Annotated in this window: 86 protein-coding genes, 1 tRNA gene and 7 pseudogenes (1 of these 94 running past the window's edge); 41 read left to right on the top strand and 53 right to left on the bottom strand. The window is 63.4% G+C overall.

Annotation, left to right across the window (positions count from 1 at the left end):
* From IPM80_13230 to IPM80_13255, 6 genes are all read right to left on the bottom strand, one after another.
* On the bottom strand, window positions 1-3,220 hold a 3,220-nt coding region (locus IPM80_13230; protein MBK8959362.1), incomplete at its 3' end, for a carboxypeptidase regulatory-like domain-containing protein.
* A gap of 371 nt (window positions 3,221-3,591) precedes the next feature.
* Window positions 3,592-3,759, bottom strand: coding sequence for a PEP-CTERM sorting domain-containing protein (locus IPM80_13235; GenBank protein ID MBK8959363.1), 168 nt, complete (start codon window positions 3,757-3,759; stop codon window positions 3,592-3,594).
* A gap of 862 nt (window positions 3,760-4,621) precedes the next feature.
* Window positions 4,622-5,776: an amidohydrolase gene (locus tag IPM80_13240; GenBank protein ID MBK8959364.1), complete on the bottom strand. Its 1,155-nt coding sequence runs from the start codon at window positions 5,774-5,776 to the stop codon at window positions 4,622-4,624.
* A 147-nt stretch (window positions 5,777-5,923) separates the two neighbouring features.
* Window positions 5,924-7,024 carry a DUF1972 domain-containing protein gene (locus IPM80_13245; protein ID MBK8959365.1) on the bottom strand — a complete coding sequence of 367 codons (1,101 nt, stop codon included), beginning with the start codon at window positions 7,022-7,024 and terminating at the stop codon, window positions 5,924-5,926.
* A gap of 78 nt (window positions 7,025-7,102) precedes the next feature.
* Complete coding sequence (locus tag IPM80_13250) at window positions 7,103-7,693, bottom strand: hypothetical protein (GenBank protein MBK8959366.1); 591 nt, start codon at window positions 7,691-7,693, stop codon at window positions 7,103-7,105.
* Window positions 7,694-7,711: 18 nt separating this feature from the next.
* Window positions 7,712-8,365, bottom strand: a complete 654-nt coding sequence (locus IPM80_13255) for a hypothetical protein (protein ID MBK8959367.1) — start codon at window positions 8,363-8,365, stop codon at window positions 7,712-7,714.
* Between the two features lie 223 nt (window positions 8,366-8,588).
* On the opposite strand from IPM80_13255, the gene rfbB reads away from it, so the two are divergent.
* The 4 genes and pseudogenes from rfbB to IPM80_13275 all read left to right on the top strand — a co-directional run bounded on the left by rfbB (window position 8,589) and on the right by IPM80_13275 (window position 12,393).
* Window positions 8,589-9,671 (top strand): dTDP-glucose 4,6-dehydratase, encoded by a 1,083-nt coding sequence (gene rfbB / locus IPM80_13260; protein ID MBK8959368.1) that lies wholly within the window; start codon window positions 8,589-8,591, stop codon window positions 9,669-9,671.
* Window positions 9,672-9,676: 5 nt separating this feature from the next.
* A pseudogene (gene rfbA / locus IPM80_13265) lies at window positions 9,677-10,581 on the top strand (glucose-1-phosphate thymidylyltransferase RfbA).
* Window positions 10,568-11,482, top strand: coding sequence for a dTDP-4-dehydrorhamnose reductase (gene rfbD, locus IPM80_13270; GenBank protein MBK8959369.1), 915 nt, complete (start codon window positions 10,568-10,570; stop codon window positions 11,480-11,482). Before rfbA ends, rfbD begins: the two are co-directional and overlap by 14 nt.
* Window positions 11,483-11,673: 191 nt before the next feature.
* Complete coding sequence (locus IPM80_13275; protein MBK8959370.1) at window positions 11,674-12,393, top strand: PEP-CTERM sorting domain-containing protein; 720 nt, start codon at window positions 11,674-11,676, stop codon at window positions 12,391-12,393.
* A 95-nt stretch (window positions 12,394-12,488) separates the two neighbouring features.
* Here the strand turns inward: IPM80_13275 and IPM80_13280 are convergent, their stop codons facing one another.
* A complete protein-coding gene (locus tag IPM80_13280; protein MBK8959371.1) occupies window positions 12,489-13,247 on the bottom strand; it encodes an NAD-dependent epimerase/dehydratase family protein in 759 nt (252 codons plus the stop codon).
* A gap of 496 nt (window positions 13,248-13,743) precedes the next feature.
* On the opposite strand from IPM80_13280, the gene IPM80_13285 reads away from it, so the two are divergent.
* The gene (locus tag IPM80_13285; protein MBK8959372.1) at window positions 13,744-14,796 is read left to right on the top strand and encodes a hypothetical protein; all 1,053 of its coding nucleotides are present in this window, start codon (window positions 13,744-13,746) and stop codon (window positions 14,794-14,796) included.
* Window positions 14,797-14,800: 4 nt separating this feature from the next.
* On the opposite strand, the gene IPM80_13290 is transcribed toward IPM80_13285, so the two are convergent.
* The 4 genes from IPM80_13290 to IPM80_13305 are packed head-to-tail and all read right to left on the bottom strand — an operon-like array spanning window position 14,801 to window position 18,241.
* On the bottom strand, window positions 14,801-15,937 hold the full coding sequence (locus IPM80_13290) for a hypothetical protein (GenBank protein MBK8959373.1): 1,137 nt from the start codon (window positions 15,935-15,937) through the stop codon (window positions 14,801-14,803).
* Entirely contained in the window at window positions 15,921-16,619 is a 699-nt protein-coding gene (locus tag IPM80_13295; GenBank protein MBK8959374.1) for an SPASM domain-containing protein, read from the bottom strand. Before IPM80_13295 ends, IPM80_13290 begins: the two co-directional genes overlap by 17 nt.
* Window positions 16,598-17,089: a hypothetical protein gene (locus IPM80_13300; protein ID MBK8959375.1), complete on the bottom strand. Its 492-nt coding sequence runs from the start codon at window positions 17,087-17,089 to the stop codon at window positions 16,598-16,600. The genes IPM80_13295 and IPM80_13300 overlap by 22 nt, the downstream gene beginning before the upstream one ends.
* Window positions 17,090-17,125: 36 nt before the next feature.
* On the bottom strand, window positions 17,126-18,241 hold the full coding sequence (locus IPM80_13305) for a radical SAM protein (GenBank protein MBK8959376.1): 1,116 nt from the start codon (window positions 18,239-18,241) through the stop codon (window positions 17,126-17,128).
* Window positions 18,242-18,647: 406 nt separating this feature from the next.
* On the opposite strand from IPM80_13305, the gene IPM80_13310 reads away from it, so the two are divergent.
* Both IPM80_13310 and IPM80_13315 read left to right on the top strand, forming a co-directional pair.
* A complete protein-coding gene (locus tag IPM80_13310; protein ID MBK8959377.1) occupies window positions 18,648-19,625 on the top strand; it encodes a glycosyltransferase family 2 protein in 978 nt (325 codons plus the stop codon).
* A 19-nt stretch (window positions 19,626-19,644) separates the two neighbouring features.
* Window positions 19,645-20,880, top strand: coding sequence for a glycosyltransferase (locus tag IPM80_13315; protein MBK8959378.1), 1,236 nt, complete (start codon window positions 19,645-19,647; stop codon window positions 20,878-20,880).
* Window positions 20,881-21,018: 138 nt separating this feature from the next.
* Here the strand turns inward: IPM80_13315 and IPM80_13320 are convergent, their stop codons facing one another.
* The 4 genes from IPM80_13320 to IPM80_13335 are packed head-to-tail and all read right to left on the bottom strand — an operon-like array spanning window position 21,019 to window position 25,440.
* Window positions 21,019-22,248 carry a class I SAM-dependent methyltransferase gene (locus tag IPM80_13320; GenBank protein MBK8959379.1) on the bottom strand — a complete coding sequence of 410 codons (1,230 nt, stop codon included), beginning with the start codon at window positions 22,246-22,248 and terminating at the stop codon, window positions 21,019-21,021.
* 19 nt (window positions 22,249-22,267) lie between these two features.
* Entirely contained in the window at window positions 22,268-23,401 is a 1,134-nt protein-coding gene (rfbG, locus tag IPM80_13325; protein MBK8959380.1) for a CDP-glucose 4,6-dehydratase, read from the bottom strand.
* On the bottom strand, window positions 23,401-24,384 hold the full coding sequence (locus tag IPM80_13330; GenBank protein MBK8959381.1) for an NAD(P)-dependent oxidoreductase: 984 nt from the start codon (window positions 24,382-24,384) through the stop codon (window positions 23,401-23,403). Before IPM80_13330 ends, rfbG begins: the two co-directional genes overlap by 1 nt.
* 45 nt (window positions 24,385-24,429) lie before the next feature.
* Window positions 24,430-25,440: a glycosyltransferase family 2 protein gene (locus tag IPM80_13335; GenBank protein ID MBK8959382.1), complete on the bottom strand. Its 1,011-nt coding sequence runs from the start codon at window positions 25,438-25,440 to the stop codon at window positions 24,430-24,432.
* A gap of 205 nt (window positions 25,441-25,645) precedes the next feature.
* On the opposite strand from IPM80_13335, the gene IPM80_13340 reads away from it, so the two are divergent.
* The 5 genes from IPM80_13340 to IPM80_13360 all read left to right on the top strand — a co-directional run bounded on the left by IPM80_13340 (window position 25,646) and on the right by IPM80_13360 (window position 29,575).
* Complete coding sequence (locus tag IPM80_13340; GenBank protein MBK8959383.1) at window positions 25,646-27,088, top strand: flippase; 1,443 nt, start codon at window positions 25,646-25,648, stop codon at window positions 27,086-27,088.
* A 76-nt stretch (window positions 27,089-27,164) separates the two neighbouring features.
* Window positions 27,165-27,857 (top strand): NTP transferase domain-containing protein, encoded by a 693-nt coding sequence (locus tag IPM80_13345; GenBank protein MBK8959384.1) that lies wholly within the window; start codon window positions 27,165-27,167, stop codon window positions 27,855-27,857.
* A gap of 7 nt (window positions 27,858-27,864) precedes the next feature.
* A complete protein-coding gene (locus IPM80_13350; GenBank protein MBK8959385.1) occupies window positions 27,865-28,551 on the top strand; it encodes an aspartyl/asparaginyl beta-hydroxylase domain-containing protein in 687 nt (228 codons plus the stop codon).
* A gap of 51 nt (window positions 28,552-28,602) precedes the next feature.
* Entirely contained in the window at window positions 28,603-29,280 is a 678-nt protein-coding gene (locus IPM80_13355; GenBank protein ID MBK8959386.1) for a glycosyltransferase family 2 protein, read from the top strand.
* Window positions 29,261-29,575: a hypothetical protein gene (locus IPM80_13360; GenBank protein MBK8959387.1), complete on the top strand. Its 315-nt coding sequence runs from the start codon at window positions 29,261-29,263 to the stop codon at window positions 29,573-29,575. The genes IPM80_13355 and IPM80_13360 overlap by 20 nt, the downstream gene beginning before the upstream one ends.
* A gap of 7 nt (window positions 29,576-29,582) precedes the next feature.
* Here the strand turns inward: IPM80_13360 and IPM80_13365 are convergent, their stop codons facing one another.
* The 5 genes and pseudogenes from IPM80_13365 to IPM80_13385 form a co-directional block, all read right to left on the bottom strand.
* Entirely contained in the window at window positions 29,583-31,199 is a 1,617-nt protein-coding gene (locus tag IPM80_13365) for an O-antigen ligase family protein (protein MBK8959388.1), read from the bottom strand.
* Between the two features lie 33 nt (window positions 31,200-31,232).
* Complete coding sequence (locus IPM80_13370; GenBank protein ID MBK8959389.1) at window positions 31,233-31,997, bottom strand: hypothetical protein; 765 nt, start codon at window positions 31,995-31,997, stop codon at window positions 31,233-31,235.
* Complete coding sequence (locus IPM80_13375; protein ID MBK8959390.1) at window positions 31,984-33,654, bottom strand: hypothetical protein; 1,671 nt, start codon at window positions 33,652-33,654, stop codon at window positions 31,984-31,986. The genes IPM80_13370 and IPM80_13375 overlap by 14 nt, the downstream gene beginning before the upstream one ends.
* 50 nt (window positions 33,655-33,704) lie before the next feature.
* Window positions 33,705-34,508 (bottom strand): polysaccharide biosynthesis/export family protein, encoded by an 804-nt coding sequence (locus tag IPM80_13380; GenBank protein MBK8959391.1) that lies wholly within the window; start codon window positions 34,506-34,508, stop codon window positions 33,705-33,707.
* Window positions 34,509-34,883: 375 nt separating this feature from the next.
* Window positions 34,884-36,148 (bottom strand): annotated as a pseudogene (locus IPM80_13385) (DegT/DnrJ/EryC1/StrS aminotransferase family protein).
* Between the two features lie 354 nt (window positions 36,149-36,502).
* Here IPM80_13385 and rfbC point away from each other — a divergent pair.
* Window positions 36,503-37,051: a dTDP-4-dehydrorhamnose 3,5-epimerase gene (gene rfbC, locus IPM80_13390; protein ID MBK8959392.1), complete on the top strand. Its 549-nt coding sequence runs from the start codon at window positions 36,503-36,505 to the stop codon at window positions 37,049-37,051.
* Window positions 37,052-37,092: 41 nt separating this feature from the next.
* Here rfbC and IPM80_13395 read toward each other — a convergent pair whose 3' ends face one another.
* Together IPM80_13395 and IPM80_13400 are read right to left on the bottom strand one after the other, a co-directional pair.
* Window positions 37,093-37,932 (bottom strand): sugar transferase, encoded by an 840-nt coding sequence (locus IPM80_13395; protein MBK8959393.1) that lies wholly within the window; start codon window positions 37,930-37,932, stop codon window positions 37,093-37,095.
* Between the two features lie 506 nt (window positions 37,933-38,438).
* Window positions 38,439-40,286 (bottom strand): NAD(P)/FAD-dependent oxidoreductase, encoded by a 1,848-nt coding sequence (locus tag IPM80_13400; GenBank protein ID MBK8959394.1) that lies wholly within the window; start codon window positions 40,284-40,286, stop codon window positions 38,439-38,441.
* A 324-nt stretch (window positions 40,287-40,610) separates the two neighbouring features.
* On the opposite strand from IPM80_13400, the gene IPM80_13405 reads away from it, so the two are divergent.
* Window positions 40,611-42,260 carry an NAD(P)/FAD-dependent oxidoreductase gene (locus IPM80_13405; GenBank protein ID MBK8959395.1) on the top strand — a complete coding sequence of 550 codons (1,650 nt, stop codon included), beginning with the start codon at window positions 40,611-40,613 and terminating at the stop codon, window positions 42,258-42,260.
* A 119-nt stretch (window positions 42,261-42,379) separates the two neighbouring features.
* Here IPM80_13405 and IPM80_13410 read toward each other — a convergent pair whose 3' ends face one another.
* Window positions 42,380-43,582 (bottom strand): CoA transferase, encoded by a 1,203-nt coding sequence (locus tag IPM80_13410; protein ID MBK8959396.1) that lies wholly within the window; start codon window positions 43,580-43,582, stop codon window positions 42,380-42,382.
* Window positions 43,583-43,842: 260 nt separating this feature from the next.
* On the opposite strand from IPM80_13410, the gene IPM80_13415 reads away from it, so the two are divergent.
* The 6 genes from IPM80_13415 (at window position 43,843) to IPM80_13440 (ending at window position 48,381) form a co-directional block, all read left to right on the top strand.
* A complete protein-coding gene (locus tag IPM80_13415; GenBank protein MBK8959397.1) occupies window positions 43,843-44,877 on the top strand; it encodes an alcohol dehydrogenase catalytic domain-containing protein in 1,035 nt (344 codons plus the stop codon).
* The gene (locus IPM80_13420) at window positions 44,874-45,761 is read left to right on the top strand and encodes a hypothetical protein (GenBank protein MBK8959398.1); all 888 of its coding nucleotides are present in this window, start codon (window positions 44,874-44,876) and stop codon (window positions 45,759-45,761) included. Before IPM80_13415 ends, IPM80_13420 begins: the two co-directional genes overlap by 4 nt.
* Window positions 45,762-45,940: 179 nt before the next feature.
* Window positions 45,941-46,231 (top strand): cupin domain-containing protein, encoded by a 291-nt coding sequence (locus IPM80_13425; GenBank protein ID MBK8959399.1) that lies wholly within the window; start codon window positions 45,941-45,943, stop codon window positions 46,229-46,231.
* A gap of 168 nt (window positions 46,232-46,399) precedes the next feature.
* Entirely contained in the window at window positions 46,400-46,729 is a 330-nt protein-coding gene (locus IPM80_13430) for a hypothetical protein (protein ID MBK8959400.1), read from the top strand.
* 21 nt (window positions 46,730-46,750) lie between these two features.
* On the top strand, window positions 46,751-47,578 hold the full coding sequence (locus tag IPM80_13435) for a phytanoyl-CoA dioxygenase family protein (GenBank protein ID MBK8959401.1): 828 nt from the start codon (window positions 46,751-46,753) through the stop codon (window positions 47,576-47,578).
* Window positions 47,579-47,736: 158 nt separating this feature from the next.
* Window positions 47,737-48,381 (top strand): hypothetical protein, encoded by a 645-nt coding sequence (locus IPM80_13440; GenBank protein MBK8959402.1) that lies wholly within the window; start codon window positions 47,737-47,739, stop codon window positions 48,379-48,381.
* Window positions 48,382-48,442: 61 nt separating this feature from the next.
* Here the strand turns inward: IPM80_13440 and IPM80_13445 are convergent, their stop codons facing one another.
* On the bottom strand, window positions 48,443-49,642 hold the full coding sequence (locus IPM80_13445) for a Fic family protein (protein MBK8959403.1): 1,200 nt from the start codon (window positions 49,640-49,642) through the stop codon (window positions 48,443-48,445).
* 596 nt (window positions 49,643-50,238) lie between these two features.
* Between IPM80_13445 and IPM80_13450 the strand changes: the two genes are divergently transcribed.
* The 4 genes from IPM80_13450 (at window position 50,239) to IPM80_13465 (ending at window position 54,323) form a co-directional block, all read left to right on the top strand.
* A complete protein-coding gene (locus IPM80_13450; protein MBK8959404.1) occupies window positions 50,239-51,297 on the top strand; it encodes a hypothetical protein in 1,059 nt (352 codons plus the stop codon).
* A 274-nt stretch (window positions 51,298-51,571) separates the two neighbouring features.
* Window positions 51,572-52,111 carry a nucleotidyl transferase AbiEii/AbiGii toxin family protein gene (locus IPM80_13455; GenBank protein MBK8959405.1) on the top strand — a complete coding sequence of 180 codons (540 nt, stop codon included), beginning with the start codon at window positions 51,572-51,574 and terminating at the stop codon, window positions 52,109-52,111.
* 636 nt (window positions 52,112-52,747) lie between these two features.
* A complete protein-coding gene (locus IPM80_13460) occupies window positions 52,748-53,083 on the top strand; it encodes a helix-turn-helix domain-containing protein (protein MBK8959406.1) in 336 nt (111 codons plus the stop codon).
* Window positions 53,076-54,323: a type II toxin-antitoxin system HipA family toxin gene (locus IPM80_13465; protein ID MBK8959407.1), complete on the top strand. Its 1,248-nt coding sequence runs from the start codon at window positions 53,076-53,078 to the stop codon at window positions 54,321-54,323. The genes IPM80_13460 and IPM80_13465 overlap by 8 nt, the downstream gene beginning before the upstream one ends.
* Before the next feature lie 134 nt (window positions 54,324-54,457).
* On the opposite strand, the gene IPM80_13470 is transcribed toward IPM80_13465, so the two are convergent.
* The 5 genes and pseudogenes from IPM80_13470 to IPM80_13490 all read right to left on the bottom strand — a co-directional run bounded on the left by IPM80_13470 (window position 54,458) and on the right by IPM80_13490 (window position 64,080).
* Window positions 54,458-58,327: a restriction endonuclease gene (locus IPM80_13470; GenBank protein MBK8959408.1), complete on the bottom strand. Its 3,870-nt coding sequence runs from the start codon at window positions 58,325-58,327 to the stop codon at window positions 54,458-54,460.
* Window positions 58,328-58,385: 58 nt separating this feature from the next.
* Window positions 58,386-60,040 (bottom strand): annotated as a pseudogene (locus tag IPM80_13475) (hypothetical protein).
* Window positions 60,034-60,738 (bottom strand): OmpA family protein, encoded by a 705-nt coding sequence (locus tag IPM80_13480; GenBank protein ID MBK8959409.1) that lies wholly within the window; start codon window positions 60,736-60,738, stop codon window positions 60,034-60,036. The pseudogene IPM80_13475 and the gene IPM80_13480 overlap by 7 nt, the downstream one beginning before the upstream one ends.
* A 1-nt stretch (window position 60,739) precedes the next feature.
* Window positions 60,740-62,743 (bottom strand): anti-phage defense ZorAB system ZorA, encoded by a 2,004-nt coding sequence (gene zorA, locus IPM80_13485; protein MBK8959410.1) that lies wholly within the window; start codon window positions 62,741-62,743, stop codon window positions 60,740-60,742.
* A 353-nt stretch (window positions 62,744-63,096) separates the two neighbouring features.
* Window positions 63,097-64,080 carry an HNH endonuclease gene (locus IPM80_13490; GenBank protein ID MBK8959411.1) on the bottom strand — a complete coding sequence of 328 codons (984 nt, stop codon included), beginning with the start codon at window positions 64,078-64,080 and terminating at the stop codon, window positions 63,097-63,099.
* A 212-nt stretch (window positions 64,081-64,292) separates the two neighbouring features.
* Between IPM80_13490 and IPM80_13495 the strand changes: the two are divergent.
* The 10 genes and pseudogenes from IPM80_13495 (at window position 64,293) to IPM80_13540 (ending at window position 80,452) form a co-directional block, all read left to right on the top strand.
* Window positions 64,293-65,440, top strand: a pseudogene (locus IPM80_13495) (Fic family protein).
* A gap of 63 nt (window positions 65,441-65,503) precedes the next feature.
* A pseudogene (locus IPM80_13500) lies at window positions 65,504-67,799 on the top strand (SAM-dependent DNA methyltransferase).
* Window positions 67,800-67,802: 3 nt separating this feature from the next.
* Window positions 67,803-69,599: pseudogene (locus tag IPM80_13505) on the top strand (DUF262 domain-containing protein).
* A 388-nt stretch (window positions 69,600-69,987) separates the two neighbouring features.
* On the top strand, window positions 69,988-70,503 hold the full coding sequence (locus IPM80_13510) for a restriction endonuclease subunit S (GenBank protein MBK8959412.1): 516 nt from the start codon (window positions 69,988-69,990) through the stop codon (window positions 70,501-70,503).
* Entirely contained in the window at window positions 70,481-70,987 is a 507-nt protein-coding gene (locus IPM80_13515) for a hypothetical protein (protein ID MBK8959413.1), read from the top strand. Before IPM80_13510 ends, IPM80_13515 begins: the two co-directional genes overlap by 23 nt.
* On the top strand, window positions 70,984-72,669 hold the full coding sequence (locus tag IPM80_13520) for a putative DNA binding domain-containing protein (GenBank protein ID MBK8959414.1): 1,686 nt from the start codon (window positions 70,984-70,986) through the stop codon (window positions 72,667-72,669). The genes IPM80_13515 and IPM80_13520 overlap by 4 nt, the downstream gene beginning before the upstream one ends.
* A gap of 199 nt (window positions 72,670-72,868) precedes the next feature.
* Window positions 72,869-75,879, top strand: a pseudogene (locus IPM80_13525) (type I restriction endonuclease subunit R).
* Between the two features lie 112 nt (window positions 75,880-75,991).
* On the top strand, window positions 75,992-76,642 hold the full coding sequence (locus IPM80_13530; protein ID MBK8959415.1) for a hypothetical protein: 651 nt from the start codon (window positions 75,992-75,994) through the stop codon (window positions 76,640-76,642).
* Between the two features lie 1,525 nt (window positions 76,643-78,167).
* Window positions 78,168-79,040 (top strand): integrase domain-containing protein, encoded by an 873-nt coding sequence (locus IPM80_13535; GenBank protein ID MBK8959416.1) that lies wholly within the window; start codon window positions 78,168-78,170, stop codon window positions 79,038-79,040.
* Between the two features lie 233 nt (window positions 79,041-79,273).
* The gene (locus IPM80_13540) at window positions 79,274-80,452 is read left to right on the top strand and encodes a tyrosine-type recombinase/integrase (GenBank protein ID MBK8959417.1); all 1,179 of its coding nucleotides are present in this window, start codon (window positions 79,274-79,276) and stop codon (window positions 80,450-80,452) included.
* A 10-nt stretch (window positions 80,453-80,462) separates the two neighbouring features.
* On the opposite strand, the gene IPM80_13545 is transcribed toward IPM80_13540, so the two are convergent.
* From IPM80_13545 to crp, 3 genes are all read right to left on the bottom strand, one after another.
* Window positions 80,463-80,539, bottom strand: a tRNA-Met gene (locus IPM80_13545).
* 661 nt (window positions 80,540-81,200) lie between these two features.
* Window positions 81,201-82,070 carry an enoyl-CoA hydratase/isomerase family protein gene (locus IPM80_13550; protein ID MBK8959418.1) on the bottom strand — a complete coding sequence of 290 codons (870 nt, stop codon included), beginning with the start codon at window positions 82,068-82,070 and terminating at the stop codon, window positions 81,201-81,203.
* A 55-nt stretch (window positions 82,071-82,125) separates the two neighbouring features.
* Window positions 82,126-82,767, bottom strand: a complete 642-nt coding sequence (gene crp, locus IPM80_13555) for a cAMP-activated global transcriptional regulator CRP (GenBank protein ID MBK8959419.1) — start codon at window positions 82,765-82,767, stop codon at window positions 82,126-82,128.
* A 202-nt stretch (window positions 82,768-82,969) separates the two neighbouring features.
* On the opposite strand from crp, the gene IPM80_13560 reads away from it, so the two are divergent.
* Entirely contained in the window at window positions 82,970-83,401 is a 432-nt protein-coding gene (locus IPM80_13560; protein ID MBK8959420.1) for an OsmC family protein, read from the top strand.
* On the opposite strand, the gene IPM80_13565 is transcribed toward IPM80_13560, so the two are convergent.
* The 5 genes from IPM80_13565 to IPM80_13585 form a co-directional block, all read right to left on the bottom strand.
* Entirely contained in the window at window positions 83,336-84,139 is an 804-nt protein-coding gene (locus IPM80_13565) for a PAS domain-containing protein (protein MBK8959421.1), read from the bottom strand. The two genes, IPM80_13560 and IPM80_13565, sit on opposite strands and share 66 nt — an antisense overlap.
* Before the next feature lie 73 nt (window positions 84,140-84,212).
* On the bottom strand, window positions 84,213-84,947 hold the full coding sequence (locus tag IPM80_13570) for an ABC transporter ATP-binding protein (GenBank protein ID MBK8959422.1): 735 nt from the start codon (window positions 84,945-84,947) through the stop codon (window positions 84,213-84,215).
* Between the two features lie 10 nt (window positions 84,948-84,957).
* The gene (locus IPM80_13575; GenBank protein ID MBK8959423.1) at window positions 84,958-85,665 is read right to left on the bottom strand and encodes a prepilin-type N-terminal cleavage/methylation domain-containing protein; all 708 of its coding nucleotides are present in this window, start codon (window positions 85,663-85,665) and stop codon (window positions 84,958-84,960) included.
* A 168-nt stretch (window positions 85,666-85,833) separates the two neighbouring features.
* On the bottom strand, window positions 85,834-86,562 hold the full coding sequence (locus IPM80_13580) for a hypothetical protein (GenBank protein MBK8959424.1): 729 nt from the start codon (window positions 86,560-86,562) through the stop codon (window positions 85,834-85,836).
* Window positions 86,563-86,565: 3 nt separating this feature from the next.
* Window positions 86,566-87,315, bottom strand: a complete 750-nt coding sequence (locus tag IPM80_13585) for an ABC transporter permease (GenBank protein MBK8959425.1) — start codon at window positions 87,313-87,315, stop codon at window positions 86,566-86,568.
* A gap of 143 nt (window positions 87,316-87,458) precedes the next feature.
* On the opposite strand from IPM80_13585, the gene IPM80_13590 reads away from it, so the two are divergent.
* Entirely contained in the window at window positions 87,459-89,255 is a 1,797-nt protein-coding gene (locus IPM80_13590) for a HAMP domain-containing histidine kinase (protein ID MBK8959426.1), read from the top strand.
* Here the strand turns inward: IPM80_13590 and IPM80_13595 are convergent.
* The 12 genes from IPM80_13595 to metF form a co-directional block, all read right to left on the bottom strand.
* Window positions 89,221-89,979 (bottom strand): hypothetical protein, encoded by a 759-nt coding sequence (locus tag IPM80_13595; GenBank protein ID MBK8959427.1) that lies wholly within the window; start codon window positions 89,977-89,979, stop codon window positions 89,221-89,223. The two genes, IPM80_13590 and IPM80_13595, sit on opposite strands and share 35 nt — an antisense overlap.
* Window positions 89,980-90,025: 46 nt before the next feature.
* Entirely contained in the window at window positions 90,026-91,837 is a 1,812-nt protein-coding gene (locus tag IPM80_13600; GenBank protein MBK8959428.1) for a hypothetical protein, read from the bottom strand.
* A gap of 49 nt (window positions 91,838-91,886) precedes the next feature.
* The gene (locus IPM80_13605; GenBank protein ID MBK8959429.1) at window positions 91,887-92,285 is read right to left on the bottom strand and encodes a hypothetical protein; all 399 of its coding nucleotides are present in this window, start codon (window positions 92,283-92,285) and stop codon (window positions 91,887-91,889) included.
* A gap of 44 nt (window positions 92,286-92,329) precedes the next feature.
* Entirely contained in the window at window positions 92,330-92,947 is a 618-nt protein-coding gene (locus IPM80_13610; GenBank protein MBK8959430.1) for a hypothetical protein, read from the bottom strand.
* Window positions 92,931-94,487, bottom strand: a complete 1,557-nt coding sequence (locus tag IPM80_13615) for a hypothetical protein (GenBank protein MBK8959431.1) — start codon at window positions 94,485-94,487, stop codon at window positions 92,931-92,933. Before IPM80_13615 ends, IPM80_13610 begins: the two co-directional genes overlap by 17 nt.
* Before the next feature lie 16 nt (window positions 94,488-94,503).
* A complete protein-coding gene (locus tag IPM80_13620) occupies window positions 94,504-95,709 on the bottom strand; it encodes a type II secretion system F family protein (GenBank protein ID MBK8959432.1) in 1,206 nt (401 codons plus the stop codon).
* Complete coding sequence (gene tadA, locus IPM80_13625) at window positions 95,709-97,418, bottom strand: Flp pilus assembly complex ATPase component TadA (GenBank protein ID MBK8959433.1); 1,710 nt, start codon at window positions 97,416-97,418, stop codon at window positions 95,709-95,711. The genes IPM80_13620 and tadA overlap by 1 nt, the downstream gene beginning before the upstream one ends.
* A complete protein-coding gene (locus IPM80_13630; protein MBK8959434.1) occupies window positions 97,415-99,079 on the bottom strand; it encodes a tetratricopeptide repeat protein in 1,665 nt (554 codons plus the stop codon). The genes tadA and IPM80_13630 overlap by 4 nt, the downstream gene beginning before the upstream one ends.
* Window positions 99,080-99,163: 84 nt before the next feature.
* Window positions 99,164-100,864, bottom strand: a complete 1,701-nt coding sequence (locus IPM80_13635) for a secretin N-terminal domain-containing protein (GenBank protein ID MBK8959435.1) — start codon at window positions 100,862-100,864, stop codon at window positions 99,164-99,166.
* Window positions 100,865-100,991: 127 nt separating this feature from the next.
* Window positions 100,992-102,161, bottom strand: coding sequence for an AAA family ATPase (locus tag IPM80_13640; protein MBK8959436.1), 1,170 nt, complete (start codon window positions 102,159-102,161; stop codon window positions 100,992-100,994).
* A gap of 2 nt (window positions 102,162-102,163) precedes the next feature.
* On the bottom strand, window positions 102,164-103,564 hold the full coding sequence (locus IPM80_13645; protein ID MBK8959437.1) for a sigma-54-dependent Fis family transcriptional regulator: 1,401 nt from the start codon (window positions 103,562-103,564) through the stop codon (window positions 102,164-102,166).
* Between the two features lie 40 nt (window positions 103,565-103,604).
* Window positions 103,605-104,471, bottom strand: a complete 867-nt coding sequence (gene metF / locus IPM80_13650; GenBank protein ID MBK8959438.1) for a methylenetetrahydrofolate reductase [NAD(P)H] — start codon at window positions 104,469-104,471, stop codon at window positions 103,605-103,607.
* A gap of 391 nt (window positions 104,472-104,862) precedes the next feature.
* Here metF and tkt point away from each other — a divergent pair, with 391 nt between their 5' ends.
* From tkt to IPM80_13675, 5 genes are all read left to right on the top strand, one after another.
* Window positions 104,863-106,863, top strand: a complete 2,001-nt coding sequence (gene tkt, locus IPM80_13655) for a transketolase (protein MBK8959439.1) — start codon at window positions 104,863-104,865, stop codon at window positions 106,861-106,863.
* Between the two features lie 84 nt (window positions 106,864-106,947).
* On the top strand, window positions 106,948-107,967 hold the full coding sequence (gene gap, locus IPM80_13660; protein MBK8959440.1) for a type I glyceraldehyde-3-phosphate dehydrogenase: 1,020 nt from the start codon (window positions 106,948-106,950) through the stop codon (window positions 107,965-107,967).
* A gap of 4 nt (window positions 107,968-107,971) precedes the next feature.
* Complete coding sequence (locus IPM80_13665; GenBank protein ID MBK8959441.1) at window positions 107,972-109,135, top strand: phosphoglycerate kinase; 1,164 nt, start codon at window positions 107,972-107,974, stop codon at window positions 109,133-109,135.
* Window positions 109,136-109,184: 49 nt separating this feature from the next.
* Window positions 109,185-110,627: a pyruvate kinase gene (pyk, locus tag IPM80_13670; GenBank protein ID MBK8959442.1), complete on the top strand. Its 1,443-nt coding sequence runs from the start codon at window positions 109,185-109,187 to the stop codon at window positions 110,625-110,627.
* 132 nt (window positions 110,628-110,759) lie between these two features.
* Window positions 110,760-111,653 carry a fructose bisphosphate aldolase gene (locus tag IPM80_13675; GenBank protein MBK8959443.1) on the top strand — a complete coding sequence of 298 codons (894 nt, stop codon included), beginning with the start codon at window positions 110,760-110,762 and terminating at the stop codon, window positions 111,651-111,653.
* Between the two features lie 85 nt (window positions 111,654-111,738).
* Here IPM80_13675 and IPM80_13680 read toward each other — a convergent pair whose 3' ends face one another.
* From IPM80_13680 to IPM80_13695, 4 genes are all read right to left on the bottom strand, one after another.
* The gene (locus IPM80_13680) at window positions 111,739-112,014 is read right to left on the bottom strand and encodes a cupin domain-containing protein (protein ID MBK8959444.1); all 276 of its coding nucleotides are present in this window, start codon (window positions 112,012-112,014) and stop codon (window positions 111,739-111,741) included.
* Window positions 112,015-112,158: 144 nt separating this feature from the next.
* On the bottom strand, window positions 112,159-113,043 hold the full coding sequence (locus tag IPM80_13685; GenBank protein MBK8959445.1) for a phosphoribosylaminoimidazolesuccinocarboxamide synthase: 885 nt from the start codon (window positions 113,041-113,043) through the stop codon (window positions 112,159-112,161).
* Window positions 113,044-113,130: 87 nt separating this feature from the next.
* Window positions 113,131-114,327, bottom strand: coding sequence for an FAD-dependent monooxygenase (locus tag IPM80_13690; protein MBK8959446.1), 1,197 nt, complete (start codon window positions 114,325-114,327; stop codon window positions 113,131-113,133).
* A protein-coding gene (locus tag IPM80_13695) for an FAD-dependent monooxygenase (protein MBK8959447.1) crosses the window boundary here: on the bottom strand, window positions 114,324-115,343 show its 3' portion. 180 nt of this gene lie beyond the right edge of the window; only the last 1,020 of its 1,200 coding nucleotides appear in the window; its start codon lies off the right edge, out of view — the gene reads right to left on this strand; its stop codon occupies window positions 114,324-114,326. The genes IPM80_13690 and IPM80_13695 overlap by 4 nt, the downstream gene beginning before the upstream one ends.

Raw genomic sequence — 115,343 nt, forward strand, 5'->3', positions numbered from 1 at the left:
TGGTGAACAGGTAGTTGCCGTCGCCCGCGGTGGTGGTGGTCTGGGTGGTGTTGTCGGCAGTGGTGCTGAGCTGGCCATCGGCACCGCCGGCGGTCAAGGTCACGGTCACACCGTTGGCGCCGGTCTCGCCGAAGTCCTGCTGACCGTTGGCGTTAGTGTCGTACCACACGCGGTCGCCGAGGCTCGCGGTCTTCAGCTCGCCGAAATTGTTTTCGACGCTGTTGGTTCCGCCCACCAGAACGATGGCGCTGAGCGTGTCGTTGACGGCGTTGCTGCCACCGGCCGTTCCGACGGTATCCTTGCCATCGATATAACCGCCAGGCTGGGTCTCCGTCACCGCGTAGGTGCCCGGGCGCAGGTCGGTGAACTCGTAGTAGCCGTTGGCGTCGGTGGTGGTCGTTGCGTTGACCGCGTTGCCGAGGTCATCGGTGCCCGACAGCGTGATGGTCACGCCCGCAATCGGCGGCTCGGCGTTGCGCACGCCGTCGTTGCCCTGGTCTTCGTACACGTAGCCCGAGATCTTGGCCGGCGGCAGTTCGCCGAAGTTGTTCTCCTGGCTGTGCTGACCCGCCGCCAGCGAAATGGCGCTGATGAGGTCGTTGCTCACCGAGCCACCCGTCGAGCCGGCCGTGTCCTTGCCGTCGAGGTAGTTGGCCGGCTGCGTCTCCGTCACCGAGTAGGTGCCCGGGCGCAGGTCGGTGAACTCGTAGTAGCCGTTCGCATCCGTGGTGGTACTCGCCGTCACCGCGTTGCCGAGGTCATCGGTGCCGTTCAAGGTCACCGTCACGCCCGCGATCGGCGGCTCGGCGTTACGCACGCCGTCGTTGCCCTGGTCTTCGTACACGTAGCCCGACAGCTTGGCCGGCGGCAGTTCGCCGAAGTTGTTCTCCTGGCTGTGCTCACCCGCCGCCAGCGGGATGGCGCTGATGAGATCGTTGGTCGCAGAACCGCCCGTCGAGCCCGCCGTGTCCTTGCCGTCGAGGTAGTTGGCCGGCTGCGTCTCCGTCACCGAGTAGGTGCCGGGGCGCAGGTCGGTGAACTCGTAGTAACCGTTCGCATCCGTGGTGGTCGTTGCGTTGACCGCGTTGCCGAGGTCATCGGTGCCCGACAGTGTGATGGTCACGCCCGCAATCGGCGGCTCAGCATTACGCACGCCATCGTTGCCTTGGTCTTCGTACACGTAACCCGACAGCTTGGCCGGCGGCAGCTCGCCGAAGTTGTTCTCCTGCGAATGCTCACCCGCCGCCAGCGGGATGGCGCTGATGAGATCGTTGGTCGCAGAACCACCCGTTGAGCCTGCCGTGTCCTTGCCGTCGAGATAGTTGGCCGGCTGCGTCTCCGTCACCGAGTAGGTGCCCGGTCGCAGGCCGGTGAACTCGTAGTAACCGTTCACATCCGTGGTGGTACTCGCCGTCACCGCGTTGCCGAGGTCATCGGTGCCGCTCAAGGTCACCGTCACGCCCGCGATCGGCGGCTCGGCGTTACGCACGCCGTCGTTGCCTTGGTCTTCGTACACGTAACCCGACAGCTTGGCCGGCGGCAGCTCGCCGAAGTTGTTCTCCTGCGAGTGCTCACCCGCCGCCAACGGGATGGCGCTGATGAGATCGTTGGTCGCAGAACCACCCGTTGAGCCCGCCGTGTCCTTGCCGTCGAGATAGTTGGCCGGCTGCGTCTCCGTCACCGAGTAGGTGCCCGGTCGCAGGCCGGTGAACTCGTAGTAACCGTTCGCATCCGTGGTGGTCGTTGCGTTGACCGCGTTACCGAGGTCATCGACACCCGACAGCGTGATGGTCACGCCCGCGATCGGCGGCTCGGCGTTGCGCACGCCGTCGTTGCCCTGGTCTTCGTACACGTAGCCCGACAGCTGGCCGCGCTCGCCATTCCCGAAGTTGTTCTCCTGCGAGTGCTCACCCGCCGCCAACGGGATGGCGCTGATGAGCTGGTCGCGACCGCCCTCAGCCGCCTGCCGGGGGGTGTCGTGCTGCGTCGAGGTAGTTGGCCGGCTGCGTTCCGTCACCGCGTAGGTGCCGGGACGCAGGCCCGTGAACTCGTAGTAACCGTTCGCATCCGTGGTGGTCGTTGCGTTGACCGCGTTGCCGAGGTCATCGGTGCCGTTCAAGGTCACCGTCACGCCCGCGATCGGCGGCTCGGCGTTACGCACGCCGTCGTTGCCCTGGTCTTCGTACACGTAGCCCGAGATCTTGGCGGTGCCCGGCGCTACCAGGCCGGCGTCTATGGTCTGATTCGATTCGCCGGCATTCAGGTGCACCACCTGGCTGAAACCGGTGGCGGGATTGGCGTCGCTGTCTTCCTGATCCTGGCTATTGAGATTGGCGTCGACGCTGGTGAATGCGTAGTCCGGAGCGACGAATTTGACTTGGTAGTCACCGGCCGCGAGGCCCGCGAATTGATAGAAACCATGCTCGATTGCGGCGGTGCTGAAATCGTCACCGGTGACGGTGCTGGCTACCTTGACGCCGTCCTTCCACAGTTCCACCACCAGGTTGTCGACGCCGGATTCGTTCGCATCCTGGAGGCCATCGGCGTCGCTGTCGAACCATACGAAGTTACCGAGCTTGGCGTTGGCCAGCTGCACGATCAGCGGCTGGATGCCCGTGCCGGTTTCCGTGCCGGTCTTGGGCGACGGGTCGACGAGCATGGTGAAGTTGGTGCCGGGCGGCGGCGAAACATACTGCCCGGAGGCAACGGCGGACTGCGCGGCATTGACCAGGAAGTCGACGTCGGTCAACGACACGACCTGGCGATTGTTGTCGTTCAGAAAGCGATCGAGGCCCGCCGAATTGATCTCAGCCTGGGTAAAACCCAGCACGCGCCAGATCGCAACCTGCACTTCACCGTAGTTGAAACGTCCGGCGTACTTGGGATCGGAGGTCAGGTTCTGCGACAGGATCCAGTTCAATTGGTCGACCTGCGCTTGGGAAAGCGAACTCAAATCGGCTTCGATCGGTGTGATCTGTTGAAACGAGGTCGGGTTGCTTGCTTCGTAGGAATCTGCGGCGTACGAGGTCGGCGCGACGAAAATATCAAGCAGGGGATTGATGCAGTACGCGTCATACACGCCGGTACCAATCACGGGATTGGTGCTGCTCGTCACCTTCATGTCGAAGAAACTGGGCGCCAGCTGATCGGGCTGCTGGCCGTAAGCCGTGCCCGCCGCATTCGTTGCGGATGACGAAACGCTGATGATGAGTGTGGTCATTTTAGGAATTCCTGTTCTTCGGCTTTATTGATGTAGCGAGGTGGCGTTACGCAGTGTTGGGCGACGCCCGGCGCATCGTCGTGTCGAGAAATCGAGACTGCTCAAGGATTCGCACCAAGAGCGAAACGTGATGGCGCAACGCCACGAACAGCGTGGGTGGGGCCTTGCGATGAACGTGTCGAGCATTCAAGTGTGCTGTGACATCCGTTTAACGGAACGAGTGGGGCCGCGCGGGGTACGCCAGGGGTGGCGCCCACGACACTCTCGGCTCTTGTGCTCGAAATCGAACTGCCGGGTCAAACGAGGCAGTTCAGGAGTCGGCGCTTCAGGAGGGCGAGATTCGCCACCCGGAAGCGCCGTGCGTCACTTGCTTACTTCTTGCCCTTGCGAGCAACGGCGACCACGCCAGCGATGGCGATGCCGACCAGGGCCATCGAACCCGGTTCCGGCACATTGAAGGTGGGACCCGCGGAGGCGATGCCGCAGGTGGAAACGAATGCGATGACGGTCGCAGCGAAGGACTGGCTAAGGGATTTCATGGGGTCAACACCTCTGACTTTGGTTACTTGCCGCTTTACCCACTGGAGTGCCAATCGGGACCGGTACTCCGCTGAGTCCAACGCCAACTCTTGTTATGAAACGGCGCTTCGTGCCCTTGTCAGCAATTTTTACAACAGCACCGGGCAAGCACGTTCCTGTAATCGCGTTAGCAAGCTTGGTGCCAGAAATTTATTAGCTCGCCTTTTCAGCGCCTTAGCGCGCCGCCCCTAAACAAGAACGAATCGCACCATAGCCGGATGTAAAGTTCGCCGACAAAAGCGCCGCTATGGCCCGGATCCGGTGCGCGCGACGTTTCGTTTTTGAGACTTCGTAGACAAAAAAACCCTGCTTGCCGTCAGCCAAATTGCGGCCTGCCAGAGTTGTTTAGTCCTTGGCGCCGCCCGCCGGGCTCCTGACCAGACCACCGGCATCGCTTTAACTATTTAAAACGGAATGGTTTTTTTGACGGAGTGATAGCGTTGCGTGGCGCCCGTGACCACGGAGGGCGCAAACGCCCGCATGCGCGCCCAGCTCATCTCGAAAGGAGCCCGAAATACGGCCACGCCAGTGGGCCGGGCGTCACCGCATCGAGACTCGGTTCTCACTGTCACGCCTGACGCTTGCTCCTCGCGGCGCCTTCGAAGCGAGCGCGCACATCGGTAAACACGCGACGAACGTCGCCGCGGGGAGACACTCATCCGACTGCGAGCAGCCATCCAGCGGCCAAATCCTTGCAGGGTGCTGGCGCACAAGGCACTCGGGACACCCTGACACCGCCGTCGGCGCGGGACGACGCGCCGGCACACACCACCGGCAAGCGGGCGACGGCCGTTCGCCCGCCGCCCGTCGCTCCTCACGACCTCATTCGAGATTAAAGGCCCGCGTCACGTTCTCCGCCAGGATGCGTCGACGCGACACTTCCGGCAGCGGCGCCAGCATCTCGCCGAGTTCGTGCATGTAGCTCGCGGTGTGGTCGGGATGGGGGAAGTCCGAGGCCCAGAAGAAGCGGTCGTCGCCGACGAAGGGAATGACGCCGGCCACCGCGCGCTCGTCGGGGTCGATGGAGACATAGCACTGGCGGCGGAAATAGGTGCTGGGCAATTCCTTCAGGCCGGCCTTGGGCATCAGGGGCCCTTGCGAGACCGCGTCCATGCGGTCGATCAGCTGGCCTATCCAGCCGGCCTGGGATTCCAGCACCACGACCTTGACGCGCGGGAAGCGATCGAAGATGCGGTAGTGGAACAGCGACACGAAGGCCTGCTGCATGCCTTGCGCCACCAGCACGTCGAAATACCAGGTGAATTCGAAGGGCTCGCCCTGGGCCAGTTCGTCGAAGCGCCGATGCACGTCGAGCGACGGCGGGTCGACGGTGGGATGCAGCGCCACCGGCGCGCCGTGCTCCTCGGCAATGGCCCACAGGCGGTCGTAATCGGGGTGGCCGGGCGACTTGCGCGTCCAGGTGAAGGGGTGGAAGAAGATGCCCTTGGCGCCGGCCGCGAGGGCGCGCTCGGTCTCGGCCGCGGCCAGCGCCGGGTCCGACAAGGAAATGTGCGCGACCGGCACCAGGCGGCCGCCCGAGTCGGCGCAGAAATCCATGATCCAGCGGTTGTAGGCGCGGGTGTAGGCGGCGGCGATCTCGGCGTCCCGCACCTCCGGCTCCCACAGGATGCCGAGTGTTGGATAGAGCACGGCCTTGGCGAGGCCCTCCTGGTCGAGTCGCGCTACGCGCTCTTTCGGATCCATGGAGCCGAACGGCGCCGAGCGCACGTAGCTGCGCTCGGGTGAAGGGCGGATGTCGGGCGCCCCCATGCCGCCCAGCGAGCCCGGAAAGCCAGGCGGCATGAGACGCGATGGCTTGCCGTCGTATTCGAGGTACTCCAGGCCCGCGTCATTGGTGCGCAGGCGAATCGCGCGCTCGCGGTACTTCGGCTCGAGGTATTTCTCCCACAGATCCGGTGGCTCGAGAATGTGGCCGTCGGCGTCGATGGCGCCCGAGGTATCGACCTTGCTGGACATGCGAGTTCTCCCCTGTGACGAAGTGGCTGTGGCCCGCCGGCGCGCCGCGCTGGGCGTCGCGGGCAGGCAGCTTGATTATGTCAGCGCCTAGCGCGTGTCGTCCCGCGCCAAAGTGGCGGGCGCCGCTATCGAAACGGGGGAGCCCGATCAACGGCGCCCCGCAAGCAGGGCATCGAACAAGTGCAGGTGTTCGCGCGCCACCACGTCCCAGTTGTAGACGGTTCGCACCTTGTCGAGGTTGCGCGCGACGAAGGCCTGGCGGTCGCTGTCGTGGTCGGCGTTGATGATGTGGGCCACGTCGGCGGCACCATGGAAATAGCGGGCGTTCGCCGCGAGCACACTGCGGTTGAAGGGATTATCGTGAGCGGCGATGAAGGCGTTGGACGCCATCGCCTCCACCAGCGACGGATTGGTACCTCCGACCGAGTGTCCGTGAAAATAAATCGCCGCTTGCCAGCGCAGCGAGCTCAACACCGCGTAGTCATAAATGCCGCCAAGAAAACGAATAGACGGGGAGGCGGCGTATTTGGCCACCAGCTTTGCGCCGTACACGGTCGACGTCTTACCGACCACCAGAAACGGGCGCGTGTCGCCGGACTCGAGATACCCGTCGAGAATGGTCTCGATGTTGTTTTCAGGCTCGAGTCGCGCGATCAGCATGAAGTAGGCCTGGGGCTTAACGGCGTAATGCTCGAGGTGCGACGCATCGGGGCCGGAGACGGGAGCCGCGCCATAGGGAATGAAACGACTGTCGCGCCCGTACTCCTCGCGCAGGTAGTCACGAATCGCTTCGTTGTCGGCGATCAGTGCGTCGCTGCAGCGCGCGCCCAGCATTTCGGTCAAGCGCGCAAAGCGCTGCAATAGCCGATTCCATTTGCTGCGCTTCCATTCGAGGCCATCCATGTTGGTCACGAGCATGGCGCGACGGCGGAAAAACAACGGATAGAAAATGGCGACCGGCACGTAACCGAGCTCCAGCACGATATCGAAGTCGCCGGCCAGCGCGTCGCGCAGGCACAGAAAGTCATAGGCCAATGTGCCCCAGATGCCGAACCGGCTCTCCTGGTTGAAGATGTGCCTGATGCGGATGCCCTGCCAAGTGCCTTGCTGGTAGGGATGCTCATCCGGGCTGTAAACCGTGACCTCATGACCCAGCGCGGTGAAGATGGGCGACATCATCTCCGCATTCGTTTCCGGACCGCCGTAATTATTGGGAATGCCCCGAGTGCCGAGAATTGCGATTTTCATGAAAACTCGTTGATTGGCCGCCCGCGCCAGGCGGGTTGCGTGGCTGCGCCGAAAATGTGCCACAGGGCGTGGCGCCGGTCACGTCTGGCTGTGGTTCGAGGACGGTTTGAAAAACCGGGTACGCGGACTTTCCACCACGGTGTCGTCGGGTATCGCACGAGTCACGCAGGCCCCAGCGGAGATACGCACGCGGTTGCCGACAATCACCGGACCGAGTATGCCCGAGTGCGGTTCGAGCACAACGTCGTTACCGACCAGCGGCACGCCCGGCCAGCTCGCGACTTTTTCATGTCGACCAACCTCGCCGCCAATGCCGGCGCAAGCCATGACGGTGAGGTTGCGTCCGATGGTGCCCATGAGCGCGGTGCCGGTGGGATGCAGGATGACGAGCCCTGCGCCGATTTCCGCCGGTTCGCTCACGTCCGCACCGGTCAGCAGGCAGTTCAGGTGCCATACGGCACGAGATAGCCAGGTATGGCGCGCGCAGTACAGATAATGGGACAGGCGAAACAACCCCACGCAAAGAAAGGACGCGCTGAACCATGCGGGGCCGCCGGTGTAGGGCGTGCGCAGCAATCGCTCCTGCCGCAGGCGGGCGAGGTCGACCCGCAGTGTCGCGCAGACGTCGCTCCACGGGTGGCGTGCGGGTGTGTCGGGTTGCAGGTTCATGGGTGGTGCGGCGGTTCCTCACCGCGAACGTGCGTAGGGTGTATACATCGCCTGCGCCGCCACCATCGTATCGGCCTCGGCGTTGCGTATCACCACCGCGCAAGGAGAAATGCGCACATCGTCGCCGACCGTGATGCCCCCGCATAACACGGCGTGGCCGCCGAGCGTCACACGATTGCCGAGCCGTGGCGCGCAACGCGCGTCGGCAACGGGACCGGCAATACAGACGGCGTAGGAAAACAAGGTGAGGTCGCTGCCCGCGCTGCCCTCGAACACCACACCCGCAGGGTGCGCGAGGCGGCAGCCCGGGCCGATGCAAGTGGCGGCGGGCAGACGCACCTTGTGCAGGATGAAGTTCACGCCGGCCAGCGCATGGGCAAGCGCCCGCCATCCGCGGACATGCAAATAGTGGCTGACACGATAGAGCGCCAGGGCCATGAGCTGCGGCGTGAGGAACGCGCTCACGCGGCGCACGGTGCGCTCGCCGCGCTGGCTGTCCTCCGGCGAGCGATGCAGATGCCGCAGGATGTCGGCGTGAATGTCCGAGCGCACCGTCATCCATCGCCCGTGAGTGCATGCATCGCTCGCTCGCGTCTGATCGCCCGACCGTCCGTCCACGGAAGATATGTCCTCCATATCGCTCATGCCCCGCGGGGAGCGCCGGGCGCCCACCGATTGAGCCGCTTTCTAAACGACGAATGTAAGCAATGAATGCGGCGCCCAGCATACATGGCATTGTTCACATTACTTGGCAAGCCACAGGGTTGACCGTGCCGGGGACAATGTTTGACCATTCAGCGGGACACTCGGACTCGCATCGTCGATGCATGCAAGGCGCGAAGCGCACGGCGAGTCCGGCCAAGGTCTATCCGCAATAAAGGAACCCGATGTGCCGATGCCCAACGCCGCGATTGTCGTGACCGGGGGCGCGGGCTTCATTGGCACCAATTTCGTACGACGCTTGCTGCACAGTTCCGACGCCCGCGTAGTCAACGTCGACAAACTGACCTATGCCGGCCACCTGGCGAGCCTCGCCGACCTCGCCGACGAAGGCCGCCACCGGTTCGTCAAGGGCGACATCTGCGACGCCGCGCTGTGGCAACGGGTTTTCAATGACCATCAGCCTCGCGCGGTGATCAATTTCGCCGCCGAAAGCCATGTCGATCGCTCCATCGACGGGCCTGATGTATTCGTGCAGACCAATATCGTCGGTGTTCACACGCTGCTGCGCGAGGCGCGGGCCTACCATGCCACGCTGTCCGGTGCCCGACGGGACAGCTTTCGCGTCGTGCACGTCTCGACCGACGAAGTCTATGGCTCGCTGGGCCCGACCGAGGCGGCATTCACGGAGTCCACGCCCTATGCCCCCAACAGCCCTTATTCCGCCTCGAAGGCCGCCGCGGATCATCTCGCGCGTGCCTATTTCCACACCTATGGCCTGCCGGTCATCACCACCAACTGTTCGAACAACTACGGCCCCTACCAGTTTCCCGAAAAGCTGGTGCCCCTGATGATCCGCAATGGCCTCCAGGGCAAGCCCCTGCCGGTGTACGGCGATGGTCTGAATGTTCGCGACTGGTTGTTCGTCGAGGACCATTGCGAAGCGCTGGTGGAAATCCTGGCGCGCGGCGTGCCCGGCGAAACCTATAACATCGGCGGCAACTCGGAGCGCACCAACCTCGAGGTCGTGACCACCATCTGCGCCCTGCTCGACGAATTCGTATCGACGTCCGCGCACTATCCCCATCACCGGCTGATCACGCATGTCCGCGACCGCCCGGGCCATGACCGACGCTATGCGATCGACGCCGGAAAACTGCGCAGAGAACTCGACTGGTCACCGCGCTTCGGCTTCGAGCAGGGCATGCGGGCCACCGTTCGATGGTGCCTGGACAACGCGCAGTGGTGCGAGGATGTACTGCGTGACAACTACAGTGGCGACCGTCTCGGTCTCGCCGCCGCCACCCAAGGCGCGTAATCACCATGACCATCGACGCCTCCACTCCGATTCGCGGCATCGTACTCGCCGGAGGCCGCGGCACACGCCTGACGCCATTGACCCTGGCGTTCAGCAAGCAGCTCCTGCCGATCTTCGACAAGCCGCTGATCTATTACCCATTGGCAATACTGATGATGACCGGCATACGGAACATCCTGATCATCACCACGCCGTCGGACCGCGCGCTGTTCGAGCGCCTGCTGGGCGATGGCTCGCAATGGGGATTGCTCTCGAATTCTGTGTGCAGCCGGAGCCCAACGGCCTGGCCGAAGCCTTCATCCTCGGCGAGCAGTTCTTGGCGGGTGGACCGAGTTGCCTGGTGCTGGGTGACAACATCTTTCATGGCCATGGACTACCGGCAACGCTCGCGTCAGCCGCCAGGAACAACCGTGGCGCCACCATCTTTGGCTACCAGGTGCGGGATCCGGAGCGCTATGGCGTGGTCGAGTTCGGTCCCGACCGGCGCGTGGTGAGCATCGAGGAAAAGCCGCGCGTGCCAAAATCCAATTTCGCGGTGCCGGGCATTTATTTCTACGATGGTCGCGCGCCCGAATTTGCCCGCGCCATGAAGCCTTCGGCGCGCGGCGAGCTGGAAATCACCGACCTCAACATGCGCTACCTGGCCGAAGGCAGCTTGACGGTCGAACTGTTGGGCCGCGGTGTCGCGTGGCTCGATACCGGCACGCCGGCCTCGCTGGCGCAGGCCTCGTCATTTATCGAGACCATCGAATTCCGCCAAGGTCTGAAGGTGTGCTGTCCGGAAGAGATTGCGCACAGCAATCGCTGGATAGATGACGCCGCACTGCTGCAGTTGGCCAGGCGGCTTGGCGACTGCAGTTACGCCGACTATCTGCGCGAACTGGTCGTGCCCCGTCATGGCGGGGCGTAAACGCCGCATCCTGCTGCTCGGCGCGCAAGGGCAGGTCGGCACGGAACTGTGCCGCTGCCTGGCACCCCTCGGTGAGTTGCTTGCGATGGATCATGGCGACACCGCGCGAGCAATCGACCTCGAGGATCACGATGCCCTGCCGTCCCTGCTCGAAGCCAGCAAGGCCGACCTCATCGTCAATGCGGCCGCCTACACCGACGTCGACCGGGCAGAACGGGAAAGCGCCCGCGCCCACAGCGTCAACGGTCGCGCGGTCGCCGTGCTCGGCGAGTGTGCGGCGCGCATGAACGTACCCGTCATCCACTACGGCACCGACTATGTATTCGACGGCAGCGCCCGCGCGCCCTACGCCGAGGACGCGCCGACCGCGCCGCTCAATGTCTACGGGCAGTCCAAACTCGCGGGCGAAGCCGCGCTGGTGGCCGGCGACAGCGCCTGCCTGGTCCTGCGCACCAGTTGGATTTACGGACTGCGTGGGCGCAACTTCCTGCGCACGGTACTGCGCCTGGCCAGCGAACAGCCGGCGTTGCGCGTGGTGAACGACCAGCATGGCAGCCCGACCTGGGCCCGCAGTGTCGCCACCGTCACCGCGCTGCTGGTTGCCAAACTGGGCTTCAGCGCCGCGGATTATCGCGACTATCGGGGGATCTACCACCTGACCAACGCCGGTCAAACCACCTGGTACGGCTTTGCCCAGGCGGTGCTGGCGGGCGCGCCTCTGTCCGCGCCGTCCCGCCGCCCGCTGGTCACGCCGATAGTCACGGCAGATTACCCCACGCCGGCCACGCGCCCGGCCTACTCGGTACTCGACAATCGCAAGCTGGCGCGCACCTTCGAACTCGCCGCGGAACCCTGGGAGATGGCACTGGCTGCCTGCCTCGAAGACCTGGCAGCTTCGTGAGTATCCCGCCGGCCATCCGCGGCGAAACTTTTGCGAAGCAGTTCACAATTTTTGTAAGGCATGCTACGAATAGGGTGACACCCCGAGACGGGTGAGTAGGCTTCAGACTGTGGGCAGCCTCGCGGCAGACGCCCTCCCAAGAAGAATACAAACCCCGTTCATAAGCGCCCATGACTTGTGAGAGCACTGCAATGACCGCACCGCTGAAGACCCAGTCCCGCTTCCTTCCCGCTGTGCTGCTCGCATGTGCGGCGGTGGCCAATACCCTGAGCCCGGCGGCCCAGGCGGCCAACGTTTCGGTGTCGAACGTGTTCGACGTCAACGGCCTGTTCGGCACAATCAATTTCTTCCCGGAGACCAACCAGTTCGTGCTGGTGCCAACCGGCGTCGAAAGCCCGTTTTTCGACGGCCAGACCAATTTCCAGGCGCTCGCAGTCGGCCAGGTGACCACGCCGTTCTCGATAGCTTTCGATACCGTGACGGCGACTTTCACCGCCGCCTCGGGCTTCAAGATCGATAGCATCGACCTCGTCGAAGTGGGCAAATTCGCCCGTTCCGGCAACAGCGCCCAGACCTTGGTCGGCGGTTCCCTGACCGTCAACGGCGCCGCGCCGATCAACTTCGTGCCGTCGGAAGGCGCCAATGGTATCGGCGGTAGCCCGTTGAGCGATTGGAGCATCGGCGGCGTAGGCAACCCGGTGCACGTGCTCGTCAATTCTTCGGTGGCCAGCGTGGTGCTGTCCGACGTGCTCGGCGCCAGCGTCAACAGCACGTCGGAAGATGTCGCGGTGATTTTCAAGACGGCGGTGGTGATGACCATCAATACGAGCGCGGTGCCGGTCCCATCGGCGGTGTGGATGCTCGGCTCCGGTCTGCTGGTGCTGGGCGCGCGGCGCAAAGCGCGCGCTTGATCGCCGCGTAGAGCCATCGCTGGGCCGGGGCGTTCCGGCGCAGCGCCAGGATCTCGAAACAAGGGCCGTTCATCACGGCCCTTGTGCTTTGGAGCTCACGACTTCCGTGGCGCCGCCTGGCGTGCGAACCAGTCCCAGGTTTCGGCCAACCCCCGCTCGAGACCGACGCCCGGCCGCCAGTCGAAGGCGCGCATGACCTTGTCGATATTCAACACCACGCGTTTGACATCGATGCCGCGCGCCGCCAGGTGCCGCGTGGCGATAGCGCGCCCTGTCACCCGTTCCACCAGCGCGATGAGCGCATTGATGCTGCATCCGGTGCCGGCGCCCACGTTGAACAACTCGTAGTTCGCGGGCGGCGCGCCACGCTCCACCAGCTTGACGCACAGCGCGACGAAGTCGTCGATATGGAGGAAGTCCCGCGTTGTTTCACCGTCGCCCCATAGCTCGAACGGCCGCCCGTCGCGCGCGCATTGAAGCAAGGCCGGCACCACGCCGAAGTCGCCGCGGGCGGTCTGGCCCGGTCCGTAGAGATTCGACGGACGCAACACGGTAACGGCACTGCCGGTGATCGCGTGATGGGCGTGCATGAAGGCTTCGACGGCGGCCTTGCCGGCGCCGTAATTCGAAATCGGTGCCGGAGGAATGTCGATGTCCGCGGACTCGGCAAGGCAATTGCCGTAAATCGCGCCACCCGACGACATGAAGACGGTCTGCACGCGGGGATGGCTCTGCAGGAGCTCGAGCAGTCTTGCGGTGGGCAGGAGGTTGTCTTGCACTTCGCGACTCGGCTCGCGACGCGACACCGGGCGTCGTCGCGCATGCCAGATGGAACAGGTGGGTGCACTCGGCAAGCGTCGCATCCAGACCTTGAACGTCGGCGCTGGAAATTCTCCCGGCGTCCGTCGTTGAAGCCGCCACAGCGTCAGGACTTTCGATGACCCGCACCGCGTGGCCCCGCGCCAACAAGGCGCGCCGCAGGGCCGTGCCGACAAAGCCACCGCCGCCGAACAGGACTGCAATCATGGGCGAGATTCCGTTGGCCGAGGTTCACGGCGAGTAACGCTTGCGCGCCGCCATCGCACGAGGGCTTCGGCGCCTTGCGTCGGGGACTGTGGCTTGTTCACCGCGTTCACCTGGCTTTGTTGTCGACTCCGACACCGTAGCGCCCGGCGGGCTTGCGTCGGCACAGGCTCGATCCCCTATGCGTCATGCCGCCCTCACACGCATCGGCGACATCGAACGTGCCACAATTCCCGCGGCACCCGCCGGCGGCTATTGCGGAGCGTCAATCCACCGCTCGGCTCGCTCAACGTCATCCCGCCCCCGGGAACCCATGAGGACGGCCCGATGTTCTCCATCACAAAATCCCTGCTCGCGGTGTGCGGCGTCGGCGCAGCCCTTGCGATGCTGCTGTGGACGTCCTCGCGCCCCACCGCCGCCCCCGCGCCCGTCAACCCCACGCCCGCGGTGCAGCTGCCCACCAGCGTCAAGCTGGGCTTTGGATACTGGCCGACCGACATGTCGGAAAATTACCAGAGCGCGTGGTTCGAGCGCTTGCGCGAGGCCCGGGTCGAGATCCTGGCCGTGCAAATATCCGATCCTTTCGAGGACTCGGAATATGCGCGCAAGCGGCTCGAGTGGCTTGAGCAACGCAAAGGCAACGATTACGCCAGCTATCTCGGTTTCGAACCCTTCACCGATGATCGCCACAAGGTAAAGCGCGCAGGCAATGGGAGCAAGTCCATCTTGGAGCAAGCGTGGCGCGACGCCTACGAAAAAGTCCTGGTCGCAAGTGCTGCGCGACACCGACCGGATTATTTGAATCCTTGTATCGAAGTGAATCTCTGGCACGACCATGCCAGCGCCGAGGAATGGCAGGCGTTTCGCGATTTCTACTCGCGCGTCTACGACCTCATCAAGGCGGCCAGCCCCGACACCAAGGTTTTCTGCTCGCTGCAAATAGACCGCGTCACCGGCCACCTGTATGGCGACAAGCGCAGCCAGTGGCAGATGTTCGACGATGCCGCCGTCGCCCTGCCCAAACAGGATCTGCTCGGCATCTCCACCTATCTCTATGGCTCGCCCGACGTTCAGCAATGGTCCGGTTTGCGCGAACGCACGCTGCCCCCTCTGTTCATCGCCGAAATCGGCTGCGTGGTCGGCGATACCGACTACCCGATGTCCGAGCAGGCCGAATTCGATCAGCAGGCATTGCTGCTGCAACTACCCGCCATGCTGCAAGGATTGACGATCGAGGGTCTGGTGTGGATTACGCTCGCCGATCTCGACCCTGACGTGGTTCGAGGCCTGCCGGACTGGTACTACCTTCTTGGAATACTCAACCATGATTTGTCGCCGAAGACGGCATGGGCGACGTGGAAGCGCCTGAAAACGGAATAGCGTTTCACAGTCGCGCAGCCGCATTGCGCCACACCTCGGCGATCGTGTGCAGAATGGCATTGTCGCCCCGCTCCGCTGGCGCCATCACGGCCTGCTCGCGTGTCGAGCACCATTGCAGCGCGGCATCGAGCCGTCCCGCGCCGAGATCGGCGGACGTGATCTCAAAGCCCAGGTCGCGTGCCAGCAGACTGTCGCGCAGCGCGGGAAATTCGCGGAACTGGTGACGATGGGGAAAGACGACAGGCTTGCCGAGGGCCAGACATTCCGACACCAGGCCATAGCCGAGTTTGCCCAGCACGGCGCTCGCGCCGGCCACCACGTCGCCATGGCTGATCTGGGGCGACAGGGAAATCTGCCGGTAATTTGACCCGGCGCCGGGCAGCGCATAGAGCCCGATAAATGACCATTGCGGATAGGTGTCGAGCGCGGACCACTGGCACGCACGCAAGCCGGAGGCGCCGAAATAGACCAGGCACCAGGGGCGACTGGCATCGAGGTTCAGCACCTGCGCCACTTCGTGGCGGGCACGAACGGGGTCCGTGCCCAGCAGCAGGCCGACGTCCCGCACCCGCGCGCAGGGTTGTTCGTCGATATGAGGATATAGACGCAGATAGACATCGGCGCGCGCGTAGTCGGCGCGAATGCTGTCCAGGTGCGCAGCGAACCACGGCGCCTGGTCGAGGTAGTCGGCGTAGATCTCGGCCCAGGTGAAATTGGAGATGCCGACAGCCGGTACGCCAGCAGCCCGTGCAATCGCGAACGCCAGGGGCGGAATGTCGGCGATGACGACATCGATGGCCAAGGCCCGCAAGCGCGCCGCGTAGTGCTCTAGCAACGCTGCGCGCTGTTCATTGATCTCGCTGTAGCGCGCGAGGGTCGCCGCGACATCGATGTCGGCGGCGTCGCGCTGCACGCACCCGCAATCGATTTCACAGCGCTCGATGCCGAACGGCGCGGTCAGCGTGCGCGCAAAAAACGCCGGCTCGATGGTCGTGAACAGCGTGACCGTCGTGCCGGCGGGGAATTGATTGATGAGGCGCGCACTGCGCGCGGCATGCCCATGACCATGGCCGGTGATGAAATAGGCGATGCGCGCTGGAAACGCCGGGCGCGGCGGCACCGCGCTAGACGCGTCGGCCAAGCGAGCGGTTCCCGTCGTGAAACGTTTCGCCGGCCGCGGCCAGCGCCGGTGGCAACGGCGACAGGCGCGGCGCGTCGTGCGGATGGTCGTCCGGCCCGACAAAATGACAGTGATCACACAGGCTGGCGACTGCATCGGCCACGGCCGCGTCCTGCGCGCGACCGCCGCTGCGGGCGCGCATGGCCTGGAATACCGGGCGATTCCAGAATTCTCCGACTTCGCCCATGTCCGCGACATGGCCGACATCGAAGCGCGCGGAGGTGTTGGTGCAGCACGGCGACACGCCGCCATCGGCTTCCACCATCAACTCCGAATAGAGGTAACCGCAGGTGCCCTGCCAGATTGCCTGCGCGGGACGAAACCGCGCGGCCTTGGGTACGAAACTCTCGTCGTAGATGAACGCGCGCGCGGCGGTGAACGAATCGACGCCAAGGTCCCTGGCGGCCTGCTCGAGGCGCGGCACCTCGTGCTCGTTGTGACTGAAGACCAGCATCACCAGGTCGAGCCGCGGCGTACGAACGCCGCGTCGCCGCCGCGCGGCGACGATGTCGGCGATGTTTTTCAAAAGCAGTTCGATGCGGGCATTGCGCCGGTAACGTTCGAGAGTGGCTTGCTCGAGGCCGTCGATGCTGACGTGCAGCTTGTCGAGGCCACTGTCGACTATCTTGTCGGCCAGGACCATCGACCTCGACGCTCAGGTTCGAGCTCACCGTGGTGGTACAGGCCGGCACGCCGGGCGTGGGCAATCAGGTCGAAGATATCCCGGTTCAGGAATGGCTCGCCCCAGTTGTGGAAGCGCGCCACCAGCACGTGCTCGCGCACCTTGTCGACCAGCGCCTTGGCGTCGGCGAGCGGAAAACGCGAAGGCTTGCGTGCAAGCTGGCCGGTACCCGTGGCGCAGAATGGACAGGCGAGATTGCACACGTTGAGGGTATCGAGATTGAGCACATAGGGTAGCGAGCGAACGGTCAGCGCCCGGGCCTTGGATTCGGCGTGCGCGAGCAGGAAGTTGCGCGCCTTCGCAAGCGTCACGACCCGCGCCGGCAGCTTGAAACGCATGGCGAGATAGACGGCGACGCTGCCCAAGGTCGGCACTTTCGCCGCCAGGGTCAGGCCACGATCCAGCCAGTGAGCGACATCCAATGCGGGCATGGTGTGGAGGAGCTTGGTGGTCTCGGCTTTAGAGACTCAGGCGCCGGACGACTCGGAGGGCGATTCTGCCTTGCGATTGCCCAGCAGCAGGCTGATGCCGGTTCGGACCTTGTCCTGCAGGGTGTTGGTCGACAGGCACGAAAACAGGCACAGGCGATCGCATTGCGTGGTTTCCTTGCGCCGCGTGCGCGCTTCCTGGCCCTGCCAGATTGCCTGTGCGGTCTGCTCCTTGATGTTGCCTATCGGTGGCCAATACCAGCACACCTCGACGTCGCCGTTGCTGCGGATGAAGAAATTGCGCAGCCCGACGCGGCACGGCATCGCGGACGCGGGCGCCTTGTCTTCGCGGAAATGACTCTCCCACAGTCTGAGCGAGGTCTCCGAGTTCATGATCGGTGCGCCACCGCGTTTCAACTCGATGAGTTCCTCCACCACCTCGCGCAGCGCCGGAAAGTTCGCCTCTTCTAGCCACAGCTCGTCGTAGGTTTCGCGCGTCCACCGATCGATAGGCTGGAAGTTGACCAGCGTGGCGCCCAGCACCTCGGGCGCCCAACGCGCCATGCGCGGCAAGTCGCGGAAATTGACCGCTGTCACGGTCGGCTTGACGATCACGGGAAAGCTCACACCCTGACGACTCTGTTCTTCGTGCAGACGGCTCAAGGCCTGGCGCAGATGGGCCAATGAACCGGCGATACCGCGGGTGTAGTCGTGGGTCTCGTCCTTGTACGAATCGACGGAAATATTGACGTTGAAGGGGCGGGTGCGCACAAAGCGCTCGATCATCTTCGGATTGAGCGCCGAGCCGTTGGTGGTGACGCCGAAATTGATCTGTGCGTCGCTGCACCACTGCAACAGGTCGACGAAACCCTTCTTCATGAAGGGCTCGCCGCCCGAGAACTCGATATGAAAATTGCCGATGAAATTCTTGAGACTTTCGAGCCCGGTCTTCCATTGCTCGATGGTGATCTCGTCCTTGTACTGCTCGAGACGCCAGTAATCGCAGTAGCGGCACTTGTAATTGCAGCGCTCGTTGACGATGCCGTAGATCTTGACCGGATGGGTGATATCCAGGCCCGCCTTGATGTAAAGCTCTTCCTGGAACGCGTTCTGCGCATGCTTGAACGCCAGTTGGCTGAAGGCTCGAATTTTCATGCTCAAGTTTCCAGGAGGCATACGTTGCGGCGAGTGCGAGATGCGCGCACGCGGTGTCTGCAGCCACCATCGCGCTTGCCAAGGTGGTCAAGTTGACGGCTTCGCGACCGCGCACTCGTTTCGCTGAGTGTAACCCGTTAGAGCCGGTCTGGAAACCATTCGTGGCCCGTCCATGTACATCGTTCGAAATCGGCACAAGTGCGCCGAGAAAGCGCGACCGGAATGCTGCCGCCCTCGTTCGGGGCAGGCGGCGGCCTCGCCGCGCTGATCGCAACATTCTGTCAACCGGTAGCGTTATCTCACCGCATGGATTTCCCGACCTCCACCGCGCTGGCGCAAACCGTCCTCCGAGCGCTCGACGGGGCCGAACACCGGCACGCGCATCGGCCGGGGTGAGGTGAGCGGCGTGGACGTGGACGTGGAAGTCGATGTCAGTGTCATCATCGTGTCGTGGAATTGTCGCGAGCACATGCCGGGCTGCATCGAGTCGGTCGCCGAGGGCGCGGCGCGAGTCAGCGCGGAAGTGATCGTGGTCGACAATGCGTCCGCCGACGGCTGCGCCGAGTTCGTCAGGGAGCGGTTTCCGGCGGTGCGCCTGATCGCCAACGATGCCAATCTCGGCTTCGCGCGGGCCTGCAACCAGGCCATGGATATCGCACGTGGCCGGCATGTTTTTCTGCTCAACCCCGACGCCCGTATCCGGGGCGATGGCTTGCTCGATCAGTTGGTGGCGTTCATGGACTGTCACCCCGACGTCGGCGCGGCGGGCTGCGAACTGTGCTTCGATGACGGCCGCGTGCAGGTCAGCGCCGGTTACCGCCCCGATCCTTTCATGTTGTTTGCGTTCTGCTTCTTCCTCGCCAAACTGTCCGGCGATCGAATAAAGGGTCTGTGCCTGACACCCCGCCAGGACCGTGGCGCCGCGGCGGTGGACGTCGACTGGATCTGCGGTGCGGGCATGATCGTGCGGCGCGAAACCTGGCAGAGTGCCGGGCAATTCGACGAGCGGTACTTTCTCTACGGCGAGGACATCGAGTGGGGCTGCCGCATGCGCGATCATGGCTGGCGGGTCGTACATCTGCCCGCCCTGCGTATCGATCACGAATTGGGCGGCACGCAGAAGCAGACCCATGCCATCCCGTCACGCTGGATCAACGGCCTGACCCAGGCCTACATGGAAATCGCGCCGGGCCGATCGTGGATCTATTTCAAAGTGTGCCTGGCCACCGGCTTGGCCCTGCGCGCCCTGATTTACGGCGCGGTGGCGCTGGTCAGGCGCGATCCCTGGTCGCGACGCCGGGTCGCCGAGATGGTCGCCTGGCTCAAGTATCTCGTCGCCTATTCCTACCGGCCCACACCAATGCCCGGGCGCGACCCGGCGTGAGCCGTGCGCCCTACGCCCCTTGAAGGTCCTGCTCGCGCACAAGTTCTACCATCCGGTCGGCGGTACGGAGGTCTATTTCCAGCAGCTGGCGGACATCCTCGCGCGGCATGGTGACGAGACAGTGCCGTTTGCACTGGCGGACCCGCGCAACCCACCTAGCCCCTATGCCCGACACTTCCTCGCGCCGCTGGATCTACGCGCCAAGGGTGCCTACCGCGTGCTCAATTTCGCACGCATCCTGTCGCGAACCTTCTATTCGCGGGAAGCGCGCCGCAAACTCGCGGCCTTGATCCGCGAAGTGCGGCCCGAGGTCGCGCATCTGCAGGCGATCGAGAACCACATGTCGCCGTCGATCATCCATGAGCTCAAGCAGCACGGCATCCCGATGGTGCAGAGTGTCAACACCTATAAGCATGTGTGCGCCTCGCTGCGGCTTTACCTCGATTCACGCCACGAAATCTGTGAGCGCTGCGCGGGAGGAAGGCACTACCATGCGTTGCTGACACGCTGCTTGAAGGGTTCGCTGGCGGCAAGCGCGCTGGGCATGATGGAGATGTACCTGCACCAGAACCTGATGGGCATCTACCGCGGTATCGATCGCTTCGTCGTATCCAACGATTTCATGCGCGGCAAGATGATTGAAGCCGGGCATGCGCCCGCCAAGCTCGTCACCCTGCTCAATCCTTTCGACCTCGGACCGCCACCGGACACCGACACCGAAGCGCGCCACATCCTCTACTTCGGGCGCGTGGAACTGGAGAAAGGCGTGTTCACGCTTTTGCAGGCGATGAAGACCTTGCCCGCGCTCAAGCTCAAGGTGGTCGGCGATGGCTCGCAGCTCGATGCATGCATCGCCTGGCAGCGCGCCCACGGCGGCGACAACGTGGAGTTCGTCGGTCCCAAGTGGGGCGCCGACCTCACACCCTATCTCGCCGCGAGCTCGGTGGTGGCGGTGCCATCGGAGTGGCACGAACCTTCGCCCTATGTCATCTACCAGGCGCTGGCGGCGGGCAAGCCGGTCGTTTGTACGCGCATGGGAGGCATGCCCGACCTCGTCACCGAGGAAAGCGGCCTGCTGGTGCCGCCCAAGGATCCGATGCAACTGGCGGCCGCCTTGGAAAGCATCGCGGGCGATCCTATGCGGGCGCGGGCCATGGGTCGCGCGGCGCGGCGCTGGGCGGAAGCGAATCTCGACCCGGTGGCCTATTACGAGCGCATCAAGGCGGTTTACCGCGAGGCCGGCGCGCGCGTCTAGAAGTGGTCTCAAAATTCAGCGAGCGCAGTCGGTTCGCGGCGACGGAGCGGAGAAGCCGCAGCGTATATGGAAATACGTGAGGATTTTCGAGCACCGCCGGCGCGCGAAATGACAAGCGCAGCAATTTTGAGGCCGCTTCTAGTCGATGACCCTAGGCTCCGGCAGAGGCACGATGAACTTGCCGGTGTAGGCAAGATCGGCGCGGAACTGGCGTACGATTTCCTGCCGGAGGTTCCATGCGCCGATCAGCACGTAATCGGGCTGCATGGCCATGAGTTCAGCCGGCGACACCACCGGGATGCGCACGCCCGGACACAGCAAACCCTGTTTGAGCGGGTTGGCGTCGCCGAAGGCACGGACCAGGCGGGTATCGATGCCGCAGTAGTTGAGCATGGTCATGCACTTGGCGGCCGCGCCGTAACCGACCACGGTACGCCCCTCGGCGTTCAGTTGCGCCAGCAGGTCTCGCAGCGAGGCGCGCTGGCGATGCACCTTCTCGCGGAAATCCACCCAGCCGGCCGGCGCATTCAGTGCTATGAAATCTTCGAAGGCGATGAGGCCGAGATCGGCGCGCGGCGCGGGGTCGTCGCTGCGCACCACCTCCACCAGCATCGAGCCACCGTTCATGTCGACGAAGTTCACATCCACCACCTTCATGCCGTAGCGCGCCACCAGCCCCGCCACCGATTTGACGGTGGGGTAGGACACGTGCTCGTGAAAGATGGTGTCGTACTGGATCTCATCGCGCAGCAGGTAGGCGTAGGGATGCTCGATGACGAAACGTCCGCGCGGTGCCAGCAGTTGCGCCACGCCATCCATGAGATCGCGTAACTCGCTGGAGTGGCCCAGCACGTTACGCGCCACGATGACGTCAGCGTGGCGATGGCGGGTCACGATGTCACGCGCCGCCGCCGCGCCGAAAAACGCACGCATGGTCGGCAGGCCGGCGGCGTCGGCCTTGGCGCCGACATCGCTGGGGTCGACACCGAGAATGTCGAAACCGGCCGCGCGGTAGTGGCGCAGAAAGGAGCCGTCGTTGCTGGCGATCTCGACCAGGAACGACGGCTGCGATGGCGATGTCCGCGCCGCGAGTCGCGTCGCCAGCCATTGCGCGTGGCGCATCGCCGACGCCGAAGTGCCCGTCACCCACAGGTAATGGGTGAACAGCAGCGCGCGGTCGATGGGTGCGGCCAGCTGGATGAGGCCACAATCGGCGCACATCACCAGCGTCAGCGGCGGTCGAAAATCGTCATCCGTGTCAGCGGCGCGTGCCACGAACGCGTTGCCCAGGGGCAGCGCTCCGAGATCCAGCAACTCGGTGGCCTGGCCGCTGTCGCAGGCGCGGCAATGAAAGGACGGGCTGTGCATGAGGTGTTCCTGTGCCGGTTCAGCGCGCCCACGCCTGGCCGAGGGCGCGCGCGTCGGCGATGTATTGTTCGATTTGCCCGGTGCTGAAGGCGAGCATATCGGCGTTCCGATCCTCGTAATAGCGGCGATACCAACCGGCGGTCGCCGCCACGGTCTGATTGATGTCCCAGCTCGCCGACCAGCCGAGATGGCTGCGCGCCTTGCTGCAATCGAGCGCCAGCAGCATGGCTTCGCTCATATCGACGTGGCCCACTTCGATCGGACTGTCTGGCGCCGGCCACGCCTGAACCATGCGTTGCACGACATCGAGCACCGGGTGCACGCCGCGGTCGATGGGGCCGAAGTTCCAGCCGCTCGCGTAGCGCGTCGGCTCCGCGGCGGTCGCAAGTTTCGCCCCCAGCCACAGGTAACCGCTCAAGGGCTCGAGAACATGCTGCCATGGGCGAGTCGCATTGGGTGACCGCAGCGCGATGGGTCGCCGGGCGCTGATCGCGCGGGCCACGTCCGGCACCAGGCGCCCCTCGGACCAGTCGCCACCGCCGACCACGTTGCCCGCCCGCGCCGAAGCGATGGGCACAACGCGAGGCCCGCCGGTCATGCCGGCCTGGAACGCAGGATGCTGGTAGGCGCCGATACCGTTTTCCGCCGCGGCCTTGCTGGCGCTGTAAGCCTCCACGCCGCCCAGCGGATCGATCTCCCGGTAGCCCCATTCCCAGCCCACGTTGCGGTAGCACTTGTCACTGGTGATGGCCACCACCGCGGACACGAAGTCACTGCGCACGGCGAGATCCAGCACGTTCATGCTGCCCATGAAATTGACTTCGAAGGTCTCGCGAGGATTGCGCAGCGACTCGACCACCAGCGCCTGTGCGGCAAGATGGATGATGATCTCCGGCCGATGCTGCGCGATCACCTGGGCGAGATGCCCATGGTCGCGAATGTCACCCACCACGTGGGTCAGCTGTTGTTCGAGCCCGCACAGGCGAAACATCGAGGGCTCGGTGATGGGCGGCAGGGCATAGCCAATCACCCTGGCCCCCAGGGCTTTGAGCCACACGCACAGCCACGAGCCCTTGAAGCCGGTATGCCCGGTCACCAGCACCGTGCGTCCGGCGTAGTAGTTTCCGAAAGCGGCGAGTGACGCCTGCGACATCATGGTTCTCCGAAGACAGCGAAATTTTCGCGGTACCAGCGCACGCTGCGCGCCAGGCCCTCGTGCAGGCCGAACTCGGGCGCCCAGGCACATGCTTGGCCGACACGCGCGATGACCACCTGGCGCGGCGGCAACGGCTCGAGCCGCACCGGCACGGGAGGCGCAAGCTCGGGCCGTCCCGCGATGCGGGCGATGTCCGTCACCAGCTTGCCGATGCTGACGCTTCGGCCGCTGGCAAGATTGAAGATGCACTCGCCGCGCGGCGCGAGCCGGGCGCCGGCGCCGATCCGCAACAGGCCACGCACGGCGTCGTCGATATACAGGAAATCACGCGTCTGGGCAGGGTTGGAGCGCAGTGTCGGCGGCAGTCCGTTCAGCACCGCCAGGATCGCACCCGGTACCAGGCGACTGCGGTGACGATCGCCGCCGCCGTAGACGTTGCTGAGGCGCGCAATCGCGGCGCGTCGCCCCGCATGCGCCCACAGCGACTGCACGAGTTGTTCGCACTCAAGCTTGGACACCGCGTAAGCATCGGCCGGCGCCGGCGGCGTCGCCTCGTCGAACGCGCACCCCGTGCCGGGGCCGTAGACCGATTCACTGGAGGCCAACACCACGGCCGCCCCGGGTGCCTGCTCGGCCAGCGCCTCGAGCAGGTGACGCGTCGTATCGACGTTGTCGAATCGCGAGTCGGCGTGGGGGGCTTCGCGACGTATCGCGTCCGCGGCCAGGTGAAAGACACAGTCGGGCGAGTCCTCGCGCAGCGCCGCGCGCAGGCTGTCAATGTCGCACAGGTCGACTTCCCGGCAGTACTGATGCCGGTACGCGGGTGCCGCCTCCGCGGCGCGCGCGCGCACCCAGCCGCGGGCCCGGACGCCAGCATCGAGCAGCCGCTGCAATAAGTGGGCGCCGATGAATCCGCCGGCGCCGGTGACAAGCACCGACAGGCCGGCGTCGGCCAGTACCCGGGCCGATGCGTCAGGCATGGCAGCGGCGAGCCCGTACCAGGCGCGGGCCCCTTGCGCGCGGTGTCACGTCGCCACCTGGGACGCCGACTCGACGGATGCGGTCGGGCGCAAAGTCACCTTGTGCGTCCACAACGGCGCGATCAGGAACGGGAACAGCGCCGCGAACAGTACCTTGCTCCACGCTCGCCAGTTGAACGGGTCGAGTTGCACGGTCCACACCAGGTAGCGATACGCGGCGCGGTAGGCACCGCGCACGAACTCGATGTAGGCGAGACGCCGGTAGGCGAAGGCCAGCAAGAAACGGCGGATACGCTCCGCTTCCCCGCTGAACGCGCGGCGCTCCAGCAGTCCGGCATAGGTCGCGATCCAGGCCTCGTTGAACTCCCAGCTCACGCGTTTGCGGGTCTGATCGGCATGCCATCGGTAGCGGCTCAGTTTCTGTGTGCACCACCACGCCTTGCGCCCGCGTTCGGCGAGGCGCAGGTAGACGTTGAAATCGATGTTCTGCACGTCGGGATGGTCGAGCGTGCCACAGTCGCGCAAGACGCTGGTACGAAACAGTGTCGCCGAGAACGAAAACACGCCGCGCCAAAGCACCATGGGCAAAATGCCGTCGTGAACCCCTTCGGCCAGGCGGTCACGACCAAGGTCCGCGCTATAGCTCAGGGTCTTTTCGGGCAACAAGGTCGACGATTCGTCGATGAGATTCTGGTCGCAACCAAACAGCGCGACATCGGGGTTTTCACTCAGACGGTCGAGCGCCGTGGCGAGAAATTCGTGCTCGAGGATATCGTCATCGTCGAGCAGCATGAAAAATTCTTCGTGGCATTGCGCGAACAGGTAGACCAACTGACCGTTGTGGCCGCAGTTGACTGGCTGCTCGACCAGTGTCACGCGCGGGTCATCGAGGGCGGCCACGTAGGCACGCAACTCGTCCAGCAATGCCGGCTCGGAGCAGTTGTCGCTGACCACGATGCGAACATCGCGGAAAGACTGCTCACACACGCTGCGCAGCGCTTGTTTGACGTAGTGTGGTCGATTGCGAGTGGGTATACCCACGAACACAGTAGCCATGATGGCACACGTCTCTCGCTGTCTCGGCGCGCCGGCACGAAGTCTCGGCCATGGGAATTGGATCTGCCGAACCCGGCAGCGGAATGCGCACGATGAGCTATCTGCTCGCCGGTTCTGGGCTATCCTAGCACGGCATACCCGTCGTTTCATGACGACCACTTGCAGCAGTCCTGATGCCTTTCGAGTCAGTCGTCAGCAACCTTCGATGAGCGGCAGCCCGTCACAAGATTATCTCGGCAACGCGGCCGCGCAGGCTGCTGCGCGGGTGTTGTCGATGGCAGCTTCGCTGGCTTCCATTCTGTTGGTCGCACGCGTACTCGGCGTCACCGCCTTCGGGCAGGTCGCCTATGTCACGACCTTCGTGATGCTGGCCGGCGCGCTCGCGGATCTCGGCACCAATGTCGCGCTGGCGCATGGCCTGGCCAAGGAAAATGACCACGACCCGGGCGCGTATTTCGGCAATTTCCTGCTGCTGCGCGCGGTGCTCGCGATCCTCGCCACCGCTATCGCGCTGCTGTTGGCGCGATGGTTACGCCCGGATCTGATGCTGCCTCTCGCCATCGGCTGTATCGCCGTGCCATTCGTCGGTGCACGCTTCTTCGAGTCGGTGTATCAGATCTTCGGCAAACCGCTATATACGCTGTACGCGGCGGCGGTGCTGGCGGTGGCCCAGCTGGCTACGACGGCGGCGGTGCTGCTGTGCAAAGGCAACGTGATCGCCTACCTGTGCGGCTTCGCATTTTCGCAGCTGGTATTTTTCTGCTTCGCGTTGCGCCTCGCATGGGCCATCAACCGGCCGCGCTTTACACTGCGACGCGACACCCTGCGCACCATCCTGGTGATGGCGGCGCCCATGGGCCTGTGGTCACTGTTCAACGCCATCGGCACGCGTTCGGACGTGTTCATCATCGGCGACCTGCTCAGTCTCGACGACGTCGGCATCTACAACGCGGCTTCACGCCTGCTCGACATCGGCACGACTTTCGTCGCCACCGCGGTGCTGCCCTTGATCCCGCTGTTGACCGCCCGCCACCGCAATGAGCACGCCAGCCTGGCGGCTGTCACCGAGGACCTGTTCGCGCTCGCCGCGGTGCTGGCGCTGCCCGTTCCGATCTTCGCCATGTGGCTTGCGGAACCGCTGGTGAGCCTCGTGTACGGCGCGCGCTTCGCGTCATCGGCGCCGCTGCTGGCGATGTTCGGTTGGACCCTGCTGCTGCTGTCCATCACCTACCTCGCCTCGGCCATGAACGTGGCGGTCGGCAACGTCCGCTATCAATCGTGGAGCGCGGCCCTGTGCGCGGCATTGAACATCGCGCTCAACCTGTCGCTGGTACCCCATTTTGGCGTGACGGGCGCGGCCTGGGCGAGTATCGCCAGCGGCGCGCTGATGGCGGCAATTTCGCTATATTGCGCGGTGTCGCGCATCGGCACCGAGTTTTCAGCGGGTCGCTGGGCGCGCATTTTCCTGTCGATTGCCGGCCTTGCGTTGACACCGATATTGTTGCGCCCTGCCGGGCTTGTGGTACAGATCGGCGGGGCGACAATTGTTTACGCTGCCATGCTGTGGGCGCTTAAGGTGATTCCTGCAGACTACCTGCCAGGGTCACGCCACCCGCGAGCGGCCGCGCGCGCGCGCGACGACACGTGAGCGGTCGGCGGCGAGACGGCCAGCGCCCGGCGACTACCATCAACACCGCTCTTCGAGCAGGGGTCGGAGACTCACCATGCAAGTGCTCATCCTGTGCGGCGGCCTAGGCACGCGCGCGTACCCGTATACCGACCATATTCCCAAGCCGATGTTGCCGGTGGATGGCGCGCCGATACTCATGCACGTCATGAAGATCTTCGCCGAACAGGGCTATCGCGATTTCGTGCTGGCGCTCGGCCACCGCAAGGAAGTGATCATGGATTACTTCGAAGGCAAGGAACTCGGCTGGAACGTGCGCCTGGTGGATACCGGTGACGAGACCCTGACCGGCGGACGCATCCTGCGCTGCCGGGAGCACCTGCAGGGCAAGTTCATCGCCACCTATTCAGATGGCCTGGCGGCCATTCCGCTCGACGACCTGGTGGCCTTTCATGACAGCCACAGCGGCCTGGCCACGATCACGGCGGTGCCCATGCCTTGCCAGTACGGCACCATTGATTTCGATGACAGCGGTCGGGTGCGGGCATTCCGCGAGAAGCCGACCTTGCACGACCACTGGATCAACGCCGGGTTCCTGGTGTTCGACCCCGAGGTATTCTCCGTATGGGAGGGCGAAAACCTCGAGACCGACGTGCTGCCGGCGCTGGCGCGCGGCGGTCAGCTGTACACCTTCAAATACCCCGGTCGCTTCAAGTCCATGGACAGTTACAAGGATCAACGCGAGCTCGAGGAACTGGTGCGCTCGGGAAACACCTTCTGGCGCGGCTAGGCGCGTCATGCTGCTGGAGCTTGTCGAAAAGCTGATCTGGCGCTTCGACGCCAGCAGTGCGACCGCGTTCTTCGAGCCGGCCGACTTTCCGTGGACGGCGACGCTGCAGGCGCAGTGGTTGGATATCCGCGCTGAACTCGACGCGGTGCTGCGGCAACGCGAACAGATCCCGAACTTCCAGGACGTCTCGGCCGACCAGCGCGCGCTCACCGCAAACGACGACTGGAAGACCTTCTTCCTGTACATCTACGGACATGCCATAGACGACAACTGCGCGCGCTGCCCGGCCACCACCCGCCTGGTGCGCGAGATTCCGGGCATGAAGACCGCCATGTTTTCCATTCTCGCGCCGGGCAAGCACATCCCCGAACATCGCGGTCCCTACAAGGGCGTGCTGCGCTACCACCTCGGACTCAGGGTGCCTGACGGTGGCGATTGCCGCATTCGCGTCAAGGATGACACTCGCCCATGGGTCGAAGGTGGCAGCCTGGTGTTCGATGACAGCCATGTGCATCAAGCCTGGAACGATGCGCCCGCGCAGCGCGTGGTGCTGTTCGTCGACTTCCTGCGCCCCTTGCCAATGCCGCTGGCCTTGCTCAACCGGCTGATGGTCTGGCGTTTTTCCAGTCGTCCTTTCATCATGGAGGCGGTGCGTAATGCCCGCCATTTCGGCCTGTCGCCGGAACTCGATTGACTGTCCGCGCCGCACGGCCCCTGGCTGCGCCGCCGCCGCGCAAGGCCCTAGATGACCTGTTCAGCGCACAGCGTGCCATCCAATGCCGAGCCATCGACGCCGCGATGCGCGGAAGGCGAACGGCCGCGCGTCACGATTATCGTCAATTGCTATAACGGCGCGGAGTTTCTCGCCGAAGCCCTGGACAGCGCGCTCGCCCAAACCTACACGGACTGGGAGTTGCTGCTGTATGACGATTGCTCGACCGATGGCAGCGCCGCGGTGTTCGAGCGCTACTCCGATGCGCGACTGCGCTACGTGCGCGCGCCGCGCTTGCTCAATCTGAGCCAGGCCCGTCAGGCGGCCCTGGTCCTCGCGCACGGGGAATGGATTGCGTTTCTTGATCAGGATGACATCTGGCTGCCGGACAAGCTCGCCCGCCAGATGGCCATTGCCGATCAGGACCTCGACGGCAAGGTCGGTCTCGTCTACGGGCGGGCAAAGCGCTTCGGCGCCCGGCATCACGGACGCGACTTCGATCATCATTTCGAAGACACGGCGCTGCCCGAGGGCGACGTTTTTCCACACCTTGCTGACGGTTTCGAACTTCGTGCCCATGAGCACGGCGATGATCCGTCGCGCGGCCTACCAGGCTATCGCACCGCTGCCCGAGCACATTCGTCTGTGTCCCGATCTCTATTACTGGCTGGCCTTGAGTCGGGATTGGCAGGTGCGCGCGGTGCAGGGTGAATGCTGCCTCTACCGGGTGCACGCCGGCGGGCTGACATCGGTACACAACATTCAGATCTTCACCGAGTTCCTGGCCATCATCGAACACTTCGGTGACGGTCTCGACGGCGCCACGCTGCAGCGCCGTCGCCGCGGTTCGCAGACCGTGATTGGGGTGGCGGAGCTAGCCGCCGGCCAGACGTGGCGCGGCCTGACCCGCATCCTGCGCCACGGCTCCCTGCCCTACCTGTTGGCACGCACCTGCGCCTGGCTCGGCCGCGAAAGCCGCTACCTGCGGCGTAGCCACAGGACCTGAATCGCGTTCATTCACCCAGCCGTCGCGTCGGCTGACGCAGCAAGCGGCCGACGTTCCTGGGCACCAGCCAGCCTTGGCGACGATGCGGCCCTGGATTGGCAGGCAGCGGCGCAGGCGCCGTCACCACGCGCTCCTCGTTGGCCCGACGCCAATACTCCAGGGCGATGATCAACGCCGCGAAATTCCAGATCACGACCGCTTGGTGCACGCGGTCGAAGAAGCTCACCATGCCGTCCAGCATGATCGCGACAAAGCCGCACAACAGCCCGATATTCAGCGCGTTCAGCATCGGGTCGCGAATGCGCAGGTTGCGCACGCCGACGGCGATGATCACCAGGTGGAGCGCCACCCACACCATGAGCCCGACAGTGCCCTGCTCCACCCACACCAGCAGCCAGGTGTTGTGCACCGCCGGCCAGTTGCCGACATCGCCGTAGGCGTGCAGCATGCCGGCGACGCTGCCGAAGCGCGTGTAAGGCGGCTGCTCGAGCGTATAGGTATTCAGACCAAAACCGAACCACGGACTGGTGCTGATCATCTTCCACGCCGTCACCATGAAATCGAAGCGTGCGCCCACGGCATCGGGATCCGAGCGGTTCAGACGCGCAATGATCTGGTTGCTGAATGCGACCAGGACGATGCCGGCACCGGCCGCGATCGCGGCGCGCAGCATGAAATAGCGCGCGCGCGCCTGGCGATGCACATGGGTCAGCAGCGGAATGGCGACCACCACGAAGGCAAGGTCGACCCAGCCGCCGCGCGACAAGGTCAGCACGATGATCACGGTGAACAGCGCCAGCATCGCGCCGATCACGACCTTCAAGGGCCAGCGCAGGGGCGTGAACAGAAAACTCAGTCCAACGCCGGTCACCACGGCCAGGTAGGCGCCGAGAATGTTCGGGTGCGTCATCACGCCGGCCACGCGCTTGATGCCACGCTCGCCTACCAGGGTGGCCATGCCGAGATTCTGCATGCCCTTGCGGGTCATCTCTCCATAGTTCTGCAGACCGAACTCGATGCCCAGCACCTGCAGCACCGCGAAACCCGCCTGGACTGCGGCGGCAAGCAGCAGCGCCAGGGTCGCATGCATGAACAGACGTCGCCGCACCACTTCGTTGATGATGACCAGCATCCACAGCAGGATGCGCCCCATGCGGAATATTTCGTGGGCGGTGACCAGGGCGAAGTTGCCGCGCACGACGTCCATCGCGCCCAGCGCCATCAGGATCAGCCATGGCAGCAGCGTGCGCGGGAAACGGTAGGGGCGCTTGTAGCCACTCAGCCAGTCGCGCACCTGAAAACCCAGCAGCGCGACCAGGAAGGGGTCGGAGATATGGAAGTCGAAGGACACCGCCCCGCCCATGTGCCCGAAGTACATGAAGTCGCGCTTGATATTCCACGGCGCGAGAAACACCAGCGCGTAGAAGATGAACAGCCGCGCGTTGCCCGACAGCACGAGGCCAAACAACAAACCGATGGCCAGCACCACGGCGACCAGGTATTCGTTCGACATCATCGAAATGGCGGTGGCGGTGATCGCGCAAAACGCCACCACCAGCATGCCGAGGAACAGCCACAACTGGCTGCTGAACTGTCGCAGCGTCGGCCCCAGGCGCGCGAACATCAGCGGCGGCGGCGGCCGAAGCGCCGCGCTCCGTCAGGCGCTTTCGCCCGGGCGGGCACGCGGGGCGCCGAGCACGAGTCCGACGCGCTCGGCCCCGCATTCATTCAGGATGGTCTGGGCGTTGGCTATCTCGCTGAGTGACAATTCGCCCTCCAGCGCGATCAGCAAGGTCGCATCGACCAGCGGCCCGAAGGCCAGCGTGCGGCTGGCGCGGGATACCGCGGGCCCCTGGACCAGGACGAAATCGCAAAGAGCGGCGGCGACACTCAGAAACTGGCCGAGGGCCGCGGCGCGCGCCGCCGGTCGCTGCGCGGACTGCTGACTTCCGCAGGCGACGAACGAGATGGCGGGATGGGCTGTCCTGCGCATCGCGGCGCGCAGGGCTGCATCCATCGGCGCGCCGCTGGTGAGGATGTCCTGCAGCCCCGGCGCCCTGTCGCCGCCCAGGGCCTTGGTCAAACCGTTGCGACCGAAACTGCCGTCGACCAGCAACACTCGGCGTCCGAGATCTTCAGCAAAATGCCACGCCAGTTCGGTGCTCGCTTCGATGGCAACGCGGTCGTAATCAGCCGCCATGATCAGCACGCTCGCGCCGTGTTCCTCGTGCAGCAGATCGCGCTCGAGACGCATCGCCAAGCGGCTGTAGGCCATGCGCGTGCTGTCGTCGGCTTCCACCAGTTCCTGACTCGCGACGCTGGTCAGCGATTGGTGCTCGGCCGTTGCGGGATCGGGCGCGGCGCCCGTGGCCGCGCCGTTCAGAGGCTCGTCGCGCACGCGCTGCAACTCAGGAGTCTTCATTGCGCAAGCGCTCCAGGGCGCGTACCGGATTATGCAAACGCGCGGGCGGGCCGCCGGTCAGGCATCGCAGTCGGCCGGTGCGATGGGTGATTTCGATGGTGGCATAAACCGGTAGATCGGGGCGCTGAACGAGATTCGAACGGGTCGCGCGATTGTTCAGCAACTCGGCGAGCAGCGCCAGGCCGGTGCCGCCGGCCAGACCGAACAACAGGGCCACCAAAGACAGCAGCTTCACATTGGGCCAGGAGGACTTGTCGGGCGCGGACGCGTAGTCGACAACCTTGAGCGACGACGGCGCGCTCTTGGCGGCGATGCGCGAAACATCGGCCTGCATGAGTTTCTCGCTCAGCTCGCGCAGGCGAATCAGCGCGATTTCCTGGTCGCGCTCCAGCACCAGGTACTGCTTCTCCAAGGCCGGCAGCGACGCCAGGCGCGCGATGGTGTCGGCGTGGGTCTGACGCATGCGTTCGAGTTCGGCGCGTGTCGACGCCAGTTCGGCCACGATTTGCTGGCGGCGCGCACGCAAGGATTCGTAACGCTCGCTCAGTTCGTGATCGGTCGCCGATTGCAGCATGCGCGGTTCGCGGGCCAGGCGCCGTTCGAGATCGGCTATCTGGCTCGCCACCGCGCGCAGCTCCGGCGAGCCCGGCTGGTATATCTGGCCGGCGGCGGCGAGATCCTTGTTCAAACCGAACAAGGTCTGCTCCATTTCATCACGGACCGGGTTGCGGCCCATCATGTCGCTCTTCAATACCGTCGGCGATTCCTGACTCAGTTGAGCGTCGACAACCTTGAGACTGGCCTCGAGATTCTTGAGCTTGAACTCGGTATCGTCGATGCGCGACTTGAGTTCCGCCCAGTTGGTCATGATGGCCTTGTCCTTGACGAACCCCATCGCCAACTGGTTCTGGTTCTCGAACTCGAGACGTGCCTGCATCACCCGGTCACGCTCCCTGGCGGCGCGCTCGACTTCCTCACCGAGCGTCCTGTAGGCGTTCTCCGCTTCATCGACGTACATCTGGCGCCGGTAGTTCATGTATTCGTCGATCAGCGCGTTGGCCATTTCCGCGACCCGGAAGCTTGGGCCCTTCACCACCAGGTAGCCGACATGGCTATCCGGCACCGGCTCGAGCGCGGCGCCGTCCTGGAAGCCCTTCACGGTCTTCGAGCGTTGCACTTCTTCGGGGCTGGGTTCGAACGGCGCCGGGGTGGGCGGAAAGATCCAGCGCTTGACCGACCGATAGGCATTGCCGACGGCCGACTTGGACCACAGGTAGGTGATCTGCTTGAGATGGGAATGGTAGACGTCGTCGTAACCGAGATTCAGCTTGGTGACCACCTGCCTCACCACCGGCGAAGACGTCATGAGCTCGCGTTCCGAGGACAGCTCGATTTTCCGAAACGTGTTCCACTGCGAGTAGAACATCTCGCGCGCCTTGTCGTCGTCGGCTTCGGCCCGCACCAGCACCTCGGCGCGAAATACCGGCGGGAAGGTTTTCACGTAAAGCCACACCAGGACCAGGCAGAACATGCAGCACAGCAATATCAACAGCCGGTGCTTGCGCACCGCGTCCATGACACGGTTGACCGCCGCGCGCACCTCGAAGCTGTCCGCCTCGCGCCGGTAGTCGATGGATTCAGGATTATCGGCGCGCATGGCTGGGGTGGTGCGGGCTCTTGCGGCTGGCGCTCATCGTCGGCCGCGACTCAGGGCGCCGATACGCCGACATTGTTGCTGTCATCGAGCGCCCTCAGCAGCTTGATGATCAGCAGCGGGTTGAGCACCGCCGCGACCCCCGAACTGGCGGACGACAGCGGCTTGGTCAGTTGCTCGACAACCGTACCGAAGCGGGCGGCGCCCCGTTCCGGCACGAACAGCACGTCTTCCGGTTCCAGCCGCGTGGCCGCCAGCGCCATGTAAGGTGCCACTTGATGGTGGGACGCATTGGTGATGACCGCCTGGTCGACGCCGAGCGGGTGAATCTTGCCGTCTTTGTCCAGCCGCAACACCATGACATTGCCCTCGTCCGCCGTTGGCAGCAGGTCGCCCGCGCGCGCGATGGCTTCGGCCGCCGAGGTCGCGTCCTTGAACGATACCGGGCCGGGACGCGCCACTTTGCCGAGCACGTAGACCATCGGCTCGCGCAGGGATTTGACCATCACCGACACGTCCGGGTCGACGATGCGCTTCTCATAAAGCTGGGTCAGTCGCTGGTCGAGCTGTGCAGGCGTGAGTCCGGCGGCCTCGACCTCATCGACTATCGGCAGGGAGATGTAACCGTCGGGGCGCACCACCACGTCGAACTTGGCGTCGGGCACCCGTTGGATGATGACGGCGAGCAAGTCGCCCGGCCCGAGGATGTAGCGACCACCGACAGCGCCGCTGGACTGTTTGACCTCGACGGAGGGTTCGGCGCCGCTCGCGGTCACGCCGGAGGTGTCGTACTTGTGCTTGAGCGCGACGCTCTCGTTCGGCGCGACGACCGTCGCATTGCGCGGAATCGACGGCATGGCACAGCCGACAATCAGTGCCAGGCCCGCGCCGGTCAAAACACTGCGCAGCGCCCGCCACGCGCGGGACCGGCTGGCCGCGGCGGCACGACGCGACGCCCGTTCATCGAGGGCGGACGCCGTGTGGGATATCGCTCGAATCATGCGCACTGCCGTACCGGGGGTGGCGCAGCGCCGCCCGCTGCTTGCATTTGTCTGACTTTGCGGAACCTGCAAAACACTGGGCGCGGGTCATATTGGCGTCACCCCGAGCACAATCGCGTGCGCCGTCGGCCGCCCGTCACGACACCGGCCGCGCCTGGCGATGAAGGCGTCGATTCTTCGACCTATGTCCACGCCGCCGGCGAGGCGCTCGATGCCGGAGCCGCGGCGCGGTCAGCGGCCATAGTATTCAAAGATCCTGCGCAAGGCACAACAGACATCATCGACATCCGCGTCACGAAGATCGGCCGACATCGGCAGCGACAGCGTACGTTCTCCGATGTATTGCGCATTCGGAAACGCGTCGCCCGCGCGGGCGAAATTCGCTTGGTAATAGGGCGAAAGGTGCAGCGGACGATAGTGCACACCGACGCCGATGTTCTCGGCCGTCAGTGCATCGAGCACCTCGTCACGCGTGATGCGCAGCCGCTCGTGATCTAAAAGAATTGCAAAAAGGTGCAGTCCGTGAACATCGCCAGCGGTGGCTGGCGGCGGCAACAGACAAGGCAAATCGGCCAATTGGCTTTGGTAACGTGCCCAGATATGGGCGCGTCGCTGGTGGTTGTCGGCGAGGCGCGCAAGCTGGCAAAGACCGATGGCCGCCTGCACGTCGGTCATGTTGTATTTGAAGCCCGCTTCCGTGACCTGGTAGTGGCGGTACCCGTGAGCGGAAAAGCGGCTCCAGGCATCGTTGGACATGCCTTGCTGGGCCAGGATGCGCACCTTGTCGGCGAGCGCCTGATTGCGCGTAATCACCATGCCACCTTCGACCGTGGTCAGGTTCTTGGTCGAGTGAAAACTGAAACAGCCGACGTCGCCGATGAGACCCGCGGGCGTGCCGCGATAGCTGGTTTCGATGGCGTGCGCGCAGTCTTCGATGACCATCACGCCGTGGCGGCGCGCGACTGCCATGATGTCGTCCATGGCGCAGCTGCGGCCACCGAAATGGACGATGATGATGGCCTTGGTGCGCGGCGTGATGGCCGCTTCGAAAGCGGCCGTCACGTTCATGCTGTGCACATCGCAGTCGACCAGCACCGGCAGCGCACCGACATGCACGATGCTGTTCAACGCCGCGCAAAAGGTCATGGACGGAGAGATCACTTCGTCCCCCGCGCCGATGCCGAGCGCCAGCAGGGACAAATGCAGGGCCGCCGAGCACGAACTCACCGCCACCGCGTGGGCGCGCCCTTGTAGGCCGCGAAGGCGGCTTCGAACCGCGCAACCTTGGGACCGGCACCGATCCAGCGTTTGCGCATGCTGTCGGCGACCGCCTGCATTTCTTCGTCGCCGAGCACCGGCGCGCCGAACACCAGGAAGCGATCCTTGGCTCGCACCGGCACACCGCCTGCGACCGCAGGTAGCGTGGCGACGCCATGGCGCGACGCAGGATCCGGCGTGGCGGGCGGCCCAGATTCCCCGGAACCCGCGTGGGTCATGGCGCGGCGACACTGTCCGCGGCGGCCGCCGCATGTACACCCGTACCGCAACCAACAGGTAAGGGAGAAGCGGGCGTTGTGTTTCGGGTCTGGTGCACGTTCCCCACGATCCGCAATCATCCGGGTTAGAAAAAGAGGGGCATGCAAATCAAGGCCGCGACCTGGCTCGGGCTGCGAGGCGACGAAGTGCTCGCGGTTCATGCCCGGCCACGAGGTTAGCCCGCCACCAGGCAACACTCAAGCGCGCGGCACGGGGCTTCAAGTTGACGTATCGGACCCAGAGTGGAACAGTGCTGCTGACACCTTGCCCGGCCGGCGCAGGCCATCAATATTTTCACAACACCGTAGCGCGCCATGGAAGTCACACCTAGCCGGATCCCCGATCTCGTCACCATCGAGCCGGATACCTATTTCGACGAGCGGGGACACTTTTTCGAGAGCTGGTCGGCGCGCCGTTATGCGGCCTTGGCCGGCATCGACAGCGACTTCGTGCAAGACAATCACACCGAGTCCGGCCGCGGTGTACTGCGCGGTCTGCATTACCAGCTGCGCCAACCGCAGGGCAAGCTGATTCGCGTGGTGAGCGGTGAGATTTTCGATGTGGGGGTAGACCTGCGCCAAGGCTCCCGGACTTTCGGCCAGTGGCAGGGGGTGGTCTTGTCAGCGGAGAACCGCAGGCAGTTCTGGCTGCCGCCGGGGTTCGCCCATGGTTTCCTGGTACTGAGTGAAAAGGCCGTGGTGCTGTACAAAGCAACGGCCTATTACGATCCCGCGGACGAACACTGCCTGCTGTGGAATGACAGCACTGTCGCTATCGCGTGGCCGACGCTGGCTTGGGATCTCGTGCTGTCGGAACGGGACAAGGCGGGCTTGAATCTCGCGCAGACGCCGCTGTTCGCGTGACTCACCCACCGCCTTGAAGGCTTCGCCGCGCGTCGGGTGGTTCAGCCCTCGCCACGGCATTCCGCGGCCGCTTCCTTGGCCAAGGCCTCATCGGTGCGGCCCTTGCTGACAACAGCCGGCATCACCGCTGCGTGTACGGCGGCGCGGGGCGTGGCATGCGCCTGTTTTTCGTCCAACCCGGCCCAGGCCGCCATGCATGTCGCCACTTCTGGCGCCGTCATGGATTTGCGCATGCGCGCCAGTATCAGCACGGTATAGAGGATGATCATGGCATCGAGCCGCATCGAATAGCCGCGCAGGCAATGGCGGCAGTAGGCGATCTCGATGCTCAGCCGTTCCTCGTCGGTGAGGGCGGCGCGGCCCACCAGCTGCGCCGGACCGGTCAAACCGGCGCGCGTCAGGAAACGCTCCTCGGCCTCGGGATAGGCGGCGCTGAGCGCCTCGACGACATCGGCCGGCAATGGCCGATTGCCGATCACGGACATCGTGCCGGTGAGCACATGAAAGAACTGGGTGATCTCGGTCAGGTAGAGACGCTCGATGACGCGACCCACCGGCGTGTAGAGTTCGGAGTCGGGCGCGATATTCAGAAACCGCTGCGAGCCTATGGGCACGGTGCGCCGATTCGCAATCGCGGCGGCATTGCGCACCATGGCGCGCAATTTGATCACCCGCGCCCGTTCGCCACGATAGACGACGCGCGACGAAACATAGACCGCCGGCCAACCACTGCCGATCAACACGGCCAACATGCCGGTCAGCGCGAGCGGCAGCCACAAGACCGCCGTCGACAGGCAAAAAGCGAGATCGAACCAACGCTTGCCGCCCGGCAAGCCGCGCGAGCGGAGGCTGTCGTGTTGTGGGCTTCCCTGTGGATTCATGCCGGTTTCACAAAGCTATCCGCGCTGGTGCCGCCAAACACATACCGACGCCCGAAGAAATGAGCGTCACGACATGGCGGCAATATCTCCGACTCTGACGACCATCCGAAACCTGGTCTCCAGGACCGTCGAACGTCAACGGTCGAGATCAGTGCGTGCGCAAACCGCGTTCGCGAGGCAGTGTACCGATGCGCTCCGACAGGGCGCCGTACGGATTTGACACTTTGCAAAGTTTAGCAATTACGCAACGCCCATCCCTGCCCTGGCAAGCAGAGCACCGACCGCGACGGCGATCAAGCGCGCGGCCTGAGGCATCACTCACAAACAAGAGCGTGAACCTGGCCGGCAAGGGTGGCGGCAGGCTGGCGATGCAGCGCGTGCAAGTGCACAGGACCTGTGCCACGAAGTGCGGACAGACGCCGCGCGGTTGTGGACCATCACGGCGCCCGCAAGCGCTGCGATGGTCGCGGCAGGAAGCGCGGAGGCTCGGCCAGCCTCCGGAACAATCAGCGCACCGCCATGCCGGCGTAGTCACCCTGGGCGCGCCACTCGGCGAGCATCTGGTAGAACTTCAGACCGCCCTCGGGGTAGTGACCCTGCAGGAAGCCGTCGTTGTCCTTCTTCGATTCGCCTTCGGCGTTGTAGTAACCCGGCGTACAGGCCTTCAGGTACTCGGTCATGGCGTTGGGCGCCATCACCAGCGTGAGCCATGCGTTCTCCGCGTCGAGCGTCGGCTCGATGGCGGTCTTGCCGTTCTTCTTCAGTGAGACGAACAGCTTGGCGAGGTGTTTCGCCTGGTTGTCGAGCATGTAGGTGAAGTTCGGCGTGTAGCCGGTCTGCGTGAAGCCCATGTGGTAGCAGTTCGGGAAGCCGTGCGCCATGAAGCCCTGGTAGGTGCGCATGCCGTCCTTCCAGTAGTCGCCGAGCTTCACGCCATTACGGCCGAAGATCTCGAGTTCCGCCTGGTGGGTGTAGGTGGCGCGGCTGACTTCGAAGCCGGTCGCGAAGATGATGCAGTCGAGCTCGTACTCGACGCCATTCACCACCACGCCCTTCTCGGTGATGCGCTCGACACCGCCGTGGCCCGAAGCGTCGACCAAGGTCACGTTCGGCTTGTTGAAGGTCGGCAGGTATTCGTCGTTGAAGCACGGCCGCTTGCACCACGGGCGGTAGTAGTGCTTCAGCACTTCCGCGGTGTTCTTGTCCTTGATGATGGCATCGACGCGCGCGCGGATGCGTTCGTCGTGCTGGTAGTCGACCACTTCGCCGAGCAACTTCAGGTCTTCGTCGGAGATGTCACGGTTGCCGGTGCTGTCCTGCAGTTCGCCGAGCGACTTGAAGATCTCGGTCCAGCCGTCGTTGACGAGATCCTCGTCCACCGGCACGCCGACCAGGAGCTTGGTGAAGTTGTCGTTGCGATCGGCCTGCCAGCCCTTTTGCAGCGACTTCCACCAGCCCGGATCGGTGGCCTTCTGGCGGCGCTCGTCGATCGACGACGGCGTGCGCTGGAACACGTACAGGTGACCGGCGGTGTTGCCGAGGTGCGGAATGCACTGGATGCCGGTGGCGCCGGTGCCGATGATGCCGACGCGCTTGTCAGCGAGCTTGTCGAGACCGCCCAGCGGCGTGCCGCCGGTGTAGTTGTAATCCCAGCGGCTGGTGTGGAAGGTGTGGCCCTTGAAGGTCTTCAGGCCCGGAATGCCGGGCAGCTTGGGCCGGTTCAGCGAACCGGACGACACCACCACCTGGCGCGCGCGGAAGGTGTCGCCGCGGTTGGTGGTCAGTACCCACTGGCCCGCTTCGTCGTCCCAGCGCTGCTCGCGGATCTGGGTCTGGAAGTAGGTGCGGGAATAAAGATCGTAGTGTTTGCCGATGCGTTGCGCGTGCTCGAGGATCTCGGGCTGGAAAGCGTACTTCTGCGACGGCATGTAGCCGGTTTCTTCCAGCAGCGGCAGGTAGATGTAGGACTCGACGTCGCACTGCGCGCCCGGGTAGCGGTTCCAGTACCAGGTGCCACCGTAATCGCCGGCGCGCTCGATGATGCGGAAGTCGTTGATGCCTTCGTCAATCATGCGCGCGGCCATGCACATGCCGCCAAAGCCGCCGCCCAGGATCACGACCTCGACGGTCTCGGTGACCGGCTCACGCACGATGGTCTCGGTGATGTGCGGGTCTTCCTTGTAGTGCTCGAAATCGCCGTCGATATCCACGTACTGATGGGCGCCGTCCTTGCGGATGCGGCGATCGCGCTCGGCGTAGTACTTCTTGCGCAGCTCCGCGGGGTCGAAGCCAAGCACGTCGGGGCTCGGAATGCTGAGCTTGCCGTCTTTGACGAGCGATACGGGTTTGTTCATGTGAATCCTCTCCTCGGCCGGGTATCTCGGGCACGTTGGGCTCTATCGTGGGCCGCAATCATATGAATCGAATCCGCCCGGGGCGATACCGAGACCTGCCAATTTCTGTTCCTTTGATGACAAACGCCTGGCCCGCCCCATGCCGCTGGCGCGACCGCCCAGGCATGCAGGCATGACGCTGCGCCTATCAGGGTGACGCCCGCCTACCCATTCGGCGGGGGCCCGTCCGCAACTGGACTCACCTGCCCGCCCATGGCACTTTCCGCCCCCAACAACGCCTAGGCGTCCTCACCGGCGCCGAACATCCCGATTCGGAGACCCTGCATGAGTTCGAACCCGAAATCCGTCCCCGCTAAAGCGCGCGCCGATGCGCCGCGCGATTACGAGGTCATCGTCATTGGTGCCGGCGTGGCCGGCATCTACCAGATCAAACGCCTCGCCGACCTCGGCGTGAAAGCCACGCTGCTGGAGGCGTACAGCGATCTCGGCGGCACCTGGTTCAACAACCGCTACCCCGGCGCGCGCTTCGACTCCGAGAGCTTCACCTACGGCTACTCGTTCTCCAAGGAACTGCTGGACGAGTGGGACTGGAGCGAATGGTATTCGCCGCAGCCCGAGACGCTGCGCTATCTCAACTACGTCGCCGACAAGTTCGATTTGCGGAAATTCATGCAATTCAACTGCCGCGTGGCGAGCATGCACTTCAACGACGACGCCGACACCTGGACCTTGACCCTCACCGACGGCCGCAAGCTCACCACGCGCTTCGTGGTCACCGCGCTCGGCGTGCTGTCCATCCCCACGCGCCCGAATTTCCCCGGCATGGAGACCTTCAAGGGGCTGTCTTTCCATCCCTTCGACTGGCCGCACGATCAGCCCGATCTGAGCGGCAAGCGCGTGGCCATCATCGGCACCGGCGCCACCGCCATCCAGATCATTCCCGAAGTGGCCAAGGTGGCGAGCAAGCTGACGGTCTTCCAGCGCCGTCCGAACTGGGCGGCGCCGCTCAACAACGCCAAGATAGACAAGGCCGAGATGGCGAAGATCCGCGCGCGCTACGACGAGATCTTCGCGGCCTGTGCGCGCACCCCGGGCGGCTTCGAACACGAACCCGACAGGCGCGGCTTCTACGAAGTGACGCCCGCAGAGCGTCGCGAACTGTGGGACAAACTCTACGACGGCCCGGGCTTCGGCATCTGGCTGCAGAACTTCGTCGAGATCTTCACCGACGAAAAGGCCAACGCGGAATTCTCCGCCTACATCGCCGAGCGCATTCGTCAGCGCGTGAAAGACCCGGTGCTGGCCGAGAAGCTCATTCCCAAGGATCACGGCTTCGGCATCCAGCGTGTGCCGCTCGAAACCGGCTACTTCGAAACCTACAACCGTGACAACGTCGAGCTGGTCGATTCAGCGCAAACGCCGATCAAGACCATCACGCCCGCCGGCCTCGACACCAGCGACCGCAGTTTCGAATTCGACGTCATCATCTATTCCACCGGCTTCGATGCCTTCACCGGCGCGTTCGATCAAATAGACATCCGCGGCGCCGGCGGCGTGAAGCTGCGCGACAAGTGGGCGGCGGGGCCCAGCACCTTCATGGGCCTCATGGTCAGCGGCATGCCGAACCTCGTGATGCTGGCCGGCCCGCAGCACGCGTCCACCAATTTCCCGCGTGGCGCCGAACTCGCGGTCGACTGGGTCACGCCTTTCCTCGAATACCTGTGGAAGCACGGCTACACGCGCTTCGACGCGCGCGAGGAAGCGGAAGCGGCGTGGGTGCAGCACGTCAAGGACATGTACCAGGGCTTGCTGATGGGCAAGGCCAAGAGCTGGATCACCGGCTACAACGCCAACCTGCCCGGTCATGAATACGGCAAGACCCGCTACAACATCTATGCCGGCGGCGGACCGAAGTACGCGCGCACCATTGCGCGCTGCGCGGAGCAGGGTTACGAGGGCGTGGATTTGTCCTAAACACCGCAGGAACTCACCTGTAGGTGCGAATGAATTCGCACATTCGTACAGACCGCGGACATATCGCCGCGAGATTGAATGTGCGAATGAATTCGCACCTACAGGGATAGCGCGAACCGTTAAGTGGCCCCGGACATCATCACCTTCGCATCGCGCAGCGCATCGAGCCTGGCGCGCCCATAGCCGAGCAAGCCGCCCAGCACCGCTTCGTTGTGCTCACCGAGCAAGGGCGCGACGCGCGCCGGGTATTGCGCCTGCTCCGAGAAGCGCAGCGGAAAGCCCGGCAGCATGAGCCTGCCAAGCACGCGGTCTTCGCATTCGCGCAAGGTGCCGCGGCCCAGGAAATAGGGATGACTCGCGGCGTCGGCGGGATTGATCACCGGCCCGCTCGGCACGCGGAATTTTTCCAGGTGATCGAGCAAGGCGACGTCATCGGCAAAGCTCGCCATCCACGCTTCGATCAACTTCACCAGTTCCTCCTGGTGCTGGGCGCGTTCCGGCGGCTGCGCGTAACGCGGATCGGTTTCGAGTTCCGGCCGCCCCATGGCCTGGCACAGGTTCTTCCACTGCGGTTGCAGCACCAGCAGCGCGAGATAGCCCTGCGGCCCTTTGTATACCCCGCAAGGACACACCAAGGGATGATGGTTGCCCATCGGGCCGGGCCGAAACGCGCCGTCGGTGACCTGCGGCGCCTGCACGCCCATCTCGTGCATGTGGAACAGGCAGTCGATCATCGAGATATCCATCCACTGGCCACGCCCGGTACGTTCGCGGTGATAGAGCGCGTAGCCGATGGACGCAAAGGCGTGCACACCGGAGCCGACATCGGCCATGCCGAGACCGGCCGGATGCGGCGAACCGCCGCGCGGACCGGTGACCGCCATGATGCCGGCGAAGGCCTGGGCGATGAGATCGAAACCGGTGCGATGGGACAAGGGACTGTTGCGGCCAAAGGCTGAAATCGACGCCATCAGCACGCGTGGATTAATGGCTTTCAGCGAGGCGTAATCCCAGCCGCGTTTTTCCATCACGCCCGGGCCGAAGTTCTCCACCACCACGTCGACCTGCTTGACGAGATCACGCACGATGGTATCGGTCTCGGCGCTGTCCATGTCCAGGCACACGCTCTGCTTGCCGAGATTCTGCTGCACGAAATAGCCGCTGCGGCCGTTCTTGATGGCGGGCAGGCCGCGCGACGGGTCGCCCGACGGCGCGCGTTCTATCTTGATGATCTCGGCGCCCATCTCCGCCATCAGGCGCGTGACGGTCGGGCCGGCCAGGTATTGGGTGAAGTCGAGTACACGTAAGCCTTCGAGAATCATGGAGCGCTCCCCTGGTGTGATGGCGCGCTGCTCCATCGCCGTGGCTCGAGCGCGCCCATGAGTCGTGTAAAGAACGCGATGCCCCGCGCTCACGGCGGCCATCATGGAGCACCGGCGGCGGCGCTGCCAGCCCTGCGCGAACGGCGGCGATCACGGGCCGTGCGGAACCGGACATGACCCCTTCGGGGGTTGGTAGGCACATGGCGCATCGGCAATAGTGTCGTGCCAACCGTCACTTCATCCCGGCAGGAAGATTGTTCATGCGCGCCGCCATCTATCACCGCCCCGGCGAAATGCTCACCATCGAACAAGTCGCGGCGCCGCAAGCCACGCAGCGCGACCTCGTGATCAAGGTGCGCTGCTGCGGCATCTGCGGATCGGATCTGCACATGGCCGACATGCATGGCCCGGAAAGCGGCATGGCGCCGCTGCCGGTGGGCACGGTGATGGGCCACGAATTCGCCGGCGAGATAGTCGAAGTGGGCAAGGACGCCGGCGACTTCCGCGTCGGCGAGCGCGTCACCGCCATGCCGTTCCTGGCCTGCGGCGTGTGCGTGGCCTGTCAGAGCGGCATGGGCTATCGCTGCGCACGCGCGGTCTATTCGGCGCTCGGCCAGGAACGCGGCGCGTTCGCCGAGTACATGCGCATCGGCGCAGCCGAGACTTTCCGCCTGCCGGCCGGCGTCGATGACATCCGCGGCGCGATGGTCGAACCGCTGGCGGTGGCGCTGCATGGCATCAATGCCGCGCGGCTCGCGAGCGGCGAGTCGGTGCTGATCATGGGCGCGGGTCCGGTCGGCCTGGCCTGTGCGATGTGGGCGCGCTACTTCGGCATGCGCGACGTGGTGGTGTCGGACTACGTGCCCGAACGGCTCGTCATGGCCGAACGCATGGGCGCCACCGCCACCGTCGATGCCGGCAAGCAGGACGTGGTCGGCACCTTCAAGCGCGAAGCCGGCAAGCGACCCGACGTCGTCATCGAATGCGTGGGTCTGCCCGGCACCCAGCAACTGGCCATGGACTACGCGCCCATGGGCGGGCGCATCGTCATCCTCGGCGTGTGCATGGCGCAGGACAGGTTCACGCCGGTCAAGGCGCTGACCAAGGAACTCACCATCAGCTACGCCTACATGTACCGCCGCCAGGAATTCCAGCTCGCCATCGATCTCATGGACCGCGAGCGCATCGACCCCAGCCCGATGCTGACACGCACCGTCGGCTTCGATGAATTCCCGGCGACCTTCGAAGCCATGAAGCGCGACAAGAGCGCGTGCAAGGTGTTGCTGGTGCCGTGACGATGGCCACCGGCGAGGCCGCGAATGAGCCGCCGCTCGACCGCTCACGGGATCATGTGCTGGAACAACGCGCGCTCGAGCGGGCGCTGGCGCTTGCCGACGACGAGGCGCTGCAGGCGCGATTGCGAGCGCTCAGCGCGCGACGCGATACCTTGATGACGAGGCGTGAGGCCTTCAACCGTGAAGCGACGTGCCGTCGCCACGCGCGCGGCGAGATATATTCCGCCGCGCGCGTCGCCGCCCTCAATGCCCTCGGCCCCAGCCTCGAAGAACTGGAAAAGAATGCGCAGTCGCTCTACGGCCGGCATGACAGCGCGGTCGATGTGCTGAAAACCCACGCCCGCGTGCACTTCGTCAACGTGCTGGCCATGGCGCGCTTGAACCTTGCCAACTTTCCCGACGACATTCGCGCCGCCGCGCGCGCGATGCAGGGCGAGGAAGAGGCTTTTGCCAGCGCCTGGCTGGCGGCCATCGATGATGCCGGCTTCGGCGAGGAGATCCGCCGGGCGCAACGCGAGGCGCTGCGCCAGCTGCGGAGCTCGACGCGTCCGATGTTCCTTGCCGCGCGGCCGACCAGCGTCGAGATGGCGGATCAGGATGCCATCGTCCTCGGCAAGGCCTGGAACAGGCTCGACGAGCTGGCGGAATCGCTGGGCGCCGAACCGCTGTCGAATTTCATCGCCGTGCCCGGCGAAGACGACGCGGCTGGCCTCACCCCCGCGCGCATCGCCGCGAGCGTTGAAGCGCTGTGCACGGCCTTGCGCGGACCTGCGAACAAACTGCCCGGCAAGAAGGCCACGCTCGCCTGTCTCGAGCGGTTGCTCGTGACACTTGCCGCGATGGAGGGCGACACAGCGAGGGCGTGGTTCGAGGTCGATATCTAGCACGACGATCCCCGCCGACACCCGCTTCGTGTTCTCGGGTCTGCCCGAGACCACACTCGAAACGGCCGACGGCAGGGCCGGCAACTTGGTCGGCACGGTATCGAGCAAGCGCGCTATGCTCGCTCGATATCACCGGGAGACGAGCGATGACGGCAGCCACCCATTACAGCGCAGCCCACATGGCGGCCTTGCCCTTGCCGGCAGGCCGCTTGTCCGCCCAGGCGTTCGAAACCGACGAGGTTGAGCTGCGCTATTACGCTCCGCGCGGCATTGATCAGCAGACGCCGCATGATCGCGACGAACTGTACTTCGTCATCGCCGGCAGCGGGACTTTCGTTCGCGCCGGCACGGCAGTGAAATTCGGGCCGGGCGATGCTTTGTTCGCGGCTGCCGGTGAAATCCATCGCTTCGAGGATTTCAGCGACGACTTCGCGACCTGGGTGGTGTTCTACGGCGCGCGGAAAACATAAGCCCTGGCGCCCGCCATGGCATTCCTGGCCGATGCTCGGATGTCGGCAGCTTCATCAGGACTCACCCTCCAGAATGGGGAGCGAGTCCCGCAGGCGACAGCGGCCAGCGAATTCGCTACGCTCTGACCTCAGGCGCGGCGTCTTGCCGCCAGTCGTAGGACGAGGATCATGAGCAAGCTCACCTACCTGATCGGCGTGTTGTTGGTGATTCCCTGCGGCGTCACGGTGGCCTGCCCCGGCGACGGCGCGCGATGCGATACGCGCATCATGCTCGCCGATGCGCGCGACTACGACGAGTTGCGCTACCTCGAGTCAGACGACGGCGTCGAGCACGGTCCATTGTCGGTGCATGTCACCACCTTCGACGGCAGCCCTGCGACGCCCGGCATGTGGTACGAAAGACCGCGCCGCCCGGGCGACGATGAAGCCCCGGCGCGGCCGCACGACCTGCCCGTGGCGCCCTTCGATCGGCAACTCTTCGACAGGGAAAGCCGCTAGGTTTCCGCGGCGCCGACACGCGTGGGCCTGTCGCAGGAACAGATCGACGGCTACCACCGCGACGGCTTTCTTTTTCCGCTCAAGGTGCTCACTACCGAGCAGGCGGCGCATTATCGATCCTGCCTCGAGGGTCATGAGGCACGCGCCGGGCAGCCTTTGCAGGGCAACCTGCGGCACAAGACCCATTTGCTGTTCACCTGGGTGGACGAGCTGGCGCATCACCCCGCCATCCTCGACGCGGTTGCCGATGTCATCGGCCCCAACGTCCTGCTGTGGAATACCAACTTCTTCATCAAGGAAGCGAGCAATCCCGGCTTCGTCTCGTGGCATCAGGACTCGACCTATTGGGGCCTGGATCCGGACGACGTCGTCACGGCGTGGGTGGCACTGACCGACGCCACGCCGGACAACGGCTACATGCAGTTCCTGCCGGGCAGTCACCGCATCGATCAATTGCCGCACCTCGATACCTTTCACCGCGACAACCTGTTGTCGCGCGGCCAGGAGATTGCCGTCGAAGTGGACAAGTCCAAGGCGGTCGGGGTGACGCTGCGCGCCGGGGAGATGTCGCTCCATCACATCAAGCTGGTGCACGGCTCCGCGCCCAATCGCAGCGATGACCGGCGTATCGGCATGGCACTTCGCTACATCCCCACCCACGTACGTCAGACCAAGCTGCGCGATTCGGCAATGCTGGTGCGGGGCGTCGATGAGTATCATCACTTCGATGACGAAGCGCGGCCGCAAGCGGACCTCGACGAAGCAGCCCTGGCGAGTCATGCACAGGCCATGGCGCGCCAGGTAAAGGCGCTGTACGAGGGCACCGACAAACAGTCATTTCGACCTTGATGCGCGAAGCGGTGAACTGGTGGCGATGCGCGAATTGGTCGCTGTGCCGCGCCTCTCGCATTTCGACTATTAAGCTTTTCGCCACCATCGTCGCCGACCTCACCGCCGACTGAGCCGCCATGATCACTACGCCGCCCATGAGTCCACCGATGAACCACGTGCTGGTCGATTTCGAGAACGTGCATCACATCGATCCGGCCATCATCGGCGCCAAGTCGGTGAGCCTCACGATTCTGGTCGGTGCGAAGCAGACCAAGCTTGATGCGGAGACGGTGGTGAAGCTCTTCGAACACGCGGCCTCGGTGCAGCTGATACGGCTCACGGCCAGCGACAAGAACGCGGTGGACTTCGCGCTCGCCTATTATCTCGGCCGCGCCGTGCTGTCAGATCCGACTGCGTACTTCCACATCGTCTCCAAGGACAGCGGCTACGACCCGCTCGTCGCCCACCTCGCCAGCCGGCACGTGCGCGTGCGCCGGCATAAGGACTTCAGCACCCTGACCTTCGCCGCACCGTCCTCGTCTGCTGCCGCCGCGCCCAAGCCCGTGGCCAAACCCAAACCGGCAATGGCAGCGCCCAAGAAAGAAGCAATTGAACTGACGGACACCATGCGCCTCGTCCTCGAGCGCCTGCGCAAGAGCGCGAACAACCGCCCGAAGAAGCAGAAGACCCTGCTCAGCCATCTCAAGAACAGCCTCGCCAACGGCGCCACGGAGGCCGATGCCGCCGGGCTGCTGGCGCGATTCGTCGAGGCCGGCTATGTGCGCATCGATGACAAGGCCAACGTCACCTACCACCTGTAAAGGCAAGCCAAGCATGGCTGGATCTATCGTCAGCAGCGGGCAACGCGGCCTGGCGGACAGTTCAGACTCCGACGAATAAGCGAGGAAACAACAGGTCGCGGCCTTCCACCGGAAAGTGCAGGAAGACGGCACCTTTCTCGCTGCTGGAAGCGAGGATGCCGTCCTTGAGAAGGTCCGCGAGCAAGGTTCGCGCGGTGCGCTCACCGAGGCCGGTGATCACCTGAACGTCGCCGCGCGCGATCTCGCCGCGATGAAAGACCTCGGTCAGCAAGGTGCCGGCCTCCGCCCTCCAGCCCGCGACGCTGGCATACCCTCGCAGGCGTCCCGTGAGACCGTCGATATCGAACAGGTCGCTCATGAAAAGCACCTGGTCCAGGCAAATATTCAGGAACCAAGTCGAGAAATCGACCAGTGCGCTCTCGGACAGGTTGCCGCGGCCGTCGAGATCGCTTTGCCGTGGCGTATCGGCGTGGTCCATCATGCGTTTGTATTCGCCCGCGTCCGCCAGACCGCGCGCCAAGCCTCGCGAAATCGACCATAGCCCGTGCGCGCCTATGCCGGCCTGGAGGGCCATGGCATGGCTGACGAGGCGGCTCACCCGGCCATTGCCGTCCGGAAAGGGATGGATGTAATTCAAACGATGATGGGCTGCCGGCAGTCCGAGTATTCGCTGCGCGGCGCTGAGACGCGTGAAGGCGTAGCGCTGTGAGAAATATTCCATGAATGCGCCCACGGCTCTCCCGCTGGGTGCCAGGTGGCGGCCAACGATGACGTCCTGGCTTTGGTCGTGACGAAACTCCCCAGGCGTCATCATGCAGTCTTGGTCCTTGCCCCGAACACGCAGCAGGGACTCGGGTGCATCGAGGTAGAAATCTCGATGCAGGCGCTGGATGAATTCGACGCTCACCGGGTCGGCCAAGGTGCCCGACGCGTGATCGCGGTCGATGAGCTCCTGCAGGCGAATGTGGGCGCGGGCTTCAATTTGAAGATTGCGTCGCGTCTCGTCCGTGTCGAATTCATTGGCCAAGGCCCGCTCGATGTCGCGCGGCCGCGTGTTGTGGCCTTCAATAAGGTTGGAGTAGTAGCAGTTCATCACGCGCACCAGGCTCGCCAGGCTCGCGGCAGTGCGCGGATGAAGACGGGCGCCGAGTTGACCGGCGCGGGCCGGCAACTCCGTCAGCAGATCCAGAAGGTCACCGCCGGCCTGCGCCACGAAACAGGGTTCGATGCGGCTTGGCACTTCGCACGGGGAGGCTGACATTTGCCGGTCCTACAGAGAGGCCATCTTGATGAATTCAAGATAGTTTGCCGGGATCTTACGGCGATTTTGCCGATAGTGGTTGCCGATCCTCGTGACTGCTCGATTGGCCTCTCCAGGCGCACGCGGAAATCGTAGGGAATCACGTAGTCAGAGAGCGCTGCCAGCGTCCGCCGAATCACGCTGCGGGGAGCGTAATGGTGGCTATGGGTGGATTTGAACCACCGACCTCAGCATTATGAGAATGGCCCCAGGACCTTTAACCAATTGATTTAAATAAATTCTTCGCAGACGCCTGTTGCCGTAAGTGTCTGATGGTGGGGGACGGTGTTCAACCGTTCCCCACCAATTCCACGCTCCTTCGGCCACCTCACGGGCGGTTTCCCAATCCAGGGCATGGACTTGCCAGGCTTTTTTATTTCATGGAACATAGTTTTGTGCAACTAATTGCGCTGTTCAAAATTTCCGAACAATCCCGATTTCCGAACAAAGTTCGAACCTGCGACCGCGTGAACCTCCGTATCGACCAAAAGCACTTGTAGTACGTACCGCACGTTCAATAAATAGTGATGTTCAAATAAAATGAACACGAATATTATTTGAACGCTCTTCCTGACGAACTCCTGGGTGAACAACGTGCCGTAACAAATCCCGCCACACTTCTAGACGAGGCCTTGGAAGCCTTTCGCGCAATCGCAGGCTTCGACGCGACCGTCCTCCCCCGCCTTCCCACGGAGGAACGCGCGGACACCGCAATTAGGCTCACTCGGGACGGCAAAACGTGGAACTTCACGGTTGAATTCAAGGCGCATCTCACGCCAGCCTTGCTCCAGAAGTTCGAGCGCGCCCCCCACGAGCAACCCAATAATCGCTTGCTTCTGACATACCACGTCACGCCGAACATGGCTGAGCGCCTGCGAGCGCGCCATCAGCCTTTCATGGATACGGTGGGCAATGCATTTATCGAGGCGCCCGACTTGTTCATTTTCGTGACGGGCCAACGTCCGAAGCACCAGGCGCATCCGACCGGCCACACGCTCCGTCTGAACGCTACCGGGTTGCGCCTCGTCTACCTTCTACTCTGTGATGAGCATGCCCTAACCGCCAATTACCGCGAACTCGCACAGAAGAGCGATACGGCACTGGGTACAGTCACAAACAATATTGCCCAGCTCAGCGCCGCCAAATTCATCGCGACACAAGGACACAAACGTCACCTGGTCAATCCGGGCGGGCTATTCCGCGAATGGGTTGCCAACTACCCTAAACGACTGCGTCCCAAGTTGCTGCTGGGGCGATTTCAAGCTCGCGATCCCGATTGGTGGCAACACGTCGACATCCAGCCCTACACCGCCTATTGGGGCGGTGAGGTCGCCGCTGCGCGCCTTACGAAATATCTGAAGCCCGCTACGCAAACCGTCTATACGCACGGCAAGTTGACAGATCTGGTCGTAGCAGGCCAACTCAAAAAAGATCCGCGCGGCCCAATTGAAATCCTCACGGCATTTTGGCCGAGAGATGAAGCCATGACGGCCGCCCACCCTGACCTAGTCCATCCAATCCTGGTGTTTGCCGACCTCGACTACATCGGCGACACCCGAACGGACGAAACCGCGCAGGTCCTACTCCGGACGCACCTCACGCGGTATGCCGAATAGCATGGACGCGGCAACTGTCACCATACTCGACGACGTTCAGCGCGCGGCTCAGCGTCTCAACGCTGACGTTCTCTTGATTGGAGCTTCCGCTCGGGATTACTGGCTTCAAACTCGACACGGCATTCGCGTTGGGCGCGCAACGGAAGACTATGATCTGGCCGTCATAGTCGAGTCGTGGGACGTATATTAACAGCTAACTGACGCGCTCGTAAAGACTGGTCAGTTTCGCCAAGACAGCCACCAGCAGCAGCGACTCCATGCCGGCGGCCTCACACTGGACCTGATTCCATTTGGCGATCTCGAGTCGCCGCCCGGCAATATCGCCTGGCCTCCGGCGGGCACCTTTGTCATGTCCACTCTCGGTTTCAGAGAGGCATTGGCATCAGGTGAAACAATTGACATCGGATCAGGAACATCCTTCAAAGTCGCCACACTTCCAAGCCTGGTGCTGCTAAAGCTGATTGCATGGAACGACCGACGCAACAGCAAGGATGCTTACGACGTAACCCTCATCGCTCAGAACTATACGGATGCCGGTCATTTTCAGCGGCTCACGGACGCAGGTGCGCCGCTCATAGAAGAGTTTGAAGACATTCAAGTCGCAGGCGCTGCTTTGCTCGGTCAAGACATTCGCGCCATAGCGTCTGACGAGACGCTTGAGATTGCCTGCAAGGTCCTTACCGATGCCATCGCATATCACGATAGCGGGCGATTCCTGATCTGTGCGGCCGATGCAATCGTAGATTCTGAATTCGCTGAAGAGATAACTGCGAGGATTCTCACCGCCATCCTCCACGGAATGGGTTCCCTTTAGAAAGTCATCGGTATCTCCAGGCTGCGGGCAAGCGTCCAGGAAGTCCGTCAATATCGAACAACTCGCTCATGAAGCGCGCCTGGTCTTCTGCATGACCTGAATCGAAGGAGAGCACCCGACGGGGCGACGGCTAGAGCACAACACGTGGCTCATACCCGAAGGTCGCTCGGGTGTGACAGGGAGAACCTTCCGGCCTACGGCACGCGCGAGGTCCGGAAGAAGATCAAGCGCTGGGTTCTCGGTGGGACGTTGCGACGACTGATCGACGAACTCGCCGCGCAGGCGCATCACTAGTACGACGTTCTCGAATGGCGCCTAGCTTGCCCGGCCGAGCGAGTGAATCACCAAATCCGGGCGCCTCGTCCTAATTCGCGATGGGCGACAAAAAGCTTTCGACCTGACTTCGCACACCGCACAGGTCGTCGCGCGAATGTTATTTGCCGATATCGGATGAACTGTAGGCAATTGACTAAAAGGAGATTTCTCCTATGAGATAGCCCCGCCTTGCCGATGTACGTTGCCGGTCCTCCGCCTTGTCTAAACGGCGCCTGCAAGCGCTTGCGTCACGGCTAACTGTTGGATTATTTGTAATCTTCGTGCTACATAAAGGCGGTCTTGGTAGCGCGAAGCCGTCAGATGCCTACACCACACCACCCGCCCGCCGCAGTACGGCGCATCCTGCGCAAGCTAGGCGCGGACATTCATGACGCTCGTCGGCGGCGGCGCCTGCCCATGGCCGTGGTGGCCGAACGCGCGTTCACGTCCCGCTCGACCCTGCAAAAGGTCGAAGCGGGGGACGCCAATGTCAGCATTGGCATATACGCCGCGGTCCTGCAGGCGCTTGGCCTGCTCGATGGCCTCGGCGAGGTAGCCGACATCGCCGGCGACAGTGTCGGCCAAGCCCTCGCCAGCGCGGAGCTGCCGAAGCGCGTTCGCTTAAGACGACCTTCCGAACCACCGGCCCATGAGTGACATCGAAGTCCATATCGACCTCGACGGACGCACGCGTCCTGTCGGTGTGGCCCGCAGCAATAAGGTGCGCGGCAACGAGTTAGTCGTGTTCGAGTACGCGCCGGAATGGCTCGCCGATCCGGCACGCTTCTCAATTGAGCCCGCCCTCGCTTTAACGCGTGGCAGCTTTGCACCACGTGCCGGGCAAACCATCTTCGGATCCATCGGCGATTCCGCACCTGACACCTGGGGACGGCGCCTCATGCAACGCGCCGAGCGACGCCTGGCCGAGCGTGAGGGCCGGGCGGTCCGCACCCTGGCCGAGAGCGACTATCTACTCGGCGTTGCCGACGAAACCCGGCTTGGCGCTTTACGCTTCCGCCGGACTGGCGAAGATGTTTTCCAGGCGCCCATTCGCGACGGCGTGCCTGCTTTGGTCGACCTCGGACGCCTCCTCGCCGTGACCGAGCGCATCCTGCGCGATGAAGAAACGGACGAAGATTTCCAGCTCATCTTCGCGCCAGGATCTTCGCTTGGCGGTGCGCGCCCCAAGGCATCGGTCATCGATCAACACGGCCGCCTCTTCATCGCGAAGTTTCCGAAGGAGACCGACGAATACAGCATGGAGACCTGGGAGGAGATCGCCCTGCGCCTCGCTGAGCGCGCCGGCATCGCGACGCCCTCGCATGAATTGCTGGAGGTCGGAGGAAAGGCGGTGCTCCTGTCGCGACGCTTCGATAGGGAGGGCGCTTTGCGCATCCCGTTCCTCTCCGCGATGGCCATGACGGGATCCAAGGACGGGGAGCGCGGAAGCTATCCGGAAATCGTCGATGCGATCACCCGGCATGGCGCTCAAGGTAAAGCCGATGCACAGGCGCTCTATCGTCGCGTCGCCTTCAACGTGCTGATCTCTAATGTCGACGACCACCTGCGCAATCATGGCTTCCTGTGGCTAGGCAAGTCGGGCTGGTCGCTTTCCCCCGCCTATGACCTCAATCCTGTGCCGACCGACCTGAAAGCGCGTGTGCTGACGACCAACGTCGATCTCGACGAAGGCACCTGCTCCATTGACCTGCTTGAAGCCGCTTCAGGATATTTTGGTCTTGGCCTCGGATCGGCGCGCGCCATCATTAAAGAGGTGGCTGTGGTAACAGCGACTTGGCGGGAGACTGCGAGGCAGGCGGGGGGGCGCGCTGCAGAAATCAACCGTATGGCCAGTGCTTTTGAGCACGACGAGCTCAGGCAGGCGCTTGCCCTATGAGGGCCACTGATAGGGAACGGTGGTTTAGCGCCGGTTTAAGACTGAGTCGCCGCTTCCGCACTTTTCGGTCGGCGCTAACGGCCCCAGCTATCTATGGCACCGCTTTGAGAAAGTGGCGCCCCATTGGGTCAGGCCTAAGCCGACTCCCGCATAACTGGCATCCACTCCAATATTGCTTCCTCGAACTCATAGTTCGTTATTGGATGCATCCCCAGCATCTCCGCTAAATTATCGCGACTAACCATATCTACTAGGTTGGCGTCTGCCTGCACCTTGGCCCCGCTGGTAAACGTTTGGTTGGTCACTGCCAGTTTTCTCATTCTTCTACCGGAATATCTGGCTTGGTATCTGGCCGCCCCAGCCGTGACTTCCTTAATTGCGTCCCAACCGATTTGGCTATTAATTGAACTCTTACATTGCAAAAGCTCGCCTTCTTGGCCAGATAGCGCTACGACATCAACACCACCATCGCCGCCTCGCTTCTGAGTGACCATTGCGGAATATCCGCGCTTGGTCCATAGCAGGCAACAAAAGACCTCGAAGCTAAATCCATCCATACGATCCACGTCATCCAAAGTGAGGTAGCGCCTCGGCGGCGCTTCGCCACCCTCCCCTTCGCCAAGTAGCTCTGAAAGGGTCGCATCCTTACTTGTCGCTTTAAGCATCGCCGCCAGCCCGCCGTCGTCCAACGTAGCGCCCGCCAAACCTGCTTTGCGCTTCAACAACTGATCCAGACGCTCTTCGAAGGTGACAAACTCGCCCGATATGACCGTAGGGCAGTAAACGTATACGTCGCGCTCTTGACCGATCCGAAAGGCGCGGTCAGTAGCTTGCGATTCTTTGGCCGGATTCCAGGCGCGCGTAAAATGAAATACATGATTCGCTGCGGTGACGTTTAGTCCCGCACCGGCCGCAAGTGTTGACAAGATAATCACGTCAAAACCTTCACTCGCGGAGAATTTATCGATGTAGGCTTGGCGGCCCTGGGTCTCGCCGTTGATGATAAATGGCTTCAAATTGAAAGCGTCTTTGAGGAAGTAGTAAAGCGCAGCCTGAACCTCCCTCAACTCTGTAAAGACGATGGCCTTTTGGCCAGCACTTCGGACTTCGTCGAGTCGATCCAAGAGCCATCTTAGCTTTGGCGAATTCCCTAAGTGGGCGTCGCGACCCGCGTGATCGACCTTAAACTTATTGCCGGGCAAGCAGTAGGGTTCGGCACAGACTGCCTTCATCAAATGCAGGGCCCCAAAAGAGAGCTGTGCGCGCTTACGCCCGTCAATCTCCTTGGCCGCATCCTGCAGCTTTCTCAGACCTCCTTTGTAAAGGACACGTTGATAGTCTGTTAGAGCGATTTCAAGCCGTTCTCTTTCCTCCAAGACTGATTTAAATTGCACCTGTACATCGCCAACTGCCTTGACGGCGAAGAACTTCTTTGGCAATTCGTCAGCAATGTCAGCCTTGGTCCGGCGAAGGGTTTGCGGACTGATCATTGCTTGGAGCCGTTCTAGCGACTGCTTGAGATCATCGGTCTCGCCCTCGATAGGACGTCTATAGGAACGCCCGAATTCTTCAAGAGCGCCGAGCAAACCAGGTTGCACAAAGTCGAAAAGACACCACAGGTCCGCAAGCGAGTTCTCGACCGGCGTCCCAGTGCAGGCAATTCGGAAATCGGCTTTTAGCTTCTTGACCGCTAGAGTTACAAGCGTGCCTGGCGTCTTAATACGCTGTGCTTCGTCGCAAATAACGATCGCAAACGCCTGCTTAGCAAACGAGAACTCATAGGAGGTCAAGACTTCGTAAGTGGTAACGATAATCTTACTGGCCCCTACCCAGCCGGGCCTTAGAAGATCGACAATCCCTTTAGTTTGTAATTGACTGTCGATAAGGCCGAGTGGCTGCTTGCGCTTCTTAAGTTCGTCCCCATACAGAATGAGAAAATCGGGGAACGAGGGGGTAAAAAATTTGTTAGCCTCGTTGGCCCAGTTGTCGAGCAAACTCTTGGGCGCAAAAATGACCGAAGGTGCCGCATTTGGGTTCCGCTCATAGTAAGTCCCCAGCACAGTCAACAACTGCAAGGTTTTTCCCAACCCCATATCGTCGGCCAACAAAGCACCACGACATGCAGAAGGAGATTTCGAAACGAGGTGCTGCAGCCATGCAATTCCCTCGTGTTGATGCTGCTTGACGCTCACGCCTGCTCGCATTGATTTTGGCATATGAGCCACTGCCCCCGTGGGAAGGGCGAGCATGATTCGTCGCTCTTCCAGGTAATCCACTCCATGAAAGTTTGTCTTTACCAGCAGCGTTTCAGGACGTCCTCTTTTTTCCTTTTGTGTAGTCGGCTGCTCGTTCTTCACGCTTTCCTGGGCCCCGAGCATGCTTCGGAATCCATCAATCAATGACCGTGCTTGAGCTGTAGTGATCTCCGTTGGAAGACGATCGCTACTAACTGAAGCATCGCCATTCATTTCTGCATCTTTCACCTGGATTTCAAAGTCCTCGACCCACTGCTCGCTCAATGGAATGAGGACCTCTCCCTCATGACCCTGCAAGACCACTTTGACCATCGGAGTTAAATCACTGGGGACCCATACTGTTGCGTCACCATCCCTTGCCTTCTCACGCTGAAACACCGGGACGTAAATCGGTCTCGCTACGCCGATGCCTTCGATTCTTCCGCTATAGCCGTCAAGCTCATATATGTCTCCGAAAGATATGGACTCCTGCGGCTGTGAACGCCAGAGATTCAAAAGTTGCTGTCCCTGAGCGAGCTGTGTTGGCGATTCACCGTCGATGGTAAGATCGTATTCTTCCCACGCAAACTGCTCACGATCGCCCTCAAGCGCGACCTTGAGAGCAATCAGAAACTCCTCAAGATGAGCTGCCGACACCATCGCGTGCCTGTTTGTCTGGGCCGATCCATCCGCGAAAAATTCGGTTACGACAAGGTCCGTGGAATTGATGCGTCCCTCGCCATACCGTCCTACGATACTGAACGTATTTGAGACCGCTCCCGCGTCTGCGCGATCTCTTTCGAACTCCTCTACTACCATTGCCTCATGGGCAGCCTCACCTAAGAATGCCCACGGATTATGTATAAATTTCTCAGCCTTTTGCCCTGCAACTCGGCGCCCAGGCATCTCTCTCTTGATAACCGAAAGAACCTCCCTTACGGGTTCGGAGATAACGACTCGGATTCGACCAGCCCCCCTGGTAAGGTCGTAATGGGATTGCACGGAGTTAAAGCCGTCGAAAGCAGTCAGCCAGCCATCCGGCGCGCCGTCAAAGGTCGGGGATACAGTCAGCACTCTTCCGAATGGCGTCTGTTCTTTAGATAAGCTCAGCCGAAGAGTGCCTGGCGTTAGTACATAGGTCGTTTCTAGGTATCGATTGGCATACAGGGCACCGGCGTTGTCGGCTATCTGGCGAATTCGGCCCCACGCTAGTTCATTCTCATGCTGTGTCTTCGTGGCTTCTTCACGTGATCCGAATCTATTGATTTCGGTGACGGTCGCCCAAGCGTCTCTCGAAAGCATCTGCGGTTTTCCCGCAACGGTCGCGACGGCGCCGTCCAGTCGCTCGATCGCTGCCTGTTGGCCGCCGTCCGCCCAGGCGGCGATTCTAAGCCCGAAGCTTGGGTCAGATAACGCGCCGGTACTGTCGAGAACGGGGCGCAATGGCCCCGATGGCGGCAGGCCGAGCAGGTACATAGCCCCTACATGTTCTGCTGAGGTTTGCAGGTGGTAGATGTCTTCCCAAGAGATCAGGGCCGATTGCGTCCCTAGGGAGCATCTTCCTTCACCGACGAGCTGTGCGAGGTAGGCTCCTAAAATGGACTCCTCTGGACCGGAATCTTCAATTGCATTTAGCAGCCCCTCAACCGAGGGTGACTGCAACGCTCTGGAAAATTCGACCCGAACCCCGCTCTCGGACCATGCCACACCCGATCCGGTCGGCGCGGGGCTTGCGGCGCCATCCCTTCTGAAGAAATCGAAGAGCCCCATCAACTACCTGCGTAATACCAAGCGTTTCGGCTGTTTGCCCACTTGAACCCCAGTGACTTTAGCTCGTCTCCGAGGACAACCCGTTGTCTAGGATCCTTGACCCAAAGCCTACCAACATTGGGATGTGTCCGTTCGTCGAGGATAAGCGCCCCAGGAAAGCGCGCGACCAACGAGGCGACCTTTCGCATATCCGGTCGTACCGGCCCGGCGGGGATTCACGTCTTCCAGCCAGTGAGCCTTGTGGAGACTTTCGCAGCCCCGACTTTGATGCGAGTGGATCCGATTTCGAACTGGACTGGTCAGGAAGTATTCCTAAGCGCTTCAGTTCATCCGCGGCCCTAGCCTGCCAACCTGGCGTATGGACGATTCGCGCGGCGCACTCGCCACCAAAACCAATAGCCAAGTCGCTGCTGCCGCCGGAATAGGCACGAGCGTACGGTTCGAATGGTAGCTGGTCGGATTGGTATACGTAGCAGGCATTCGGCTTCTTGCTGAATTCAATTATTAAATAGGAGCCAATCTGCATCATGAAAGCATCGACCTTTGGCTTATCGGTAAGCTGTGCATAAGCCCCTTCCTCTCGGGCGATAAGGTCCCGTATCTCGGCATTGGTCCGCTTAAGCGCCATGGTGTCAACACCGAAGATGAGTCTGGTCCAGTTAATCTGTTTCAGATAATTCGACCAAAATTCCAGGCGCCCTCATCCGCTTTATTTCTTGCCGCGAGAATGTCAAAGAAGTCCTTTAGGTTGCGCTCGTTGACCCAGCTTAGGACCATGTGCCAGACAGGGTCAGGGACCCGATTCCACGCGGTGGCTATGCCGGCTGCCTTGAGCTTCGGGTTCTTCCATACATCCAAGCGACATACGAAATCTCGCAATCTTTCGTCCGGCGGTGTCCCTTTGCACGCGTGGTACCGAACGAGCATTAGTTCGACTGATTCGTCCCGAAAGCCAGGATTGCTCTCAATGAGCTGAAGCAGTTGCGGGACTAGCCGACGAAACTCGACATCGCCCTCTTTTGCCGCTCGCTTCACAGCTCCAAGTACAAGGGAGTGCCAGAACCAGCTAGAGCGCGGGATACCAAGGTCCGTTGCGAGTTGGTTCACGCCGGATATATCGCCCCTCAGATAGTCGCGGGCGTACTTGTCTGAGGGTTCTTCCAAAAGAACATTGAATTCCTCTCTTAGAACCTTGACCCAATCCGGCACTAGGCCGGTGCCGACCCGCCCATCGATAAGCGGCCAAGTGTGCTCGAGGAACTCGCGCTGCTTGGACCAACCTTCAAGAGACTCGCCGGCCATACGCGCGCAAGGGTCGAAACTGAAATACGATTGGAGCAACCCGTACCACGTCAGTCGCCATAAATCGCCGCGCTTCGCTTCCGCATCGTAGACAGCCAAAAGGCTGTCGAACCGCTTATCACTAATGACCATCGCGCCCGATAGCTCTCGAATTGGTTCTGCTATCGCGGATGCGATGATGTCTCTTTGCCAGCTCCCGAGCTTCCGACCCTGCAAAAACTCTCGGGCGACTGCGTATGCATCTTCCTTGCTTGGCTTGCCCTTCGCATACCCCTGGAATATGCGCTCAGCTTCCTTTGTTGACTTGTCGACTAGCTCAGACTTGCCGAATGACCCTGGTCGGATCTCCATCATTGCGACAGCCGAGGCCAGGTCAGTCGTTAGTCTTTTTAAAGCGTTCGAGGCTAACATTTGCCGAACTCTTTGTTTGCGAGCGTCTCATTGGGTCTGGGGCGGTCTTCATCTAGCCCCCAGAAGTCAATTTTGAATTCAACGCGCCGACTGGCTGCTTTGTCTCTTTGTATGGAATTGAATGAATAGCCACCAACAAGAAATAGGTCCTGAACTTTCCTGAGCTGGTCGCTCGAAAGTCCGTCAGGAGCCGCCGTATTTTGGAATAGGGAGCAAACCACGCTGCGGCTTCTATCTAGACTTAGCTGCAAATTGTATAAATACGTACCATCCTCGTCAGTGAATCCTTCTACTACAATTCGACGCATCCACTGCTGCCCTTCTGGGGTCGCCTTGGCGCGCAAAAGTACTGGCACGTAGCTCCTAATAAACTGCCCCGCCGGTATACTGATGACGTAACTATTGCTTTCAAAACGAACGTCTTTGCCGAGGTCAACGCGGAAATTTTGCCGGTCAACGACTACTCCTCTGCTCGCAGGATCGTCCGCAATCATGTCCATGATTTTTCTAATAGCGCTGGCACGCGCGATCTCGGCCCTCGTATCCTCGTCGTATTTTTTGGTAACCGCCACGAGGGTTACCGCCATTACTACGAGAAACAACACCATCAACGCTGACATGAGATCGGAAAACGAAATCCAGAAGGGACTCTCGCCTTCGGGCTTGGATCCTCGCTTAAGTGCAGGTCGCGCGAACATTTCAGGCTCGCTTCATACGTTGAACAGCGTTTGCAAGTTCCTGCACGACCCCATTCAGGTGCCCGGTACCCTGGGCAAGATGTCTGTCCGTCTCGGCAATTGCGGACTTCACTTGGCTGACAAGAGAACTACCAAAATCAGTGAACGCCTTAACTAAGGCGGCATTCACCAAATCTAGATGTTCACGACTCTCCGCCTCAGACTTCCGCATCGCTTCGGCGCTTGCCTTGATGCTTGCTACTAACTCCTTCGACACGCCAGCTTCTTTTTTGGCCGACTCGATTAGGCCCATCAGGCCCGCTACCTGGGTGTCAACTGTCTTTCGGGTTGAGTCATACTGCTCGAATCCCTGGCGAATAACGGTCGCTGCGGTCTGAAGCGAGGCCGCAGCAGTGCCAAGCCCTTCGGATATCTTGGTCGATCTATCGAGTACCGTCGTCACTGCGTTGCCAGCCGTCTCAAACCGCTGAGCCGCGACTCCCATGGTAAGAGCGCCTTCATTCATGCCATCGATGGCCCGCAAGGAGACGTTTCCAAGCTCGTCCACGTTCTTCTGGGTCTTCTCTACTTGATCAGCTATGACGCCTAGCAGCACCTCTACTTGGGTAGTCAGTCCTCCGACCAACTGATTTGTCTGAGATGCGAGTCGGTCGTTGCGACCAGTTTCCTCCGCTGCGGAGCTCTTTCGGAGCGACTCAAGACTATTCATAGCGTCGGCGACTTCACTAAGGACCTTCATCACCGCTTCGTCCATCGCCTGTTTTGACTTGTTCTGCTCTTCTGTGACCAGCTTTCGAAAATCCTGAACAAATTCCCGCATCTGGCTTGTTAGGAGTTGTTGATTGTCTGCGGCCTTTTTCATTGCGTCTTCGAGCGTGCCACTCATCTGATTGGCCGCTTGCTCGTTAGTACGCTTTATGTCGGTCAGAAGATCTTCCAACGACGTCTGAATTGCGGCCATTGATTCCATCGAGCGCTGCATTTGCTCGTTTATTCCACGCATCTGGCCACCGAATGTGTCCTCCAACTTTGCCATAAAACCAGTCAGCAAGGTCTCAAGTACGGTACTGACCTGTTCTGTATTACCCTTCGTAGTAACCTCCATAGCCTCGCTGACGCGTTTCATCGGTTCAGCGAGTGCCGAAGAAATTGACTCCCCAATGCGGTCGCCAAGGGTGACTGCGGATGCGTCCTGTGCCTTGATCTGTCTTTCTACCAGATTGGTCATTAACTTATTAAGATCTTCGACAAGCGCGTCCTTAAGTTGCGCTGTACTTGCGGCGCTTTGTTCCGATGACCTAACAAGACGCGCCAGGTACTCTTCTCCCGCCCCCGTTGAATAGAGACTATCGATGCCGTGAGTCAGGTGCTCGACCAGACGATACAGAAGAGCGAGCGCAAGTCGACTCAGGAAGACGACGCCCATGGCACACGCAATTGCCATACCGGATGCCACAAATGCGTGCTGTACCCCCGTCATCAGGGGGCCTAATCCTTGCACTGCCGTGGCAGTCGTTGAAGGGTCGAATTTCTTTAATCCTTCTAGCAGTCCTGCGAACGTGCCGATGATGCCCAGCCCGGTGAGGATTCCGGGAAGGTGCCTGGTGAAATCATCGAATAGTCGACTGTCGACGAGTACCTCGCGTGTAAACATACTCTCCGCAGGTACGGTGGCTCGGACTTCGACCAATGCATCGAAGCCAGATGACGCCTTATGAAGCTCGTGTAAGGTATCGGCGTATTCTTCCCACAGATGCTTCGCTGGTTCCCAACGAAAGATCTTCGCAACCTCTTGAGGCTGCGGCGGGCTGGCTTCCCTTCCTAAACGACGAACCTTCCGGCCGCTGTTCCAAAGCTGGAACCAGACTTGAGTTCCTTTAATGAGATAGCCAAGCAGGAACGCGGTCGTCAATGCGACGACTAGTAAGAAAACGTACAGAGGCAGGTCATGGAGTGTTGCCAGCGAGGGGTGAATTGAGCCGAGTATCTGCGGTAGTTCGTTCATCCGGGCCCCGTTTCGTTGCTGATTGAGTCGACATTTTTGGATTCAGCCGAGTTCTATTCACATAAAAATGTCGCGACTTTCGACATAGCCGAACCTGAGATTTTTGTTAATGTTGCGCTCGCGACGCGGGGTCGACAACTAACTGAACGATCAGGGGAATCGCTTAATTTGAAACTGTGACGCACCGACTGTACCCCCCCCCATACCCACGCCATGGTTCGCCGCGTCGAAGTGCATCTGTTTACAATCCGGAAACAATTTTTCAGGGCCAGGTGGTCTACCCGGGGATCGTTTCGCCGTGATCGACGCGGTTCCCTTTTCCAACCCCTTTGTAATCGGTTGCCATCACCGTTCTAACCGACAACGAGAAATCTCGAGCGGAGGAGGACGTTCTCACGATGGAACTCCAAGTAACGCTTCTGCCCATCTCCGAACCGCCCGACATTGAGTGATCGATTTGGGTCGAGCCCCATACGCGACAAGGACTCGCGATCGGCAACCGGTGAGATCAGAACGTCACCATTGCTTTCGAATCCAATAAAGCCACGGTCGAACAGGTGATCTGCATTCGGCGTCAGCAGTAATCCGTTTTCGCCATCCAACCGTTCGTCATTGGTCGCATCACGCCATGGTTTGCAATGACTGGCGCGCAAGTGTTCAGGCCGATTGACGCCCGTAATTCGACAGCTTCGCTCGATCTGCATCACCCGTTCCTTGAATAGGCCTTGGCCGCGACGGGCCAGGACAATTGCCTGGCGATCGGTTTCGATGACGCGGTCATCCTGGCGCAGGACGTCCATTTCGTGTTCTTCCCACTCGACCAATCCTATGGCCGGCTGAATCGGCGGCTGGTCAGCGACGAAATGGCCGCGTATGAGGTCACGGGCTTCTGCGCCGATGAGATCTACCACAGCGAAAGCGAGCGTCTCGGGTAGATGGGTAAGATAGACGCCCTGAAGTCCGCGGCCGTTACTTCGCAGCGGCGCATATTTCGCGGGGAGCAGTGGTGCCAATACGTGCATGTGTTCGACAGGTCGGATAGGTAATCGGAGTTCCGTGAAACCCACGTCCACCCGCCACCCGATCAGCTCCCAATAGGCACCGGTCGAACCAAACTCCAGCGGTTTCGGCGCCTCGTACGCATGGGATCGCGCGATGCCTATCGACTTGATAAGCGTATCGGCGAACGAAAATACGACATCTCCTGGTGAGACCTCCCGCATGAAATCATAGAAGGGGTTGCGGACGTCGCCTTTGTTGCGCTTCGGCGACCACAGATAACCTCCCCGCACCTCGTGGCGGTAGGTTTGATTCTGGTTAACCCACCAATAGCGCATAGCTACATATCAAGGGAAGGGCGTCACCGAGTCTGCCGAATTCAGGAAGTTTGCATTATGTCTGGTTGCCACATCGTCTGACCGCTGCCCGGGGCTGGGCCGAAAAATGTCGGCGCTCGAACTGTGGTTCCCGGCCGGCGATTAGTCTAATCTGCCGCCAATCGATTAAAGCATGCTTTAATAAAGTTAGGGAAAATTAAAGACTGCGTTAAATGGGGCGGCTGACCGGAACCTACCTAACCTCATCGACGCTTGGGGAACAAGTCCATGCGTTCGTCCCTTTTTCCCTGCCGCCCACCGAACCGTCACTTTCACCGACCTCTTACGACACGTTAAATCGACAGGCCGAACTGGCACTGGCGCGCCTGTCTGGCTTGGCCGGTCTGGTGCCATCCTTCGACTGGGTACCGTACGGCCCCGTCCGCAAAGAAGCTCTACTCACCTCCCAGATTGAGGGAACCCAAGCCACCCTGCTCGACCTTCTCGACGACGAGGCGGGCTTCACCGTCAGCAACCCGGACGACGTCCAGGAAGTGACGAATTACCTGCGTGCCTTCCGACTGATGCAGGACAACGTGCGCTCACCCAGTGGCCTGCCTATCAGCGTCCGTCTGATATGTGATGCCCACCGCTTGTTGCTCGACGGGGCGCGAGGTGCCGGCAAACAACCAGGCGAACTGCGGCGTTCGCAGAACTGGATCGGCGGTACCCGCCCCGGCAACGCGGTGTTCGTGCCTCCCCTTCCGAGCGCGTACCTGACCTGCTCGCCGACCTGGAGCGCTTCATTCACGACGCAACATCGCCGCTGCCGCCGCTGGTCAAGGCTGCACTGGTCCATGCCCAATTTGAAACGATTCATCCGTTTCTGGATGGTAATGGCCGGATAGGCCGGCTACTGATCGCCGCGTTGCTGGAGCACTGGGGTCCTCTGCCCGAGCCACTGCTGTATCTGAGTAGCTTCTTGAAGCAGCACCAGATGGAATACTACCGGCGGCTGGCGATGGTGCGCCTCGACGGTGATTGGGAGGCATGGGTGGCGTTCTTTCTGGAGGGCGTCGCCAGCGCGGCGCTCCAAGCCGAGAGCACTATCGCCGCCGTGGCCAGCCTCATCGCCGCCGACCGGCGCCGTCTACTAGGTGCAAACAAGGCTGGGCCGGCGAGCTATCGACTTTTTGAGTTGCTGCCCATGATGCCGCTCTTCACAGTTGAACATGTGCGACAAAAGCTGGCCACGACATTCCCGACCGCCAACGCCGCGATCAAAGTACTCGAAGATTTGAGTATCGTTGCAGAGCGGACCGGGCAGAAGACCAGGCGCAGTTTCGCCTATCGGGCCTATATAGAAATTTTGACTCAATAGAGGCGCTAACGCTGGCGACGCTCAAGCGCCGCTCGTTTCTCGCGCCCTGGACATGAATTGAAGATGGACCAAGCCACGCACAATAAAATTGTCTCTTTCATCTGGGGCATCGCTGACGATGTGCTGCGTGATCTTTTCAAACGCGGCAAGTATCCCGATGTGATCCTGCCCATGTGCGTCATTCGACGCATGGATGCAGTGCTGGAGCCAACCAAGCAGAACGTGCTCGACACGAAGACAATGCTCGACGAGGCCGGTATTACTCATCAGTATCCCGGACTGCCCGAGGCTGCCGGCCAAGCGTTCTACAACACCCCCAAGTTCACGCTGCGCGACCTCACTTCACGTGGCAGCCAACAGCAGTTGCTCGCCGACTTCGAGGACTATTTGAACGGCTTTTCGTCCAACGTGCAGGATATCCTTGAGAATTTCAAATTCCGCAATCAACTGCAGACGCTGTCCAGAGCCGACGCCATCGGCACTTTGATCAACAAGTTCCTCGACCCCGACATCGACCTCTCGCCGGCCGGCATCGACAACCATTCCATGGGCACAGTATTTGAAGAGCTGGTGCGCAAGTTTAATGAGGACAATAACGAAGAAGCAGGCGAGCACTGGACGCCACGGGACGCCGTGCGCCTGATGGCGAATCTCGTGTTCCTCCCTATCGAGGCCGACATCAAGTCCGGCTCCTACCTGCTTTACGACTGCGCCTGCGGCACCGGTGGCATGCTCACAGTGGCAGAAGAGACGCTAGCCGCGACCGGCGCGGCGCGTGGCCAGGAGGTCAAGTGCCTGCTCTACGGCCAGGAGATCAACCCCGAGACCTACGCCGTTTGCAAGGCGGATATGTTGCTGAAGGGCGAAGGCGAGAACGCCGACCACATCGTCGGCGGTGCAGAATGGTCAACGCTCGCGCATGATGCCTTTCCTGCCCAGGAGTTCGACTTCATGCTCGCCAATCCGCCCTATGGCAAGAGTTGGAAAAAGGATCTCGAAACCATGGGCGGTAAGGACGCTATGCGCGACCCGCGCTTCAAGGTCATGCACCAGGGCGAGGAGCTGTCGCTGGTCACCCGCTCCAGCGACGGGCAGATGCTGTTCCTCGCCAACATGGCCTCGAAGATGAACGACAAATCGGCCCTCGGCAGTCGCATCGCCGAGGTGCACAACGGATCGTCGCTCTTCACCGGCGACGCGGGCCAGGGTGAGAGCAATATCCGCCGCTGGCTGGTCGAGAACGACTGGCTTGAAGCGATAGTCGCGCTGCCGCGCAATCTCTTCTACAACACCGGCATCGCAACGTATGTCTGGGTGCTTTCGAACAGGAAGTCGGCGCACCGTCAGCGCTAGGTGCAGCTCATCGACGCCAGTCAGTGGTTCAAACCTTTGCGCAAGAATCTTGGCAAGAAGAACTGCGAACTCTCGCCCGAGGACATCGAGCGCATCAGTCGCACGTTCCTCGACTTCCAGGAGACGCCTGAGTCCAAGATCTTCCCCAACGAAGCTTTCGGTTATTGGAAGCTCACGGTTGAGCGCCCGCTACGGCTGCATAGTCAGCTCTCGCTGAAAGCGATGGAAGTACTCCGTTTCGCGTCTGGCGACGAAGAAATACGCAGCGTACTCTTCGATGAGTTCGGAGAAGCGCTCTTTACGAAGTTCTCCACCGTTGCCCACTCGTTGGAACAACGCTTGGATGCCTGGGGAAGCGACGAGGAAGAGGGCGATAGCGAGGAAGGCGGCGGCCCGAAGGGTCTGCCGGACAAAAGAAAGAGAAAGCTGCTCGACCCAAAGACCTGGGAACGTGACGGTCGGCTAGTCGACGTCGCCACCCAATTGCGCGAATTATTGGGCGATGGACTATTCGAGGACCACAACGTGTTCCGCGACCAGGTTGATGTCGCCCTCAAGAAGGTGGGTAAAGCTGGCCGCCGCCGACCTAAAGCTGATTCTAAAAGCGGCGAGTTGGCGCGCCGAGTCAGCGCCGCCAGTCATCGCCAAAGTGCACAAGCCCAGCAAGGCAAATGCTGATCCCTTCTTCGGGCGCTATGACGGCACGGTCGATGGGCTTCCCGCGATTGTTGACTATGAGCCGGACGCCGATCTCCGAGATTCCGTGCAAGTACCGCTGCTGGAAGATGGCGGGATTGAAGCATTCATTCGCCGTGAGGTGCTGCCCTACACGCCCGACGCCTGGGTCAAGGAAGATGCCACCAAGATTGGCTATGAGGTGAGCTTTACTCGGCACTTCTATAAACCCCAGCCGCTACGCACGCTGGAGGAGATCAGCGCGGATATCCTCGCGATAGAAAAAGAGGCCGAAGGGCTACTGAACGGGCTGCTAAAAGGAGCACATTAGTCCATGTCAACCCAACGCTACTCCGTCACCCCGCATCCCATTGAAACCCTGCTCACTTGGGTGAAGTCCGGGAGATAGCTATTCCAGAAATCCAGCGGCCTTTCGTTTGGGGATTCGACCAAAGTCCGCAATCTCCTCGATTCGCTGTACCAAGGCTATCCCGTCGGCTACCTCATCGCATGGCGAAATCCGACCGTAAAGCTCAAGGACGGCACACCGTCCGCCGGGAAGCGCATTCTAATTGATGGCCAGCAACGTGTTACCGCCCTCATGGCAGGATTGCTTGGCCGAGAAGTCTTGACCAAAGACTACGAGACCATCCGCATTCGCATTGCTTTTCATCCGCTTACCGAGAGGTTCGAGGTAGCTAACCCTGCTATCCGCAAGGACGTGGCATGGATCGAAGACGTGGCGTTAGTCTTCGCACCGGAAGCTGACTTAATCGAATTGACGGAGGACTATGTTGCAAAGAACCCGTCTGCCGATCGCAAACAAGTCGGCAAGGTTCTCCAGCGCCTCGGCAAGGTCATCAACAACCATGTCGGCCTGATCGAACTCGCCGAAGATCTCGACATTGAAACAGTCACAGAAATCTTCATCCGCGTGAACTCTGCCGGCGCCGAGCTATCGCAGGCTGATTTCGCCATGTCGAAAATCGCTGCCAACGAGACCTACGGCGGTAATATGCTGCGCAAGGCGATCGACTATTTCTGCCACTTGGCTGTAGCCCCAGATTTCCTGGGGCGCATAGAGAAAGGCGACAAGGCCTTTGCGGCCTCCGAATTCTTCCCGCTGATGCGCTGGCTTAAAGATGTCAACGACGACATCTATGACCCAACCTACACCGACATGCTGCGGGTCGCGTTTACCGCCGAATTTGGGCGCGGCAAATTGGCTGACCTGGTTGCGCTGCTATCGGGGCGCAATTTTGAGACGCGACAGTACGAGGACGCTATTGCAGAGGCCTCTTTCGCCAAACTCAAGCAGGGCATTCTGCGCTTCATCAATCAAACCCATTTCGATAGATTCACGATGATTCTGCGCTCGGCGGGTTTCGTGACCAGCGATTTGATCGGGGGGCAAAACGCCGTCAATTTTGCCTACATTCTTTATCTGCGTGGGCGCGTCGAGAAGGTGCCTCCTGCCGATCTTGAGAAGCTGGTTCGCCGTTGGTATGCCATGTCGGTGCTCCGCAGTCGTTATACCGGCAGCCCGGAAACGGCCTTCGACCTTGATATCCGACAGATTGAGGCGCGAGGCCTGGCTGCCTACGCCGACTCGGTGATTGCTACCGAACTACCGGCGAGCTTCTGGACTGGCATGTTGCCTCAACTCATGGATACCTCCTCTGCGCTAAGCCCGTACTTTCTCGCTTTTAAAGCAGCCCAGGTAAAGCTCGGCGACAAGGGCTTCCTCTCGAGCGACATCACGGTGCATGACCTGCTGATGAATCGCAGCGATGTGCATCATGTTTACCCCCGCAATCATCTCAAGAAGCAAGGGCTTGCTCGCGGTCGCTATAACCAGATTGCCAACTTCGTGCTCGCTCAGAGCGAGATCAATATCGCCATCGGCGATAAAGCGCCCGAGAAGTATTTTCAGGAGCTGTCCGAGCAGTGCCAGGGCGGCAAGAGGAAGTACGGGGGCATCATCAGCACCGCAGACATCAAAGCCAATCTGCGCGCGCACTGTTTGCCCGATTCGCTGTTAAATGGTGCGATTCCGGACTACGACAGCTTTCTCGAAGAGCGGCGCAGACTGATGGCGCTTAAGATTCAGCGATGGTTCGAGTTACTCTAATGATCGCCGATCTCAAACCGTACGGGGAGTACAAAGATTCGGAGGAGCCCTGGCTTGGGGATATTCCTCAACACTGGGCGACTGAACGAGCCAAACGGCTGTTCACGAAGATGGATAGACCGGTGAGCAAGGAAGACGAAGTCGTCACTTGCTTTCGTGATGGGATGGTAACGCTTCGTAAGAATCGCAGGTTGCGTGGTTTCACGGAAGCAACAGTCTATTCCGGTTACCAAGGCGTTAGGAAGGGTGACTTGGTGATCCATGGGATGGACGCGTTCGCTGGTGCCATCGGTGTTTCCGACAGCGATGGCAGCGCACGCCCGTTCACAACGTCTGCCAGCCCCGCTCGGGTGTCAATGCTAGCTACTACGCGCATTTGGTGCGGCAGATGGCGCATTCGCAATGGATCCTTGCGCTCGCTAAAGGCATTCGGGAGCGCTCTACGGACTTTCGCTTCGAGATGTTCGGGAATCAGAGGGTGCCATTCCCGCCGTCAGAAGAACAAGCAGCGATTGTAAGGTTTCTGGACTGGGGGAATGGGCGGCTGGAGCGGGCGATCCGGGCGAAGAGGAAGGTGATCGCGCTGCTTAACGAGCAAAAGCAGACCGTCACCCAACGTGCTGTCTCCCGTGGTCTTGACCCATCCGTCCCTTTGAAACCCTCCGGTATTTCCTGGCTTGGCGACATTCCACAGGCCTGGGAAATTCGGCGAATTAAATACCTGCTTCGAGAAGTTGACGAACGGTCGACTACTGGTACAGAACCGTTGCTCTCAATGCGTATGCATCATGGGCTCGTTCTCTTTGAGGAACATTTCAGCCGACCACCACAAGCTGCCACCCCTCGTAGGGTTCAAGGTTGTCCGACCAGGGCAATTCGTCGTGAACCGAATGCAAGCTGGTAATGGCGTTATCTTTGCTTCCAAGTTGATGGGATTGGTCAGCCCCGACTATGCGGTATTTGAACCGATAGGTAATGCCAATGTTGAATTTCTTGGAGAGCTATTCCGGAGTCGCAAAGTGCGATCGAAGTTCCGCGCCGAGTCGAAGGGACTCGGCACAGGTACATCGGGATTTTTACGTCTCTACAATGACAGGCTAGGTGCGATCCATGTAGCTCTCCCGCCTACTACCGAGCAAATTGAAATTTTGTTGGGACTTTCCGCCGATCTATCAGCGGTAAGCACAGCCATTTCCCGCCTCGAACGTGAAATCGAACTCCTCCGTGACTATCGCACTCGCCTCGTCGCAGACGTAGTGACCGGCAAGCTCGATGTCCGCGAAGCGGCGGCGCGGCTGCCCGAGGAATCACAGCGCGACCATATCTCTGACGGCACAGACCTCGACGAGGAGACCGACGAGATAGAAGACGAGGCCCTCGCCGAGTGACCAACGCCGATCTCATCGCCCTCGTCGACGGTTTGCGTGCCCAGCCCACCGAAACCGAGTGGCTGGAATTCAAGCGTAATCATGCGGAGGCCCAGGACATCGGCGAGTACCTATCGGCCCTCGCTAATGAGGCCTGCCTGCGCAGCCACCCGCGCGGCTACCTGGTGCTCGGCGTCGACGATGCTACGCACGAGGTGGTCGGCACACATGTCGACCTCTATGCGACCAAGGGGAAAGGTAACCAGGACCTGCTGCCGTGGCTGGGGGTGATGCTGCAACCCAACCCTGGCATCGACGTCGAAGTCGTCGATCACCCACAAGGCCGGGTCGTAGTTCTTTCCGTCGGCCCGGCCCGGGGCCAGCCGGTCAGCTTTTCGGGCAAGGCCTACTGCCGCGCTGGCGCAAGCAAGATGGAGCTTGCCAAACACCCCGAGAAAGAGCGCGCTCTGTGGATACAAGGCTCGGACTGGTCGGCCGAGGTCTGTGAGCGCGCGACGCTAGCCGACCTCGACCCCGAGGCTATCGCTCAGGCGCGGGCGCAGTTCTTCATCAAACACCCGGGGCAAGCCGGTGAACTGCCAGGCTGGGACGACCTCACTTTTCTGAACAAAGCTCGCCTTCTGCGCCAAGGCGCTGTGACGAACACCGCGCTACTGCTGCTCGGTCGCGGCGAAGCCACGGCGCTACTCACGCCGGCCGTGGCCAGGGTGTCTTGGATACTGAAGGACGCGGACAACCAAGAACTAGACTACGAGCACTTCGGGCCGCCGTTCCTGCTGGCCGGTGACCGGCTGATGAAGCGTCTGCGCAACCTGACGGTACGCGCGTTGCCGAGCGGCACGCTCTTTCCCCAGGAGCTCACGCAATACGACCCCTGGGTGTTGCGCGAGGCGCTGCATCACAACATCGCCCATCAGGACTACCGGCGGCACGGCCGCATCGCGGTGGTCGAGTTTCCCGACCGTGTGTTGCTGACGAACGTCGGGGACTTTCTTCCCGGTAGCGTGCGGACGGTCATCGAACAGGACGCACCGCAACTGCTCTACCGCAACCCGTTCCTAACGGATGCGATGGTCGAACTCAACCTCATCGACACCCAGGGCGGCGGCATCAAGCGCATGTTCGAGACCCAGCGGCGACGCTCGTTTCCGCTGCCGGACTACGACCTCGACACGGCGGGGCAGGTTAGCGTGAGTATCCCCGGGCGTATTCTCGATGAACGATACACGCGCCTGTTGATGGAGCAGCCGCAACTGACGCTCGCGCAGGTGATGCTGCTGGACCGGGTGCAGAAAGGTCAGCGGATAGAGCGGGAGGAGTTCGCGCGCCTGAAGGCGGCGGGCCTGGTAGAAGGTCGCTATCCGAGTGTCATGGTATCGGGCGCGATAGCGAAGGCGACCGGGGAAACGGCACGGCATATTCGCGAGCGAGGCTTCAACAAGCAATATTACGTCGAATTGATCCTCGCCCTGGTGCGCGAACATGGGCCGGTAGCCCGTACCGAGGTCGATGAGCTACTGATCCCGAAACTGCCTGACCGGCTCACCGAGCAACAGAAGCGCGCCAAGGTACACAACCTGCTGCAGGAGCTGCGGCGCCAGAAGCTGATTGCGAATGGGGGCTCGCGAGGGGAACCGCGGTGGGTGCTCGTGCAGCCCGCTGCCGATGAGGGACTGGTTTGAACCGGTGGAGTTTGTCAGTCTTGAGCCGGGCCCAGCTCTGGCGTGGCGCTTGAAAATGCCGCGAAATCAGTCCCGTAGGCCTTTGTTAATCCGAGCCGCCCGCAGGCGTTTTAACAAGGGGTTTAACAAAGGATTCAACAAAGGGGCGAGCAAGGCTAGGTCCGGCAAGCCGATCGACCGTGGCCCAGGTGAGGTGCGAATGAGTACGGACACCAGTGAAAAGGGCCTCGAAACCCTGATTGTGCGGCACATGACCGGCACTGACGGCCTCTCCGTCACGCCGAATCAAGTCGCCGAGCGTCCGCCACCCTATGGCGGCAGCGGCTACACCGCGGGCTGCGCCCAGGACTATGACCGCGCCTACGCGCTCGATGTGCCCCAGCTGTTCGCCTTTCTGCGCGCGACCCAGGCACCGGCTTTTGCCAAGCTGGCGATGCTTGATGCAAACGACGCGCGGGACATCAATCGGCTCAAGTTTCTTACGCGGCTGTCCGCCGAGGTCGGCAAGCGCGGCATCATCGATGTACTCCGCAAGGGCATCTCCCACGGGCCGTTGAGTTTCACGCTGTTCTACGGCACCGCTTCGGCAGGCAACGTCAAGGCCGAAGCCCTGCACGCCGAGAACCGCTTTCGATCACGCGGCAGCTCGCCTACAGCAAGGACGAATCGCGCCGTGCGCTGGATCTCGGCCTGTTTATCAATGGGCTCCCCATTGCCACCTTCGAACTCAAGAACAGTCTCACCAAGCAGACCGTCAAGGATGCCATCGAGCAATACAAACGCGACCGCGACCCACGCGAGCGACTGTTCGAATTCGGCCGCTGCGTGGTGCACTTCGCGGTGGAGGACAGCGATGTCGCGATGTGCACCCACCTGCAGGGTAAGGGCTCATGGTTCCTGCCCTTCAATAAAGGCCACCACGACGGCGCCGGCAACCCACCCAACGCCTTAGGTATCAAGACCGATTACCTATGGAAGGACGTGCTCACCCCCGCCGGGCTGACCGACGTCCTGGAGAACTATGCGCAAATCGTCGAAGAAGTCGACCCGCGCACCGGCAGAAAGAAGCGCAAGCAGGTGTGGCCGCGCTATCACCAACTGAGTCTCGTGCACCACGCGCTGGCCGATGCGCGCGCCACCGGTGCGGGTAAGCGCTATTTGCTCCAGCATTCAGCGGGCAGTGGCAAATCGAACTCCATTGCCTGGCTTGCCCATCAGTTGATTGGGCTAAGACGTGATAACCAGCCCATCTTCGACTCTGTCATCGTTATCACCGACCGGCGCCTGCTCGACCAACAGATCCAGACCACCATCAAACAGTTCATGCAGGTTGGTGCGACAGTGGGCCACGCCAAACACTCCGGCGATCTGCGGAACTTCATTCAAGCGGGGAAGAAGATCATCGTCTCGACCGTGCAGAAATTCCCGCACATCCTCGACGAGATTGCGCTTGAAGCGACCAAGACTTTTGCCATTGTCATCGACGAGGCCCACTCCAGCCAGGGCGGCAAGACGTCGGCAGCGATGAGCCAGGCGCTCGGCGCCACTTCGGACAATGACGATGACGGTCCCGACCCCGAGGACACGGTGAACGAAGCGCTGGAGAAGCGCATGGCGGCGCGCAAGTTGCTGAGTAATGCCAGCTACTTCGCGTTCACCGCCACGCCCAAGAATAAGACCCTGGAGATGTTCGGCGAGGCCTTGCCGCCCGATGCCGAAGGCAAGATCAAGCACAGGCCCTTTCATAGCTACACCATGAAGCAGGCCGTCGAAGAAGGCTTCATTCTTGACGTGCTGAAGAGCTATACGCCGATAAACAGTTACTACAAGCTCGTCAAAACCACCGAAGACGACCCGTTATTCGACACCAAACGCGCCAAGAAGAAGCTGCGCCGCTATGTGGAAAGCCACGAGCATGCCATCGGCCTCAAGGCCGAGATCATGATCGACCACTTCCATGAGCAGGTGTTGGCTGCGGCCAAGATCGGGGGCCAGGCGCGGGCAATGGTGGTGACCAGTGGCATCGAGCGGGCCATACAGTACTTCCACGCCTTCAAGACCTATCTCTTGGAGCGCAAGAGTTCGTATCAGGCGATCGTCGCGTTCTCTGGCGAACATGAATATGACGGAGCCAAGGTAAGCGAGGCCTCGCTGAATGGCTTTCCGAGCGGCGACATTTCCGAAAAGATCCAGAGCGACCCTTACCGCTTCCTGATCTGCGCAGACAAGTTCCAGACTGGCTACGACGAACCCCTGCTGCACACGATGTACGTGGACAAAGCGCTCTCAGGCATCAAGGCCGTGCAGACGCTTTCCCGCCTCAATCGCGCCCATCCAGGCAAGTACGACTGCTTCGTCCTCGATTTCCAGAACAACGCCGATGCGGTCACCTTCGCATTCCAGGACTACTACCGCACCACGCTACTGGCCGATGAGACAGACCCGAACAAGCTGCACGACTTGAGAGCGGCGCTGGACGATGCCCAGGTCTATGCCCCGGGTCAGGTTCAACAGCTCGTGGAGCTATTCCTGGCCGGTGCAGAGCGCGAACAGTTAGACCCGATACTTGACGCCTGCGAAGAGATCTACAGCCACGCTCTGGACGAAGACCAGCAGGTGGACTTCAAGAGTAAAGCCAAAGTCTTCTGCCGGACTTACGCCTTCCTCTCGTCAATAATTCCCTACGGCAACACCGAATGGGAAAAGCTTTCAATCTTTCTCGAACTCCTGACGCCCAAGCTGCCCGCGCCGAAAGACCAGGATCTTGCGAAGGGCATTCTTGATGCCATCGACATGGACAGCTACCGGCTCGAGAAACAGGCCGAGATGAAGATAGCGCTGTCGGACGAGGACGCGGAAATCGAGCCCGTGCCGACCGACGCGAGCGGCCGTAAGCCTGAGCCCGAGCTGGACCGCCTGAGCAATATCCTCAAGACATTCAACGAGCAGTTCGGCACCACCTTTGCCGATGCGGACCGCATATTCCGGCACATTCGCGATGACATCGCGCCGAAGGTTGCCGCTGACGCGGACTTTCAGAACGCCAAAATGAATACGCCACATACCGCCCGCATGGCTCACGACAAAGCGCTTGGTAAGGCCACCCAGGGTTCCATGAAGGATTTCACGCAGTTCTACAAGCAATTCACGGAAAACGAATCGTTCAAGCGCTTCGTCAGTGACATGGTGTACGGAATTACGAATCAGTGACCTGTGGTTATTGAGCTTGGATGGCTTGAAGTCTGACGCCACTTGGAAGCTCGTCGCCGAACTCACTGCCACCTGAGGCCCTATGACCACCACGCCACCAGTCAGCCCACCAATGAACTACGTCCTCGTCGATTTTGAGAACGTGCATCACATCGACTTGTGTCTCATCGGCGCCAAGACCGTGAGCCTGACCATCCTGGTCGGCGCCAAGCAGACCAAGCTAGATGCCGAGACGGTGGTGAAACTGTTTGAGCACGCGGCCTCGGTGCAACTGATACGCCTGTCGGCCAGCGACAAGAACGCCGTAGACTTTGCGCTGGCCTATTACCTCGGCCGAGAGGTGCTGGCGGACCCGGGCGCTTACTTCCACATCGTCTCCAAGGACAGCGGTTACGACCCGCTGATTGCGCATCTTCAGAGCCGCCATGTACGGGTGCGTCGCCACAACGACTTCACCACCCTGACTTTTGCGGCCCCACCCAAAGCGGCGCCCGCTGTGCCCAAGCCCGCCAAGCCCAAGTCGGCGGCCGCCGCGCCCAAGACCGCAGCGGCCGGGCCTCCCGACCCAATGAATCTCGTGCTGGACCGTCTGCGCAAGCACACCACCAATCGCCCGAAGAAGAAAAAGACGCTGCTCAGCCATCTAAAGGCCAACCTCGGCAAGGAGGCCAGCGATTTAGACGCCGCCCAACTCCTGGAGAAGCTCATCAAAGCCGGGCGCATCGAGATCGATGACAAAGAGGGCGTGACCTATCGTGTCTAAATGGAGCCCGACCGTTTTGGGCAGCGGCGCGGGCAACATGGCAACCTAGCTAGCCTAAGCGAGCGAGCCGGGGTTACTTTCGGGGACGGCACCCGCCGCTGGCACAAAGATCCAGCCACTGACTCGTCCGAGCTAATCCAGAATGTTCCGAAATATTCCTCCTCGAACAGCTCGCCCGGCCAGTTGAAACTGGCGCCACCCTACCGGGAGATTCTGGCCCCTTGGATGAGCCGAGTCCGAGCACACACATTTTTCAAACCGGACTCGAAATCCAATAAGTGACGGCGTATAAATATCCGCACACAACAGGTCTGTCCGGTACCTGTAACCGAGCGCTGCACTTCGGGAGAACTGGGCATAGCTGCAGCAACCGTGCTGGATGCGCGCGCGACGGAATAGCAATCCGTATAACCTAATCAAGCGCCCCTGGAAGGAGCGCAGGACCGACCGCAAAATGGTCGGGACGTTGGGGGTTCTCACATAACTGAGTCTGTACGAAGTACGTTTCTACGTTATGGCTCGGCATAGTTTCTTGCCGGTGCCGCCCTCAGCAAGGACCTCGCGGTCGCTGCTGATAGTTGATGCGAGCGATGCTCGCTTAATTTAACGCGCTACTTAAAACTAGCGCGTACTTGTTCGACGTATTGCGGCCTCGCCCCGCGAGAACCGCTTGTTCTACATTTGCGGCCGGCCTACGCCGTCACCGCACTGCGCTGCGGCGTTCGACTTCGGTCGGATGTCGGCAGCGCTTCCACCCTCGGAGCACTGTCGTGCTCCTGCGGCACGGGCGTGTGTGCGTGAATCGCGAGATTCACGCCACGCGACCTTGCCCGTTCCACCCAGTCGTCACGCCAGCTTCGCGCTGCGCAATGGCGACAGTTTTCACCTGCATCCGGACTCAGGCGCTTCACCGCGTCTAGGCGATCTGCCAAGGCCGTTGCCGTAGCGAAAGCTGCGCCAACGGTCCTGGAACGCTCGAATGCCGAGCGAGATTGCATGGGTCCGCGTCGTCACTGGCCAGCGTTCAGCTGCCAGTGACGACGCGTCGCAAGCCGCACCACGTTTGGGTTTGCGCCGTGTTTGCAGAAGTGATGACCACGCGTGACGACGTCTTGCGACTACTCGCGCCTTCTCTACCTTGCGCGCAATGCGCTGTTCGGTGCGCCCCCCTTAAGGGCGTCCTTGGGTTCGGGATGACAGAACCTCGATGCACTCGCTTCCAACAGGAACGGGCATCGAAGCCAAGAGCCGGTGCAGCGGCGGCAATGCGTTTAGGACTTCTGCACAAACCGGGATCGGTGTCCCGGGCTCAATCAAAACCGTCGCGCTTCGGCACGCCGGCTGAGCACTACCACTTACCGAATAGACCGCACCGAGAAATGGAACAGGAAAAGGAAGGCGACACATGGATCACAAACACACAACGGAAAAGTCGCGCAAGGCGCTGCCGGCATTCGCCGCGGAAGTCTTGCGGGTGGCGGCAACCGTTCGGCCGCGTGTGCAAATGAAGGATGAGGAATCGAACATGAAGAATCTGATTTATAGCTTGCGCCAGATCTGCCGGCACAATCGCGACGGCTCTTTTAAGACGCAGTCCGATCGCGAAAGGATGCTGATCTTGATCGGCAAACAGCTGGACGAGATGGGTTTTAAGCTGGACACCGCCGGCAGCTTGAAGACCAAGCATGTTGACGCCTTGGTCAAACGCTGGACCGAGGAGAAATTAGGCAGCGGCAGCATCAAGAACCGCATGAGCGCGCTTCGCTGGCTGGCCGCCAAGATCAATAAACAGAACATCGTCGCGCGCGGCAACGATACCTACGGCATCGCCGATAGGCGGCACGTCACCAATGAGGACAAGGGACGCACCTTGACTGAAGGGGACGTGGCGGCGGTAACCGATCCCTATACGCAGATATCACTGCGGCTGCAGGCCGAGTTCGGACTGCGGCGCGAGGAGAGCATCAAGTTCCAGCCGAGCTGGGCAGATCGGGGGGACCGCCTGGTGCTGAAGCCGTCTTGGACTAAGGGCGGACGGATGCGGGAGATCCCCATCCGCACCGAAGCACAGCGGGCGGTAGTCGATGACGCCAGGGCGCTGGCGGCGACGACACGCGAGGGCTCGTTGATTACGCGGGAGACCTATGTCGCGCAATTGCAGGTCTTCAAGCACCACTGCGACAAGGCCGGCATCCACCACGTGCATGGTCACCGGCATCGGTACGCCCAGCGCCGTTACTGGGAATTGACCGGCCGGGCCTGCCCTTCGGCCGGCGGGCCGAGTTCGCTCCGGCTGACCGGGGAGGCCAAGGCGCGGGACCGCGAGGCGCGACTCATCATCAGCGCCGAGCTTGGCCATGCGCGGGAGCAGGTGACCGCCGTGTACCTCGGTCGCTGACGCCGACCTCCGGTACGGACAGCGATGGAACTACTACCCCGATTTATCCGTGCCCGAGACGCCCACGGCTACTGCGGGATGTGCCGCGCTGTGTTCAATCAGGTGCTCAGGCCCTACCTGACCGAGATCCCCATCGGCACGCAGGGCCTGGCCTTTGATCGCCTTGAGATGGACGCAGCGCTGGAGCAGTATAAATCCCGCAACGGGCGTCCCGCGAAGCAAGGAGGATTGCTATGGGACGCAAAACCACGCCCGGCCTCTTCAGACGAAGAGGCACGTGGCATATCGACAAAGTCGTACACGGACGACGACTTCGAGAGAGCTGTGAAACAGGCGATATCGAGGAAGCCGAGCGCTACCTGAATCACCGGATCCAACAGATCCGGAATGCAGCGGTGTACGGCATACGGCCTCGGCGCACGTTTCGCGAAGCGGCGACGAAGTTCTTGTTGGAAGAGTACAAGCGGAGCTTGCATCGGGACGCCCAGGACTTGGCCCTGGTCGTCCCGTTCATAGGGAGTCTGGCTTTGGACCAGGTGCACATGGAAACGCTGAAACCCTTCATCGCCGCGCGGCGTAAAGCTGGGGTCAAGAGCGGCACGGTGAACCGGACGTTTGCCGTCGTGCGACGGGTCTTGAACCTGGCCAGCCGCCTGTGGCGGGACGAGAACGGCCTGTCCTGGTTGGAGACACCGCCCTTGATCCGTTTCGTGGATTGGAACGACAGGCGGCGGCCGTATCCGCTGTCCTGGGAAGAGCAGGATCTGTTGTTTCAGCAGATGCCCAAACATCTCGCCACACTGGCCCTGTTCAAGGTGAACACAGGCTTGCGCGAACAAGAGGTGTGCGGGCTGCGCTGGCAACAGGAGCAGGTGCTGCCGAGCCTTGGCACCAGCGTGTTCGTGATCCCCGAGAGCGAAGTCAAAAACAAGGAAGACCGTCTGGTGGTCTTGAACAGCATTGCGACCTCGGTCATCGAGGCGCAGCGCGGCTTGCATCCGGTGTGGGTGTTCCCGCACCGGGGTAAGCGCATCACCAAGATCTATAACAGCGCATGGAAGCACGCGCGGGATAAAGCGGCCGCGAAGTTCGAAGAGACGTTTGAAGTCGAGTGCCCGTATGGCTTTGCCAATATCCGGGTGCACGATCTCAAACACACCTTCGGACGTCGTCTGCGAGCAGCGGGTGTGCCGCTCGAAACACGCAAGGCGCTACTCGGCCATAAGAACGGTGACATCACGACGCACTACTCGGCGGTCGAGATCACTGAGTTGCTCGAAGCCGCTGAAAGAGTGTGCTTGAGGACGGTCAACGGCCACGGTTTGGTGTTGATTCGTGGAGGTTTTTCACCGAAATCCCCACAAATCTCCCAACGCAGGCCAGTGCTCGTGCTGGAGGGAGAACGTAACTAGATGAAAACATTGGTGGCTATGGGTGGATTTGAACCACCGACCTCAGCATTATGAGTGCCGCGCTCTAACCAACTGAGCTACATAGCCGGAGAATCGCCGAAGGCGCCGCGAGAAGCGGCGCCGGGTTCGGGGGCGGGAATGATCGGGGCTGGCCCCGGGCCTGTCAAGGTTAGGGGCGGCTCTTACACATCTTCTACAATGCGGGCCCCTCAAGAATCCGGGTTCGTCATGCAGCACGCCTCCCTGCCGGCCAATGGCCTGGTCGTCAATCACGCCACCGTCGTTCCCGGAGTGGATTGACTACAACGGCCACATGAACGTGGCCTATTACATCAAGGCTTTCGAGATCGGTATCGACGCCTACAAGGCGGTGGTCGGCATGACCCTGGACTACATCGAAAGCGCCGGGCGCTCGACCGTGGCGCTGGAATCCCATGTCACCTACCAGGCCGAGGCGCACTTGGGCGAGGACTTGGCGATAGAGACCCGTATCCTCGCCTGTGACGGCAAGCGTGCCCACGTCTACCAGGAGATGTATCGCGACACGACCCTGCTCGCGACCCAGGAAGTGCTCGCCATCAGCTTCGATACCAATGCGCGGCGCACCGGCCCCTTCGAGCCGGCCATCGCGGCGAATTACCAGCGCCTGGTCGAGGCAGCGGCGGGCGTGCCGCGGCCGTCGTGGGTGGGGCGGGCGATTTCCATCACGGCGCGCAAGCCGGGGTTGAGGGCGAACCCAACTCTACCGTCAGGTGTGCGAGGGATTGGCCCCAACCAAAACCCCCGTCAGCGGCCCCCGCCACTGCGGCTTGCGCTTCTCGGCAAACGCGCGCGGGCCTTCCTGGGCATCTTCACTGGCATAGAGCGATTTGATGCTGGCGTAGTCGGCGCTGGCGGCGAGTTCGAGGCTGGCTTCGGCGAGGCCGCGCTGGACGACGTCGAGGCTGGCGCGAATCGAGAGCGGCGCGCATTCGAGAATTTGCTGCGCCCAGCGGCGTGCACAATCGAGCAGCGCCGGCCCTGGCACCACTTCGTTGACGAAGCCCAGTCGCAGCGCTTCGTCGGCCATCACGCGCCGGCCCGTCAGGATCATGCCGAGCGCCGGCTTCAAACCTATCTGGCGCGGCAGGCGGTGCAATCCACCGGCGGTGGCGGCGAGCCCCACGCGCGCTTCGGGCAATCCGAAATAGGCATGCTCGGCGGCGATGATGAGATCGCAGGCCAGTGCAATCTCGAAGCCGCCGCCCATGGCGAGGCCGTTGACGGCGGCGATCACCGGTTTGCTGCGCTGGTAGTTGGCGGTGAGGCCCGCGAAGCCGAGTTCCGGCACGCGGCGCGCGCCGCCTTCAGCGAGATAGCGCAGGTCGTTGCCGGCGCAGAACGCGCGCTCGCCCTCGCCGGTCAGGATCGCGACACGGGCGTCCGCGTCGGCGGCGAACGCGGCAAAGATGTCGGCGAGTTCGAAGTTGGCGGGCGGATGCAGGGCGTTCATGCGCTCGGGGCGACGCATGGTCACGAGCCAGATGCCATCGGCGACGTCGACGCTTGAGAATTCTGGCACCCGCGCAACTCCCCGATGGCCGAAAGCGCCATCATAGGCGGCGCGCGGTGCGCGCATAAAGCCGCGCCGGCAAGAAGCCGGCGCGTTTACTGCTTACGGATGAGGCGCGCGCTCAGCGCACACCGAACACGACGATGGTCTTGCCGCTGACGCTGATGAGGTGCTGCTCTTCGAGATTCTTCAGCACGCGGCCGACCATCTCGCGCGAACAGCCGACGATGCGGCCGAGTTCCTGGCGGGTCACGCGGATCTGCATGCCGTCGGGATGGGTCATGGCGTCGGGCTCCTTGCACAAGTCCAGCAGCGAGCGCGCGACGCGACCGGAGACATCCATGAACGCGAGATCGCCTATCTTGCGGTTCATCTTGCGCAGCCGCGTGGCGAGCTGCGAGGAAATGGCGAACAACAGGTCGGGGAACAGCGTCGACATGCTCTTCAGCCGTTCATAGCTGATCTGGGCAATCTCGCAGGCATTTTTCGCGCGCACCAGCGCGCTGCGATTGACGTGTTCGTTGAACAGACCGATTTCGCCGAAGAAATCGCCGGCATTGAGGTAGGCCAGCACCAGCTCGCGACCCTCCTCGTCCTCGAGCATGACAGTCACGGACCCACGCACGATGTAGAACAAATCGTGGGACGGATCGCCTTGCCGAATGATGGTGCTCTTCGCCGGGAACTGCCGCCTGTGGCAATGCTCGAGGAAGCGCAGAATCAATTCGTCGGCCTTGCCCTTGACAGGTTGCACGACGCTCATGAAATACCCCGCTGACTTAAGGTCCGCAGACAATGGTCCGCACGACTTGTGAACAAGTATCGTCCATAGTGTGCGATTCTGAATGTTATGGACTTAAGATACTCATTTATTGAGCTTAAAAGCCATCCCGCCGTTGTCATACCGGGCATTTATCACACTACCCGTGGGCCAACGGCACACTCAGCACCGAGGTTTTTGAATCATGAATTCGACGATCAAGTGGGTCGACGACGCGATGTTCGTCGGCGTCACCGGCAGTGGTCACGCGGTGGTGGTCGACGGCCCGCCGGAAGCCGGCGGTCGCAACCTCGGGCCGCGGCCGATGGAGCTGTTGTTGACCGGCCTCGGCTCCTGCACCGCCTTCGACGTGGTCGACATTCTCAAGAAAGGTCGCCAGCCCATCGCGGGCTGCGAAGTCGAATTGCAGGCCGAGCGCGCCGACCAGGTGCCCAAGGTATTCACCCGCATCCACATCCACTTCAAAGTCAGTGGCGCCGGTCTCAAGGCCGCGGCGGTCGAGCGCGCGGTGAACCTGTCGGCGGAAAAATACTGCTCCGCCACCATCATGCTAAGGCAGACGGTCGCCATCACCCACGACTTCGAGATAGTGGACTTGTCCCTCCCGGCGGGGTGAGTCGGCGGGCGCGGAGGCCATCGCCCGCGCCACCATGCGTTCGGCATTGTCGCCCTTGTGCCAGGCGGTGACGCCGCAGGCGATGGCGCCGCTGCCCGGCGCGGTCAACAGCGCGGCGAGCTTGTCGCGCAGGCCCTGGGCGGCGTCGAGGGCGGTTTCGGGCAACACCACCAGCAGGGTGTCGTCGCTCCACTGGCCGAGCAGGTCCACCCAGCGCAGTTGCTCCTTCAGCAGGCGCGCCACGCCGGCCGCGCGTGCCTCGGCGTCCGGCCCCGCGCAATGCACGGCGATGCAGGTCAGTTCGTTCTGGTAACGGCGGCTGCGCGAGATCTCGCTGTCCAGGCGATGTTGAATGGCGGCGCGCGCCAGCACGCCACTGGCCGCCACCGCGCCCGGCACGCCACCGGCGAGCGTACTCAGGAACCACACCAACGCGTGGCCGCGGTCCAGCAGCAGCAGCACCGCGCCGACGCCGCCGGCATGTTCGTAGCGCTGCGTGATGCCGAGCATGGCGCCGTCGATGCGGACTTCCATGGGCTCGCTGCTCGCTTCGGGCGGCGCATAGGGCAGGTCGAGATCGGCGATGGCGCGACCCAGCAGTTCCTCGGCCGGCTTTTTCAGCAGCGTCGAGGTGTAGGCGTTCACCCAGTTCACGTGGCCGTGCTTGTCCACCAGCACCACGCCGATGGCGAGGGATTCAAGGACCGAGCGGGCGTGTTCGGGGTGGATGTCTACCATGAAAAGTCCTGTGTGCATGAGCCACGGCGCGACGCAGCGCAGCCATTCTTAGCGGCCCGCGCCGCTTGCGGCTTTACGCGGCGACGCCGAGCAGGGACAGGAACGCTTCGTCCAGTGTAGACGTGCCTTGGGCGTGAAGCAGGTCGGCCGGTGTGCCGACGTAGACCAGCCGCCCGCCGTCCAGCACCGCGATGCGATCGCACAGCGCTTCGACGTCGGCCAGCAGGTGGGTGCTGAAGAACAGCGTTGTGCCCGTCGCCTGCTGGGCCGCGAGGCAGCGCTTGAAGCGCGCGCGGGCGCGCGGGTCGAGACCGCTCATGGGTTCGTCCAGCACCAGCAGCGGCCGGCGCGCGAGCACGCAGGCGATGAGCCCGAGCTTCTGCGCCATGCCCTTGGAGTAATGGCGCGCCGGTCGCGCCAACGCGGCGGGGTCGAGATCGAGTGCGAGCGCCTGCTCACGGGCTTGGGCGAGGTCGAAGGTCAGGCCGTGCAGGGCCAGGAGATAGCGCAGCAATTCCAGGCCGGTGGCGAAACCCGGCGGGCTGAATCGCTCGGCGAGATAGGACAGGTGCTGGCGAGCGTCGGCCTGGCTGGCCGGCGTGCCGAATACTTCGATACTGCCTTGGTCGGGGCGCGCGAGGTCGAGCAGCGCGCGCAGCAAGGTGGTCTTGCCGGCACCGTTCACGCCGACCAGGCCAAGCGCTTCGCCGCGCGCAATCTCGAGATTGATGTCGGCCAGCACCACGCGCTGGCCGAAAGACTTGCCGACCCCGCGAAAGGCCAGTGCCGGCGCGGCGGTGTCGGCCATGGCGCCGTGCCTAGTAGAGATAGACGGCGTTGCAGTTCTGCTCGTTCTTGGCGATGTCCCAGATGTCCGGCGTCGGCGAGGTGTCGACGCAGGCCGCCTTGGACTGCGACACGCTATCGAACTTGCCACCGGAGGTGAGGGCCTGGCGCACCACGCCGCTCTGGGGCAGGCCATCGTCTATCTTGCGATCGAGTTCGGCCACCACGTTGACCGGGATGCCGGTACCGAGCACCAGGTTGAGTTTCTCGCTCGGCGTACTGCTGCTGTCGTAGTAATCGTTGGAACTGTAGAGCATCAGGAAGCCGTTGAAGGCGTTGCGCGGCGCCAGGTTGACGTCGTCCTGGTCGGGCTTGGAACTACCGCCGGTGTAATTGCCCTGGATGAAGCCCGATTTCGACAAGTGCTCCCACAGCGCGAGGCCCTCGTCCCAGGCATTGCTGCTGTCGAGGCGGCCGCTCGAGTCACCGCCGGTGGTCACGCCGGGAATGGATTTGACCGCGCTGCTCTGCGACCAGTCGCCCGGCACCTGGCGATAGCGATCGATGAAACCGTAATAGGCCGCCTGCACGCCGCTGTTCTGGTCGGCGATGTTGCGCACGCGGGCGCTGGTGATGAGTTCCTGGCCCTTGAGGATGCCTCCGAGCAAGAGGCCGATGATGACCAGCACGATGGCCATTTCGACCAAGGTGAAACCCTGCTGGCGACGGATATTGGGCATGTCTTCGCTCCCGGGCGAGATTCTTCTGCCCTTCGCAGTGCACGCAGCGTGCCAGGGATGTAAGTGACTGATGTCAGGCGGTGGCGCCCGGAATCCAGGCCGAAACCACCACGCATGTGACGAGATCTCGACACCTGCCTGACGAGATCTCGTTCACCGCGTCAATTTTCACCGCGCTGGCGGCGCCGCCTGGCCCGCGCCGCGGCGTTCCAGCTCAGCCAAGCGCTCACCGAGGAAATAGCGCTCGTGGCTGTCGACTATCTTGCCGCTCGCGAGCAGGCCGCCGAGCAGCACCTTGGCGCTTTCCAGTTCGCCCATGTCTTCCAGCACGAAGATGCGCATCTGCCGCGCCCAGTCCGGAATCGCCGCAGCGGGATCGGCGGCGGCCAGCGCCTCGGCCAGCTGCAAAGCCAGCGCCGGATCTTTCAGGCGGTGCTTGGCGAGATACACGCCGTGGGCAAGCCACGGCCAGCGCCGCGCGGGATCGGCGCTGAAGCTGCTTGCGATGAAGGCCAGCATGCGCCGCTGGCGCGGAGCGTCGTCGACTTCACCGTACAGGCGCGCCGCCGCCAGCAAGGGATATTGAAACGTGGGATCCAATTCCAGCATGCGCGCCAGCCACGCTTCGATGGCGGCGTAGTCGAGACCGCGGAACGGCAGGCTCACGCCGGGTTGGTAATCATAGGCCTGCAGCCACAGCATCATGAGGCGCGCGGCCAGCGCCGGCTGGTCGAGGGACACGACGCGCAGCACCGCCGCCGAGGGCGGTGACGGCAGGGCGCTGACGCTGACCCGCGGCGCCTGTCGCAGGCTGGCGAACGTGAGCTGCGCGGCCAGCGCCGCCAGCAGCACGGCCAGCACGCGCCATGGCACGCGGGCGATGGTCTTGATGCGCATGTCTCAGAGCTCGCGACGCGTGAAATCGAACAAGCCGACCGCCGCCAGCAGCAGCACGTAGATGGCGGTCTGCGCGGCGATGGTCGGCAGTGCGCCGAACGCCGCGTCACCGCCGGCCAGCCACGCGCTGCGGGTGTACTCGTCGAGCCTCGGCAGCAGCAGCGCGAGCGCGTCGACCAGCTGCGCGATGAAGATGCTGGAGGTGGCGCCCGCTTCGACGGTCGGCCCGCGACTCATGAGCACGATGGCGCCCATCATGCGCGAGAGCAGGTAGAACGCGCCGACCGCCAGCACCGCGCCGGTGAGTTGCGTCAAGGCCACGGCCGCGCTGAGACTCGCCGCCGCCACCAAGCCGAGTTCCGCCGCCAGCGACGCGCCCCAGGCCAGCGCCGCCGCCGGCGTGCTGGTCAGCGCCAACGGCGCGGCCGCGAGCAGGCCCATCAGCGCCACCGCCAGCGCGTAGCCGAGAAGGCGGCCGCAGAACCAGGCGCCGCGCGACAGCGGCCGAGACAGGCTGAGATCGATGGCGCGATCGGTGAGCTCGCGCATCACGCTGCTGGTCACGAACAAGACGGTGAGCGCCACCAGCGCGAGGCGCGTGAAGGCCGCGTAGATCTCGATGCGATAGGACTGGCTGTCGGTGAGGGCGAGGCCCGCCGCGCCTTCGGCCAGCGCGAGCGCGCCGACCACCACGGCCAGCGCGGTCCATGGCAAACGCGTACGCGCCGCTTCCAGCAGCGTGTAGCGAGCCACCACTCCAAGCCCTCTCAAACTCATGCCGTCCCGCGCGCAGCCGCGATTTACCGTCCTTTACTATACCGCTAGCATGCCCGGAAGCAGGCTCGCAGCGGGCCTTGAACGACATGCCACACGCGACGCGTTGAGGGAGAGCGTATTTGAGCCAGCCGCCTCGGCAAGCCGCCGTCACGTCCTCGCTCGCGCCCGACGCCACCGACCACGGCGGCGACGCGCATCGCCACCCGTTTCTCGATCGACGTCACGAACACTGGCTGCTTGCGTCCATGCTGCTGGTGCTGCATACCGCGCTCGACAGCGGCATCGACACCCAATTGGCCAGCGCGCTGATGGTCACGCATCTCGGCCTGTTCTTCCTGTGGCAACCGATCTGGCAGCGTGAGCAACGGGTCGACCTGCCGGCGCTGGCGGTGACGCTGATGCTGGTGGGTGCGATGCTGTGGCTGACTTGGTGGACGGTATTCGCGTGGCTGGTGCTCCTGATCGGCATCCTCGCCGGCCGCTCGTTCTCGACGCGCCGCGAACGCTATGTCTACATGCTGTCGCTGGCGATGCTGGTCAGCGAGCTTCTGATCAACTGCACCGCGCAGCTGTTCCTGGCCAAGCCGCTGGCGCCCGGCATTACCCAGAGCTTTCGCCTCGGCCTGTATCTCGCGCCCGCGGTGCTGTACGCCATGCCGCCCATCATCGCGCCACCGCGCGATCCGTTCCCGGTCGATTTCTTTCGCGGTATCACCTTCGCGCTGTTGACCGCGCTGCTGGCGGTGTTCAGCGTGGCCATGACGCTGCGCTTGGGGCTCGAGTACCCGCTGGCCTTGATCGCGACACTCATGGCGCTCGGCGTGTTCCTGTTCTTCCTGTCGTGGATCACGACGCCCGGCGCCGGCAGCATCGGCCTGCTGGCGGTGTGGGAGAAATCCGTGCTCAACATCGGCACGCGTTTCGAATCGTGGCTGGCCAATGTCTCCAACCTCGCCAGCCAACGGCCCGAGGCCGATGATTTCCTCGACGACGCGGTGGCGGCGCTGGTCGACATTCCGTGGATAGCCGGCGCGGCGTGGGTGAGCAGCGGCAGCCACGGCATGCACGGCCATTCGTCGCCCCATGCGCTGGCGCTCGAGACCGAGGCGCTGTCGGTGACGCTCTATACCGAGCGCAGCGTGAGCTCGGCGCTGCTCATCCACTGCCGGCTGCTGGTGCAGGTGCTCGGGCATTTCTACGTCGCCAAGCAGCGCGAGCGCGAGCAGGCCGGCGCCGCGCACCTGCGCGCGGTGCATGAAACCGGCGCGCGCGTGACCCATGACATCAAGAACCTGTTGCAGTCGCTCAACACGCTGGCCGCGGCGCTGCAGAGCGCCAGCGACGCGCACCAGGAACAGCGTGGCTTCGAATTGCTCAAGCGGCGCCTGCCGGACATCGCCCAGCGCTTGAAAGTGGCGCTGGAAAAACTGCAGCGGCCGCAAAGCGCGACGACCACGCTGGTGCCCGCCGCGCGCTGGTGGCGCGAGCTCGGCGAGCGTCTCGGCGACGACGACATCGCGCTCGAGGCCCGCATCGACGATGGCGAGCAGCCGCTGCCGGGCGAGTGCCTGGACAGCATCGTCGACAACCTGGTCGACAATGCGCGGCACAAGCTCGCCGCCGGCCAGGCCGGCAGGCTGGTGCTGAAACTGGTGGTCGAGAACGGCACGCTCAGGCTCGAAGTGCGCGACGACGGCCAGGCCATCGACGAGCACATCGCGCGCCAGCTGTTCCAGCGGCCGGTGCCTTCACGCACCGGGCTCGGCATCGGCCTCTACCAGGCCGCCGAGCTCGCGCGCCGCCATGGCTGTGGCCTGCGCCTGGCCGCCAATGTCGACGGCGAGGTGTGTTTCGAATTGACCTGCGCGCGGAGCGCGGCCGCTACGGCAGCTGTCCCGCCGACACCATGCGGCTGACCAAGAGGGAACGCGAGACGGGCAGCACCAGGTCGTCGAACTCGCACAGCGGCGTGTTCTCGCCGGCGTCGTCGGCACAACCGCTCTGCGACTGCGTGTAGGCGCGCGACATGAAATTGGCATTGCCATCGGCGTTTTCCGCTTCGTCGTCGTTGTCGGCCGGCACCGCGCCGCGCGGCACGTTGTCGAGCGCCGTGGCGCCATAGCCGTTGCGGCCGTGGGAGACGATCACGGCGGCGACGTTGTCCGCAGTGGCGGCGTTGAACAGGAACTTGCCTTCGGTGGTGCCGGCGGTGGCGACGTTGTCACCGCGGGTGGCGATGGTGATATTGCCCTGCGAACACAAGTCGAATTCCTGCACGGTGTTGCCATCGCAGGCGCTGTTCTGCGCGGGAAAGGTGAACTGCCTTTCACGCACGCGGTACGCGAGGTGATTGCCCCAGGCATCGCCTCCCTCCACGCCGAGTTCGGCCCACGGCAGGAAGCCGCTCTGGTCGTCACACGCACCGCCGCCGGCGAGCGTGAATTGCGGGTCCGACATGCCGTCGCCATCGGTGTCCGGACAGGGCAGGCGTCGATGGGTGAGCGCGTAGCCGTACAAGGCTTCGGCGGCGCGCGCCATGGTGTCGAGCGTGCTGCGGCGGTCGCGCGCTTCGAGCTGGATCTGCACCGGACCAATGAGGCCGGCCGTCAGCATGCCGACGATGAAAATGACGATCGCCATTTCCAGCAGCGTGAAGCCACGCTGCCGCTGAAAGGGCGCGCACGCCTCAGGGCGCCAACGGCAGGACTTGATCATTGAAGGTGCTCGACGCGTCGCGACGCTCGTAGGTGTTGCCATCGATTTTATTCACGCCTTCGAGATAATCCTTGAGATCGGCCGACGGCCGGACCTGCGCGGGCGTGGCCGGCGACGCCACTGCCGGCAGCGGCGGGCCGGCGGTCACGACCACGCCGCGCACATCGTTGACGGTGCTGGAGGTGGTTTCGCCGGCGCGGGTCACGGTCAGGCGCAGGCAGTTGCCCGCCGCCTGGCAGCTCGGACCGCTGTAACCCGGCGCCTCGCTGGCGGCGTAACGCACCAGCACGGTGTTCAACCATTGGTCGGTGAACAGCCAGGGCGGCAGGGCGCCGGGCGAAAGGTGACGGTCGACGACCGGCGTCGCGGTCCACAGTTCGAGATCGAAAGGCACGCCGGTCAACACCAGCAGATTGCCGCCGACGAAATTCGTGAACTCGAGTCTGCCCGCGCCCAACAGCGTGCTGCCTTCGTAGTCGGCCACCGTCACGCGGCCGAGCGTGCCGGCCGGCCAGCTGCCGAGAGCGCGCACTTCGACGCTGCGGCGCGCGCCGGCGCCGGGCGGCAGTACGCGCGTGTTGCCGCCCAAGTCGAGCTGCCACACGCGACGCAGGCTGCGCCCCGGCACGCTGTAGGCATATTGCGTGGTGCAGCTCAGGTTCAAGGCATAGGCGGCGTTCTTGTCGCGGCCGAGCACGCAGCGGCCCTGGGCCCAGGGCGGCGCCGCGGTGCCGAGCAAGGGCGCGGGAAAGGTCACGGGGGTCGGCGTGGGCGGGCCGCTCACCGGCTTGTCGTTGATCATCTGCGTGCAGAAATTGTGGCGCAGGCAGGTCTCGGACGGCGGTTCGCTGCCGGTGAACTGCACGCTGCCGGTGCCGTCCAGCGACCACAGCGCGGAAAACGACGCGTCGAAATCCTTGTTCAACTGCATCAGCGGCAGGCGCGCCAGGGCCGAGCGCCCCTCGCCGACCACCGCCACGTTGAAGCCCGAGGTGCGCGGTGCGAGCCACGGCATGGCGTTGTCGCAGGCGGGATCGGTCGGTGCGCATTCAGGGTCGGCGCCACTCACCGCGTCGTCGTCGCCGTCGGGGTCGTTGTAGTAATTGCCGAGCGCGAGACCGACTTCGCGAGCGACGACCTTGGCGACTTCGGCCATCAGTTCGCCACGCGTGATCACCATCACTGTATCGTTGTTGGCGGCGCTCGCGAGACGCGTGTAGCGGTTGTCGCCGAGCGTCGCGTTGTCACCCTCCAGCCACGCGCCGGCGGTGTAGGCGTTGGCGCTGCCACGCGCCTGGCCGCTCAGCGCCGCGCCGGGCGCGATGATCACGGCCGCCACGTCGTCGATGTCATCGACACTGAAGGCACCGGCCGCGTCGCTGTTGACGGGCGTGGTGACCATGCTGCGAAAATTTTCCGACACCGCGTACCACAGCGGTGCGCCGCTGCCGTCGGCGAGCGTCGTCAGGCCCAGCGTGCGGTAGGGCAAGAGACCGGTTTCGCGATCGCTGGCGGCACGGCAATCACCGGTGCTTTCCGCGACGCCCTGATCACTGCCGCCGAGCAGGTCGGGACACGGCAGTCGCCCCGGCCCCTTGTCCGGCGTGTGCACGCCATCGGCATAGCCGACCGCGTAGCCAATCAGTGCGCGCCGCGCCTGTCCCAAGGCCTCGGCCGTGACGAGGCGCTGCGCGGTCTCGCGCGAGGCGCGATTGTTCAAGGCCGACAGCATCACGAAGGCCGACGCCGTCACCACCAGCATCAGCAGCATGATCAGGGCCACGCCCCGCTGGCGACCAGGCGTACGCCTCACCGCCTGCGTCCGGCAGGCCTCAAGGCGGCGCGGCTGGCCGTTGCTGGTAGGCATCGGATACGCGGCGCGAACCGGGATCGAAGGACTGGCCCGGTTTCAGCGTGACCTGTGTGCCGTCACGCCCGAGCGGCACTTTCACGCGCTGCGCATCGCGCCCCGGCGGCGTGAGCCTGGCGGGCGCGGCGTCGCGGCCATTGACCCACACCGTGGCGGCGCCGGCCGAGCGCGCGATGTAACCGTTGACCGTGACCGGCTCGAGCGGCGGTTCGAGCGTCACCGCGCGCTCTTCGACGGGTGTTTCCTGCATGGCCTCGGCCTGCGCCGCGCGCACTTCGGCGCTGCCGTGGCGAGCGGCGTCGATGGCCGCGCGGTCGGCGGGTGTCAGGAACAGGCGCCCGAGCTCCGCGGCCTGCGCCATGCCCTGCATCGCCAGCCACAAGAGCCCGCAGACAAGTGCGCGCGTCACAGCGACAGGCCCCGCTCGCCGCCGAGATTGATGGTCCACCAGTCGAGGGTGCAATCGGCCTGCAGGTTGGCGGCGCCGGCGCTCAAGTCGAGTTCCACGCCGCTGCGCTTCAGGACGCATTTGCGCACCGCGTATTGACCGAGCGCATTGCTGTCCAGGGCCTGGAACAGGCGCAGCAAATCACCTTCGTGCAGCAGCGCCAGGTTGAGAGTCATGGTGCTGGCATAGAGACGGTAGTCACCGAGCTCGAGGCGGAAGTCGGGTTTTGCTTCGTGCTGCGCGTCGAGCTTGTAGGCGACCTGCTGCAAACCGATGTCGTCGCTGGCGCGACGCAAAGCCTCCAGCCATGACAAGCGTCGCTCGCGGCCCAACAGGCCGTGCTCGTACAGGCGTCGGAACTCGGGAAAGAACTCGGCGATGATGCGTTCCTCGTCGTCGACCGCGAGATACTTCCGACTCGCCTCGCGAAACTCGGCGTGATGCGCCTGGTATTCGCGCTCCATGTTCTGGCGAAAGTAATAGCTGGCGGTGACCATCGCCGCCGACGCGGCGAGCGCCAGCACGAACACCACCAGCGTGCCGCGCAGGATGGTCCAGTCAGCCCGGCTGGCCATCGCGCACCTCCAACACCAGTTTGATTCTGAAGGCCGGCACCACCGGTTCGCCGGCGCTGCTGGCGGTGCCGCTGACGCTGGCCTCCGGCCGCGTGTCGAGCGGATATTGCAGCACCGTCACGCCATGCACCTTGTCCTGCGCCTTGAGTTCATCGGCGAGGCTGTCGACCACCGCGATGGCCTTGCGAAAGTCACCGTCGAAGGCTTCGAGGTGTGCGCTGAGTTCCGCCACCTGGTAATAGTGCCCGTCGCTCGCCGCCAGCGGCTCGCGCTCGGCGCGATGCGCGTCGGTGACCGTCACCTCGGCTTGCGGATCGGCCGCCGCCGTCCATGCCAGTTCGTCGAGCGTGACCATCGGGCTGCGTTCCAGCACGCCGCCCAGCGTGCCGAGCAGCTGCGCGACATCGGGCTTGTACTGGCGCAGCGTCGCCACCGCGTCGACCGCGGTCTTGATCTGCTCGGGCTCGACCGGCGTCGGCGGCAGCTTGGCGCGCGCCAGTTCGTAGCGCTGCCCGTAGAAGCGCGCCTTCTGCGTCGCGTCTAGGGCCTGCTGCTTGAAATTCACGCCTTCGATGAAATTGATACCGCTCCAGCCGCCGCTGCCGAGCACCATCAGGAGGCTGGCGGTGGCCAGCGCCAGGCGCAGACGGTGCAGCGTGTAGTACTGCGTTTCTTCCGGCCGCGCGTAGTGGTTGGCGGGCACTTCGCTGGCCAGCAGGCGTGCGAAGATGACGTCGCTGAAGTGCGAGCCGCCACCTTCGCGCAAACCCACGCGCGCCACCACCTGGTCGACATCGAGCAGCACGAACTTCTCGTTGTCGCTGTCGTGGCAGTGCTGCTCGAGTTCGGTCAGCAGCTGGCCGTGAGAGAGGATGTAGATGCTGAGCGGACTGTCGCGCGAGATCAGCGCCAGCGAATTGAGATAGCGCCTGAGCTTCTCAACTTCGCCGAGCAGGTGATCGGCGAACGGCACCGAACCCAGGCGCGGCATGTGGGCGAGGCGGCTGATCTTCAATTGCCCGTCGCGGAAGAAGGTCTGGCGCAGGCCGCTGGCCTTCTGCAGGCTGATCAAGAGCACGTTGGAACCGACCGCGCCGATGCGTTTCAAGAGGCGCTCGCTCAATATCGGCAGGGAGTAGATGCCGGCCACCGGCACCTTGTGCGCGCTGAGCGGCGCCAGCCATGCACTCAATATCTCGGGGCGGGTGATGGCTGTCAGCAACACGCGGTCATCCTTGCGCCCCTCGCCCTCGCGGCCTTGGCCGAGCGCATGGTGATAGGGCGTGCCGCGAAACAGGCGCGCGTACTTGCGCGCCAGCACCGCGCGACGATCGACGGCGCCGACATGGGGAATGGTGTCCTGGCGGTATTCCTCTTCGACCACGTCGACCAGCACGCACAGCGGCGCCTGGCCGATCTCCTTCAAGCAGCGGTCGAACAAGGCGTAGCCATGGTCATCGGCGGCGAAGATATAGGCCTGCGCCAGGCGCGCGCCATCGAACAGGTACAGAATCGCCCGATCGCCACTGACCAGGAGCACCCGCGGTGGCGGGCTGCTAAAAATTGATCTTAGTGAACGAATCATAGATGGGCCCCAGGATGGCCGCGATTATCCAGAACAGCACGGCGCCCAGCGCGATGGTGATGATGGGCATGATCATCGCCTGCAGACGCTGCACCGACTCGGCGACGTCACGCGTGTAGAAATAGCTGACGTTGTCGAGCGCGTTCTCTAGCGCGCCGGTGTTTTCACCGACCCTGAGCATGCGGATGACCAGCGGCGGGAACAGGCCGGTGGCGGCAAAACTGCGACTGATGCCGCCGCCGTCGGCAATCATGCGCCCGGCCTCGCGCATGGCATTGGCCACCGCGCGGTTGCCCGCCACGTTCTCGGTGGTGCGCACGCATTCCAGCACCGTGATGCCGGATGAGTACATGATGGAGAACACGTTGCATACGCGCGTGACGATGAGCTTCTTCAACACCGGGCCGATGAGCGGCAGGTTCAGACACAGGTCGTCGAACCATTCGGCGAAACGCGGGTTGGTCTTGAACGCCAGCACGCCACCAAGTGTGCCGGCCAGCGGCAGGAACAGCACCAGGTACCAGTACTCGGTGAAGAATTTCGAGGTGGCGATGAGCGCACGGGTCTGCAGCGGCAGGGCCTGGCCCATGGTGGCGAGGAAGCTCACCAGCTTCGGCACCACGAACATCATGAGAAAGAACAGCGCGAGGAAGATGAACACCGTGACGATGGCGGGATAGGTCAGGATCTGCTTGGTGTAGGCCGCCTGCTCATCCTGCCATTTCAGGTTTTCGATGATCTTGGCCAGCACGCGCGTCAACTGGCCGCTTTCCTCGCCGGCGCGGATGAGGCTGACGAACACCGGCGAGAACACGAACGGGAAATCAGCCATCGCCTGCGACAGGTTCTTGCCGCCCTCGATGCCTTCGATCATGGCCGCCGTCACTTCGCGCAGACGCCGGTTGTCGACCGTGTCGCGGAGATCCGACAGCCCCTCGAGGATCGGCACGCCGGCCCGCACCAGTTGCTCGAGATGAAAGCAGAACGTGATGAGGTCGATGCGCTCGATGCCGCGCCCGGTGACGTTGCGATTGCGTGACGGCAGTTCGCGGAAATTGACCAGGTCGAGGCCCATGCGCGCGAGGCGCGTTTCCAGGTCGGCCGGGTTGACGGCGTCGACGCGCCCCTGCAGCACGCGGCCTTGGGCGTTGATGGCCTTGTAGCGATAGGCTTCCATCAGCCGAGACGCTCGGTGAGATCGACCACGCGCGACACTTCATCGAGCGAGGTCAGGCCTTCCAGCACGCGCTTGATGGCGACGTCGGCCAGGGACTGGAAGCCACGGCGGCGCGCCGCCACGGTCAGTTCCTTGAGCTTGGCGCTCTGCGCAATGAGTTCGTCGATTTCACGATCGAAGCGCAGCACCTCGATGATCGCGGTACGCCCTTCGTAACCCTGGTGCGGTGCGTGACCGAATTCCTCGGCGACGCGATAGAGCAGGCGGCCGCGCGCGCCGGGCTCGATGCCGAGGATGCGGCATTCGAGTTCGCTCGGTTCATAGGCTTCGCGGCAATCCATGCGCAGCTTGCGGATGAGGCGCTGAGCGATGATGCCGATGATGTTGCCCGCCAGGATCTCGGGCCGGATGCCCATGTCGAGCAGGCGCGGCAAGGTGCCCAGCGACGAATTGGTATGCAGGGTCGAGAACACCTGGTGGCCGGTCATGGCGGCGCGGAAAGCCATCGAGGCGGTGTCTTCGTCACGAATTTCGCCGACCAGGATGATGTCCGGGTCCTGGCGCAGGATGGAGCGCACGCCGCTGGCGAAATCGAGCCGCGCGACTTCGTTGATGGACGTCTGGCGAATCATGCCCATCGGGTATTCCACCGGGTCTTCCAGGGTCATGATGTTGACCGACTCGGTGTTGAGGTGGTTCAAGAGGCTGTAGAGCGTGGTGGTCTTGCCGCTGCCGGTCGGGCCGGTCACCAGCAGCAGGCCTTCGGGCCGCGCCACCATGAGCTTCAAGGTCATCAGCACGTCGTCGTCGAGCCCGAGCTCGTCGATGGGCACGATGCCCTTTTGGCGGTCCAGCACGCGCAGCACGATGTTCTCGCCATGCACGGTGGGAAAGGTCGACACGCGAAAATCTATTTGGCGCCCCGACAGGCTGAGCGTGATGCGGCCGTCCTGCGGCGCGCGGGTCTCGGCGATGTCCATGCCGGACATCACCTTCAAACGCACCGCCAGCGCCGACCAGTAGTTCTTGTGCAAGGAGCGGATCTGGCGCAGCACGCCGTCGATGCGATAGCGAAAACGCAGGAAGCCTTCTTCCGGTTCGAAGTGGATGTCCGACGCGCCGCGTTTCACCGCGTCGGACAACAGCGCGTTGACCAGGCGCACCACCGGCTGGCTGTACTCGGCGCTGTCGGCGTCGAGACTCTCGTAGTCGATTTCGCCGGTTTCGATTTCGCGCAGGATGCCGTCGACCGACAATTCGAAGCCGTAGAACTGGTCGATGGCTTTCTCGATCTCGGCCTCGCCCGCCATCAAGGGCACGATTTCGACGGCGCCGCCGAGATGCGCGGCAATCTGGTCGAGTGCGACGACGTTGAAAGTGTCGGCCATCGCCACCGTCAGGCGATTGTTGTTGGCGTCGAAGGTCAGCGGCAGGATGTGAAAGCGCCGCGCCATGTCCTTGGGGATGAGACGAATGGCTTCCGAGTCCACCACCACCTGCGAGAGCTGCGCCTTCTGCTGGCCGAGCGCGCCGCCCAGCACGTCGAGGATGATGGCCTCGGTGGCGAAGCCGAGCCGCACCAGGATGCGGCCCAGGTGATCGCGGTTCTTGCGCTGTTCGGTCAGCGCGATGCGGATCTGATCGGAACTGACGACGCCTTTCTGGACCAGCAGCTCGCCGATGCGCAGCGATCGCTTGGGTGAATTCATGGCGCGCCGCCACCCGCCGGCGCCGACAACGCGGCGACGCGCGCCTGCGCGGCCTCGGCATTGAAGCCGGCGCTGCGCGCGGCGCGCAGGTCAAGGCTCTTGCGGTAATACTCGAGCGCCGCCGCGCCCTGGCCCATGTGATCGAGGCTGACGGCGAGGTTGAAGGCGTAGTCGGGATTGCCGGCCTCGAGTCGGGCGGCGTCGAAATAGGCCTGCTGCGCGTCGGGCCAGCGTTGCCGGCGTGCGTACCAGTTGCCGAGCGCCGCGTGCAGGTAGGCAGCGTCGGCATGCTCGTCGAGCAGCAGGCGCAAACGCGCCGCACCGCCTTCACCGTCGGCCTCGGTCATGTTGAACAAGGCCGCGCTCGCCACCGGGTCGTCGGGATTGCGCTTCAACACCGTCGCATAGCATTCGTAGGCGCGCGGCAGGTCGCCGCGTTTCAAGGCCACCGCGCCGAGGCCGAGCAAGGTGTCGCGGCGCTCCGGATCGAGTGCGCGCGCGCGGTCGTAAAGCTTGGCCGCCTCGTCGAGATTGCCGGCCTGGAACGCGGCATAGGCCTCGGCCAAGGTGACATCGACGCGATTGGGGCGCTGGCTGCGCGAGATGCGCACTTCGCCACTCGCGATCTCTTCGCTCGCCGCGTGGCTTTGGGTTGCGGGCGCGGCGCGGCGCGGCGCGCGCGGGCGCTGCGGTTCACGCGGCCTGGCGGCAAGCGCATCGGCGGCCGCGGGCTTGGCTTCGGCGGGCGCGGCGGCGGGCGGCGGCGCCACATCGGCGGCGACAGGCGCGCTGCCCTGGACCGTCTCCGCGCTCTCCACCTTGCTGCTCGCCTCTGGCGGCGGGCGGGTGTCGATGCGCGCCAAGGTGCCGTCGCTGTTGAGCGGCAGACCAAGTGGCGCGCCCGGGACGTGCAGTTCGCTGGGTGCCTTTTCGACGTCGCGTGCCACCGCCGGTGAGGGCACCACGTGCGGCGCGGGATTCAGGCCGGCGTAGTAGACGCCGAGACCGGCGATACCGAGCACGATGCAGATGGCGAGCGCCGCGACCCAGGTCAGCACGCGCCCGCTGCGCGGTCGCTCACCGGCGCGGAACACGGTTTGCGCGCCGGCCACGGTATGCGCGGCGACCTCTTCGAGCGTACCGTCCTCGCCCGGCTGGTCATTTTTCGGCGCGGACAAGGTCTGGGAGCGGTCGAAGTAATCATCGAGATCGCTCGACAGGCCGCGCGCATTGGGCAGGGTCGCAGTCTGTTCGCGACGCTCGACGCGGCTGGTGAAGGTAACGTTGCCACCGTATTCGGCCGCCTCGAAATCTTCATCGGGCCCGCGCTCCATGGGCAGGAAATCGGTGTCGTTGCCATCGGCGGCGGCCGGCCCGTCCAAGGGTTCGAGGCTCAGGCTCTCGGGCAGGGTCATGGAAACGCTGCGGTCGAGATTGTCGTCGATGCGCAGGTCGAAGTCGGCCATGGTGGCGGCGGCGGCCTGCAGCGCGCGGCCGTCGATCTGCACGGTGTCGTCCTGGGATTTGCTGTAGGGCGAGATGCGCGTGACGACGCCGTTGTCGGCGGCCGGCGCTTCGTCGCCCGCGGCCCGCGCGGCGCGTTCCTCCTGCGCCTTCTTGTCGGCCTCGGCGCGGCGCAAGGCGTCCATCAACAGGCTCATGGGCGCGCCTCGCGTGCGCCTGCCCGCGCCATGCTCGGCAACGACAACGGCGCGATGTACGCAACGCGCGACATGCTCACGACCTCAGGGCGTCGCCGGCGCGGGCACCGCGGCGCTGGGCGGCGGCGTGTGGCCGAGCAGGGCCGCGTAGTCCTTCAGGTCGGTGTTGATGTTCGGGTCGCGCACCACCACCGGGCGCAGGAACACCACCAGTTCGGTCTTGCGCTTGTTGGTTTCCTCGGTGCGAAAGAACATGTCGCCCAGCACCGGGATGCGGGAAAAGCCCGGCACGTCACGGTGGCCGCCGCGAATGTCGTCCTGCATGAGTCCGCCCAGCACGCCGATCTGGCCATCGACCAGTTTCAACACCGACTCCATTTCACGCACGCGGATCACCGGCACGAGATTGGTGACGTTGCTCGACGAGCCACGCAACTCGGTGATCAAGGCCGGGCCCGGATCGACGGCATCGTCAATCTTCTGCGAGATGGTGGGACGCACGGTGAGCGTCACCTCGCTGTTGGCCGACACCTGCGGCGTGACCGCCATCACGAGTCCCACCGGCACCGAGTGCACATCGGTCTCGACCAGGGTGCGGCCCTGGGAGGTGGTGGTGGAATCCTTGTCGGTGACATTGAGCGTGAAGTAGACCAGTTCCTCCACCACTTTCAGCACCGCGGTCTGGTTGTTGAGCACCATCAGGCGCGGACTCGACAGCACGCGCGTATCGCCGAATTCGTGCAACAGGCGCACGGTGGCGGTCACGGTGTTGTCGCCCAGCGCCGGATTCTTGTAGCCGAGGGTGAATGACGAAATGGCGTTGTCGATGGCGCCGTCGGCAATCTTGCCGAGCATGGTCTGATCGACGGTGAAACCCGCCGAATTCGAATTGTTCAGCAACAGGTTCCAGTCGACACCCGCCTGGTACTGATCGCTCAGGGACACCTCGACGATGGTCGCCTCGATCATGACCTGGCGCCGCGCGTTGACCAGCACGCGCTGGATGAATTCTTCGATGGTTTTGTGCTGGCGACTGGTGGCGCGCACCGTGATGAGTCCGCTCTCGGCGTTGACGATGACCTTGTCCGAGGCCTGGGTGTCGCCGCTGGTGTTGTTGGCTTCACCGAGTATCGACAGGATGTTGGAACGCAACGTGTCCCAGAAGCGGTTGTAGGAACGGGTCTCGAGACGCGTGGACGAGGAGTTGTTCTCGCCGCCACCACCACTGCTGCGACCGCCACCGCCGCCACCGTCCTCCACCGAGCTGTCGCCGGTGGTGGCGACACGCGTGGCGACGTTGACCGTGGTATCGATGTCGCGCGCGAGATTGACGTAACCGACTTCGTACGTGCGCAGGTAGGCATCGTCGGGGGCGATGACGATGGTGTCCTGCGTCACCTCGTAGCGCAGCGACACCTGGCGCGCGACGCGCTCGAGGATCTGCGGCAAGGTCTGGTCGATGGCGTTGAGCGTGACATTGCCGCTGATGGCGCCACCGATATCGATGTTGAGCTTGGCGTCGCGGGCCAGCGCGAACAGCAATTCGCGCACCGGCACATCGTTGACCACCACGGTGTAGCGCTCGGGCGCGGGCGTGGCGGCCGGCGTCGGCACGTAAGGTACCTGGCCTACCACTTCGGGAATGCTGCTGGCGGGCGCGACCGGGGCATTGTTCAGATGGCCGGCCGGCGGCGCGGCCGGCGGATGCGGACGAATCTCGGCACAACCGGCGACCAGCAGCGCCAGCAGCGCCAGCAGCGTCACGACTATCGCTTTGAATTTCATGTGCATGGGCCTCGGGTCGCGGTTCGGGATCGCCCATTTCCAACATAACACATTATAAATCTACTATAAATATCTAATAAATAAAGAACTCTACCCCTTTCAAAATCCGCCTTGCCAGGCCCGAGGGCTAGTGCGCCGAGCGGCCGCCCGATGGCGACGGCAAGGCGTCGACGTCGGGGTCGGGCAGTCCCGCCGGCGCCAGGTGTTCCAATCCCACCAAGCCGGTCTCGGGCGATACGCGCGGAGCAGGCGCCACGTCGGCGACAGGTGCATGGCGGCCGCCCGGCGCCGACGCGGCGGTCGCCAACGGGGGCGAGGCTGGCGACGCGGGCAGCTTAGGCTCGCCGACCGCGTCGGCCGTCGGCGCCACGGTCGCCGCGGCACGGCGCGGGAAAAATTCCCGGTCGAGGGCAAGCCGCCAGAGCAGCACGACTGCGAGCGCCAGCGCGAGCGCCGCCAGCCACGGGCGGCGCGAGCGATGCGATGTGGCGCCGAATTCGCTGTCGGCCACCGCGCGCTGGACGTGTTTGGCGTCCACCACGCTCGCCTGGTCGGCATAGGCCGCCAGCAAGGCTTTATCGGCCAGCACGTTGATTCGACGCAACAGGCCCAGCGAGGCGCGCTCGATGGCGCGAATGGCGCCGGGCGCGAACAGGCCCTCGCCGCGATAGCCGCTGGCGCGCAGACGCGCCATGAGGTAATCGCGGATCTGCTCGCGCTTGAGCGGCGTGAGCTCGAAGCCATGGGTGATGCGCTCGCGCAGCTGGCGGATCTCGTGCAGCGCGAGCTTGTCGTCGAGCTCGGGCTGGCCGAAAAGCACGATCTGCAGCAGCTTGGCCTGGGTGGTCTCGAGATTGCTGAGCAGGCGGATCTCTTCCAGCGTCTCGACCGGCATGGCCTGCGCTTCCTCGATGAACATCACCACCCGCTTGCCGGCCGCGTGGCGCGCCAGCAGGTAGTCCTGCAGGGCATGCAGCACCTTGAGCTTGGAATCCTCGGGTGCGGCGGCCAGGCCGAGTTCGGTGGCGATGGCGTGCAGCACGGCGTCAGGATTGAGACGCGGATTGGCGACGTAGACGATTTCACAGTCGGCCGGCAGCTCGCGCTCGAGCATGCGACACAGCATGGTCTTGCCGCTGCCGACCTCGCCCACCACCTTGACGATGCCTTCACCGCGCGCGGTGGCGTAGATCAGCGCTTCCAGCACCGCGCCGCGGTTGCCACCGGAAAAAAAGAACTCGGGGTCGGGCGTGATGCGGAACGGTGGCTTGCCGAGCCCGAAATGCCGTTCGTACACCGCTAGTCGTCCGCCGCGGCGGGCGGCGATAAGCGCGCCAGGCGGCTGTAGAGCGTGGTGCGATTGACGCCCAGCAGGCGCGCGGCCTTGCTGAGGTTGCCCTCGCCGAGACGCAAGGCCGCCTCGATGTACTGGCGCTCGAGCGCCGCCAGCTCGTCGTCGAGGCGGAAACCGGGCTGGCGCAGACGTTGTTCCGGCGCCCAGCCGGCGCCGGCCCGCGGCGACGGCGCGGCGTCGAAATCGAGCTCCAGCTCCGGGCGCAATTGCGCCGCCGTCACGCACTGGCCGGGATAGCGCGCGCCGAGGCGGATGACGATATTGCGCAGCTCGCGCACGTTGCCGGGAAAGGCGTAGGCGGCCAGCAAGTCGGCGGCCGCCGACTCCAGCGTGAAAGGCTTGATGCTGGCCGCGTACTGGCGCTGGAAGGCGTCGAGCAGCAGCCGCCAGTCGTCGCCGCGACTGCGCAGCGGCGGCACGCTGATGGTCAGCACGCGCAGGCGATGGAAAAGATCCTGGCGAAACTGCCCGCTGCGCGCCAGCTCGCGCAGCTCGCGGTTGGTGGCGGCGACGATACGCGCATTGGAGCGTCGGGCCTCGGTTTCACCGAGCCGGTAGTACTCGCCGTTCTCCAGCACGCGCAGGAACTTGGCCTGCAGGTCGAGCGGCATCTCGCCCACTTCGTCGAGAAACAGCGTGCCGTCACTGGCTTCTTCGAAGAACCCGGCGCGCGCCTTGTCGGCGCCGGTATAGGCGCCGCGCGCGTGGCCGAACAGCTGCGCTTCGAGCAGGTCAGGACTGAAGGCCGCGCAGTTCATGGTCAGCAAGGGCCCGCGTCGGCGCCCGCTGGCGGCGTGCAGGGCCTGCGCCACCAGTTCCTTGCCGCTGCCGGACTCGCCTTCCACCAGCACCGGGAACGGCGTGTCGGCGAATTGCTCGATGAGGGCACGCAGGGTGGTCATGACCGGGCTCGCGCCCAGCAGCAGCTCGCCGGCGCCGGCGCCGACCTGCGCGGACGGCGGCAGGCGCTCGGCATCGAGCAGCAGCAGCTGGTGCTCGAGGCGCGCGCGCAGCAGCGCCGGTTCGCAGGGTTTGGGCACGAAATCCACCGCGCCCAGGGTCAGGGCGTGCTGGATGTTGCGCCGCTCGTCCTGGCCGGACAGCACCAGCACTTTCATGGCCGGGTTGAACGCGAACAGCTCGCCGATCAGGGCAAAGCCTTCGTCCGGCCCGTGGGGCTCGGGCGGCAGTCCGAGGTCCACCAACGCGAGTTCGGGCGCCGGGCCCGGTTTGCGCAGCAGCTCGCGCGCTTCGGCGCGGCTCGCCGCGCTGACGATGTCGAAGTCATCGCCGAGCACGAAGCCCAGCGCATCGACGATCAGCTCGTCGTCATCGACCAGCAGCAGCACGGGGCGCCGGGGTGCTGGCGAGTTCAAGTTCAGGCGCTCACGCGCGACCGCGTCCGCGGATGGCGAGGTGGCTGCAGATGGCGCTCGCCGCTTCGTGCTGGTTCATGGTGTAGAAATGCAGGCCCGGCGCGCCGCCTGCCAGCAGCCGCTCGCACAGGCGCGTCACCACCTCGATGCCGAAATCGGCGATGGCGCCGTGATCGTCGCCGAATTCCTGCAGGTGCTTGACCATCCAGCGCGGCAGCTCGGCGCCGCACATCTCGGAAAAACGCCTCAAGTTGGAAAAATTGGTGATCGGCATGATGCCCGGCACTACGGGCACGTCGACGCCGCGCTTGTGCACTTCGTCGAGAAAGCGGAAATAGGCGTCGGAGTTGTAGAAATACTGGGTGATGGCGCCGTTGGCGCCGGCCGCGACCTTGCGCTGGAAGTTGTCGATATCGGCACTGGCGCTGGCCGCCTGCGGGTGGATCTCGGGATAGGCCGCGACCTCGATGCGGAAATGCTGGCCGGTCTCGCGGCGGATGAACTCGACCAGCTCGTTGGCATGGCGCAACTCGCCAAAGCCGCTGGTGCCGGACGGCATGTCGCCGCGCAGCGCCACCAGGTGACGAATGCCGGACTCCTTGTAGCGCGCCAGCACCGCGCGGATGTCGGCCAGGCCGAAGCCGATGCAGGACAGGTGCGGCGCGGTCTCGATGCCGGTGTCCTCGCGCAGTTCCAGCACCGTCTCCAGGGTCAGGTCGCGGGTCGTGCCGCCGGCGCCGAAAGTCACGGAAAAGAATTCAGGGGCGAGTTCCATGAGCTTGCGCCGCGTGGTGGCGAGGCGCGCCACGCCTTCCGGCGTACGCGGCGGAAAGAATTCAAAGGACAGGCCTACGGAACGCGCGCTGGAGCTGGTCATGGTATTCAGGTTCACACGGCGAGGGCGGCGCGCCAATGGCGCTGTCCCCAGGGTTGTCGACACTGCCGGCGATTATCCCTGACGCACCGGCATTCTCATAACAAACCGACCTGCTTCACAGCCACCGAGGTAGCGCAATGCAGCAGGTCTCTTTAAAATGCGGGCTTCATTTTTTCGGGTCCGACGGACGAGCGCGACGCGCTTGCCGGTCCACCGCACCAGGCGCCGCGGGGCTCCTGCGTTCCTCGGAATGCGCGCGGCCGACCCATTCAATTCACCGGTTCGCGCCCCGCGTGCCGCCCTGTCGTTGGCGCGCCGCCGCGCACCGACGACGAGTCTTGAGGGAATCAGCATGAGCGAACCGCGCCCACAGCGGAGCGACACATCCGCCATTTCAGCGCGGCGTCATCTGGCCAACGCCATCCGCGCCTTGAGCATGGATGCAGTGCAGGCCGCCAATTCCGGCCATCCCGGCGCGCCGATGGGCATGGCCGACATCGCCGAGGTGCTGTGGCGCGACTTCCTGGTGCACAACCCCGCCAACCCGGCGTGGAGCAATCGCGATCGCTTCGTGCTGTCCAATGGCCACGGTTCGATGCTGCTCTACTCCTTGCTGCACCTCGCCGGCTACGACCTCGGCATCGCCGATCTGAAGGCCTTCCGCCAGCTGCATTCGCGCACCCCCGGCCACCCCGAACGCGGCGAAACGCCCGGCGTCGAGACCACCACCGGGCCGCTCGGCCAGGGTATCGCCAACGCCGTCGGCATGGCGCTCGCAGAACGTCACCTGGCGGCGCGCTTCAATCGCCCCGGCCATGACATCGTCGACCATCACACCTACGTGTTCGTCGGCGACGGCTGCCTGATGGAAGGCGTGTCCCATGAAGCCTGCTCGCTGGCCGGCACGCTCGGCCTCGGCAAGCTCATCGTGTGCTACGACGACAACGGCATTTCCATCGACGGCGAAGTGCACGGCTGGTTCACCGACGACACCGCCGGGCGCTTCGAAGCCTATGGCTGGCAGGTGATCCGCGCCGTCGACGGCCACGATGCGGCGGCGGTGAAGGCCGCCATCGAAGCGGCCCGCGCCGACGGCACGCGGCCCAGCCTCATCATCTGCAAGACCGTCATCGGTTTCGGCTCGCCCAACAAGGCCGGCAAGGAAAGCTGCCACGGCGCCGCGCTCGGCGCCGACGAAGTGGCGGCCACCCGCGTCGCGCTCGACTGGCCGCACGCACCGTTCGAGATCCCGCAGGACGTCTACGCAGCGTGGAGCGCGCGCGAGACCGGCGCGGCGCGCGAGCAGGCATGGAACGATCGTTTCAAGGCCTACGCCGCCGCCCATCCGGCGCTGGCCGCCGACTATCAACGCATCATGGCCGGCCGCCTGCCCGACAACTGGCTTGCCGGCGCCGACGCCGCGGTGGCGACCATGGCCGCCACCGACAAGGCCGAAGCCTCGCGCAAATCGTCCGAACGCGCGCTCGATTTATTCGGTGCGCTGGTGCCGGAGCTGGTGGGCGGCTCGGCCGATCTGACCGGTTCCAATCTCACCTTCCACAAGGCCAGCCGCGGCCTCACGCCCGCCAGCATGGACGGCAACTACGTCTATTACGGCGTGCGCGAATTCGCCATGGGCGCGATGATGAACGGCCTCGCGCTGCACGGCGGTGCGATTCCCTACGGCGGCACCTTCCTGGTGTTTTCCGATTACGCGCGCAACGCGGTGCGCATGGCCGCGCTCATGAAGCTGCGCACCGTCTATGTCTTCACCCACGACTCCATCGGTCTTGGTGAAGACGGCCCGACCCATCAGCCCATCGAGCATGCCAACAGCCTGCGCCTCATTCCGAATCTCGACGTGTGGCGCCCGTGCGACGCAGCCGAGACCGCGGTCGCCTGGCGCGTGGCGCTGGAACGCGACAATGGCCCGAGCGCGCTGCTCTTGAGCCGTCAGAACCTGCCGCAGCAGCCGCGCAGCGCCCAGCAGCTGGCCGACGTCGCGCGTGGTGGTTACGTGCTGATGGACAGCGACAAGCCCGCCACCGCGGTGGTCATCGCCACCGGCTCGGAAATCGGCCTCGCCCGCGAAGTGGTGGCCACGCTCAACGCCGAAGGCCATGCCGTGCGCCTGGTATCCATGCCCTGCGCCGAAGCTTTCGCGCGCCAGGATGCCGCCTGGCGCGACAGCGTGTTGCCGCCTGGCCTGCGCAAGCGCATCGCCATCGAAGCCGGCAGCACCGACTTCTGGTATCGCCATGTCGGTCTCGACGGCGCGGTCATCGGACTCGACAGCTTCGGCGCCTCGGCGCCGGCCGGCGCGCTGTTCGAGCAGTTCGGCTTGACCGCGGCCCACGCCACCGCCACCGCGCGCCGCGTACTTGGCGCCTGAGTGATCGGGCGCAGGTCGATTCATACGGGTTCGCGTTAATAGTAATCAACAGTAATTCATCGCCCACATGACGGAGCTTCAATCATGACCATACGAGTCGGTATCAATGGCTATGGCCGCATCGGCCGCAACGTGCTGCGCGCCCTGTTCGAGGCGGAGCGCACCGGCGAAATCGAAATCGTCGCAGTGAACGATCTCGGCGACGCGGAAACCAACGCCCACCTGACCCGTTACGACTCCGCCCATGGCAAGTTCCCGGGCAAGGTCGAAGTGAAGGACGGCAACATGGTCGTCAACGGCAAGACCATCAAGGTCTTCTCCGAGCGCGACCCGTCCAAGCTGCCGTGGGGCGATCTCGGTGTCGACGTGGTGCACGAGTGCACGGGTCTTTTCACCAGCAAGGACAAGGCCGGCCAGCATCTGAAGGGCGGCGCCAAGCAGGTCCTGATCTCGGCGCCGGGTGGCAACGATGTCGACGCCACCATCGTCTACGGCGTCAATCACGGCGTGCTGAAGGCGACGGACACGGTGGTCTCGAATGCGTCCTGCACCACCAACTGCCTGGCGCCGCTGGTCAAGCCGCTGCACGAGAAAATTGGTCTCGTGGCCGGCATCATGACCACCATCCATGCCTACACCAACGACCAGGTGCTGACCGACGTCTACCACAGCGATCTGCGCCGCGCGCGTTCGGCCACGCAGTCCATGATCCCGACCAAGACCGGCGCCGCCGCCGCGGTCGGCCTGGTGCTGCCGGAACTGAACGGCAAGCTCGACGGCTACGCGGTGCGCGTGCCGACCATCAACGTCTCGCTGGTCGATCTGACCTTCCAGGCCGCGCGTGAGACCAGCACCAAGGAAGTCATCGAAGTGGTGCGCGCCGCCTCGGAAAGCGGCCCCTTGAAGGGCATCCTGTGCGTCAACGACGAACCCTTGGTGTCCATCGACTTCAATCACAACCCGGCTTCGTCGATCTTCGAATCGTCGAACACCAAGGTCGTGAACGGCACCATGGTCAAGGTGCTGTCGTGGTACGACAACGAGTGGGGTTTCTCCAACCGCATGCTCGACACCACCATTGCGATGGTCAAGGCGCGAGGCTAAGACCATGCTGAAGATGAGCGCACTCGATCTCAAGGGCAAGCGCGTGTTGATCCGCGAGGATTTCAACGTGCCCTTGAAGAACGGCAAGATCACCGACGACACCCGACTGCGCGCCGCGCTGCCGACCTTGAAGCTGGCGCTGGACGCCGGCGCGGCGGTGCTGGTGATGTCGCATCTCGGACGTCCCAAGGAAGGCAAGTTCGAGGCCGAAGCCTCGCTCGAGCCGGTGGTCGCTGCGCTGTCTTCTCTACTTGGCGTACCGGTGGCCTTCGCGTCGGACTGGATAGACGGCGTGGACCTCGCGCCCGGCACCATTACGCTTGGTGAAAACACCCGCTTCCTGGTCGGCGAGAACGCCAACGACGACGCGCTCGCCAAGCGCATGGCGGCGCTGTGCGACGTGTTCGTCAACGATGCATTCGCCACCGCCCACCGCGCCCAGGCTTCGACCCACGCGGTCGCCAAGTTCGCGCCGGTCGCCTGCGGCGGCCCGCTGTTGATGGCCGAAGTCGAGGCGCTGCACCAAGCGCTGAAAGCGCCGGCGCGGCCCTTGGTCGCGATCGTCGGCGGTTCCAAGGTCTCGACCAAGCTCGACCTGTTGGAATCCCTGGTCAGCAAGGTCGATCAGCTGGTGGTCGGCGGCGGCATCGCCAACACCTTCCTGGCCGCGGCCGGCAAGGAAGTCGGCAAGTCGCTGTGCGAGCGCGACATGCTGGACATCGCCAAGCGCCTGCTGGCGGGCGACGCGCATATCCCGATCCCGGTCGACGTGGTGTGCGGCAAGGAGTTTGCCGAGACGACGCCGGCCACCACCAAGAGCGCCGATGCGGTGACGGCCGACGACATGATCATGGATCTCGGCCCCAAGAGCCTCGACGCGCTGTGCGCCGAGATCGAAAAAGCCGGCACCATCGTCTGGAACGGGCCCTTGGGCGTGTTCGAGTTCGACAGCTTCGCGGCCGGCACCGAGCGGCTCGCCAAGGCCATCGCGGCATCCAAGGCGTTCTCGATAGCCGGCGGTGGCGACACGCTCGCGGCCATCGCCAAGTTCGGCATCGCCAAGGATGTCTCCTACATCTCCACCGCCGGTGGCGCGTTCCTGGAGTTCCTCGAGGGCAAGACCTTGCCCGCCATCGAGATCCTGGAACAACGCGCGGCGCAGGGATGATCCCCGCCGGCCACGGCATTCTCATTTCCGGCAGCGGCCGGCTCCCGACATGAGGCGCACGAAAATCGTTGCGACCCTGGGGCCGGCCACCGACCAGGGCGACATGCTGGCGCGCCTCATCGAGGCGGGCCTGGATGCGGCGCGACTCAATTACTCCCACGGCGAAGTCGCCGATCATGCGCGCCGCGCACAGGCGGTGCGCGAAGCCGCGGCCGCCGCCGGCCGCGAAGTCGGCCTCATCGCCGATCTGCAAGGCCCCAAGATTCGCCTCGAATGTTTTCGTGACGGTCCTGTCACGCTCGCCGAAGGCGCGCGTTTCGTCATCGATGCCGAACTCGGCGACCACGACGGCACGCAGCGCGAAGTCGGCGTCACCTACAAGGCCCTGCCCGGCGACGTGCATGCCGGCGACACCCTGCTGGTCGACGACGGCCGCATCGTGCTGAAAGTCGAACGCGTGCACGGCGCGCGCATCGATACTACCGTGCAGATCGGCGGGCCGCTCAGCAATCACAAGGGCATCAACCGCCAGGGCGGCGGCTTGTCGGCGCCGGCCCTGACGCACAAGGATCGCGAAGACCTGCTGCACGCCCTTGCGCACGGCGCCGATTACATCGCGGTGTCGTTTCCGCGCACCGCCGAGGACATCGAAAGCGCGCGCCACTTGATCAAGGCCGCCGGCGGCCGCGCCGGCATCATCGCCAAGATGGAGCGCGCCGAAGCGCTCGTGCATGCCGAGGAGATCATCGCGGCCAGCGACTCGATCATGATCGCGCGCGGCGATCTCGGCGTCGAAATCGGCGATGCGCGCCTGCCGCCCGCGCAGAAAATGCTGGTGGCGATGGCACGCCGCCAGTTCCGTACCGTCATCACCGCCACGCAGATGATGGAATCGATGATCGAGCACCCGCTGCCGACCCGCGCCGAGGTGTTCGACGTCGCCAACGCCGTGCTCGACGGCACCGACGCGGTGATGCTGTCGGGCGAGACCAGCGTCGGCGCCTATCCCGACAAGGCCGTCGCGGCCATGTCGCGCATCTGCCAGGGCGCCGAACAGGAATGGAGCAATCCGCCGTCGTCGACCCTGCCCGACACCGCCTTCGAGCGGGTCGACCAGGCGATCGCGATGTCGGCCATCTATTGCGGCAACCGCATGGGCGTGAAAGCCATCGCGGCGCTGACCGAATCCGGCGCGACGCCGCTGTGGATGTCACGCGTCAATACCGCCATCCCGATCTTCGCACTGGCCCGCCATGCCACGACCCTGCGCCGCGTGACGCTGTATCGCGACGTGGTGCCGGTCGAGTTCGATTTCAATTCGGTGCCCTACGACGGCGTCACGCAGGAAGTGCTGCGGGTCTTGAAGGCGCGCGGCGCGGTCGCCGACGGCGACCGTGTCATCATCACCAAAGGTGATCTGCATGGCTATTCCGGCAGCACCAACGGCCTCAAAATCGTCACCGTCGGCGAGGTGGTGGCGCCGGCCGGATGAGATGCCCGTCGCGGCGCCGCGCTGGTGCCACCATGGCCGGCTTCCTATAATCCGGGTAACCCCTTTTGAACCAGGCTTGGGCCGTGTGCGAACGCCGCGCCCACCCACATTGACCTTTCGGCGAGGACGACCATGAGCACAATCGAACAGCAGAAGACCAAGTTCCAGACCCAGGCCGGCTTCATCGCCGCGCTCGACCAGAGCGGCGGCAGCACGCCCAAGGCGCTCAAGCTCTATGGCATCGGCGAAGGGGAATACTCGGGCGAGACGCAGATGATGGATCTCATCCATGCCATGCGTACCCGCATCATCACCAGCCCCTCCTTCAACGGCGATCGCATCCTGGCCGCCATCCTGTTCGAAGCGACCATGGACCGTGACATCAAGGGCACGCCGACCGCCGACTTCCTGTGGAACGTCAAGCGCGTGGTGCCGATTCTCAAAATCGACAAGGGCCTGGAAGACGAAGCCAACGGCGTGCAGCTCATGAAGCCCATGCCGACCCTCGACGCGTTGCTCGCCAAGGCCAAGTCCAAGGGCATCTTCGGCACCAAGGAACGTTCGGTCATCAAGCAGGCCAACGCCGCCGGCATCCAGGCGGTGGTCGACCAGCAGCTGGCGGTCGCCAAGCAGGTCATCGCCGCCGGCCTCGTGCCCATCGTCGAGCCGGAAGTCGACATCCACTGCCCGGACAAGGCCCAGGCCGAAGCGATTTTGAAAGACGCGCTCAAGAAAGGCCTGGATGCCTTCCCGGCCGGTCAGCTGGTGATGCTGAAGCTCACCCTGCCGGAAGTCGACGACCTCTATGCCGACTTCGTGTCGCACAAGAACGTCTTGAAAGTGGTGGCGCTGTCGGGCGGCTATTCACGTGAAGACGCCAACAAGAAGCTCGCGCGTCAGCACGGCATGGTGGCGAGCTTCTCACGCGCGCTGACCGAAGGCCTGACCGCGCAGCAGAGCGATGCGGAATTCGACAAGGCCATGGACGCCGCCATCCAGAGCATTTATCTCGCGTCGAAGACCTGAGATTGATGACGGCTTTGTAGGTGCGAATTTATTCGCACATTCGAAGGCGCGGCGCCGCGCCATGAATGTGCGATTTAAATCGCACCTACAGAAAATGCAGCGCCAGCCACACCGCCTGCGCTGAGCGCGCGACTCGATGCTTCACATGGGCGGGAATGAGCAGCGCCTCGCCCGCCGACATCTCGACCACGCCCTCCTCGAATTCCAAGGCCGCGCTGCCGGCCAGCAATATCGCCCACTCGTCCTCCGCCTGGTCATACCAGAAACCTGGCGTCGCATGACTGCCGGACAAGGATGGGTGCGAGGCGGAAGCGGAGCCGCTGGCCAAGGACCTGTTCGGCGGGATCGGCTCGGCACTCAGGGAAGCATCGCCGCGACCTCAGAGACTGCCGCCGAACGGATCTCAGGCTGAACTGCCGGGCGCGATTCAGCCGGAGGCGCTTTCCGGGCAAGTCGGTGCGAATTCATTCGGGGGGCGCCGCAAAGCACGAAATCGAACAGCCTGTTACGCCGTCAGCCGCGTCAGCGCCTCGCGATACTTGGCCGCGGTCTTCTCGGCGATCTCGGCCGGCAGCTTGGGCGCCGGCGCCTGCTTGTTCCAGTCGAGGGTCTCGAGGTAATCACGCACGAACTGCTTGTCGAAGCTCGGCGGGCTGACACCCACCTGGTATTCGTCGGCCGGCCAGAAGCGCGAGGAATCGGGCGTCAGCACTTCGTCGATCAACACCAGTTCGTCGTTGGCGTCGAGGCCGAACTCGAACTTGGTATCGGCGATGATGATGCCCTTGGTGCGAGCGTAGTCCGCGGCGGCCTGGTAGATCTTCAAGCTCACGTCGCGCACCTGCTCGGCGCGCGCGCGACCCAGGAGCTCGCAGGTGCGTTCGAAGTCGATGTTCTCGTCGTGCTCGCCGATCTCGGCCTTGGTCGAGGGCGTGAACAGGGCCTCGGGCAATTGCTGCGCCTGTTGCAGCCCGGCCGGCAGTTGGATGCCGCACACGCGGCCGGTCTTCTGATAATCCTTCCAGCCCGAGCCGATGATGTAACCGCGCACGATGGCTTCGACCGGCAGCGGTCTCAACTTGTCGACGACGATGGCGCGGCCTTCGACGCTGGCGCGCTCGGCGGCGTCGGGCAACACTTCGGCCAGCGTCAGCTTCGACAGGTGGTTGCGTATCACGCTTGCGACACGCGCGAACCAGAAATTCGACAGGGCGGTCAGCACCGCGCCCTTGCCCGGGATCGGATCGGACAAGATGACATCGAAGGCCGAGATGCGATCGGTGGTGACGATCAACAGGTGCTTGTCATCGACCTCGTAGATGTCGCGCACCTTGCCGCGCTGGATGAGCGGCAGGCTGGTGAGATGGGATTCGTAGAGGGCCGCGGTCATCGTACGTGCCTGCCGTGAAGGAAAGGGGCGCGTATTCTGCCCAATGCCCTGCCGAAAGGCCACCGCGCGGACGGTGGGGCTATTGCCTCAGGCGCGCGGCATGACCATGCGCGGCACGTCGCCGGCCGTGCCCATGGCGCGCGCGATGAGCCAGTGCTTGAGCGGCGCGAGTCGCTGCGTGGCGTTCATGCCGGCGCCGCGCGCCTGGCAGAGCAGGTTCTCGTTGCGCTGAAACAGCCGGTGCAGTCCGTCGGTGACGGCGGTCATGGCCAGGGTCTCGCTCTTGCGCCAACGCTCGAAGCGGCGCAGGGCGCTGGCCGATGGCGCGGCGCCGACAGTGGCCGGCCCCAGGCATTCGACCAGCGCGGCGACATCCATCAGCCCCATGTTCAAGCCCTGCCCAGCCAGCGGGTGCATGAGATGGGCGGCATCGCCCAGCAACACGCAGTGGCCGTCGACCATGCGCGCGGCCTGGGCGCGCGCCAGCGGAAACGCGGCGCGCGCGCTCAAATACGTGACGCCGCCGAGGCAATCCTCGAAGGCCTCGCGCAGCGCGCCGATGAAATGCGCGTCTTCGCAGGCCATCAGTTCGGCCGCGCGTTCGTCGTTGCACGACCACACGATGGAGCATTCGCGCTGCGCGGCGAGCGGCAGCGCGGCTATCGGCCCGCTGTCCAGGAAGCGCTGACGGGCAACGTGGCCGTGGCCGCGCGCGAACGCGACATTGGCCAGGATCGCGCTCTGCCGGTAGGGCACCTTGGAATGTTCGATACCGGCCGCCTTGCGCACCGCCGAGTTGGCGCCGTCGGCGCCGATCAATAGCCGGGCGCGCAGGCGCGTGCCATCGTCGAGATTGAGCAGCACCGGCGTGCCGGGCTCGAAGCCGTTCAAGGCGCGCGGCTGGAGGCTGACGCCCGGGCGTGTGGCGAGGCTGGAGGCCAGCGCCGCGACCAGGTTCTGCTGTTCGAGGATGTAACCCATGGCGCCGCGATGGCCGGGCGGCGGCAGGAAATCGAGATGACCGCTGGAGCCGGCATCCCACACCTCCATCGCGTCGAAGTATCCGACGCGCGCATGGTCCAGCGGCGCCCAGGCGCGCGCCGCTTCCAGGATGCGGCGCACGGCGGGCGTCAGCGCATAGGTCCGAAGACCGATTTCACCGCTGGGCGGCGCGCGATCGAGGCGCGGTTCGAGCAGGCACACGCTGTAGCCCGCATCGTTCAGGAGCGCGGCGGCGGTGAGTCCCACCACGCCGCCGCCAGCAATCACGATATCGAAAATCATGCGCGCACCGCGGCGGTGCTGCGCGCCAATGCGGCGAGACCGCTCGCTTCGTGAATGAAACGTTGCTTGGCGCTCGGGCACAGGTCGGCGAGCGTCATGACCAGGCGTCGCGCGGCGCTGACCGGTACCAGGCGCGAGCGAAAGCCTTGCGCCAGGAGGTCACTGAAACCGACGGTGGCGCGATGGTCCGGCGCGCGCGCGTCGGCGTAGCGCTGCAACGCGGCCGCGAGTCCGGCGTCGCCGGCGGCGCCGAGCAGGGTCGCCAGCGTCGCCACGTCGCGCAGACCAAGGTTCAAACCCTGGGCGGCGTTGGGATGCATGGTGTTGGCGGCATTGCCCAGCAACACCAGGCGCGCATCGGTGACGCGCCGCGCGCGTTGTCGCGCCAGCGCGTGGGCGCGGCGCGCACCGAGCACGGTGATGGCGCCCAACCGAGCGCCGAAACGGCGCGCGAGTTCGGCGCCGTAGGCCGCGTCGTCGAGCTGCAGCGCGGCCAGCGCGCGGCTCTCGTGCAGGCACTGCACGCTCACGTAGCGCGCACCGCCGCAGGGGATCATGGCGAGCGGTCCTTCGCGGGTGAAATGTTCGAAGGCGGTATGGGCTTGCGGGCGCGACACCTCGACGCGCGCAATCAGCGCGTGCTGCCCGTAGTCGTAACCGTCGGTCGGGATGCCGGCCGCCACGCGCACCGGCGAGGCGTTGCCGTCGGCGCCGATCAACAGCGCCGCGCGCAGCAAGCGGGAGGTGTCGCCCTGGGTGATTTCCACCTCGACCGCGGCGTCGTCGACACGATGGCCGACATAACGGCAATCCCAGCACGCGTCCTCGCCCAGGGCGGTCGTCATGGCCACGCGCAATTCATGCAGCAGGATATCGGCCGGACAGGCCCAGCCCATGGCGTCCAGTCCGCCCGCCTCGGCATCCAGCGCCAGCGCGCCCGGGCCGCCGCGATCGCTGACGCGGATATGCCGGATGGCGGTGGCATGCGGCGCAAGGCGCGGCCACACCTCGAGTTC

It is taken from the genome of Pseudomonadota bacterium (genome assembly GCA_016719885.1).
Taxonomy (GTDB): domain Bacteria; phylum Pseudomonadota; class Gammaproteobacteria.

Bases quoted from the DNA above. Each gene is read 5' to 3' on its own strand.
- pyk (MBK8959442.1), top strand. From the start codon at position 109,185: ATGAGGCGCACGAAAATCGTTGCGACCCTGGGGCCGGCCACCGACCAG.
- IPM80_13345 (MBK8959384.1), top strand. From the start codon at position 27,165: ATGCAAGTGCTCATCCTGTGCGGCGGCCTAGGCACGCGCGCGTACCCG.
- IPM80_13580 (MBK8959424.1), bottom strand. From the start codon at position 86,562: ATGCGCATCAAGACCATCGCCCGCGTGCCATGGCGCGTGCTGGCCGTG.
- IPM80_13320 (MBK8959379.1), bottom strand. From the start codon at position 22,248: ATGCACAGCCCGTCCTTTCATTGCCGCGCCTGCGACAGCGGCCAGGCC.
- IPM80_13235 (MBK8959363.1), bottom strand. From the start codon at position 3,759: ATGAAATCCCTTAGCCAGTCCTTCGCTGCGACCGTCATCGCATTCGTT.
- IPM80_13620 (MBK8959432.1), bottom strand. From the start codon at position 95,709: ATGGAAGCCTATCGCTACAAGGCCATCAACGCCCAAGGCCGCGTGCTG.
- IPM80_13415 (MBK8959397.1), top strand. From the start codon at position 43,843: ATGCGCGCCGCCATCTATCACCGCCCCGGCGAAATGCTCACCATCGAA.
- IPM80_13570 (MBK8959422.1), bottom strand. From the start codon at position 84,947: ATGGCCGACACCGCCGCGCCGGCACTGGCCTTTCGCGGGGTCGGCAAG.
- IPM80_13400 (MBK8959394.1), bottom strand. From the start codon at position 40,286: ATGAACAAACCCGTATCGCTCGTCAAAGACGGCAAGCTCAGCATTCCG.
- IPM80_13425 (MBK8959399.1), top strand. From the start codon at position 45,941: ATGGCGGCCTTGCCCTTGCCGGCAGGCCGCTTGTCCGCCCAGGCGTTC.
- IPM80_13275 (MBK8959370.1), top strand. From the start codon at position 11,674: ATGACCGCACCGCTGAAGACCCAGTCCCGCTTCCTTCCCGCTGTGCTG.
- IPM80_13540 (MBK8959417.1), top strand. From the start codon at position 79,274: ATGGGACGCAAAACCACGCCCGGCCTCTTCAGACGAAGAGGCACGTGG.
- IPM80_13295 (MBK8959374.1), bottom strand. From the start codon at position 16,619: ATGGTCCTGGCCGACAAGATAGTCGACAGTGGCCTCGACAAGCTGCAC.
- IPM80_13535 (MBK8959416.1), top strand. From the start codon at position 78,168: ATGAAGAATCTGATTTATAGCTTGCGCCAGATCTGCCGGCACAATCGC.
- IPM80_13610 (MBK8959430.1), bottom strand. From the start codon at position 92,947: ATGGCCAGCCGGGCTGACTGGACCATCCTGCGCGGCACGCTGGTGGTG.
- IPM80_13605 (MBK8959429.1), bottom strand. From the start codon at position 92,285: ATGGCGCAGGCCGCGGAGCTCGGGCGCCTGTTCCTGACACCCGCCGAC.
- IPM80_13375 (MBK8959390.1), bottom strand. From the start codon at position 33,654: ATGCGCGCCGATAATCCTGAATCCATCGACTACCGGCGCGAGGCGGAC.
- rfbC (MBK8959392.1), top strand. From the start codon at position 36,503: ATGGAAGTCACACCTAGCCGGATCCCCGATCTCGTCACCATCGAGCCG.
- gap (MBK8959440.1), top strand. From the start codon at position 106,948: ATGACCATACGAGTCGGTATCAATGGCTATGGCCGCATCGGCCGCAAC.
- IPM80_13595 (MBK8959427.1), bottom strand. From the start codon at position 89,979: ATGGCGATCGTCATTTTCATCGTCGGCATGCTGACGGCCGGCCTCATT.
- IPM80_13365 (MBK8959388.1), bottom strand. From the start codon at position 31,199: ATGTTCGCGCGCCTGGGGCCGACGCTGCGACAGTTCAGCAGCCAGTTG.
- IPM80_13335 (MBK8959382.1), bottom strand. From the start codon at position 25,440: ATGGCTACTGTGTTCGTGGGTATACCCACTCGCAATCGACCACACTAC.
- IPM80_13480 (MBK8959409.1), bottom strand. From the start codon at position 60,738: ATGTTCGCGCGACCTGCACTTAAGCGAGGATCCAAGCCCGAAGGCGAG.
- IPM80_13690 (MBK8959446.1), bottom strand. From the start codon at position 114,327: ATGATTTTCGATATCGTGATTGCTGGCGGCGGCGTGGTGGGACTCACC.
- IPM80_13240 (MBK8959364.1), bottom strand. From the start codon at position 5,776: ATGTCCAGCAAGGTCGATACCTCGGGCGCCATCGACGCCGACGGCCAC.
- IPM80_13565 (MBK8959421.1), bottom strand. From the start codon at position 84,139: ATGGTAGACATCCACCCCGAACACGCCCGCTCGGTCCTTGAATCCCTC.
- IPM80_13675 (MBK8959443.1), top strand. From the start codon at position 110,760: ATGAGCACAATCGAACAGCAGAAGACCAAGTTCCAGACCCAGGCCGGC.
- IPM80_13465 (MBK8959407.1), top strand. From the start codon at position 53,076: ATGAGTGACATCGAAGTCCATATCGACCTCGACGGACGCACGCGTCCT.
- IPM80_13510 (MBK8959412.1), top strand. From the start codon at position 69,988: ATGGCGCATTCGCAATGGATCCTTGCGCTCGCTAAAGGCATTCGGGAG.
- IPM80_13250 (MBK8959366.1), bottom strand. From the start codon at position 7,693: ATGAACCTGCAACCCGACACACCCGCACGCCACCCGTGGAGCGACGTC.
- IPM80_13470 (MBK8959408.1), bottom strand. From the start codon at position 58,327: ATGGGGCTCTTCGATTTCTTCAGAAGGGATGGCGCCGCAAGCCCCGCG.
- IPM80_13430 (MBK8959400.1), top strand. From the start codon at position 46,400: ATGAGCAAGCTCACCTACCTGATCGGCGTGTTGTTGGTGATTCCCTGC.
- IPM80_13405 (MBK8959395.1), top strand. From the start codon at position 40,611: ATGAGTTCGAACCCGAAATCCGTCCCCGCTAAAGCGCGCGCCGATGCG.
- rfbG (MBK8959380.1), bottom strand. From the start codon at position 23,401: ATGTCGCAGGCGTCACTCGCCGCTTTCGGAAACTACTACGCCGGACGC.
- IPM80_13410 (MBK8959396.1), bottom strand. From the start codon at position 43,582: ATGATTCTCGAAGGCTTACGTGTACTCGACTTCACCCAATACCTGGCC.
- IPM80_13560 (MBK8959420.1), top strand. From the start codon at position 82,970: ATGAATTCGACGATCAAGTGGGTCGACGACGCGATGTTCGTCGGCGTC.
- IPM80_13245 (MBK8959365.1), bottom strand. From the start codon at position 7,024: ATGAAAATCGCAATTCTCGGCACTCGGGGCATTCCCAATAATTACGGC.
- IPM80_13355 (MBK8959386.1), top strand. From the start codon at position 28,603: ATGACCTGTTCAGCGCACAGCGTGCCATCCAATGCCGAGCCATCGACG.
- zorA (MBK8959410.1), bottom strand. From the start codon at position 62,743: ATGAACGAACTACCGCAGATACTCGGCTCAATTCACCCCTCGCTGGCA.
- IPM80_13665 (MBK8959441.1), top strand. From the start codon at position 107,972: ATGCTGAAGATGAGCGCACTCGATCTCAAGGGCAAGCGCGTGTTGATC.
- IPM80_13530 (MBK8959415.1), top strand. From the start codon at position 75,992: ATGAACTACGTCCTCGTCGATTTTGAGAACGTGCATCACATCGACTTG.
- crp (MBK8959419.1), bottom strand. From the start codon at position 82,767: ATGAGCGTCGTGCAACCTGTCAAGGGCAAGGCCGACGAATTGATTCTG.
- IPM80_13685 (MBK8959445.1), bottom strand. From the start codon at position 113,043: ATGACCGCGGCCCTCTACGAATCCCATCTCACCAGCCTGCCGCTCATC.
- IPM80_13445 (MBK8959403.1), bottom strand. From the start codon at position 49,642: ATGTCAGCCTCCCCGTGCGAAGTGCCAAGCCGCATCGAACCCTGTTTC.
- IPM80_13460 (MBK8959406.1), top strand. From the start codon at position 52,748: ATGCCTACACCACACCACCCGCCCGCCGCAGTACGGCGCATCCTGCGC.
- IPM80_13330 (MBK8959381.1), bottom strand. From the start codon at position 24,384: ATGCCTGACGCATCGGCCCGGGTACTGGCCGACGCCGGCCTGTCGGTG.
- IPM80_13490 (MBK8959411.1), bottom strand. From the start codon at position 64,080: ATGCGCTATTGGTGGGTTAACCAGAATCAAACCTACCGCCACGAGGTG.
- IPM80_13340 (MBK8959383.1), top strand. From the start codon at position 25,646: ATGAGCGGCAGCCCGTCACAAGATTATCTCGGCAACGCGGCCGCGCAG.
- IPM80_13370 (MBK8959389.1), bottom strand. From the start codon at position 31,997: ATGAAGACTCCTGAGTTGCAGCGCGTGCGCGACGAGCCTCTGAACGGC.
- IPM80_13285 (MBK8959372.1), top strand. From the start codon at position 13,744: ATGTTCTCCATCACAAAATCCCTGCTCGCGGTGTGCGGCGTCGGCGCA.
- rfbB (MBK8959368.1), top strand. From the start codon at position 8,589: ATGCCCAACGCCGCGATTGTCGTGACCGGGGGCGCGGGCTTCATTGGC.
- IPM80_13630 (MBK8959434.1), bottom strand. From the start codon at position 99,079: ATGAGCCTGTTGATGGACGCCTTGCGCCGCGCCGAGGCCGACAAGAAG.
- IPM80_13305 (MBK8959376.1), bottom strand. From the start codon at position 18,241: ATGAAAATTCGAGCCTTCAGCCAACTGGCGTTCAAGCATGCGCAGAAC.
- IPM80_13395 (MBK8959393.1), bottom strand. From the start codon at position 37,932: ATGAATCCACAGGGAAGCCCACAACACGACAGCCTCCGCTCGCGCGGC.
- tadA (MBK8959433.1), bottom strand. From the start codon at position 97,418: ATGAATTCACCCAAGCGATCGCTGCGCATCGGCGAGCTGCTGGTCCAG.
- IPM80_13550 (MBK8959418.1), bottom strand. From the start codon at position 82,070: ATGCGCGCACCGCGCGCCGCCTATGATGGCGCTTTCGGCCATCGGGGA.
- IPM80_13575 (MBK8959423.1), bottom strand. From the start codon at position 85,665: ATGCCCAATATCCGTCGCCAGCAGGGTTTCACCTTGGTCGAAATGGCC.
- rfbD (MBK8959369.1), top strand. From the start codon at position 10,568: ATGGCGGGGCGTAAACGCCGCATCCTGCTGCTCGGCGCGCAAGGGCAG.
- IPM80_13350 (MBK8959385.1), top strand. From the start codon at position 27,865: ATGCTGCTGGAGCTTGTCGAAAAGCTGATCTGGCGCTTCGACGCCAGC.
- IPM80_13380 (MBK8959391.1), bottom strand. From the start codon at position 34,508: ATGCCGTCGATTCCGCGCAATGCGACGGTCGTCGCGCCGAACGAGAGC.
- IPM80_13635 (MBK8959435.1), bottom strand. From the start codon at position 100,864: ATGAAATTCAAAGCGATAGTCGTGACGCTGCTGGCGCTGCTGGCGCTG.
- IPM80_13300 (MBK8959375.1), bottom strand. From the start codon at position 17,089: ATGCCCGCATTGGATGTCGCTCACTGGCTGGATCGTGGCCTGACCCTG.
- metF (MBK8959438.1), bottom strand. From the start codon at position 104,471: ATGACCAGCTCCAGCGCGCGTTCCGTAGGCCTGTCCTTTGAATTCTTT.